This is a genomic window from Corynebacterium sp. NML180780 (assembly GCF_007786415.1).
In the GTDB taxonomy this organism is placed as follows: Bacteria; Actinomycetota; Actinomycetes; order Mycobacteriales; family Mycobacteriaceae; genus Corynebacterium; species Corynebacterium gottingense.
Genome location: NZ_VNKN01000004.1, coordinates 57,672 through 171,635 on the forward strand (window position 1 = coordinate 57,672; position 113,964 = coordinate 171,635).

At 65.8% G+C, this 113,964-nt stretch carries 103 protein-coding genes and 2 pseudogenes (1 of these 105 cut by a window edge); 71 read left to right on the plus strand and 34 right to left on the minus strand.

All coding sequences use genetic code 11. The annotated features are described in order from the left end of the window. Positions 1-4: 4 nt before the first annotated feature. The 6 genes from FPP74_RS03380 (at position 5) to FPP74_RS03405 (ending at position 12,754) form a co-directional block, all read left to right on the plus strand. Positions 5-1,507: a sodium:alanine symporter family protein gene (locus FPP74_RS03380; RefSeq protein ID WP_095277505.1), complete on the plus strand. Its 1,503-nt coding sequence runs from the start codon at positions 5-7 to the stop codon at positions 1,505-1,507. 19 nt (positions 1,508-1,526) lie between these two features. Beyond that, positions 1,527-1,817 carry an acylphosphatase gene (locus tag FPP74_RS03385; protein ID WP_095534828.1) on the plus strand — a complete coding sequence of 97 codons (291 nt, stop codon included), beginning with the start codon at positions 1,527-1,529 and terminating at the stop codon, positions 1,815-1,817. 36 nt (positions 1,818-1,853) lie between these two features. Beyond that, positions 1,854-5,297, plus strand: a complete 3,444-nt coding sequence (gene smc, locus FPP74_RS03390; RefSeq protein ID WP_144717157.1) for a chromosome segregation protein SMC — start codon at positions 1,854-1,856, stop codon at positions 5,295-5,297. 19 nt (positions 5,298-5,316) lie between these two features. Further along, a complete protein-coding gene (gene ftsY, locus FPP74_RS03395; RefSeq protein WP_255456050.1) occupies positions 5,317-6,933 on the plus strand; it encodes a signal recognition particle-docking protein FtsY in 1,617 nt (538 codons plus the stop codon). 106 nt (positions 6,934-7,039) lie between these two features. Continuing rightward, positions 7,040-8,674: a signal recognition particle protein gene (ffh, locus tag FPP74_RS03400; RefSeq protein WP_144717158.1), complete on the plus strand. Its 1,635-nt coding sequence runs from the start codon at positions 7,040-7,042 to the stop codon at positions 8,672-8,674. 45 nt (positions 8,675-8,719) lie between these two features. Beyond that, a complete protein-coding gene (locus tag FPP74_RS03405) occupies positions 8,720-12,754 on the plus strand; it encodes a hypothetical protein (RefSeq protein ID WP_144717159.1) in 4,035 nt (1,344 codons plus the stop codon). A gap of 27 nt (positions 12,755-12,781) precedes the next feature. On the opposite strand, the gene FPP74_RS03410 is transcribed toward FPP74_RS03405, so the two are convergent. Beyond that, on the minus strand, positions 12,782-15,094 hold the full coding sequence (locus FPP74_RS03410) for an acyltransferase family protein (protein WP_144717160.1): 2,313 nt from the start codon (positions 15,092-15,094) through the stop codon (positions 12,782-12,784). A gap of 357 nt (positions 15,095-15,451) precedes the next feature. Between FPP74_RS03410 and rpsP the strand changes: the two genes are divergently transcribed. The 12 genes from rpsP to FPP74_RS03470 all read left to right on the plus strand — a co-directional run bounded on the left by rpsP (position 15,452) and on the right by FPP74_RS03470 (position 26,826). Next, on the plus strand, positions 15,452-15,976 hold the full coding sequence (gene rpsP, locus FPP74_RS03415; RefSeq protein WP_095545903.1) for a 30S ribosomal protein S16: 525 nt from the start codon (positions 15,452-15,454) through the stop codon (positions 15,974-15,976). A 162-nt stretch (positions 15,977-16,138) separates the two neighbouring features. Beyond that, a complete protein-coding gene (gene rimM, locus FPP74_RS03420) occupies positions 16,139-16,639 on the plus strand; it encodes a ribosome maturation factor RimM (RefSeq protein ID WP_095547199.1) in 501 nt (166 codons plus the stop codon). Continuing rightward, a complete protein-coding gene (trmD, locus tag FPP74_RS03425) occupies positions 16,632-17,843 on the plus strand; it encodes a tRNA (guanosine(37)-N1)-methyltransferase TrmD (protein ID WP_186439373.1) in 1,212 nt (403 codons plus the stop codon). The genes rimM and trmD overlap by 8 nt, the downstream gene beginning before the upstream one ends. Beyond that, a complete protein-coding gene (locus FPP74_RS03430) occupies positions 17,840-20,158 on the plus strand; it encodes a Tex family protein (protein WP_144717161.1) in 2,319 nt (772 codons plus the stop codon). Before trmD ends, FPP74_RS03430 begins: the two co-directional genes overlap by 4 nt. A 113-nt stretch (positions 20,159-20,271) precedes the next feature. Further along, positions 20,272-20,619: a 50S ribosomal protein L19 gene (rplS, locus tag FPP74_RS03435; RefSeq protein ID WP_095277476.1), complete on the plus strand. Its 348-nt coding sequence runs from the start codon at positions 20,272-20,274 to the stop codon at positions 20,617-20,619. A gap of 283 nt (positions 20,620-20,902) precedes the next feature. After that, entirely contained in the window at positions 20,903-21,592 is a 690-nt protein-coding gene (lepB, locus tag FPP74_RS03440; protein ID WP_095546389.1) for a signal peptidase I, read from the plus strand. Between the two features lie 15 nt (positions 21,593-21,607). After that, the gene (locus FPP74_RS03445; protein WP_144717162.1) at positions 21,608-22,264 is read left to right on the plus strand and encodes a ribonuclease HII; all 657 of its coding nucleotides are present in this window, start codon (positions 21,608-21,610) and stop codon (positions 22,262-22,264) included. After that, complete coding sequence (locus FPP74_RS03450; RefSeq protein WP_095277469.1) at positions 22,261-22,569, plus strand: DUF2469 domain-containing protein; 309 nt, start codon at positions 22,261-22,263, stop codon at positions 22,567-22,569. Before FPP74_RS03445 ends, FPP74_RS03450 begins: the two co-directional genes overlap by 4 nt. Before the next feature lie 199 nt (positions 22,570-22,768). Then, the gene (locus FPP74_RS03455) at positions 22,769-23,194 is read left to right on the plus strand and encodes a YraN family protein (protein WP_144717163.1); all 426 of its coding nucleotides are present in this window, start codon (positions 22,769-22,771) and stop codon (positions 23,192-23,194) included. After that, positions 23,181-24,725 (plus strand): YifB family Mg chelatase-like AAA ATPase, encoded by a 1,545-nt coding sequence (locus tag FPP74_RS03460; protein WP_122086496.1) that lies wholly within the window; start codon positions 23,181-23,183, stop codon positions 24,723-24,725. Before FPP74_RS03455 ends, FPP74_RS03460 begins: the two co-directional genes overlap by 14 nt. Then, positions 24,722-25,915, plus strand: coding sequence for a DNA-processing protein DprA (locus FPP74_RS03465; protein ID WP_144717164.1), 1,194 nt, complete (start codon positions 24,722-24,724; stop codon positions 25,913-25,915). The genes FPP74_RS03460 and FPP74_RS03465 overlap by 4 nt, the downstream gene beginning before the upstream one ends. 11 nt (positions 25,916-25,926) lie before the next feature. After that, positions 25,927-26,826 carry a tyrosine recombinase XerC gene (locus FPP74_RS03470; protein ID WP_144717165.1) on the plus strand — a complete coding sequence of 300 codons (900 nt, stop codon included), beginning with the start codon at positions 25,927-25,929 and terminating at the stop codon, positions 26,824-26,826. 9 nt (positions 26,827-26,835) lie between these two features. Here the strand turns inward: FPP74_RS03470 and FPP74_RS03475 are convergent, their stop codons facing one another. Further along, positions 26,836-27,345 carry a M23 family metallopeptidase gene (locus FPP74_RS03475; RefSeq protein WP_144717166.1) on the minus strand — a complete coding sequence of 170 codons (510 nt, stop codon included), beginning with the start codon at positions 27,343-27,345 and terminating at the stop codon, positions 26,836-26,838. Between the two features lie 294 nt (positions 27,346-27,639). Between FPP74_RS03475 and rpsB the strand changes: the two genes are divergently transcribed. The 3 genes from rpsB (at position 27,640) to pyrH (ending at position 30,601) form a co-directional block, all read left to right on the plus strand. After that, a complete protein-coding gene (rpsB, locus tag FPP74_RS03480; RefSeq protein ID WP_095534810.1) occupies positions 27,640-28,599 on the plus strand; it encodes a 30S ribosomal protein S2 in 960 nt (319 codons plus the stop codon). 257 nt (positions 28,600-28,856) lie between these two features. Continuing rightward, on the plus strand, positions 28,857-29,675 hold the full coding sequence (gene tsf, locus FPP74_RS03485; RefSeq protein ID WP_095536760.1) for a translation elongation factor Ts: 819 nt from the start codon (positions 28,857-28,859) through the stop codon (positions 29,673-29,675). Between the two features lie 242 nt (positions 29,676-29,917). Further along, positions 29,918-30,601: a UMP kinase gene (gene pyrH, locus FPP74_RS03490; protein WP_222428211.1), complete on the plus strand. Its 684-nt coding sequence runs from the start codon at positions 29,918-29,920 to the stop codon at positions 30,599-30,601. A gap of 192 nt (positions 30,602-30,793) precedes the next feature. On the opposite strand, the gene FPP74_RS03495 is transcribed toward pyrH, so the two are convergent. Beyond that, positions 30,794-31,915, minus strand: coding sequence for an amidase (locus FPP74_RS03495; RefSeq protein ID WP_144717167.1), 1,122 nt, complete (start codon positions 31,913-31,915; stop codon positions 30,794-30,796). Between the two features lie 71 nt (positions 31,916-31,986). Between FPP74_RS03495 and frr the strand changes: the two genes are divergently transcribed. The 3 genes from frr to rlmN all read left to right on the plus strand — a co-directional run bounded on the left by frr (position 31,987) and on the right by rlmN (position 34,748). Continuing rightward, a complete protein-coding gene (gene frr / locus FPP74_RS03500) occupies positions 31,987-32,544 on the plus strand; it encodes a ribosome recycling factor (protein WP_095277445.1) in 558 nt (185 codons plus the stop codon). A 206-nt stretch (positions 32,545-32,750) separates the two neighbouring features. After that, positions 32,751-33,575 carry a phosphatidate cytidylyltransferase gene (locus FPP74_RS03505; protein WP_255456056.1) on the plus strand — a complete coding sequence of 275 codons (825 nt, stop codon included), beginning with the start codon at positions 32,751-32,753 and terminating at the stop codon, positions 33,573-33,575. A 69-nt stretch (positions 33,576-33,644) separates the two neighbouring features. Continuing rightward, positions 33,645-34,748: a 23S rRNA (adenine(2503)-C(2))-methyltransferase RlmN gene (gene rlmN, locus FPP74_RS03510; protein ID WP_095277440.1), complete on the plus strand. Its 1,104-nt coding sequence runs from the start codon at positions 33,645-33,647 to the stop codon at positions 34,746-34,748. Between the two features lie 112 nt (positions 34,749-34,860). Here rlmN and FPP74_RS03515 read toward each other — a convergent pair whose 3' ends face one another. Then, complete coding sequence (locus tag FPP74_RS03515; RefSeq protein ID WP_095545893.1) at positions 34,861-35,427, minus strand: DUF2631 domain-containing protein; 567 nt, start codon at positions 35,425-35,427, stop codon at positions 34,861-34,863. 229 nt (positions 35,428-35,656) lie between these two features. Here FPP74_RS03515 and dxr point away from each other — a divergent pair, with 229 nt between their 5' ends. The 5 genes from dxr (at position 35,657) to map (ending at position 42,060) form a co-directional block, all read left to right on the plus strand. Continuing rightward, positions 35,657-36,823: a 1-deoxy-D-xylulose-5-phosphate reductoisomerase gene (dxr, locus tag FPP74_RS03520; RefSeq protein ID WP_144717169.1), complete on the plus strand. Its 1,167-nt coding sequence runs from the start codon at positions 35,657-35,659 to the stop codon at positions 36,821-36,823. A 12-nt stretch (positions 36,824-36,835) separates the two neighbouring features. After that, positions 36,836-38,044 carry an RIP metalloprotease gene (locus tag FPP74_RS03525; RefSeq protein ID WP_144717170.1) on the plus strand — a complete coding sequence of 403 codons (1,209 nt, stop codon included), beginning with the start codon at positions 36,836-36,838 and terminating at the stop codon, positions 38,042-38,044. Between the two features lie 29 nt (positions 38,045-38,073). Further along, positions 38,074-39,234, plus strand: coding sequence for a flavodoxin-dependent (E)-4-hydroxy-3-methylbut-2-enyl-diphosphate synthase (gene ispG, locus FPP74_RS03530; protein ID WP_095277430.1), 1,161 nt, complete (start codon positions 38,074-38,076; stop codon positions 39,232-39,234). 62 nt (positions 39,235-39,296) lie between these two features. After that, complete coding sequence (locus tag FPP74_RS03535; protein ID WP_144717171.1) at positions 39,297-41,108, plus strand: penicillin-binding transpeptidase domain-containing protein; 1,812 nt, start codon at positions 39,297-39,299, stop codon at positions 41,106-41,108. Between the two features lie 52 nt (positions 41,109-41,160). After that, positions 41,161-42,060 (plus strand): type I methionyl aminopeptidase, encoded by a 900-nt coding sequence (gene map, locus FPP74_RS03540; protein ID WP_144717172.1) that lies wholly within the window; start codon positions 41,161-41,163, stop codon positions 42,058-42,060. 268 nt (positions 42,061-42,328) lie between these two features. On the opposite strand, the gene FPP74_RS03545 is transcribed toward map, so the two are convergent. From FPP74_RS03545 to FPP74_RS03560, 4 genes are all read right to left on the minus strand, one after another. Next, entirely contained in the window at positions 42,329-42,790 is a 462-nt protein-coding gene (locus FPP74_RS03545; protein WP_122086664.1) for a hypothetical protein, read from the minus strand. A 54-nt stretch (positions 42,791-42,844) separates the two neighbouring features. After that, positions 42,845-43,213 carry a hypothetical protein gene (locus FPP74_RS03550; protein WP_144717173.1) on the minus strand — a complete coding sequence of 123 codons (369 nt, stop codon included), beginning with the start codon at positions 43,211-43,213 and terminating at the stop codon, positions 42,845-42,847. Positions 43,214-43,533: 320 nt separating this feature from the next. Continuing rightward, positions 43,534-44,970 (minus strand): mycothione reductase, encoded by a 1,437-nt coding sequence (gene mtr, locus FPP74_RS03555; RefSeq protein WP_144717174.1) that lies wholly within the window; start codon positions 44,968-44,970, stop codon positions 43,534-43,536. Positions 44,971-45,043: 73 nt separating this feature from the next. Then, positions 45,044-46,102 (minus strand): alpha/beta hydrolase, encoded by a 1,059-nt coding sequence (locus FPP74_RS03560; RefSeq protein ID WP_255456051.1) that lies wholly within the window; start codon positions 46,100-46,102, stop codon positions 45,044-45,046. Positions 46,103-46,298: 196 nt separating this feature from the next. Here FPP74_RS03560 and mqo point away from each other — a divergent pair, with 196 nt between their 5' ends. Then, positions 46,299-47,801 carry a malate dehydrogenase (quinone) gene (gene mqo, locus FPP74_RS03565; protein ID WP_095536750.1) on the plus strand — a complete coding sequence of 501 codons (1,503 nt, stop codon included), beginning with the start codon at positions 46,299-46,301 and terminating at the stop codon, positions 47,799-47,801. Positions 47,802-47,834: 33 nt separating this feature from the next. Here mqo and FPP74_RS03570 read toward each other — a convergent pair whose 3' ends face one another. Beyond that, positions 47,835-49,088 (minus strand): protein adenylyltransferase SelO family protein, encoded by a 1,254-nt coding sequence (locus FPP74_RS03570; protein WP_144717175.1) that lies wholly within the window; start codon positions 49,086-49,088, stop codon positions 47,835-47,837. Between the two features lie 24 nt (positions 49,089-49,112). Between FPP74_RS03570 and cobA the strand changes: the two genes are divergently transcribed. From cobA to FPP74_RS03590, 4 genes and pseudogenes are all read left to right on the plus strand, one after another. Further along, positions 49,113-49,853 (plus strand): uroporphyrinogen-III C-methyltransferase, encoded by a 741-nt coding sequence (gene cobA, locus FPP74_RS03575; RefSeq protein ID WP_144717176.1) that lies wholly within the window; start codon positions 49,113-49,115, stop codon positions 49,851-49,853. After that, positions 49,837-50,799, plus strand: coding sequence for a class I SAM-dependent methyltransferase (locus tag FPP74_RS03580; RefSeq protein WP_144717177.1), 963 nt, complete (start codon positions 49,837-49,839; stop codon positions 50,797-50,799). Before cobA ends, FPP74_RS03580 begins: the two co-directional genes overlap by 17 nt. Positions 50,800-50,846: 47 nt before the next feature. After that, complete coding sequence (locus FPP74_RS03585; RefSeq protein WP_095553987.1) at positions 50,847-51,098, plus strand: type II toxin-antitoxin system Phd/YefM family antitoxin; 252 nt, start codon at positions 50,847-50,849, stop codon at positions 51,096-51,098. Between the two features lie 27 nt (positions 51,099-51,125). Then, a pseudogene (locus tag FPP74_RS03590) lies at positions 51,126-51,353 on the plus strand (Txe/YoeB family addiction module toxin); the annotation flags it as partial. Here the strand turns inward: FPP74_RS03590 and FPP74_RS03595 are convergent. From FPP74_RS03595 to FPP74_RS03620, 6 genes and pseudogenes are all read right to left on the minus strand, one after another. Next, entirely contained in the window at positions 51,325-52,089 is a 765-nt protein-coding gene (locus tag FPP74_RS03595) for an NAD-dependent deacylase (RefSeq protein WP_095553988.1), read from the minus strand. The pseudogene FPP74_RS03590 and the gene FPP74_RS03595 sit on opposite strands and share 29 nt — an antisense overlap. Before the next feature lie 4 nt (positions 52,090-52,093). Then, positions 52,094-52,711 carry a thermonuclease family protein gene (locus FPP74_RS03600; RefSeq protein ID WP_095545880.1) on the minus strand — a complete coding sequence of 206 codons (618 nt, stop codon included), beginning with the start codon at positions 52,709-52,711 and terminating at the stop codon, positions 52,094-52,096. Positions 52,712-52,722: 11 nt separating this feature from the next. After that, positions 52,723-53,451 carry a DUF1648 domain-containing protein gene (locus tag FPP74_RS03605; RefSeq protein WP_095545879.1) on the minus strand — a complete coding sequence of 243 codons (729 nt, stop codon included), beginning with the start codon at positions 53,449-53,451 and terminating at the stop codon, positions 52,723-52,725. A gap of 306 nt (positions 53,452-53,757) precedes the next feature. Next, positions 53,758-54,743: pseudogene (locus FPP74_RS03610) on the minus strand (IS481 family transposase). Next, the gene (locus tag FPP74_RS03615) at positions 54,740-55,984 is read right to left on the minus strand and encodes an MFS transporter (protein WP_095545878.1); all 1,245 of its coding nucleotides are present in this window, start codon (positions 55,982-55,984) and stop codon (positions 54,740-54,742) included. The pseudogene FPP74_RS03610 and the gene FPP74_RS03615 overlap by 4 nt, the downstream one beginning before the upstream one ends. Further along, positions 55,981-57,633 carry an ATP-binding cassette domain-containing protein gene (locus tag FPP74_RS03620; protein ID WP_095545877.1) on the minus strand — a complete coding sequence of 551 codons (1,653 nt, stop codon included), beginning with the start codon at positions 57,631-57,633 and terminating at the stop codon, positions 55,981-55,983. Before FPP74_RS03620 ends, FPP74_RS03615 begins: the two co-directional genes overlap by 4 nt. A 345-nt stretch (positions 57,634-57,978) precedes the next feature. Here FPP74_RS03620 and FPP74_RS03625 point away from each other — a divergent pair, with 345 nt between their 5' ends. Together FPP74_RS03625 and FPP74_RS03630 are read left to right on the plus strand one after the other, a co-directional pair. Then, entirely contained in the window at positions 57,979-58,491 is a 513-nt protein-coding gene (locus FPP74_RS03625) for a hypothetical protein (RefSeq protein ID WP_095545876.1), read from the plus strand. A gap of 124 nt (positions 58,492-58,615) precedes the next feature. Then, positions 58,616-58,906 carry a hypothetical protein gene (locus FPP74_RS03630; RefSeq protein WP_158221663.1) on the plus strand — a complete coding sequence of 97 codons (291 nt, stop codon included), beginning with the start codon at positions 58,616-58,618 and terminating at the stop codon, positions 58,904-58,906. Here FPP74_RS03630 and FPP74_RS03635 read toward each other — a convergent pair. Then, the gene (locus tag FPP74_RS03635) at positions 58,890-59,591 is read right to left on the minus strand and encodes a peroxide stress protein YaaA (RefSeq protein WP_144717178.1); all 702 of its coding nucleotides are present in this window, start codon (positions 59,589-59,591) and stop codon (positions 58,890-58,892) included. The genes FPP74_RS03630 and FPP74_RS03635 overlap by 17 nt on opposite strands. Before the next feature lie 31 nt (positions 59,592-59,622). Between FPP74_RS03635 and FPP74_RS03640 the strand changes: the two genes are divergently transcribed. Beyond that, positions 59,623-61,413: a proline--tRNA ligase gene (locus FPP74_RS03640; protein WP_095554303.1), complete on the plus strand. Its 1,791-nt coding sequence runs from the start codon at positions 59,623-59,625 to the stop codon at positions 61,411-61,413. Between the two features lie 44 nt (positions 61,414-61,457). Here the strand turns inward: FPP74_RS03640 and FPP74_RS03645 are convergent, their stop codons facing one another. Continuing rightward, a complete protein-coding gene (locus FPP74_RS03645; RefSeq protein WP_144717179.1) occupies positions 61,458-62,294 on the minus strand; it encodes a hypothetical protein in 837 nt (278 codons plus the stop codon). 31 nt (positions 62,295-62,325) lie between these two features. Here FPP74_RS03645 and rimP point away from each other — a divergent pair, with 31 nt between their 5' ends. The 9 genes from rimP to FPP74_RS03690 all read left to right on the plus strand — a co-directional run bounded on the left by rimP (position 62,326) and on the right by FPP74_RS03690 (position 71,916). Then, on the plus strand, positions 62,326-62,868 hold the full coding sequence (rimP, locus tag FPP74_RS03650) for a ribosome maturation factor RimP (RefSeq protein WP_095555199.1): 543 nt from the start codon (positions 62,326-62,328) through the stop codon (positions 62,866-62,868). A gap of 39 nt (positions 62,869-62,907) precedes the next feature. Beyond that, positions 62,908-63,936, plus strand: coding sequence for a transcription termination factor NusA (gene nusA / locus FPP74_RS03655; protein WP_095554300.1), 1,029 nt, complete (start codon positions 62,908-62,910; stop codon positions 63,934-63,936). Between the two features lie 209 nt (positions 63,937-64,145). Further along, positions 64,146-64,460, plus strand: a complete 315-nt coding sequence (locus FPP74_RS03660; protein ID WP_095534785.1) for a YlxR family protein — start codon at positions 64,146-64,148, stop codon at positions 64,458-64,460. Between the two features lie 121 nt (positions 64,461-64,581). Beyond that, positions 64,582-67,488 (plus strand): translation initiation factor IF-2, encoded by a 2,907-nt coding sequence (gene infB / locus FPP74_RS03665; RefSeq protein ID WP_095545869.1) that lies wholly within the window; start codon positions 64,582-64,584, stop codon positions 67,486-67,488. 132 nt (positions 67,489-67,620) lie between these two features. After that, positions 67,621-68,070 (plus strand): 30S ribosome-binding factor RbfA, encoded by a 450-nt coding sequence (gene rbfA, locus FPP74_RS03670; RefSeq protein WP_095545868.1) that lies wholly within the window; start codon positions 67,621-67,623, stop codon positions 68,068-68,070. Continuing rightward, positions 68,070-69,113 (plus strand): bifunctional oligoribonuclease/PAP phosphatase NrnA, encoded by a 1,044-nt coding sequence (locus tag FPP74_RS03675; RefSeq protein ID WP_095545867.1) that lies wholly within the window; start codon positions 68,070-68,072, stop codon positions 69,111-69,113. The genes rbfA and FPP74_RS03675 overlap by 1 nt, the downstream gene beginning before the upstream one ends. Positions 69,114-69,133: 20 nt before the next feature. Next, positions 69,134-70,465: an MATE family efflux transporter gene (locus tag FPP74_RS03680; RefSeq protein ID WP_095545866.1), complete on the plus strand. Its 1,332-nt coding sequence runs from the start codon at positions 69,134-69,136 to the stop codon at positions 70,463-70,465. Next, the gene (locus FPP74_RS03685) at positions 70,462-71,262 is read left to right on the plus strand and encodes a metallophosphoesterase (protein ID WP_095277369.1); all 801 of its coding nucleotides are present in this window, start codon (positions 70,462-70,464) and stop codon (positions 71,260-71,262) included. The genes FPP74_RS03680 and FPP74_RS03685 overlap by 4 nt, the downstream gene beginning before the upstream one ends. After that, entirely contained in the window at positions 71,263-71,916 is a 654-nt protein-coding gene (locus FPP74_RS03690; RefSeq protein ID WP_095545865.1) for a 4'-phosphopantetheinyl transferase, read from the plus strand. 5 nt (positions 71,917-71,921) lie between these two features. Here FPP74_RS03690 and truB read toward each other — a convergent pair whose 3' ends face one another. Continuing rightward, on the minus strand, positions 71,922-72,818 hold the full coding sequence (gene truB, locus FPP74_RS03695; RefSeq protein WP_095545864.1) for a tRNA pseudouridine(55) synthase TruB: 897 nt from the start codon (positions 72,816-72,818) through the stop codon (positions 71,922-71,924). Positions 72,819-72,848: 30 nt separating this feature from the next. Between truB and FPP74_RS03700 the strand changes: the two genes are divergently transcribed. The 4 genes from FPP74_RS03700 (at position 72,849) to FPP74_RS03715 (ending at position 77,791) form a co-directional block, all read left to right on the plus strand. Further along, positions 72,849-73,823, plus strand: a complete 975-nt coding sequence (locus FPP74_RS03700; protein WP_095555241.1) for a bifunctional riboflavin kinase/FAD synthetase — start codon at positions 72,849-72,851, stop codon at positions 73,821-73,823. Positions 73,824-73,874: 51 nt separating this feature from the next. Then, on the plus strand, positions 73,875-74,852 hold the full coding sequence (locus tag FPP74_RS03705) for a nucleoside hydrolase (protein ID WP_144717180.1): 978 nt from the start codon (positions 73,875-73,877) through the stop codon (positions 74,850-74,852). A 148-nt stretch (positions 74,853-75,000) separates the two neighbouring features. Beyond that, positions 75,001-75,270, plus strand: coding sequence for a 30S ribosomal protein S15 (rpsO, locus tag FPP74_RS03710; RefSeq protein WP_095277357.1), 270 nt, complete (start codon positions 75,001-75,003; stop codon positions 75,268-75,270). A gap of 205 nt (positions 75,271-75,475) precedes the next feature. Then, on the plus strand, positions 75,476-77,791 hold the full coding sequence (locus FPP74_RS03715) for a polyribonucleotide nucleotidyltransferase (RefSeq protein ID WP_095536727.1): 2,316 nt from the start codon (positions 75,476-75,478) through the stop codon (positions 77,789-77,791). A gap of 85 nt (positions 77,792-77,876) precedes the next feature. On the opposite strand, the gene FPP74_RS03720 is transcribed toward FPP74_RS03715, so the two are convergent. Continuing rightward, complete coding sequence (locus FPP74_RS03720) at positions 77,877-79,460, minus strand: succinic semialdehyde dehydrogenase (RefSeq protein ID WP_144717181.1); 1,584 nt, start codon at positions 79,458-79,460, stop codon at positions 77,877-77,879. Positions 79,461-79,481: 21 nt separating this feature from the next. Next, complete coding sequence (locus tag FPP74_RS03725; RefSeq protein WP_244213378.1) at positions 79,482-80,522, minus strand: oxygenase MpaB family protein; 1,041 nt, start codon at positions 80,520-80,522, stop codon at positions 79,482-79,484. Positions 80,523-80,961: 439 nt separating this feature from the next. Here FPP74_RS03725 and FPP74_RS03730 point away from each other — a divergent pair, with 439 nt between their 5' ends. Beyond that, the gene (locus tag FPP74_RS03730) at positions 80,962-81,549 is read left to right on the plus strand and encodes a DUF6230 family protein (protein WP_095277348.1); all 588 of its coding nucleotides are present in this window, start codon (positions 80,962-80,964) and stop codon (positions 81,547-81,549) included. Further along, a complete protein-coding gene (locus tag FPP74_RS12175) occupies positions 81,530-82,927 on the plus strand; it encodes a DUF6114 domain-containing protein (RefSeq protein WP_186439374.1) in 1,398 nt (465 codons plus the stop codon). The genes FPP74_RS03730 and FPP74_RS12175 overlap by 20 nt, the downstream gene beginning before the upstream one ends. 535 nt (positions 82,928-83,462) lie before the next feature. Here FPP74_RS12175 and FPP74_RS03740 read toward each other — a convergent pair. The 4 genes from FPP74_RS03740 to FPP74_RS03755 all read right to left on the minus strand — a co-directional run bounded on the left by FPP74_RS03740 (position 83,463) and on the right by FPP74_RS03755 (position 86,880). After that, a complete protein-coding gene (locus tag FPP74_RS03740; protein ID WP_144717182.1) occupies positions 83,463-84,392 on the minus strand; it encodes an oxygenase MpaB family protein in 930 nt (309 codons plus the stop codon). Positions 84,393-84,412: 20 nt separating this feature from the next. Next, positions 84,413-85,201: an NAD(P)-binding protein gene (locus tag FPP74_RS03745; RefSeq protein WP_122085812.1), complete on the minus strand. Its 789-nt coding sequence runs from the start codon at positions 85,199-85,201 to the stop codon at positions 84,413-84,415. Between the two features lie 222 nt (positions 85,202-85,423). Beyond that, a complete protein-coding gene (locus FPP74_RS03750; RefSeq protein ID WP_144717183.1) occupies positions 85,424-85,717 on the minus strand; it encodes a hypothetical protein in 294 nt (97 codons plus the stop codon). Between the two features lie 446 nt (positions 85,718-86,163). Continuing rightward, positions 86,164-86,880: a hypothetical protein gene (locus FPP74_RS03755; RefSeq protein WP_144717184.1), complete on the minus strand. Its 717-nt coding sequence runs from the start codon at positions 86,878-86,880 to the stop codon at positions 86,164-86,166. A gap of 309 nt (positions 86,881-87,189) precedes the next feature. Here FPP74_RS03755 and dapB point away from each other — a divergent pair, with 309 nt between their 5' ends. The 9 genes from dapB (at position 87,190) to FPP74_RS03800 (ending at position 98,335) form a co-directional block, all read left to right on the plus strand. Continuing rightward, complete coding sequence (dapB, locus tag FPP74_RS03760; protein WP_095545855.1) at positions 87,190-87,945, plus strand: 4-hydroxy-tetrahydrodipicolinate reductase; 756 nt, start codon at positions 87,190-87,192, stop codon at positions 87,943-87,945. Positions 87,946-87,949: 4 nt separating this feature from the next. Further along, positions 87,950-88,702 (plus strand): FAD-dependent thymidylate synthase, encoded by a 753-nt coding sequence (gene thyX, locus FPP74_RS03765; protein ID WP_095277330.1) that lies wholly within the window; start codon positions 87,950-87,952, stop codon positions 88,700-88,702. Positions 88,703-88,766: 64 nt separating this feature from the next. After that, positions 88,767-89,675: a 4-hydroxy-tetrahydrodipicolinate synthase gene (dapA, locus tag FPP74_RS03770; protein WP_095277605.1), complete on the plus strand. Its 909-nt coding sequence runs from the start codon at positions 88,767-88,769 to the stop codon at positions 89,673-89,675. A gap of 2 nt (positions 89,676-89,677) precedes the next feature. Next, complete coding sequence (locus FPP74_RS03775; protein ID WP_095277327.1) at positions 89,678-91,738, plus strand: ribonuclease J; 2,061 nt, start codon at positions 89,678-89,680, stop codon at positions 91,736-91,738. Positions 91,739-91,832: 94 nt separating this feature from the next. Then, a complete protein-coding gene (locus tag FPP74_RS03780; protein ID WP_144717185.1) occupies positions 91,833-92,276 on the plus strand; it encodes a hypothetical protein in 444 nt (147 codons plus the stop codon). 21 nt (positions 92,277-92,297) lie between these two features. Beyond that, positions 92,298-92,930 carry a TIGR03085 family metal-binding protein gene (locus FPP74_RS03785; RefSeq protein WP_095536844.1) on the plus strand — a complete coding sequence of 211 codons (633 nt, stop codon included), beginning with the start codon at positions 92,298-92,300 and terminating at the stop codon, positions 92,928-92,930. 106 nt (positions 92,931-93,036) lie between these two features. After that, positions 93,037-96,375, plus strand: a complete 3,339-nt coding sequence (locus FPP74_RS03790; protein ID WP_370511787.1) for a DNA translocase FtsK — start codon at positions 93,037-93,039, stop codon at positions 96,373-96,375. After that, positions 96,376-96,978: a DJ-1/PfpI family protein gene (locus tag FPP74_RS03795; protein WP_122085805.1), complete on the plus strand. Its 603-nt coding sequence runs from the start codon at positions 96,376-96,378 to the stop codon at positions 96,976-96,978. It begins immediately after the preceding gene. Positions 96,979-97,162: 184 nt separating this feature from the next. Next, positions 97,163-98,335 (plus strand): TerC family protein, encoded by a 1,173-nt coding sequence (locus FPP74_RS03800; RefSeq protein WP_095547151.1) that lies wholly within the window; start codon positions 97,163-97,165, stop codon positions 98,333-98,335. Between the two features lie 31 nt (positions 98,336-98,366). Here the strand turns inward: FPP74_RS03800 and FPP74_RS03805 are convergent, their stop codons facing one another. After that, positions 98,367-98,660 (minus strand): YciI family protein, encoded by a 294-nt coding sequence (locus tag FPP74_RS03805; protein WP_122085803.1) that lies wholly within the window; start codon positions 98,658-98,660, stop codon positions 98,367-98,369. A gap of 46 nt (positions 98,661-98,706) precedes the next feature. Here FPP74_RS03805 and pgsA point away from each other — a divergent pair, with 46 nt between their 5' ends. The 4 genes from pgsA to FPP74_RS03825 all read left to right on the plus strand — a co-directional run bounded on the left by pgsA (position 98,707) and on the right by FPP74_RS03825 (position 101,047). Then, positions 98,707-99,246: a CDP-diacylglycerol--glycerol-3-phosphate 3-phosphatidyltransferase gene (gene pgsA, locus FPP74_RS03810; protein WP_244213377.1), complete on the plus strand. Its 540-nt coding sequence runs from the start codon at positions 98,707-98,709 to the stop codon at positions 99,244-99,246. After that, the gene (locus FPP74_RS03815) at positions 99,236-99,730 is read left to right on the plus strand and encodes a CinA family protein (protein WP_122085799.1); all 495 of its coding nucleotides are present in this window, start codon (positions 99,236-99,238) and stop codon (positions 99,728-99,730) included. The genes pgsA and FPP74_RS03815 overlap by 11 nt, the downstream gene beginning before the upstream one ends. An 8-nt stretch (positions 99,731-99,738) precedes the next feature. Beyond that, positions 99,739-100,119 carry a helix-turn-helix domain-containing protein gene (locus tag FPP74_RS03820; RefSeq protein WP_095277304.1) on the plus strand — a complete coding sequence of 127 codons (381 nt, stop codon included), beginning with the start codon at positions 99,739-99,741 and terminating at the stop codon, positions 100,117-100,119. A 70-nt stretch (positions 100,120-100,189) separates the two neighbouring features. Then, a complete protein-coding gene (locus FPP74_RS03825) occupies positions 100,190-101,047 on the plus strand; it encodes a PspA/IM30 family protein (RefSeq protein WP_095277301.1) in 858 nt (285 codons plus the stop codon). Positions 101,048-101,105: 58 nt separating this feature from the next. Here the strand turns inward: FPP74_RS03825 and FPP74_RS03830 are convergent, their stop codons facing one another. From FPP74_RS03830 to FPP74_RS03840, 3 genes are read right to left on the minus strand one after another with little or no spacing between them, the layout of a single operon-like run. Further along, a complete protein-coding gene (locus tag FPP74_RS03830) occupies positions 101,106-101,717 on the minus strand; it encodes an energy-coupling factor transporter transmembrane protein EcfT (protein WP_186439377.1) in 612 nt (203 codons plus the stop codon). Beyond that, positions 101,717-102,406, minus strand: coding sequence for an energy-coupling factor ABC transporter ATP-binding protein (locus FPP74_RS03835; protein WP_144717187.1), 690 nt, complete (start codon positions 102,404-102,406; stop codon positions 101,717-101,719). The genes FPP74_RS03830 and FPP74_RS03835 overlap by 1 nt, the downstream gene beginning before the upstream one ends. Beyond that, positions 102,406-102,999, minus strand: coding sequence for a biotin transporter BioY (locus FPP74_RS03840; RefSeq protein ID WP_144717188.1), 594 nt, complete (start codon positions 102,997-102,999; stop codon positions 102,406-102,408). Before FPP74_RS03840 ends, FPP74_RS03835 begins: the two co-directional genes overlap by 1 nt. A 74-nt stretch (positions 103,000-103,073) precedes the next feature. Here FPP74_RS03840 and FPP74_RS03845 point away from each other — a divergent pair, with 74 nt between their 5' ends. The 3 genes from FPP74_RS03845 (at position 103,074) to recX (ending at position 105,313) form a co-directional block, all read left to right on the plus strand. After that, the gene (locus FPP74_RS03845; RefSeq protein ID WP_095545843.1) at positions 103,074-103,289 is read left to right on the plus strand and encodes a DUF3046 domain-containing protein; all 216 of its coding nucleotides are present in this window, start codon (positions 103,074-103,076) and stop codon (positions 103,287-103,289) included. A gap of 246 nt (positions 103,290-103,535) precedes the next feature. Then, entirely contained in the window at positions 103,536-104,690 is a 1,155-nt protein-coding gene (gene recA / locus FPP74_RS03850) for a recombinase RecA (protein ID WP_144717189.1), read from the plus strand. Further along, a complete protein-coding gene (recX, locus tag FPP74_RS03855; RefSeq protein WP_095555224.1) occupies positions 104,690-105,313 on the plus strand; it encodes a recombination regulator RecX in 624 nt (207 codons plus the stop codon). The genes recA and recX overlap by 1 nt, the downstream gene beginning before the upstream one ends. A 39-nt stretch (positions 105,314-105,352) precedes the next feature. Here the strand turns inward: recX and FPP74_RS03860 are convergent, their stop codons facing one another. From FPP74_RS03860 to gluA, 4 genes are all read right to left on the minus strand, one after another. After that, a complete protein-coding gene (locus tag FPP74_RS03860; protein WP_144717190.1) occupies positions 105,353-106,291 on the minus strand; it encodes an amino acid ABC transporter permease in 939 nt (312 codons plus the stop codon). Then, positions 106,291-106,977, minus strand: a complete 687-nt coding sequence (gluC, locus tag FPP74_RS03865) for a glutamate ABC transporter permease GluC (RefSeq protein WP_144717191.1) — start codon at positions 106,975-106,977, stop codon at positions 106,291-106,293. The genes FPP74_RS03860 and gluC overlap by 1 nt, the downstream gene beginning before the upstream one ends. A gap of 72 nt (positions 106,978-107,049) precedes the next feature. After that, complete coding sequence (locus FPP74_RS03870) at positions 107,050-107,925, minus strand: glutamate ABC transporter substrate-binding protein (RefSeq protein ID WP_144717192.1); 876 nt, start codon at positions 107,923-107,925, stop codon at positions 107,050-107,052. A 49-nt stretch (positions 107,926-107,974) separates the two neighbouring features. Then, positions 107,975-108,703, minus strand: a complete 729-nt coding sequence (gluA, locus tag FPP74_RS03875) for a glutamate ABC transporter ATP-binding protein GluA (RefSeq protein ID WP_165765484.1) — start codon at positions 108,701-108,703, stop codon at positions 107,975-107,977. 135 nt (positions 108,704-108,838) lie between these two features. Between gluA and miaB the strand changes: the two genes are divergently transcribed. The 3 genes from miaB to FPP74_RS03890 all read left to right on the plus strand — a co-directional run bounded on the left by miaB (position 108,839) and on the right by FPP74_RS03890 (position 111,449). Beyond that, positions 108,839-110,446, plus strand: a complete 1,608-nt coding sequence (gene miaB / locus FPP74_RS03880) for a tRNA (N6-isopentenyl adenosine(37)-C2)-methylthiotransferase MiaB (RefSeq protein ID WP_144717193.1) — start codon at positions 108,839-108,841, stop codon at positions 110,444-110,446. 45 nt (positions 110,447-110,491) lie between these two features. Then, positions 110,492-111,193, plus strand: a complete 702-nt coding sequence (locus FPP74_RS03885; RefSeq protein ID WP_255456053.1) for a hypothetical protein — start codon at positions 110,492-110,494, stop codon at positions 111,191-111,193. A gap of 91 nt (positions 111,194-111,284) precedes the next feature. Next, a complete protein-coding gene (locus FPP74_RS03890) occupies positions 111,285-111,449 on the plus strand; it encodes a glycerol dehydrogenase (RefSeq protein WP_095277275.1) in 165 nt (54 codons plus the stop codon). Here FPP74_RS03890 and FPP74_RS03895 read toward each other — a convergent pair. Both FPP74_RS03895 and FPP74_RS03900 read right to left on the minus strand, forming a co-directional pair. Then, on the minus strand, positions 111,446-112,567 hold the full coding sequence (locus FPP74_RS03895) for a GNAT family N-acetyltransferase (RefSeq protein WP_255456054.1): 1,122 nt from the start codon (positions 112,565-112,567) through the stop codon (positions 111,446-111,448). The genes FPP74_RS03890 and FPP74_RS03895 overlap by 4 nt on opposite strands. Further along, on the minus strand, positions 112,567-113,964 hold the 3' portion of the coding sequence (locus tag FPP74_RS03900; protein WP_144717195.1) for a DUF349 domain-containing protein. Its footprint extends 12 nt past the window's final position; 1,398 of the gene's 1,410 nt are visible here — the last part of the coding sequence; its start codon lies beyond the right edge, outside the window; it ends in the stop codon at positions 112,567-112,569. Before FPP74_RS03900 ends, FPP74_RS03895 begins: the two co-directional genes overlap by 1 nt.

A 113,964-nucleotide genomic window follows, 5' to 3' on the forward strand; every position in this document is an offset into this window, starting at 1 on the left:
CGCCATGGAATCCGCAACGTCGTTTGTGAACGACTCGCTCAATGGCATCATCTGGAACGTCGTTCCTTGGCTGCTCCTGGCAGCCGGTATCTACTTCGGCCTCCGCACCATCTTTGTGCAGATCCGACTCCTGCCTGAAATGCTCAAGGCGGTCACCGAGACACCAAAGGGCAAGGACCGCGAGGGCCGCGACCTTGATGAGGAATACGGTGGCATCTCCGCGTTCAAGGCCTTCACTATCTCCGCAGCGTCCCGCGTGGGCACCGGCAACATCGCCGGCGTGGCGCTGGCCATCTCCGTCGGCGGGCCGGGCGCCGTGTTCTGGATGTGGATCATCGCCCTGGTCGGCGGCGCTACCGCGTTCGTCGAGTCCACGCTCGCGCAGCTGTGGAAGACCAAGGACGAGGACGGGAACTACCACGGCGGCCCGGCCTACTACATGACGCGCGGGCTGAACTGGAAGCCGCTGGCCGTCATCTTCGCCGTCGCGCTGTCGCTGACCTACGGTTTTGTGTACAACGCCATTCAGACCAACTCAATCGTGGAGGCAGTCGGCGGCTCGTTCAACACCGACTCCGTCGCCATGAAGTGCATCGTCGCCGCGGCGGTTGCGGCGCTGACGGCGATGATCATCTTCGGCGGCGTGACCCGCATCGCGAGCGTGACGCAGATCATCGTGCCGTTCATGGCCATCGCGTACATTCTGATCGGCCTGCTCGTGATCATCATGAACATCACCGAGGTGCCCGGGATGTTCGCCCTCATCGTCGGACACGCCCTCGGCCTCAAGCAGGTCGCCGGCGCCGGGCTGGGCGTCGCGTTCGCCCAGGGCATGCGCCGCGGTTTGTTCTCCAACGAGGCCGGCCAGGGCTCCGCGCCGAACGCGGCGGCGACCGCGACGGTGTCGCACCCGGTCAAGCAGGGCCTGGTGCAAACCCTCGGCGTGTACTTTGACACCCTCGTGGTCTGCACCATCACCGCCTTTATCGTGCTGCTCGGCCCAGCTGTTTCCTACGGCAACGATGACATCCAGGGCGCGTCGCTGACCCAGTCCGCGCTGGCGGACAGCGTCGGCGCGTGGGGCACCCACGCCGTCACCTTCATCCTGTTCTTCCTCGCCTTCTCCTCCGTGATTGGCAATTACTACTTGGCGCAGGCCAACGTGGAGTACCTCACCGACTCGAAGCTCGTCATGCTGCTCTTCCGCCTCGGCGTGATCGGCTTTGTCATCTTCGGCGCCTTCGGCTCGCTGCCGCTCGTGTGGGCGCTGGGCGACACCATGGCGGGCACCATGGCAATCATCAACATCATCGCCATCGTCCCGCTCGGCGGGGTGGCCTTCAAGCTGCTGAAGAACTACAACGAGCAGCGCGCCAAGGGCGTCGACCCGGTCTTCCACCGGGACATGGTCCCGGGGCTGAAAAACGTGGAGTACTGGGACGGCTCCGACCCGGTCACCCGCCGCAGCGCGGAGGACCTGAAGGTGGCGGATCATCCGGATCAGTAGCCGCGGCTAGTGTGGTGGCATGACTGAACAGCTTGTGAGAATGACAGCCCACGTCCATGGACACGTCCAGGGCGTGGGTTTTCGTTGGTGGACCCGGTCCCGCGCCCTGGAGCTGGGGCTGCGCGGGTACGCGAAGAACCTCGCCGACGGGCGTGTCGAGGTTGTTGCGGAGGGGGAGCGAGGGAGCGTCGAGAAGCTTTTTGCGCTGCTGAACGAGGAATCGTCGACGGCGAAGCGCCCGGGGCGCGTGGAGTTTGTCGGCGTGCAGTACGGCGAGCCGAAGGGGCTTTCCGGCTTTGAGGAACGCTAAGGACGGGCTGCGGCCCGGGCAGGTACACTGACGCCAATGCACCTGAAATCGCTGACGCTCAAAGGATTCAAGTCCTTCGCTTCAGCGACCACGATGAAATTCGAGCCCGGAATTTGCGCCGTGGTGGGGCCGAACGGCTCCGGCAAGTCGAACGTCGTGGACGCGCTCGCGTGGGTGATGGGGGAGCAGGGCGCGAAGAACCTGCGCGGCGGGAAGATGCAGGACGTGATCTTCGCCGGCGCCGGTGACCGCAAGCCGCTCGGCCGCGCGGAAGTCACCCTCACCTTTGATAACTCGGACAAGCACCTGCCCATCGAGTACACCGATGTAGCGATTACGCGCCGCATGTTCCGCGACGGCGCGTCCGAGTACGAGATCAACGGGTCCAAGGCCCGGCTGATGGACATCCAGGAGCTGCTGTCGGATTCCGGCATCGGCCGCGAGATGCACATCATCGTCGGCCAGGGCAAGCTCTCCGAAATCCTGGAGTCGCGCCCCGAGGAGCGCCGCGCCTATATCGAGGAAGCGGCGGGGGTGCTCAAGCACCGGCGCCGCAAGGAGAAGGCGCAGCGCAAGCTCACCGGCATGCAGGCGAACCTCGACCGCCTTACCGACCTGACCGAGGAGCTGGGCAAACAGCTCAAGCCGCTGGCCCGCCAGGCTGAGGCCGCGAAGCGTGCCGCCACCGTGCAGTCCACGTTGCGCGAGGCCCGCATGTCGCTCGCTGGCCACCAGGTGGTGACGCTGCGCAGCACGCTTCTCGACGCCACCCGCGCCGCCGAACTCCTCGCCGAGCAGGTCGAGACCGCGACTGCCGCACTGGAAGAAGCGGAGCAGACGCAGGCGGAGATCGAGTTCGAGCAGGAGGAGGCGCAGCCGCAGGCGGAGCAGGCTCAGCAGGTGTGGTTCACGCTGTCCACCCTGGCGGAGCGTGCCAATGCGACAGTCCGCATCGCCTCCGAGCGCGCACAGAACGCGGGAGCGCAAGTGCCTTACGCGGGCCAAGACCCGGAGGAGCTGCTGCGCCGCGCAGCATTCGCCGACGAGGACTACAGCGAGGCGCTTGAAGCTGCAGAAGAGGCCGCCGAGAGGCTCGAGACGCTGCGCGAGGAGGTTGCGGAGAAACAGGAAGCGTTCGACGCCGCCGAGCGCGAGCACATGGCGCAGGTGCGCGCGCTCGCGGACCGGCGCGAAGGTGTGGTGCGGCTCCTCGCGCAGGAGGAATCGCAGCAGAGCGCGATCACCGCGGCCGAGGAGGACGTGGCGCGCCTGACCGAGCTGCTCGAAGAGACGCGCACCCGCGCCCGCGCGGCGGAGAAGGAGGCACGCGAGGCCGCCGAGCAGGTGGCCAACGTGGATACGCAGCGCGCGCCCCTGGACGAGGCCCATGTGCGCGCCTACACGGAGTCGGACGCCGCCGACAAGCGCCTCGAGCAACTGCGCGCCCAGCAGCGCGAGCGCGAGCGGGCCGTGTTCACCCTGGAGTCGCGCATCTCCACGCTGCAGGAACAGGCGCCGAAGCAACCGGCGGCGGAGGTCATCAGCGAGGCGGCCCCGCTCGCGGGGCTGGTCACCGCGGAACCGGGCGTGGACCGGGCGCTCTCCGCCGCGCTCGGCCAGTACGCGGAGGCATTGGCCGGCGACGTCACCGCGGAAACGGTCGAGCTCCTCGCGGATGCGGCCCGCACCGTGGTGATCGACCGCAGCGGCGGCAGCGCGTGGCGCCTCGACGCGGAATCCCCGGTGGACTGGCTGCTTGACCACCTGCGCATCGACGCGTCGGTGCTGGGGCCGGTGACGCGTTTGCTTGTCGACGTCGCGCTCACCGACGACCTCCCCACCGCCCGCCAGCTGGTGGACGACGACCCCCGGCTTCGCGCCGTTACGCGCGACGGCGTCGTCGTCGGCGAAGGTTGGGTCGCCGCCGGCACCGGCGCCACCACCTCGGTGGAAGTGAGCGCCCAGATCGAACGCGCCCGCGAGGAACTCGACGTGGCCCAGGCCCAACTCGAGGAGCTCTCGGGCACGCTGGAGGGCGCGAAGCTGGCCGCGGAGGACGCGCGCGTGACCGCCGCGAGCGCGAAGGCGGCGCTGCGCGAATACGACGCGGAGTCTGAGCGCCAGCAGCGCGACCACGAGCGGCTGGAAAAGCAGTGGCAGGCGAACAAACACGAACATGAGCGTGCTGCGCAGCGCGCCACGGAGGCAGAGGCCCGACTCGCCGCCCGCCGCGAGGACTTGGCGCAGACCCGCGACCGGCTCGCCCGCGTCAACGATGAGGACGCGCCCAGTGAGGAACCGTCGTCCGCCCAGCGCGATGCGGCGCAGCAGGAACTGAACCAGGTCAAGGCGATGGAGATGGAGGCCACGCTCGCCTCCCGGTCCGCGCAGGCCGAGGCGGAGCAGCGCGCAGGGCGCGGCGACGCCCTGCGCCGGCAGGCGGAGCACGAGAAGCAGGCGAAGGCACGCCACGACGCGGCGATGCAGAAGCGTCGCGCGCAGGCCGAGCTCGCCCGCACCGTCTCCGAGCAGGGCCGCGACCTGATCGCCCGGATCCAGGACGCGTTGTCCCGTGCGGCGGAGGAGCGTGACCGGTGGCAGGGGAGCGTCGTCAAGCTGCAGGCGCGACTGCAGCAGGCCCGCAGCCAGGTCTCGGCGGCCCGGCAGCAGCTCAAGCGGCTCACCGACAGCGCGCACAATTCGGAGATTGCGCAGTCGCAGGCGCAGGTGCGTATCGACGAAGCCGAGAAGAAGATCACCGAGTCCCTCGGCGTTGCCATCCCGGACCTCCTGCGCGATTACACCCCGGGAGAGGATTTCGATGAGGCCGCCGAACAGGCGCGGCTGAAGCAAGCCGAGAAGGATCTGCGCGCGCTGGGCAAGGTGAACCCGCTGGCGCTCGAGGAGTTCAAGGCGCTCGAGGAGCGCTACTCGTTCCTGTCCACGCAGCTGGATGACGTGATCAAGGCGCGCGAGGATCTCACCGGCGTGATCATCGACGTCGACGCGCAGATCCTGCAACTTTTCACCGATGCGTGGAAAGACGTCGAGGACGAGTTCCCGCGCGTCTTCCACACCCTGTTCCCGGGCGGCGAGGCGCGGCTCGTGCTCACCGAGCCTGACGACATGCTCGCCACCGGAATTGAGATCGAGGCGCGCCCGCCGGGCAAGAAGGTTAAGCGCCTGTCCTTGCTCTCCGGCGGCGAGAAGTCGCTCACCGCGCTCGCGTTCTTGGTGGCCATCTTCCGCGCCCGCCCCAGCCCGTTCTACGTGCTGGATGAGGTCGAGGCAGCGCTTGATGACGTCAACCTTCGCCGCCTCATCGCCCTGCTCAAGGAGCTGCGGGAGGACTCGCAGCTGATCGTGATCACGCACCAGAAGCCGACCATGGATGTGGCGAACGTGCTCTACGGCGTGACCATGCGGGGCGACGGCGTGACGCGCGTCCTGTCGCAGCGAATGCAGCCTGCGGCTGACTAGCTCCGCCGCGCCTGGCACTATGGGTGCCATGGATATGGAACTAGCAATGAACTCGCCACTACTGTGGATCATCGTCGCGATCATCGTCGTTGTCCTCATCATCGTGGGCATCGTCGTGGTCGGGCGCCGCAGGAAAGAAGAAAAGACCGTCTCCTTTGAAAAGACGGAGGAGCCGAAGGAGCTCACCCAGCAGGAGAAATCCGGCAATTACCAGGCCAAGGGTGGTTTCAATTTTGCGCCCGCCGCCGCCCCCGACGCACCTGCGAAGGAGCCGGTCAAGGAGCCAGTGCTTCGCGACGAGCCCGTGGCCCCAGTAGCCAAGGAAGAGCCGAAGGCTGCAGCGGCTCCCATTCCGGAGCCGGTTGAGGAGCCTGTCGCGGAGCCGGTGGAGGATCCGGTTGCGGAGCCGGTTGAGGAGCCCGCACAGAACGAGGCGCCGGTGGAAGCCGCCGACCGCGACACCAGCAATCCCAGCGACTCCAGCGACACCGACGAGACGGTCGTGCTGAACACTGACGAGCCGGAGGCCTCCGAGACCGTCGTGGCCCCGGAGGACGTCGCGCCCACCGAGCAGGAGACCGAAGCCACCGAGGCCGCCGAAGCCGCTGCTGTGACCGCCGAGAGCGCCGGCGCTGCGCGTGAAGCGGGTGCTGAGCCGAGTGATGAGGTGGTCGTCGAGAAGCATGATGCCCCCGCGGAAGAGCTCGACGAGATCGAGCCTGCTGCCGGGCGCATTGGCAAGCTGCGCGGGCGCTTGTCGCGTTCGCAGAACGCAATCGGGCAGGGCTTGCTCGGGATCCTCACTGCCGGCGACCTCGACGAGGACGCGTGGGAGGAGATCGAGGACACGCTGATTATGGCGGACCTCGGCACCAACCTGACCTTGCGTGTCACCGAGAATCTGCGCGAGAAGATCGCGGAGCGCGGCGTGTCCACGGAGGCCGAGGCCCGCGCGATGCTGCGCGAGACGCTCATCGAGGCCGCGCGTCCGGACATGGACCGCTCTATCAAGGCGATGCCGAATGAGGGCAAGCCCGCCGTCATCCTGGTCGCCGGCGTGAACGGCACCGGCAAGACCACCACCACCGGCAAGCTTGCGCGCGTGCTCGTGTCCATGGGCCACTCCGTGGTGCTCGGCGCAGCCGATACGTTCCGCGCCGCCGCTGCCGACCAGCTGGAGACCTGGGGCCGCCGCGTCGGCGCCTCGACCGTGCGCGGTAAGGAGGGCGCGGACCCGGCGTCCGTCGCCTTCGACGCGGTCGCGACCGGCGTGCAGGAGGGCGCGGACGTGGTGCTCATTGACACCGCCGGCCGCCTGCACACCTCCACCGACCTCATGGACCAGCTGGGCAAGGTCAAGCGCGTGGTGGAGAAGAAGAGCAACGTCGACGAGGTGCTGCTCGTGCTCGACGCCACCGTCGGCCAGAACGGTATTGCGCAGGCGCGCGTGTTCCGCGAGGTCGTTGACATCACCGGCGTCGTCTTGACCAAGCTCGACGGTACGGCGAAGGGCGGCATCGTTTTCCAGGTCCAGGAGGAGCTCGGCGTGCCCGTCAAGCTCGTCGGCCTGGGCGAGGGCGCTGACGACCTCGCGCCGTTCGAGGTGGAAAGCTTCGTCGACGCGCTGCTGGGCTAGACCGGCTGAGTTCTGGGCTTTCGCGCCCAGGCACTAGGCTAGAACGAGTTCATTTTTAGCAAGCGCTTTTAGCACGCTTATCGACGAAGCGAACAGGAGTACTGACGTGTTCGAGTCACTGTCCGACCGCCTCCAAGATGCCCTCGGTGGCTTGCGCGGAAAAGGCAAGCTCACCGAGGACGACATTAAGGCGACCACGCGTGAGATTCGCCTCGCCCTGCTCGAGGCGGACGTCTCCCTGACCGTCGTCAAGGCCTTTATCAAGCGGGTGAAGGAGCGCGCGCTCGGTGCGGACGTGTCTGAGGCGCTCAACCCAGCGCAGCAGGTTGTCAAGATCGTTGATGAGGAGCTCACCTCGATCCTCGGCGGGGAGACCCGCCGCCTGAACCTGGCGAAGAATCCGCCGACCGTCATCATGCTCGCGGGCCTCCAGGGCGCGGGTAAGACCACGCTCGCCGGTAAGCTGGCCAACCACCTCTCGAAGCAGGGACACACCCCGATGCTGGTGGCGTGTGACCTGCAGCGACCGGGCGCTGTCCAGCAGCTGCAGATCGTCGGCGAGCGCGCCGGCGTGCAGACCTTTGCGCCGGATCCGGGTACGTCCATCGACTCCTACGAGCACGAGATGGGTTCCTCCCACGGCGACCCGGTCGCGGTGGCGCAGCAGGGCATCGAGCACGCGAAGCAGACCAAGCACGACGTGGTCATTATCGATACCGCGGGTCGCCTGGGCATCGACGAAACCCTGATGACGCAGGCGCGCAACATCCGCGACGCCGTCAACCCGGACGAAGTCCTCTTCGTCATCGACGCGATGATCGGCCAGGACGCGGTGAGTACCGCGCAGGCCTTCGCCGACGGCGTCGACTTCACCGGCGTGGTCCTGACCAAGCTGGACGGCGACGCCCGAGGTGGTGCCGCGCTGTCGATCCGCGAGGTGACCGGCAAGCCGATCCTGTTCGCGTCGACAGGCGAAAAGCTCGACGACTTCGACGTCTTCCACCCGGACCGCATGTCCAGCCGCATCCTCGGCATGGGCGACCTGCTCTCGCTGATCGAGCAGGCCGAGCAGACCTACAACGAGCAGGATGCCGAGGAAGCGGCGACCAAGCTCGCGTCCGGCGAGCTCACACTCGAGGACTTCCTCAACCAGCTGCTCATGATCCGGCGCATGGGTCCGATTGGCAACCTCCTGAAGATGATGCCGGGCGGCAAGCAGATGAACCAGATGGCCGACATGGTGGACGAGAAGCAGCTCGACCGCATCCAGGCCATCATCCGCGGCATGACGCCGGCGGAGCGCGAGGACCCGAAGATCCTCAATGCTTCACGACGCAAGCGCATCGCCAAGGGCTCCGGTGTCGAGGTTTCCGACGTGAACCAGCTGGTGGAGCGCTTCTTTGAGGCGAAGAAGATGATGGGCAAGATGGCCGGCCAGTTTGGCATGGGCGGTGGCATGCCCGGTATGCCGGGGATGCCGGGTGGCCGCTCGGCAACAAAGAAGAAGCCGAAGGGCCGCAAGGGCAAGAACGGCAAGCGTAAGCCGCCGAAGCGACGCGGTGGTGGCGGCGGGATGCCAGGGATGCCGGGGATGCCCGCGATGCCAGGCATGGGCGGCGGCATGCCGGACATGAAGGAGCTAAAGAAGCTGCAGGAGCAGCTTCCTCCGGGGATGGACGGCATGGACCTGGACAACCTCGACTTCGGTGAAGCGATGAAGCGTATGGGGAAGAAGAAGTAACTCCCGCCCCTGCGGTGTGCGCTATATCACTGTAGGTTGTGCGGTATGGAGTTCCCATTCCACTTCCTGCGAACGAATAGCGTCGTCACGTCCCGCTTCGACCAACTGGCGAAGGTTCTCGAGGGCGTGGATGTTGACGCGCTGCGCCAGATCCCCGATCCAGAGATGGAGGCGTTTGCGCGTGATCTTTCGCGTGGGCTTGGTCAGGACTTCGCGCCGACACGCCTCATCACTGCCTCGGTGAACGGTCTCGATGCCCACTCACTGAATTTCCTCTTTTTCGTGTGCTTAAAGCACCGCGTTTCGGCGTTTATCGGGGAATCGGATCTGTACATCGACGCCAGTGGCGTCTATGGTGCGACCGCCGAAATCTCGGCGGTGACAAACTCGATCGCAACAGTCTGGTGCCAGGTGAGCGAGCACACTCTGGACCGCGCGTTTGAGGATGCACTTCGAGCGCCGTCCGACATGGACACCTGGGTGCAAGTGCACAACTTCGGCGATAGCACCGCCGAGTTTGGTGTCCGGATGCGCATGCACCTCCTGGACAACGGCCGTTTCACAATCGTGTGGACCGTTCGTGAGGACAACTCCGATCTTCGGACCCTGACGGTTGCGACCTACGAGGAAGCCCGCGCCGTCCTGCTCGCGTTTGCGGATCATTGCCCGACCCTCAGCGAGTACGAGTGGACCAACGTCGACTTCGTCCCGCGTCTTTATACCTGCGACCTTGTGCAACGCTCCCAGTACAGGCTGCGCCGGTTCGGGGCGATCCGCGACCTGCCGGCGGGCGTCATGGTGCGCCTGCACGACCGGCTCAATTTCTCTTTGGAATTTGGGCGGGACCGCGACGGGCAGTGGCGCGCGACGATGCGCCACGCCTTGAACGGCGGGATGACCCGCACCTTCGATACCGCCGGCGAACTCCTCGAGATTGCGGAAGCCTACGTGGACAACGAGCTTGGAGCGTTGCTTGAGTTCTTCCCGGAGTCGTCTGACATGGCATTGCCCGCCACCCTCACCGTGACGGCGATGGTGCTTCCGGAACGCGCGGCGAGGTGGGCGAACTCGTCGATACGCGAGATGCACCGCGTGCGGGATACGCACAACGGCGCGGTAGCGGGGGCGATGGCGGCTTTTATTGCGCAGGTGAATCAGCAGGCGCCGCATACGCTCGCGCTTAAGCAAAGCAGCGTGGAGGCGCGTGCCTTATCGACGATTTCCGTCCGCAGGCGCGGCTCGCTGCGAACCCTCGACCGGCTGGGCAACCTCGCGCAGCGCTACGGGGTGTCGCTGGTGCTTGACGGTGCACATGTGTTGGTCAACCCCTCGGGAGCCACAGCTGGAGGCGACGTGCGGTGCACACTTGAGCTGTTCGACGGCGACAGGTGCGTGAATCGGTGGGTGTCGGTGTCACCGGCTGCCTTGATGGAAGCGTTGATGGTGTACTTCAGTCATTGGCAGCTGCGACTGACCGTCGAGTCGCTCGAGCGCCCCGACCAGCGGCTGGTGCTCCTCGCGATCCCTCAGGACGCGGATCATGGCTCGTTTCTGCTGAAGGCCTACGGGCCCGGTTGGAGCATGCGGGCCGTCGCAGGACTTTCACAATACGAAGTCGCGGTCGTGTTCTTGAACGCCGCGGAGTCTCCGCACGACATTATTGACTCAGTGCATTGGGAATCGGTGCGCACCGCAGACTTGGCCTTGCCGCGGCGTCCGTACATGCTCGGCTCCAACTCCGGTGACTCGACGACGTTGTACAGCGACGAGGCGTTGGCCACCTACCAGGAGGCGTTTGCCGCAGCGGGCGTCGGCGACTGGATCGGAGTGACCGACAACCGTAGCCCCGAGGACTATTGCCGCGTGTTCCGCCACGATGCTCATGGATGGTACCGAGTGGAGTGGGGGTATAACAATGGCGCCGTCGAGCGCGGGCACGTGCTCACCCGCGACCTCAACCGAGCGTACGAAGTCTTCCGGATGTACGTGGAGGATAACCGGGAGCTCATGCGCGCACTTGACTGGATCGTGGGGGAGGAGGGGGCGCCAGACGGGCAACGGTACGGGGCGCCGGTGCGCCTGTACGTGTCCCGTCCATCAACCGGCGTGCTCGCGCATCACCAGCGGTACGTGCAGGAGTTGTACGTGCAGGACCCGGATCAGTTCGAAGTCCCGGATCCCTCGATGGAGGGACTCGCGGGTGCGCTTGCGCACCTGCTGGGGCACGACGTGAAGGCGCAGCGCGTGCTCACCATTGATGCGCAGATGGACGATCCCCAGGTGTTTAACCGTGTCGTCGACCTAGCATTTCAGCATCACGCCCTGGTGTTTCAGGCCGACTCCGGGTTGCTGGTCAACGGATCCGGGGCGGAAATGCACGAGGTTGGCTTCGCGGGGCTGCGCAATAGCATCGGTACTCTGTGGCACCAGGTCTGCGAGCGCACTATCGACGTGGCCTTTGAAGACGCCCTGCGCGTGCCCGACCCCATCGGCGTGTGGGTCGAAGTGTACGCCGAGGGCCCTGAAGCAATGGCTGCACGCCTCGACGCCGACGGCACGTGGACCCTCCGTTGGCGCCACGTGAACGGGGAAGATGCAGGACAGTACCGCTTGCTCACCCGCCGGGTGGCAGGCTACGCCCAGGCGCGTGAGCTGCTCCTGGCGTTTGCGGACCGGAGTCCGCTGCTCGACCGCCTCGGATGGGGCGAGGCCGCGCCGGCGGACGCCCACTTTGCCACGAGCGCTGGGGAGCGCAGCGAGCTCCCTCTGCGTCGGCTTGACGCGGTGCTCAATCTGCCGGAGGGCACGCTCGTGCGGCTCCACGACGGTCCAGGTGGCGCACTGGAATATGGGCGCGCTGGCAACGGTCAATGGGTAGCCACGCTGGAGACCACACCGTTTGCAACTGTGACCCGAGAGTTTTCCAGCGGCGCCGAACTGGTCGCGTTCGTGCATACGTACCTCGCGGCCGACGACGCGCAGGCGGAAGCGCTCTTCGGCCCGGATGCACCGGTTCGTACACGGTCGCTGTGGGACAACGCGCTCACGGAGATCTCTGCCATGGTCCTCCCGCAGCGAGCCCAGGCGTGGACCGATGCATCGGTCCGCCACTTCCACCGCATGCACGCGGACACCGCCGAGGATGCACCCGCCGAGCTTAAGACCTTCTTCTCCGAGCTGCAGCAAGCACAGCCGGCACCCGGTACGATCCGCGGGCGCGCCGGCAACGAGGTCGGGCTCCGCGCGATGACACGTGTGTGGGTGCCCAAGGCCGCGCTCGACGGGGTCCTCGCAGACATCGTGCGCCTTGCGCCCCTGTACGGGGTCTCGGTCGTGCTCAACGGGGCGCACGTCTTCTACAACGCCACCGGAGGCGAGGAGACACCGCTCAGCGGATTGACGCTCGGTGCGAACAACACGATCGTCCAGTTCTGGGTCGACGCCACCGTTCCCGCGTTCGCGCAGGGGTTGCAGCTTTTGTCCCGCGCGGACGAGCTCGTGGTCGCGGCCAGCATCACGCTCGACTCGGGCCGTTCGGAGCCGGACCTGCAGTACTACTGGCTCACCATCCGTGAGGCCCCGGGCGGCTATTCGGCCACGTACGAAATCCCGGGCAGCATTGTGTACTCGGTCGAGGGACTCGCTGAACCGGATGTGCTGCACCTCTACGCCACAATGGCGCAGTCGCCGGCTGCGGTGGTCGAAGCGGCCCAGTGGCACAGCGCCACGCGGGCACCGGATGCACCTTCCCGCTTCCAGATACAGTCAAATCTCTTCGAGCCCGTGTCTCTCGACCCGGATAGTCTGGACGCGCTGCGCCGGGTGGAGTTGCCCACAAAGGGCGACTTCATCCAGGTAATGGATTCCGCGGTGGAGGGCGACTACGTCCTGGTGATCAATGACTGCGGCGCGCTGCGCAGCCGGTTCGTGGTCGGGTGGGGCCACGACTTCGGGCAGATTGAAAACTTCCAGCGCAAGACGAACAGCCTGGCCGAGGCCCTCGCGCTCGCCGAGCACTATGTTGCGGGCGATCGCCAGACGTTCGTGGCGCTGGGGTGGAAGCGTCGCAAAGTGCGCTAACGCCCCGAGCGGGCTGCTAATCGACGCCTACTCGCGCCCCAGCATCGGCACCTCCGGTGCCTCCCCGTCGCCGACGGGGACGTGCGCGTTTGGGTCGGGGAACAGCGGCGGGATGACGTACTCCGTGGGTGGCGCGCCTGCTGCGCCCTCGCCGTCTTGCCCCGGATCGGGCTGCGTGTAGGCGATGTCCAGCGTGTCAAAGACCCGGCGCAGCTCCTGCCACACCAGCGGCGTCAGCGTGGCCATGTACGCGTTCGAGATGTGGTTCTGGTCGCGGTAGACGTACACGTTGCCGATCTGGGGGCGGCACAGTTCGGCGTCGCAGAACCACCCGGCGGTGTCCACACTGAACTGGTTGCGCGAGCCGTCGAGGTACTCGGCAGCCGGGTCGACGGGGGCGTAGACGTCCTTGGTGGCCATGGAGCACTCCTCCTCGGTGTGGCCGCCGACGACGCAGATGTTCGGGTCCATGATTTCCCCGAAGATGTCAAAGATCCACGGATTGTCGCGGAATCCCAAGAAGGGAAGGTCGTTGGCGGCGAGCTCGTCCCACAGGTTGAGGTAGGAGTCCGGGACGTGGTCCACGGACACCGTCACGTCTCCCGCGTGGCCTTCCGGGCGCGTCGAGGTGGAGACCACCAGATCCGGGTCCAGGTTGACGATCTCGTTGAACGCGTTGACGCTCCACTCCTGGCAGACCTGGGAGACGAGCTCGCCGCTCTGCGCGGCGTCCAGGATGAGCGGGCACGTCTGACGGACGTACGGGATCACCTTGAACCCGTGTTCCTTGCCCAGGCGGTCTAAGGGGATCACGTACGGCTCGATGTGGGAGCCGCCCACCATGACCACCGTCGTGTCCGCCTCCGGGTCGCCGTACACGCAGTCAGGGCGCGGCATGGTGTCCGCGTCCTGGTTCTGGAACACCATGCAGCCGTCGGTACCTGCGGGCGGGTAGACACCGGCGATGAGGTTCGGGTCCGGCTGCGGGGGCACGTCCGGAACGTTCGCACCCGCCAGGGCCAAGGCGCCGGGATAGAAGGTGTCATTGAGCGGCTTTTCCGCCTCCTGAACCTTCTGGTTCCACAGCGGTTGGATCGTAAAGGTAGCGGCGACCAAGCAGGTGACAATCACGCCCCCGACCGCGCGGGCTGCACCGGCGGGGGTGCGGAGTGACCTGCGGGCGTCGAGAAGCGGCGTGTCCGTGGCGGTCGGGCGCTTCCGGTGCTGGCGGAGCGGCTCTTCAAGCAGCTCGTGGGTGACGTGCGCGAGGGCGAGAGACACGATGATGACAATCGTGCCCACCCAGGCCGGCGGGGTGCCAAAACCGCCGATAACGGTGACGATGATGAGCAGCGGCCAGTGCCAGAGATACAGCGAGTAGGCGATGCCGCCCAGCCAGGTCATCGGCTTAGACGCGAGTACCGTGGAGACCGGGTTGTCGTTGCCGCTGAGGATCACCAGCGCGGCGCCTACGAGGGGGAGCAACGCGACTGGACCCGGGAACGCGAGCGAATTGGCAACCACGGCGCCCGTAATCGTGATGCACACGACGCCAAGCGCCGACGTCAACCAGGCGATGCGTTGCGGGAAGAAGCGCGAACGCGGGACGAACGCGAGGAGCGCGCCGAGCGAGAGCTCCCAGGCGCGGGAGAACGTGGAGTAGTAGTTCGCGCCGGTGCCGATAAACCCGAAGCGGGACGCCCACGCGAAGGAGGCGACGGTGATGAGCGCGAGCACGATCACGGCGCCGCGGCGGGCGAGCGTGCGTGGCAGCTTGCACTTGGTAATCAAGACAGCGACGAGCGTGCCGAAGAGGATGCCAAAGAGATAGAACTGGCCCTGGACCGCCATGGACCACAAATGCTGCAGTGGCGACGTGTCCTGGCTGGCGGCCGCGTAGTCCGCGTCCTGCGCCATGAGCTCCCAGTTCTGGTAGTAGAGCATCGACGCGGTGAACTGGGCCGCGAGCTCGTCGCTCATGAGCTCCGGGGTGAGGTAATGCACCGCGATAAGCACCGCCAGAATGACGACGACGAGCGCAGGGACCAACCTACGAATGGTTCGCCAGAGCGGCCACCATGGATTGAGGTTGGGGTTCGGGCGCAGTGCGTAGCGCAGCTGGCCGCCCAGGAAGAAGTAGCCGGAGAGCAGGAGGAACACGTCCACGCCGCCGGATACGCGGCCGACGAAGACGTGGAAGAGCACGACGAGCGCAATTGCGTATCCGCGAAGGCCGTCGATGTCCACGCGGTAGGACGAGGGGCGCGGGCGGGGGTGCGCGCCAGGAGACTGCTGCGCCTGCCGCGCCGTAAGTGACTGCTGCGCCGTTCCTTCGCCCATAAGCCCGTAAAACCCCTACAACATCATGAAAATTTTGGTACTATCCGGTTCAATTCGCTGAAGACATTACCGGCTCAACTGCCCGATTTGAAAAAACTTGGCCCCGTTGGGCGTGGTACTTCGTTTTGGTGTATGTGACTCAACCGGGTAATGTAAGTGGGGTTGCCTGGTGGTTTGCCGCCCCAGGGGACAGCACAATCTGCGTACGCGCCGGACCCGTCTGGTCCGCGCCCCGGAAGGTCGGGAGCGCGGCGGTCGGCCGGCCAGTCACGCGCAGGGTAAAGAAGAAGGGTTGAACCGGCTCGCCGACAAGTGGCGGGTGTCTGCACTGCCCAGTGACCGAAAAGGAAGTTTTTCATGGCTGTCAAGATCAAGCTGCAGCGTGTGGGTAAGATCCGCAACGCACAGTACCGTGTTGTCATCGCTGACTCCCGCACCCGTCGTGACGGGCGCGTCATCGAGAACATCGGCATCTACCACCCGAAGGAAGAGCCGTCGCTCATCCGCATCGACTCCGAGCGTGCTCAGTACTGGCTGGGCGTCGGCGCGCAGCCGACCGAGCCGGTCCTCGCTCTGCTGAAGGTCACCGGTGACTGGCAGAAGCACAAGGGCGAAGAGGGCGCCGAGGGCACCCTGAAGGTCGCTCCGGAGAAGAAGACCAAGCTCGAGCTGTTCAACGAGGCGCTCGAAGAGGCCAACAACGGCCCGACCGCCGAGGCCATCACCGAGAAGCGCAAGAAGGCGAAGGAAGAGGAGGAAGCCAAGGCTGCTGCCGAGGCTGAGGCCGCTGCCGCCGCCGAGGCTGCGGAGAAGGCTGAATCCGAAGAGGCAGAGGCTTCCGAGTCCTCCGAGGAGAAGGCTGAGGAGTCCGAGGAGAACTAAGCGTCTCTCGCATTGCATGAGCCCCCGCTGCGCCACCTGGCGCGCGGGGGTTTGTTCGTTGCAGTGGGGCAGTGTTGACGCGCGCTCGGTGCTCCGGTGAGGGCGTTGGTGCGCAAACCGGCGACTCTGGTCCACTGAACGCCCGTGTTAGGCTTGCTGATTATGCAGCTCAACATAGGAAAGGTCGTGAAATCCCACGGCATCAAAGGCGAGGTCGCCGTCGAGGTCACGACGGATGATCCGGATGTGCACTTCGCCGTCGGTGAGTCCCTGACCGGCAAGCAGGCTGGGAAGGAACAGCAGCTCACCGTCAAGACGATGCGCCCGCACCAGAAGCGGCTCCTGGTCAGCTTCGAGGAGATCCCCGACCGCACCGCTGCCGACAGCCTGCGTGGCATGAAGTTTTACGCCGAACCGCTCGAACACGATGCGGACGAAGACGGCTACTACGACCACGAGCTCACTGGTCTTGAAGTCCGCATGGGCGGAGCGCGTATTGGCGAGGTCACCGGCATCATGGACACTCCGAACCGCAAGATCCTCGAAGTGGACTACCAGGGCAGGGAAGTGCTCATCCCCTTCGTCATGGACATCGTCCCGGAGGTGGACCTGGAGCAGGGCTACCTGACCATCACCCCGCCGGAGGGGCTGCTCGATGTCTAGCCACATCCCGCAGCTGCGACTGGACGTCATCACCATTTTCCCCGAATACCTGGAACCGCTGCGCCACGCGCTGTTGGGCAAGGCCATCGAGCAAGGAATCCTGCAGGTCGGCGTGCACAATCTGCGCGACTGGGGGCAGGGAAATCACAAGTCCGTGGACGCCCCGCCACTTGGCGGCGGTCCCGGCATGGTGATGAAGCCGGACGTGTGGGGCCCGGCGCTAGACGCGGTCGCCGCGGGCACCTCCAATACGGATGAGCTCACGACCGCGGCGGCGCACAGGAACGATAAGGTGCGCCACGACCAGCGAAACGACGTCGCCCCGCGGCCCTACGACGCGCGCGACGTCCGCGACGGCGAGGACCCGGACGCCCCGCTGTTGCTCGTGCCCACCCCGGCGGGCGCGCCGTTTACGCAGGCGGATGCCCAGGCGTGGTCGCGTGAGCGGCATATCGTCGTCGCCTGCGGGCGCTACGAGGGGATTGACCAGCGCGTCTTCGAGGACGCAGCAACGCGCTACCGCGTGCGCGAGGTGTCCATCGGAGACTACGTGCTCATCGGTGGCGAGGTGGCCACCCTTGTCATCGCAGAGGCCGTGATCCGGCTGATCCCCGGCGTGCTGGGCAATACGCAAAGCCACGAGGACGACAGCTTTTCCGACGGGCTGCTCGAGGCCCCCAGCTATACCAAGCCGCGCAGCTGGCGCGGGATCGATGCCCCAGAGGTGCTCTTTTCCGGCGATCACGGCAAGGTGGAGCGGTGGCGTCGGCAAGCATCGCTCTCCCGCACGCAGGCGGTACGCCCGGACCTTGTCGCCCGCGCACGCGAGCGCGACGAGCTCACCGACGAGGACACCTTTTACCTCGATTCCCGCCCAGTGATCACCGGCCTCGATGTCCTCCTCGACCCCCGCAGCTGGTCGAAGGTGCGCAAGCGGTTGCGCCGCGAGCTCGCTAAAGCCGGTTACCGCATTGACGACGCCACGCTCACCGAGCGGAAAGGCCCCGTCTGCTTCGAGCCGTCGATGCTCGAGCAGGTCTACGAGCAGGAGCACGGGCGCGCGCCCGCAGAGCCGCTGTGCCGGCTCGAGATCACCGGGCGCACCACGCTGAGCAACGCCGAGGCGACCAAGGCTGTGGTGGCCGCGCTGCCGCGGGGTACCCAGTGGGTGGGCACGACGCGGTCGCTAGACTCACACGAATGACATCTCTCGCAGCGACCATCGCGACAGAACTCAACGTACAACCATCCCAGGTCGAGGCGGCGCTGAAGCTGCTCGCCGAGGGCAACACGGTCCCGTTCATTGCCCGCTACCGCAAGGAGGCAACGGGCGGCCTCGACGACGCGCAGCTGCGCCACATCGAGGAGCGTCACACGTACCTCGTGGAGCTTGAGGAGCGCAAGCAGGCGGTCATCGAGGTGATCGAGGAGCAGGGCAAGCTCACCGACGAGCTCAAGCGCGCCATCCTCGACGCCGACACGAAGGCCCGCGTGGAGGACCTTTACCTCCCGTACAAGAAGCGCCGGAAGACGAAGGCGGACATCGCGCGCGAGGCAGGACTCGAGGAGCTCGAGCAATTGCTTATCGACGCTCCCACGTCCGACCCCGCAATCCTGGCCGAAAAGTTCCTCTGCGAGGGCTTCGAGGACACGAAATCGGCCCTCGACGGGGCCCGCGCAATCCTGGTGGACAGGTTTGCCACCGACGCGGACCTGGTCGGCGAGGTACGCGAGCGCCTCTACACCACAGGCACGATGCGCTCTGGCGTCGTGGAAGGCAAAGAAGCCGAGGGCGCGAAATTTAAGGACTACTTCGACTTCAACGAGCCGTTCGAGTCCTTGCCCTCACACCGCATCCTGGCACTGCTGCGTGGCGAGAACGAGGGCGTGCTCACGCTCGACCTGGATGCGGGCGACGAGTCCGTCTACGAGGGCATGATCGCCGAGCGCTTCGACCTGCCGGTGAAAGACAGCGAGTGGCTGGCCAAGGCAGTGAAGTGGGGGTGGCGCACGAAACTGCAGGTCTCCGCAAACCTGGATACCCGCGTGCGCTTAAAAGAGAAGGCCGAGGAGGGCGCGCTCGAGATCTTCAAGACGAACCTGCGCGACGTGCTGCTGGCCGCCCCGGCGGGCCAGCGGTCCACCCTCGCCCTGGACCCGGGGTATCGCAACGGCGTGAAGTGCGCGGTCATCGACGGCACCGGCAAGGTCCTCGACACCACGATCGTCTATCCGCACCAGCCGCAGAACCAGTGGCAGCAGGCGGTGCAGACCCTGTCCACGCTCTGCGCGCAACACGGTGTGGAGCTCATCGCGGTGGGCAACGGCACCGCCAGCCGTGAGTCGGAAAAGCTCGCCGGCGAGGTCGCGGATCTTATCGCCCAGGCGGGCGGGCAGCGCCCGACCCCGGTCGTGGTCTCCGAGTCCGGCGCGTCCGTCTACTCTGCGAGCCCGATTGCGGCCGAGGAGTTCCCGGACATGGACGTTTCCCTGCGCTCTGCCGTCTCCATCGCGCGGCGCCTGCAGGACCCGCTCGCGGAGCTGGTGAAGGTCGACCCGAAGTCCATCGGCGTGGGCCAGTACCAGCACGACGTGAACCAGGCTGCGCTCGCCCGCACGCTGGACGCGGTGGTCGAGGACGCGGTGAACTCGGTCGGCGTGGATCTCAACACGGCATCCGCACCGCTGCTCGAGCGCGTGGCGGGGGTGAGCGCCACCATTGCGAAGAACATCGTGGCCTACCGCGACGAGCACGGCTCCTTCACCTCGCGCAAGGAGCTCGGCAAGGTGCCGCGCCTGGGCCCGAAGGCGTTCGAGCAGTCCGCTGGCTTTTTGCGCGTGCAGGGCGCCGCGAACCCCCTCGACGCGTCGGCGGTGCACCCCGAGGCGTACCCCGTGGTTGAGCGGATTGCCGCGGCGACGGGGCTGGACACCAAGGGGCTCATCGGCAACAGTGCCGTGCTGACCAAGCTCAAGCCCGCCGACTTCGCCGACGAGACCTTCGGCGTGCCCACCGTGACCGACATCATCGCCGAGCTGGATAAGCCGGGCCGCGACCCGCGCCCGGAGTTCAAGACGGCCACGTTTAAGGAAGGCGTGAACAAGGTCAGCGACTTGACCCCGGGCATGATCCTCGAGGGCACCGTGACCAACGTCGCCGCGTTTGGCGCGTTCGTTGACGTCGGGGTGCACCAGGACGGCCTGGTCCACGTCTCCGCGATGAGCAAGCAGTTCGTCTCGGACCCGCACGACGTGGTGCGCTCCGGCGAGGTGGTCAAGGTGAAGGTCATGGAGGTCGACGTTGAGCGTCAGCGCATCGGCCTGAGCTTGAGGCTTGACGACGAACCCGGGCAGGACCCCAAGCGCGGCGGCGGCAAGCCCGCCGGAAAGCCCGGCGGCAAGCAGCAGCGGGGCGGGAAGCAGCGTCGCGGCGGGAAGGGGCGCGGTGGCGTCGATAAGCGAGGGGCTCAAGGCGGGTCGATGGCGGACGCGCTGAAGCGAGCGGGATTTGGTAAATGACCCGGGCTTATGTAAGCTTTCTCGAGTTGTTGTAGGCGACATGAACCAGCCGAGCGCCCGTTTGGGAGAAGCCGCTAGGGTCCTCTGTCCTTAAACGTAAAGGATTGCTTCATATGAGCAACGGCATTATTGATCTTGTAGACGCAGGTCAGCTGCGCGATGACATCCCGGACTTCCGCGCCGGCGACACGCTTGACGTGCACGTGAAGGTGATCGAGGGTTCGGTGACCCGTACCCAGGTCTTCACCGGCTTCGTGGTGCGTCGCCAGGGTGGCGGCATCCGTGAGACCTTCACCGTGCGTAAGGTCTCCTTCGGTATCGGCGTTGAGCGTACCTTCCCGGTGCACTCCCCGAACATTGAGAAGATCGAGGTTGTCCGCAAGGGTGACGTCCGTCGTGCGAAGCTGTACTACATGCGCGATCTGCGCGGTAAGGCAGCCCGCATCAAGGAGCGTCGCTAGTCTGCGGCACCGGCGCCCCGCCCACCGACACGATTCGGTGGGCGGGGCGTTTTTGTATGTCCGGGGGCCCGGCGCTGCTAGAGTATGCGAGGTGACGAACGTGAATGGACCAGTAAGCGGCTCGAACCCAGGCAGGGGAGAGTCGGAGTACCCGCGTGACACGACGGTGCCCTCTGTGCCGGCCGCGCGCGCCGGGGCGGAAGACCGTGTCGCTCAGGGGAAGGCGGGCAAGCCGGGGAAGTCTGGCTCGTCGGAATCCTCGGAATCTTCGGAGTCCAAGGAGATGCCGTGGTACGTGGAAATCCCCATGGTCATCGTGCTGACGCTCGTGTTTATCTTCCTCATCCAGACCTTCATCGGGCGCCTGTACGTGATCCCGTCCGGGTCGATGGAGCCCACCTTGCACGGCGAGAACGGGTCGGGGGACCGCATCTTCGTGGAGAAGCTCACCTACGCCTTTGATGACCCGGAGCCCGGCGACGTGATCGTCTTCAAGGGCACGGACTCGTGGAACACCGGGTTTGAGACCAACCGCTCCGACAACCCGGTGATCCGCGGCGTGCAGGAAGTTGGCTCGTGGGTGGGCCTCGTGCCTAAGGACGAGAACACTCTGGTCAAGCGAATCATCGCCGAGGGCGGGCAGACCGTGTCCTGCCAGGAGGGTGACCCGGCCGTCATGGTGGACGGCCAGCCGATCCAGCAGGACTACATCATGAAGCCCTCGTACTACCCGGTGGACCCGTCGACCGGCTCCGACGCGTGCGGTGGACAGTACTTTGGCCCGCTCGAAGTGCCGGAAGACCACTACTTCATGATGGGCGACAACCGCACGAATTCTTCCGACTCCCGCTACCACATGGGCGACGGCGAAGAGGGGACGATTCCGCGTGAGAACATCCGCGGCAAGGTCCTCGGCATCGTCTTCCCGCTGAACCGTTTCGGCGGCGTGGAGAGCCCGGACATCCAGCAGTAGGCTGGTCCGCTGTCGATGGCTCGTGTCCGCAGGCTCAAACAGCTGCGCACCTACGAGGTAGCGCTGGACAACGCCGGGCTCGGCCCGGTAGCCGGCGTGGACGAAGCAGGGCGGGGTGCCTGCTTTGGCCCGATTACGATCGCCGCGTGCGTGCTCCCGACGAGCCCGGTAAAGGAGCTCGAGGGCCTGACCGACTCGAAGCGGCTCACGGCGCGCCGCCGCGAGTTGCTCTTCGACCCCATTCGAGAGTGCAGCTTGGCGTACGGGATCGTGCATATCTCGGCTAAGGAGATTGACCACCGCGGCATCCAGGCCGCCAACCTGGACGGCGCGCGCCGCGCCGTAGCCCAATTAGAGATCCAGCCTGGCTACGTACTCATGGACGGCTTCCGCGTGCCCGGTATGCCGGCCGCGCAACTTCCCGTGATCGGCGGGGACGCCGCCGCGCGGTGCATTGCGGCGGCGAGCATCCTGGCCAAGGTGAGTCGCGATCGGCTCATTACGCAAATGTCGCAGCAGTACCCCGGCTACGGGCTGGAGGGACACAAGGGCTACGGCACGAAGGCGCACATGGATGCGGTGCGCCGCCACGGCGCGACCCCGGAACACCGCTATAGTTATGCAAACGTCAAGCAGGCGATCGAGTGTTACGAAAAAGGGGTGCTTGCATGAGCGCTGAGGAACTGGACAACTACGAGTCTGAGGTGGAGCTGTCGCTGTACCGGGAGTACCGCGACGTAGCCAGCCAGTTCTCCTACGTGGTGGAAACGGACCGCCGTTTCTACCTGGCCAACGCGGTCGAGCTGATCCCGCACACCGAGGGCAAAGACGTGTACTACGAGGTCCGCATGTCCGACTGCTGGGTGTGGGACATGTACCGCGCCGTGCGTTTCGTGCGCTACGTCCGCGTCATCACCTACAAGGATGTCAACATTGAGGAGCTGGACAAGCCCGACCTGACCTTCCCAGACCGCTAAACACCACGGTTGCTCGCTTCCCTCATCGGGGGCGACGACCGCGAAGCAACACCGGTGGCGCAGTATCCTGCGCCACTTTTTTCGTTTGTGATGGAACCGCGGCCCCTTTTCCGGAGTCTAACTAAGTACGGGGTTTTACACCCGCGCTGAAAGCAACGAACGTTCAGACACAGTAAGACACGGATTCTCAGGAGGGGCCATGCACAATCACACATCACACCACGACCCGCACCAGCGATCCGGGCCGCCGATCGGCCTGAATGACCAGTACGAGCTGGGATATGCGGGGGAGGCGGGCGCGATCGCGTGGTACGAGGAGCTGGGCTACCAGCTGCTCGCGCACCGCGCCCGCGTGAAGGCGGGTGAAATTGACGCGGTGCTTCGCGCGCCGGACGGGACCATCGTGTTCCTTGAGGTCAAAACGCGCCGCGGCACAGCGTTCGGCGCGGCGGAGTCGGTCACACCCCGCAAGCTCGCCACGATGCGGCGCTGCGCCGGGCAGTGGCTGAGCCAGCACCACCTGCCCGAGGCACGGTGGGCGCGCTTCGACGTGGTTGAGGCGGTCTTTGACGGCACCCAGCTGCACTTCCACCGCTTCGAGGGGGTCGAAGATGGCGCTTGCTAGCACCCAAACCGCGACGGTTGAGGGCGTCGTCGCCCACCCGGTCACCGTGGAGGCCAACGTCGGCCCCGGTCTACCCGGCGTCCACATGGTCGGACTTGGCGACGCCGCCGTGAAAGAATCCCGCGAGCGCATCCGCACCGCTGTCGCCAACGCCTCGCTGCCGTGGCCGCGCACCAAGATCATGGTCTCGCTCTCGCCCGCGCACCTGCCCAAAGCCGGATCGCATTTCGACCTGCCCGTCGCCCTGGCGGTACTGGGCAGTATGGACCCGCGCACCCAGCGCACCATCGGACGCACCCTCTTCCTCGGTGAGCTCGCCCTCGACGGCACCTTGCGCCGGGTCGAAGCGATCCTGCCGATGCTCCTGCAAGCACGCAGCCGCACCGACATCGATACCATCGTCGTCCCCACGGCCAACGCCGATGAGGCGGCACTCATCGCCGATCCCCGCACGTTCACCGCCGATTCGCTCACGCACGTGTGGAGCTGGCTTCTCGACGCCACGCCGCTCCACCCCGTCGCCCCCGTTGCCCCCGGCACCTCAGCGCGCTCGGGGAGCGGGGCGGCTGCGCTCGACTTCGCGGACATCGCCGGCCAGGTCCTTGAGCGGCGGGCGATGGAAGTCGCCGCCGCCGGTGGCCACCACCTGATGATGGTGGGCCCGCCCGGGTCCGGGAAGTCGATGCTGGCGGAGCGGCTACCGTCGATTATGCCCCCGCTCACCGACGCCGAACGGATCGAATGCACGGCGCTGCACCAGGCCGCGGGTATCGCCAAAGGCGCGCTTGTGCAGGAGCGGCCGTTTATCGCGCCGCACCCGTCGTTGACCAAGGCGGCGTTGCTGGGCGGCGGGGCGCACATCCCGCTGCCGGGAGCGGTGAGCCAGGCTCACCGCGGCGTGCTTTTCCTCGACGAAGCCTCCGAGATCCCCGCCCGCGTTCTGGACGCGCTGCGCATTCCGCTGGAGCAGCGGGAGGTGCAGCTCCAGCGCGGGCGCCGGACCGTGCGGTACCCGGCCGCTTTCCAGCTGATCCTGGCTGCGAACCCGTGCCCCTGCGGCGGGGAGGCAACGCGGTGCCGCTGCACACCGGGGGAGCGGGCGCGGCACCTCGCCAACATCTCCGGCCCGCTGCGCGACAGGCTGGACCTGTACGTGCGCACGACAGCGCAATCGGCGGTGCTCAGCCCGGAGGACGCCGAGCCGTCCGCCGTTATCGCCGACCGCGTCGCCGCGGCGCGGGAACGCGCAGCCAGCCGCTGGGCTCAGGCTGGGGTCGGTGGGGAGGAGGCCGCGACCAATGGCGCGGTGGCGTCGACACTGATCCGGAGGCACTACCCGGCCGATGAGACCGGCATGATCTTCCTCTCCAACAAACTCGGGCACGGCGAGCTGACGCAGCGTGGCGTGGACAAGGTGCTCAAGCTGGCGTGGACGCTCGCCGACCTCGAGGCTGCCGACACCCCTGACATCGACCACGTCGCGCGGGCGGCGGAGATGCACGCGCCCGCGCCAGAGGAGGAGGCAGCATGACCCCCAGCAACCTTGAGTCCTGGGCCTACCTCTCCCGAGTAATTGAGGGCCCCTCCCGCCACCTCCAGGAGATGCTGCGCGCCGGCCGCGATGCCGACGAGATCGCCCGCGGCATCCGCACCCGGGCGAGCTGGCTCGGCCCACTGGCTGGCACGACGGAGCGCCGGTACGACTGGGACCGCCCGGCCGCGGACCTGGAGACAGCGCACGAGCACGGCTACCGCTTGCTCACCCCGGAACACGCGGGGTGGCCGAGCGAGCGCATCGAGGAGTCCTTTGTCGCGGGGGCATTGCACAGCCGGGAGAACATGGACTTCGCCATTGCGGACGGGTCGGCCCCGCACACCCTGTGGGTGCGCGGTGCGACCGACCTGGCGGCACTGTTCGCGCAGTCGGTGGCCTTTGTGGGTACGCGAGCGTCGAGTAGCTATGGGCATCAAGCTACGCAGGACCTTGTGGGCTCGGTGGTCAAGCAGCGCTACACCGTTGTCTCTGGTGGGGCGATCGGGATCGACACGGCGGCGCACGAGACCGCGCTCGCGGCGGGCGCGCCGACCATCGCGGTGGCCGCCTGCGGGCCCGGGGTGGTGTACCCGAAGCGCAACGAAAAGCTCTTCCGGCGCATCGTCGCCGCGGGAGGCGCGCTGGTGACGGAATACCCGCCGGGCGTGACGCCGGATCGGCACCGCTTTCTCACGCGCAACCGGCTCGTCGCCGGACTGACGCAGGGCAGCGTGGTGGTCGAGGCGGCGTTTCGCTCCGGCGCGCTGAACACGCTGAAGTGGGCGCGCTACTACAACCGGCAGGCAATGGCGGTGCCGGGGTCAATACTCGGGCCCAACTCGCTCGGCACTAACCTGGCCATCCGCGCCGGGAACGCCACGATGGTGCTCAGCGGAGACCAGATCCACGAGCAGTGCGGTCACATTGGCCAGATTGACGCGGAGGGGCAGCTGGAGATGCAGTTTCAGGCAGACCCGATCCAGCAGCTCAGCCACAACGAACTCCGCGTGTTTGATGCCACCCCGCCCGCCGCCTCAGCGGGGCGCGACGCCGAGCGCATCGCCGCCGACGCCGGGTTGAGCACGGGTCTCACCGTCCACCTCCTCATGGAACTCGAGCGACGCGGCCTGGTCCAGCGTGAGCGCAGGCAGTGGTCCCGCGCGGTGCGCAGCAAGGAGAGTGCGTAAACTCCTGGGGCATGAGTGACTTCAGCGCCGAGTCGCAGTTCCTTGCCGCCGTCGCGGACTTTGCGGACTACGCCCGCGACGTGCGCAACCGTTCCAGCAACACCGTGAAGGCCTACGAGGCGGACCTGCGCAGCCTGTCCAGCTACGTCACCACCTTGGACCAATTCACGCTGGAGACGTTGCGCACCTGGCTTGCCGACGCCTCCCGCGCCGGCAAGGCACGCTCCACCCTCGCCCGGCGGACCGCCACCGCCCGCAGCTTCTCCACGTGGGCGACCAAACAGGGGCTGCTTCCCCGCGACGTCGCGGCGCGCCTGGTCACCTCCCAATCCCAGCGGCCCCTGCCCACAGTGGTGAGCGCCACGCGCGCTGGCGACCTCGTCGAGGCCGACACCGCCGACGACGCGCACCCCGCCGAGGCGCTTCGTGACCACGCCATCCTCGAATTGCTCTACGCCACCGGCATCCGCGTCGGCGAACTCACTGGCTTGAACACCGCGGACGTCGACTTCGCCCGACAGACGGCAAAGGTCACCGGTAAGGGCAACAAGCAGCGCACCGTGCCCTTTGGCCAGCGGGCCAGCCTGGCCGTACAGGACTGGCTCGAGCAGGGCCGCGAAGAGCTCGCCGCCGATACCGACGCGCTCTTCGTGGGCAGCCGCGGCGGGCGGATTGACCAGCGTCAGGTCCGGCGCATCGTCGAGCGGGCTGCCGAGCGCGCCGGGATCGCGGACGTTTCACCCCACACGCTTCGCCACACCGCGGCCACCCACATCCTGGAGGGCGGCGCGGACCTGCGTGTGGTGCAGGAAATGCTGGGGCACTCGAGCCTGCAGACCACGCAGATCTACACCCACGTCTCCGCCCAATGGCTGCGCAAGGTCTACGAGCAGGCGCATCCGCGGGCGTAGGGGGTTGGCTTAGGGGACGGGTTTGAGCCGGATCAACGGGGCCGAGAGGAGCGAAAGCGGGTCGATGTAGCGCTCCTTGCCCACGATCGCGCCCCAATGCAGGCCGTCGTGCCGGTTGGGCGCGTTGGCGGGGGAGTAGGCGAGCGCGCCGATGATGTCGCCCTCGCCGACGGGGTCCCCCTTGCGTAGCTCGGTGCGTACGGGTTGGTAGGTTGTGCGGATTCCATCCGCGTGGGCGATGGAGACGACGGGTGTGTCGGCAATCGTGCCCACGTAGTGGACCGTGCCGTCGCCGGCGGCCAGGACGGGGTCGCCGGGGCGGGCGGCAAGGTCGACGCCGCGATGGCCGGGCTGCCAGTTCTTTTCCGGGATGTTCGCGGGGCGGGTCACGCGGGAAGCGTGCGCGGTGCCGGTGGTGGGGTCCACCCACGCGAGGGTCGGCGGGCAGGAGATGAGGAGCGCGAGGGTGGCGAGGATGAGGGCGGTGAGGGGTGGGCGCGGCGTCGTGAAGCGATACATGCCTCAGTTACATCACAACAAACGGCGCAAAGGAACCCTAAACGAAAAATCTGTGGATAGGTGCTGGGGGTTATCCACAACCGCGCAGCGCAATTAGGATTTTGCGCCTGAGGTGCGTATACTCACTCGGGCAGTCCGCGCCTTGCGCGAGGCTGACTCCGCGCGCCGGCAAACGCCAGCCGAGCAACGGTCCCTTGAAAGGGCGCGAGGCGGGCACGGTGCCAGGGTGTGGGATAAAAACCCGCACGTTTGACCAGTATTAACCGAACTATTTTCTCCAAAGGAGACATTCCCATGGCAGTTGTAACCATGCGCGAACTCCTCGACGCAGGTGTGCACTTTGGCCACCAGACGCGTCGTTGGAACCCGAAGATGCGTCGCTTCATCTTCACCGATCGCAACGGCATCTACGTTATCGACCTGCAGCAGACGCTGACCTACATCGACGAGGCATACGAGTTTGTCAAGGAGACCGTCGCGCACGGCGGCACCCTCCTGTTCGTCGGTACCAAGAAGCAGGCACAGGAGCCGATCCAGGAAGAGGCAGAGCGCGTCGGCATGCCGTACGTGACCCACCGCTGGCTCGGTGGCATGCTCACCAACTTCCAGACCGTGTCCAAGCGAATCGCCCGCATGAAGGAACTGCAGGCGATGGACGCAGCCGAGGACGGCTACGCCGGCCGCGGTAAGAAGGAAATCCTCATGCTCACCCGCGAGCGCACCAAGCTCGAGCGCGTCCTCGGCGGCATCTCTGAGATGACCAAGACGCCGTCCGCGCTGTGGATTGTGGATACCAACAAGGAGCACATCGCCGTCAATGAGGCGCAGAAGCTGCGCATCCCCGTTGTCGCTGTGCTGGACACCAACTGTGATCCGGACCTGGTTGACTTCCCGATCCCGGGTAACGACGACGCCATCGGCGCCGTGAAGCTGCTCACCCACATCGTGGGCGAGGCAGTCGTGGCCGGTAAGCAGCAGCGCGAGGAGCGCCAGCTGGCAGCCGCCCGCGACGCAGCAGGCGACAACGACGCCAAGCTGCAGGCCGAGGCATCCGAGGCTGCTGCGAACGCAGCGTCCTCCGACGATGTCTCCGCTGCCGACGCGGCCAAGGCCGCCGCTGCCGCCGAGGCAGCAACGCCGCAGGAGGTCGCACCGGTTGAGCAGCCGCACGCAGTGCGCGCCGCTGAGCAGGCAGCCGAGGCTGAGAAGGCCGAGAAGGCTGAGCAGGAGGAGAACTCCGAGAAGGAGTCCTAAGCCGAACCGGCACCCCTGACACATGCACCCCGCGTCTTCGGTTCACGTCCGCCCCACTTCACTGGGCCGGGACGCGAGCGAAGCGCGGGGTGTAGTGCATCCAAGGGCTGCTAGCATTTCCTAGCGTGCCGACTCACGCAAAGTCGGCTACCCTTTACACGATTACTTATCACAGCCAATTTTGGTTGCTTGTGGGCGCGTGGGCGCCGATAAGCTGCCCAAAATTGCACAAACCTTACGAGGAGGATCGCCCCAACATGGCGAACTACACTGCAGCAGACGTGAAGAAGCTCCGCGAGATCACCGGCTCCGGCATGATGGACTGCAAGAAGGCACTCCAGGAGACCGACGGCGACTTTGAGAAGGCCGTTGAGAACCTGCGCATTAAGGGCGCAAAGGACGTGGGCAAGCGCGCTGAGCGCAACGCCCTCGAGGGCCTCGTTGCAGTTTCCGGCAACACCATCGTGGAGATCAACGCAGAGACCGACTTCGTGGCCAAGAACCAGGAGTTCAAGGACCTCGCCGCTAAGATCGCCGACGCCGCTGCCGCTGTGAAGGCGAACTCCCAGGAGGAGCTGGCAAACGCTGACGTCGACGGCCAGACCGCGCACGAGGCGCTGCAGGTCCTGTCCGCAAAGATCGGAGAGAAGCTCGAGCTGCGCCGCGCCGCAACCGTCGAGGGCGACAACGTTGCGAAGTACCTGCACCAGCGCTCCGCGGACCTGCCGCCGGCCGTGGGCGTGCTCGTTGCCTACACCGGTGACAACGAGGAGGCCGCTCACCAGGTCGCTCTGCAGATCGCCGCGATGAAGGCTCGCTTCCTCAAGCAGGAGGACATCCCGGCCGAGGTCGTGGAGAAGGAGCGCGCGGTGCAGGAGGAGATCACCCGCAACGAGGGCAAGCCCGAGGCTGCCATCGAGAAGATCGTCCAGGGCCGCATGGGCGGCTTCTACAAGGACGTCGTGCTGCTGGACCAGCCGTCCCTCGCAGACTCCAAGAAGACCGTGAAGCAGTTCACGGAGGAGAGCGGCATCGAGATCACCGACTTCGTGCGCTTCGAGGTCGGCCAGGCGTAAGCAATCTGCTTATCGACGGTGCCGTGAGCCCCGTCGATCCTGTTCCGCTCTAGCGCCCTGCCCCCGGGAAACCGGGGCGGGGCGCTTTCGCGTTCTTTGCAGTGCATTTACCTGGTTGCGGGGGAACTGGTTAGAATCGGGTGCGAATACGCAAGCTTTCGATTCACCACCCGGCATTTGTGCATAAGGAGTGTCACACCGTGACTGATTTCGCCCTCAACCGCAACGGATTCAAACGCGTCATGCTCAAGCTTGGCGGTGAGATGTTCGGCGGCGGCAAGGTCGGCATCGACCCGGACGTGGTGGACAGCGTCGCCTCCCAGATCGCCGAGGTGGCCAAGGCGGGCACCGAGGTCGCCGTGGTCATCGGCGGCGGCAACTTCTTCCGCGGAGCGGAGCTGCAGAAGCGCGGCCTGGACCGTGCGCGTTCTGACTACATGGGCATGCTCGGCACCGTCATGAACTGCCTGGCCCTGCAGGACTTCTTGCAGCAGAAAGGCGTGGACTGCCGCGTGCAGACCTCCATCAACATGGCGCAGATCGCTGAGCCGTACCTGCCGCTGCGCGCCGCCCGCCACCTGGAGAAAGGCCGCGTGGTCATCTTCGGCGCCGGCATGGGCATGCCGTACTTCTCCACCGACACCACCGCTGCGCAGCGCGCGCTGGAGATCGGGTGTGAGGTCCTGCTGATGGCCAAGGGTGTCGACGGCGTCTACGACGACGACCCGCGCACCAACCCGGACGCCAACCTGCTCACTGAGATCTCGCCGCGCGAGGTGCTTGAGCAGGGCCTCAAGGTGGCGGATGCCACCGCGTTCTCCCTCTGCATGGACAACAACATGCCGATCCTGGTGTTTAACCTGCTCAAGGAGGGCAACATCGCCCGCGCCGTTGCCGGTGAGCAGATTGGGACCTTGGTGGCCTAGGAGTCCCTTCGGTTTGGGAGTGTGCCCCGGCGGTGTTGACCGCCGGGGCTTCCTTGTTTCCGGGGCGTGTGACAGACTTCCGCAGAAACGATTCACCCAGACCGTCCCACCTGGGGAATTGTCGGCCAGGGCTCGGCGGCCGGGGAAATTTTACGCACTCTCGTCATGTGCGCGCCGCCCCAGGATCACCACTTACCCCTCGCGGCCCAGGAGCCCTTCCACCTGCCAGGCGAGGTTGAGCAGCTCCGTCGCGTTGACGGCGGGGCGCGCCGCGCTCCCGAGTACACCCAGGTGGATGCCTCCGATCGCGATCGCGGCGCTGCCGGTTACGTTGAACACCGAGCACCATGGCGACCAGACCGTCTGCTGGTAGAAGCTCTCCTCGGGAGACAAGGACGGGAAGTACCCCAATCGCGGCGGGTCGAAGGCCAGGGTGGGAGAGAGGACTACGTCGACGTCCCACTGCCGGGCAAGCAGGTGCGGGAGCACGTCCAGGTGCTCGCGGACGCCGCGCATCTGGGCGCGGGTGACGCGCGCCCCCTCCTGCGTGAGCCACTGGAGGTACTCGCTGTCCAGCGGGTCGACGCTGGTGAAGGAGCGCTTGATGCGGCGGGAGAAGTGCGCGAAGGTGTCGCCCGCCTGGGCGTAGGCGCGCAACGGGACGACGTCGTGGTGGAGGGAGAGCGCCCCCGCCAGCTGGTCCACCGCGTCCGCGCGGGAGGGTGAGAGATGGGAGGGGGCGAGGAGGGCGTCGAGAAGCACCCCGACCCGCAAGCGTCGCGGATGCGTGGGGCGCATGCCGTAGATCGTGCACTGGTCGGCGACGGTGCGGGTAAGGAAGCCGTGCGCCGCGACGTGGGGCGAGGCGGGCTTGAAGCCGACGATGTCGCACGCCGCGGCGGGCACACGCAGCGAACCGCCCGCGTCCGTTCCGTGCGCCGCGCGGACTTGGCCCTCCGCCACCGCAACCGCGGCACCGGTGGAGGAGCCGCCGGGCGTGCGGCCGGGGAACGCTGGGGACTCGAGCACCGGGACGCCGGGGCGCTCGGCGTAACAGGTGGCGCCCAGCTCGGAAGTGAGTGTTTTGCCGGGGATGGTCGCGCCGGCGTCGAGAAGCATGGGCACGATGGCGTCCGTGCGGCGCGCCACGTAGCTGCGGGCGGGGTTGCCGTTGGTGGTGGGCCAGCCGGCGACGTCAACGGAGTCCTTGACCGGGATGTCCCAGCCCGCGAGTCTGGTGCGGGACGGAGCGGCAGCGGCGTCGACGGGCGGGGGCGCCAGGGGAGCGCGGAAGGAGAACGCCGATTGCTGCATGGCAACAGTGTAGGCGGGGCGAGCGCTGGTAGATTAGTGGGGAACGTTAACGAGCAAAAGGTAGGTAAACCATGATTGATGATGTCCTGTTGGACGCAGAAGAGCGCATGACTTCCTCGGTGGAGCACACCCGCGAGGAGCTGGTCACCATCCGTACCGGCCGCGCCAACCCCGCAATGTTCAACGGCGTCATGGCGGAGTTCTACGGTGCGCCGACCCCGATCAACCAGATGGCCACCATCTCCGTGCCGGAGCCGCGCATGCTGCTGATCAAGCCCTATGACATGTCTACCCTCCAGGAGATTGAGAACGCGATCCGCAACTCCGACCTGGGTGTAAACCCGACCGATGACGGCCAGGTCATCCGCGTCACGGTGCCGCAGCTCACCGAGGAGCGCCGCAAGGACCTGGTCAAGCACGCGAAGCAGAAGGGCGAGGAAGGCAAGATTGCCATCCGCAACGTCCGCCGCCAGGGCATGGACCAGCTGAAGAAGATCCAGAAGGACGGCGACGCCGGCGAGGACGAGGTCAAGACCGCCGAGCAGTCCCTGGACAAGACCACGCAGGGCTACGTCGCACAGATTGATGAGCTGGTGCAGCGCAAGGAAGACGAGCTGATGGAGGTCTAACCTCCCGCACAGTCGCGCAACTATCCGCCAATGGAGGCACGCCGTGGACATCGCGCCGTGGCGCCGGACGAGACCGAAGCGAGGAGCCAGTGCAACCACACCGCAACGAGCAGAGCGATCTTGACAACCGGAGGGTTGCGGAGAGGTCCAGGTGGCCGTCGTTAAGGCTCAAGGCGCCCACGCCGAAGAACAATGCGGGGCGCGACCTGACCGCTGCGATCACGACGGCGGTGGTGCTCGGCTCGCTGGTAATCGGTGCGCTGTTGGTGGGCCCGTTGGCCTGGTACCCGCTTGTTGCCGTGGCGGTGGCGCTGGCCATGTGGGAAGTGCTCACGCGCCTGCGCGAAGCCGGGTACCAGCAGCCGCGCACGCTCCTGGTCATCCTGGGGCAGATCATGCTGTGGGCCTCCGCCACGTACGAGACGGCCGGCCTGGTCACGGGGTTCGCGTTCACGGTCCTCTTCCTCATGTTCTACCGGCTATTCCCCAACGGCCGCCACACCACGCCCGAGAACTACCTGCGCGATACCGGTGTGGGCATCTTCGTCCTCGTGTGGATCCCGCTCTTCGGGAGTTTCGCCGCGATGATCTCGCTTATCGACGAAGGTGCCCTCCCCGCCAGCCGCTTCATCGCCGCATTCATGCTCTGCGTCGTAGCCAACGACGTCGGCGGCTACGCCGCGGGCGTCATGTTCGGCTCGCACCCGATGGCGCCCGCGATCAGCCCGAACAAGTCGTGGGAGGGCTTCGCCGGCTCCGTGGTGTTTGGCGTGCTCACCGGCATGGCCGTGGTGCACTTCCTCATCCAGGGGCCCTGGTGGATGGGTGTGGTGTGGGGCGTTGCGCTCGTCCTCTGCGCCACCATGGGCGACCTTGTGGAGAGCCAGTTCAAGCGCGAGCTGGGCATCAAGGACATGTCAAACTTGCTTCCAGGCCACGGCGGGCTGATGGACCGCTTGGACGGGATGCTGCCCGCCGCCAGCGCGACCTACATGCTGCTCAACGCCGCGGCGATTATGAACCCGCTGTAGCGGCCCTGGCAGCGAACGGGCCGCGGAGATTAGTCAAGACGCGGGTTACGTGCCAAAATAGGGCACACTATGAGCGACGTACCCAAGATCCAACTCCTTTCCCCGAAGCGCGGCATGCCGCCGAAGCACTTTGCTGACCTGACCAAAGAGGAACGCGTCGAGGCCCTCAAGGAGCTCGGGCTGCCGAAGTTCCGCGCGGACCAGATCGCGCGCCACTACTACGGCAAGTTCGAGGCGGACCCGCTGACCATGACGGACCTCCCCGAGGCCCAGCGCCAGCTGGTCAAGGACGCGCTGTTCCCAACCCTGCTCAACCCCGTGCGCACCGTGGAAACCGACGAGGGCGACACCACCAAGACCTTGTGGCGCCTGCACGACGGGATCCTGCTGGAGTCCGTGCTCATGCGCTACCCGGACCGCGCCACGCTGTGCATTTCTTCCCAGGCGGGCTGCGGCATGGCGTGTCCGTTCTGCGCCACCGGCCAGGGCGGTCTGGACCGCAACCTGTCCACCGCGGAGATTGTTGACCAGGTTCGCGCAGCCGCCGCGATGATGGCGGCGGAGGGCTCGCGCCTGTCCAACATCGTCTTCATGGGCATGGGCGAGCCGCTGGCCAACTACAACCGCCTGCTCTCCGCAGTCCGCCAGATAACCCAGCCCAGCCCGGATGGGTTTGGCATCTCGCAGCGCAACATCACCATCTCCACCGTCGGGCTCGCGCCGCAGATCCGTCGCCTCGCCGACGAGGGCCTCTCCGTCACTCTCGCCGTGTCGCTGCACACGCCTGACGACGAGCTGCGTGACACCCTCGTGCCCATCAACAATCGCTTCGCCGTCTCCGAGGTGCTCGACGCCGCGTCCTACTACGCGGATCAGACCGGTCGCCGCGTCTCCATCGAGTACGCGCTGATCCGGGACATCAACGACCAGGACTTCCGCGCCGACATGTTGGGTAAGAAGCTGCACAACGCCCTCGGGTCCCGCGTCCACGTGAACCTGATCCCGTTGAACCCGACGCCGGGTTCCAAGTGGGACGCGTCCCCGCGCGACCGGCAGGACGAGTTTGTCCGCCGCGTGATCGCCCAGGGCGTCACCTGTACCGTGCGCGACACGAAGGGCCAGGAGATCGCCGCAGCCTGCGGCCAGCTCGCTGCCGACGAGCAGGCGGGGTAGGCCGGCCCGCACGCGTGCGGGCGGCGAATGCACGGGGAGACTGACCGCCCGCAACCCGAGCATAAAAAGGGCCGATCCCGTCTGACGGGATCGGCCCTTTGCCTTGTTGCGGCTACTGCGCGGCGTGCTTGCCGCGCGGGGTGACTTCGACAACCTCGACGTCGTGGTCCGCGCGGTTCACGTGGACGGCGCCGTCCTTGCGCACGGATGCGGAGCCGGCCGCGGTGGCGTGGCGGTCACCGGCGGCAACGGCCTGCTGCGGTGCGCGCAGGTGCTGGATGCGGGCCGGGTCGATGTTCAGGGCGCGCAGCTGACGCTCGTCCAGGTTGGCGTACGCGCCGGACAGGGTCTTCTGGTCGTAGCACCAGTCCGGTTCGACGTGGCCCTGCGGCTTGTTGTGGGCGGTGACGGTGCGCTTTTGGTTCAGCTTCGGCTGCGTCGCGTGCAGGATCAGGCCCAGGGCGATGAGGACGGCAATGGCGATGAGCCAGATGGTCTCAACGTGGCCCTTGTGGTTACCAAAGTTGTAGGCGATGAGCACCAGAACAGACACCCAACCGGCGGCCTGGATCGTGCCGCGGCTCTGCTCGCTCCAACCGAAGCGTGCAGACGGGACGTCTGCCTCGGAAACGCCGTTGTACACCTCAGGTGCCTTTTCGTTCGCGTGGGCCACTGCCATACTCCTTCAAGTCAGCGCTAAATGCTTCGGCCCGCGCCCTTCCGCAGTGCGCTTTGCGCAGCGCAAACGGAATCGCAGCCGGAGCAGGAAACAATTCTGTGGACTATATTGTCATACTTCCGTGGCAATCGGTGACTTTGTACCCCTAATAGGTGCAAACTTTCGTCCGATCTGCCAGCCGTCGGTCCACCCGTCGAGCAGCCACACCGGGGCGTGCAACAATGGCGGGGTGAAACGAATTGTCATTCTCGGCTCAACCGGATCAATTGGCACCCAGGCGTGCGAGGTTATTCAGGACAACCGCGACGCCTTCCAGGTGGTCGGCATCGCCGCCGGCGGCCGCGACCCGCAGGCGATCATCACGCAGGCGAAGGAATTTGGGCTCCAGCCCGGCCAAGTCGCTGTCCAGCGCGAGGACGCCGCGGCGCAGGTTGGTCAGGCCCTCGGCGGAGCCGTGCTGAGCGGTGAGGACGCGGCCCGGCAGCTCACCGAATCACACGCCGCGGACGTCGTGCTCAACGCGCTTGTTGGGGCGGCGGGGTTGGCGTCGACAATCGCTGCCCTGCGCAGCGACGCCGTGCTGGCGCTGGCGAACAAGGAATCGCTCGTGGCCGGCGGCCAGGTCGTGCTGCGGGAGGCGAAGCCGGGCGCGCTGGTGCCGGTGGATTCGGAGCACTCCGCGATGGCGCAGGCACTGCGCGCGGGCCGCCGGGACGAGGTCGCCCGCTTCGTGCTCACCGCATCCGGCGGCCCGTTCCGCGGCCAGACTCGCGAGCAGATGTGGGGCGTCACGCCGGAACAGGCCGTCACCCACCCCACCTGGTCGATGGGCACGATGAACACGATCAATTCCGCAACCATGGTGAACAAAGGGCTCGAGCTCATCGAGGCGTCCCTGCTCTTTGACGTGGAGCCATCGCTTATCGACGTCACCGTCCACCCCCAATCCATCGTCCACTCCATGGTCACCTTCATCGACGGCGCGACGATCGCGCAAGCCTCGCCACCGTCGATGAAGATGCCGATCGCGCACGCCCTCGCGTGGCCCGGCCGCGTCGCGGGCGCGCAGCCCTCGCTGGACTTCACAACCGCATCGGAGTGGACTTTCGAACCGCTGAACAACGAGGCGTTCCCGGCAGTGGAGCTTGCACGCCAGGTGGCGAGCGCCGGCGACCCGTACCCGGCGATCTACAACGCCGCGAACGAGGTGGCCGTCGACGCGTTCTTTGATGGGAGGATCCGCTTCCCGCAGATCGTGGACACGATCGACGCCGTGCTTGACGCCGCGGGCAGCTATGCGCACACCCCGACGTGCATTGAGGAGATCCTCGAGGTGGACGCGCAGGCGCGCCGGAGCGCGGCGGACTCCGCGGACGCGCTGGCGCGCAAACAGTAAGAGGGAGCGCTCATGGGCATCATTGGTGTTGTCCTGTTTGCGCTCGGCATTGCTGTGTCGATTGCGCTTCATGAGGCGGGGCATATGGCGGTGGCCCGCGGCTTCGGAATGCGTGTGCGCCGCTACTTCATCGGTTTCGGGCCGACGGTGTGGTCGGTCACCCGCGGGCACACTGAGTACGGCGTTGCCGCCCTGCCGTTCGGCGGCTTCTGCGACATCGCCGGCATGACCGCGCAGGACGAGCTGGCCCCGGACGAGGCCCCGCTGGCCATGTACAAAAAGCCGTGGTGGCAGCGAGTGGCGGTGATGGCCGGCGGCATCGTGATGAACCTGTTCATCGGCGTCATCATCACCTACTTCGTGGCCGTTCTCGCCGCCATCCCGAACCCGTACGCGGATCGCACGCCCACGGTGGGTGAGCTGTCGTGCACCTCCGACCAGATCGACGCGGAGACACTCGCCCCGTGCGAGGGCGACGGCCCCGCCGCGCAAGCCGGCCTCCGCCCGGGGGACAAGCTGCTGGCTGTCAACGGCCAGGACATCGTCGCGTTTACGGAAGTGCGCGATTACGTCATGGAGCGACCCGGCGAAACGGTGGCCCTTGACGTCCTCCGCGACGGCGCGGAGCTCACCGTCGACGTGCCCGTTGCGCGCGTGACGCGCATCGACCCCGCCAGTGGGCAGGAGTTCGACGCGGGCGCTATCGGTGTGACGAGTGCGCCGGTCGCGGACGCGATGCGCCAGTTCGGGCCGCTTGAGGCGGTCCCGGCGACCGCGAAATTTACCGGTCAAATGCTGCACGCAACCGTCGATGGCATTCTCGCGTTCCCGAGCAAGATCCCGGGCGTCGTGGCATCCATCTTCGGCGCGGAGCGCGACGTCAACGGCCCAGTCAGCGTGATCGGCGCCTCCCGCGCTGGCGGTGAGCTGGTCCAGCAGGACCTGTGGTCCATGTTTTGGATGATGTTGGCCAGCATGAACTTCTTCCTCGCCCTGTTTAACCTCGTGCCGCTGCCTCCGCTGGACGGCGGGCACATCGCGGTGGTGCTGTATGAAAAGGTGCGCGACCTCGTCCGCAGGCTGCGCGGGCTCGGCCCCGGCGGCCCGGCGGACTACGAGAAGCTGATGCCAGTGACGTACGCCATGGCTGCGGTGCTGCTTGTGGTGGGTCTCTTCGTCATGGCCGCGGACGTGGTGAACCCGATCCGCCTCGCTGGCTGAGCTTGCGTGCGGTGCTAGAGTTGGGCACTATGAATCTCCCCATCGGATTAGGTATTCCTGAAGGCCCGCCACCGACCCTGGCGGAGCGACGCAAGACCCGCCAGCTGATGGTGGGGAACGTGGGCGTGGGCTCCGAGCACCCGATCTCGGTGCAGTCCATGACCACGACGAAGACGCACGACATTAACGCGACACTGCAGCAGATCGCGCAGCTGACCACCACCGGTTGTGACATCGTCCGCGTGGCGTGCCCGAAGACGGTGGACGCGGACGCGCTGCCGGCCATTGCGGCGAAGTCCCCGATCCCGGTGATCGCGGACATCCACTTCCAGCCCAAGTACATTTTCGCCGCCATTGATGCCGGTTGCGCTGCGGTCCGCGTGAACCCGGGCAACATCAAGGAGTTCGACGGCCGTGTGAAGGAGGTGGCGAAGGCAGCGGGCGAGGCCGGGATTCCGATCCGCATCGGTGTTAACGGCGGTTCGCTGGACAAGCGCCTGCTGGAGAAGTACGGCAAGGCTACCCCGGAGGCGCTCGTCGAGTCGGCGATTTACGAGGCCGGTCTGTTCGAGGAGTACGGCTTCGGCGACATCGCCATCTCTGTCAAGCACTCCGACCCGGTGCTGATGGTGGAGGCGTACCGTCAGCTGGCGGAGAAGACCGATTACCCGTTGCACCTCGGCGTGACCGAGGCAGGCCCGAAGTTCATGGGCACCATCAAGTCCTCCGTCGCGTTCGGCGCGCTGCTCTCGCAGGGCATCGGCGACACCATTCGTGTGTCCCTCTCCGCCGACCCGGTGGAGGAGATCAAGGTGGGCGACCAGATCCTGCAGTCGCTCAACCTGCGCCCCCGTAAGCTGGAGATCGTGTCCTGCCCGTCGTGCGGCCGCGCGCAGGTGGACGTGTACAAGCTTGCCGAGGAGGTCACCGCGGGTCTGGAGAACTTGGAGTACCCGCTGCGCGTCGCCGTGATGGGGTGCGTTGTCAACGGTCCGGGTGAGGCTCGCGACGCCGACCTGGGCGTCGCCTCCGGCAACGGCAAGGGCCAGATCTTTGTCAAGGGCGAGGTCGTGGAGACCGTCCCCGAGGCCGACATCGTGGAGACCCTGATCCGCCACGCGAACCGAATCGCGGAGGAAGAGGGTATGGAGAAGGGCGACGGCGGCGCTGAGGTCAAGGTCACTAACTAGACCGAAGCGTGCTGTGAGCGTGGCAGCGTCGGGCGAGTGCCCGGCGCTGCTATTTTTATCCCATGCAACGACTCCTCGCCCTGCTCACGGGCGCGGCTGTACTTACCACCGCGCTCGCCGCATGCACCCCGCGCCCCAACGATGCGCAACCCGTGGCACAGGAGATGCTTGAAGCGATCGCGTCCCGCGAGGTGGGGGAGCTCGATGCGCTTGTCGACGACCCCTCGACCGCCGCCGCTTCAATCAACGAGAATTGGGACGGCCTCCAGGCCGAGGCGCTCGACGCCCGGATAACCAGCGTGAGCCAGACGGAAAACCTCGCCACGGCCAACTACTCCATGAACTGGGAGCTGCCCCGCGGCCGCGAGCTCAACTACGACGGCCAGATGACGCTCACGCAGTCGGGTGAGAACTGGCAGGTGCGTTGGCAGCCGAGCGTCCTTCACCCGCGCCTTGGCGCCAACCAGCACCTGGAGCTGCGCTCGATCACGCCGAAGGAGGCGAGCGTGGTGTCTGCCGACGGCGTCGAGCTCCTGCGCCCCGGCGTTGCATACCGGCTGCTGGTGGACAAGGAATCGCTCGGCTCCGTGCCGGACACCGCGTTCAAGATCTCTCAGGCCCTCACTGCGGGCCACGAGGCGGATCGCGCGGTGCCGCTTCGCGACGCCGGCGAGCTCACCAACGAACTCGAAGGCGCAGGTGGCGTCTACTCCGCCGCCATGATTCCCCAGGCCGCGAAGGGGGTTGTGGAGCACGAGCTCGACGGCATCGCTGGGGTGCGGCTGAACGAGGAGGCGTCGATGGTCAACGCCGACCCAGCGTTCGCCCCGGACATCATGGCGCGGGTCGGCCAGCTGGTCCGCGACGACCTTGAGGGCGACGCGGGTTGGAACGTGAGCGTGGTGAACGAGAATGGGGCGGCCTACGAGGAGCTGGAGCGCGAAGACGCCGCGCCTGCGCCCGCCGTGCACATCAGCCTGGACCACCGGGTGCAGCAGGCAGCCGAGTCTGCGCTGGAGCCGGTTGCGGGCCAGCAGGCGATGATCGTGGCCATCCGCCCGTCCACCGGCGGCATCCTGGCTGTGGCTCAGACCCCCGCTGCCGACGCGGATGGTAACGTCGCGACGATGGGGCAGTACCCGCCGGGTTCGACGTTCAAGATCATTACTGCGGCCGCGGGGATGGAGCGGCAGGGTCTGAATCCCGGTTCAACGGTGCCGTGCCCGGGCACGATGAACCTGTTCGGGCGAACCGTGACCAACTACGCCGGGTTCAGCCTGGGCAACGTCTCGTTGGAGTCTGCGTTCGCGCACTCCTGTAACACCTCGTTTGCCGATATTTCGACCCAGCTTGCCCCCGGAGAGCTGCAGGAGACGGGCAAGCAATTCGGGCTCGGGCTGGACATGAACATTCCGGGGTTGGACACTATCACCGGCTCGATCCCCGAGGGCGAGGAGCCGTTGGACCGCACTGAGTCCGGCTACGGGCAGGGCTTGGATCTGGCGAGCCCCTTCGGCATGGCTTTGGTCGCGGCCACGGCTGCGCACGGCCAGATGCCGGTCCCGTTCCTCATCCAGGGGAAGGAAACGGAGGTGGACGGCCAGGTGGGGCCGATGACTCCGGAGGTCGCCGCTCAGCTACAGCAGATGATGGGTGCGGTGACGGCCCCGGGCGGTACGGCGACGGGGATGACCGCCGGCGGAGACATCCGCGGCAAGACCGGTGAGGCGGAGATCAACGGCGGCTCACACTCCTGGTTCGCTGGGTACAGGACGGACGACGACATTGCCTTTGCCACCCTCATCGTGCTTGGAGGAGGCTCCGAGGCGGCGGTCGCGGTGACCGACCGAATGCTGCACAACCTCAACCCGTAGCGCGGGTCGGCGCGAATCGGGGTTTGCGCACTTGGGGACTACCATGGGGCGCATGAGTGCAAGAGGAAAGTTGAAGCCAGGAAAGCAGACACCGATCCGCAAGGTGCCCAAGGACATCGAGCGTCCGGAGTACGCGTGGAAGGACGACGTCCAGGAGAACGTGGGCGAGCCGCTCGTGCAGACGGTTGAGACCGTGGAGTGTATGCGCGAGGCGTCGAAAATTGCGGCAAACGCGCTTGCTGTGGCCGGCGCGGCGGTGGAACCTGGGGTGACTACCGATGAGATCGATCGGATTGCGCACGAGTTCATGTGCGACCACGGCGCGTACCCGTCGACGCTGGGGTACCGCGGGTTTACCAAGTCCTGCTGCGTGTCGTTGAATGAGATCGTGTGCCACGGGATTCCGGATACGACGGTGATTGAGGAAGGCGACATCGTCAACATCGATGTCACGGCGTACAAGAACGGGGTGCACGGCGATACGAATGCGACCTTCCTCGCGGGTGAGGTGTCGCAGGAACATCGGGACCTGGTCGAGCGCACGTACAAGGCGACGATGCGCGGCATCAAGGCGGCAAAGCCTGGCCGCGAGATCAACGTGATCGGCCGCGTGATCGAGTCCTACGCGCAGCGCTTCGGCTACAACGTGGTCACGGACTTTACCGGCCACGGTGTGGGCACCACCTTCCACAACGGTCTGGTTGTGCTGCACTACGACTCCGATACGTACCGTGATGTGCTGGAGCCGGGAATGACGCTCACCGTGGAGCCGATGATCAACCTCGGAGGGCTCGAATACGACATTTGGGACGACGGCTGGACGGTGCAGAACCGAGACGGGGAATTCACGGCGCAGTTCGAGCACACCCTGGTGATCACCGACGACGGCAACGAGATCCTCACCATCCCGGACGAGCAGTACGCCGCCGGTCAGCTCATGCTGGGGAGCTAGGTTGGTTCTTCTCCGTGGCCGCGTCTTGATCTTGACGGCGCGGCTTTGCACATGGCGCTAGCTCCATGTGGTCGGCGGGGAACACCACGACCTGGGGTTTCCTCCGCGGTAGTTCGTACTTGGAGCTAGCGCCATGCACGGGAGCGGACAAAACGTTCGTGTTCCAGGCAGCTGAGACAACCCCCCAAAGCACACGAAAAAACCTCCCGCACCGAGACGGTGGGGAGGTAATTCTTTGCTAGGACTCAGAAGTCCTGAGCAGTGCTTCTTACAGCTTGATCAGGCCGTTGTAGGAAGCGAAGTTGAAGCCTGCGATGACCAGGCCAACGAGAGCGCCGATCGCGGAGACGATGGTGCCGTCGATCCAGATGCGAGCCCACTGCGGGAGAGCCTCGGCGTTCTTCTCCTTGCCGAATGCGTCAACGCCGTAGAACGGCTTATCCGCATCGTTGACGTAGTGGGAGGAACCCTTGCCGTTGAAGAGGCCCTCGGTGCCGTCGGAGATGGACTCGTTAAAGGACTTGTCGCCCTCGCGGCCGTCGAAGCCCTTGAATGCGACGGAGTTGTCCTTGTTCTCGGTCTCGGCCTTCGGACGGTTCGCCGGCTTTTCGTAGGAAGCCTCGGTGGTGGCCGGGGTCTCCGTGGTCTCAGCGGACGCGACGGCGACGCCACCGAAAGCGACGGTCAGTGCGGTTGCGGATGCAACTGCTGCGGTGCGGAAGTTACGCATTGATGTTCCTTCTTTCGAGAAAGTCGTTAGTTGTTGTGTGCGGAATTCCGCGACTTACATGTTCGGGAGGCCGTGGACAACGAAGTTGTAGGCCGGGCCGACGACCAGGCCGACCAGTGCGGAGACAGCGGCGAAGATGGTCGTGGCGTAGAAAGCAATTGCCCAACCCGGCTGCTCACCGAAGTGCTCCTTCTCGGAGCCGAAGATCTCACGGCCGTCGGCAGCGGTAGCGTTGCCGTTCTCGTCGTAGGCGCCGAGGGAAGCGCCGATCTTGGTGGAAGCGGACGGCTTCTGGGCGTCTGCCGGGGTCTGGTTGTTGGTCTCCGGGGCGGCAGTCTCTTCAGCTGCGGCAATGGTGGTGGAGCCGAAAGCCAGGGCGACTGCGGTTGCGCCTGCGAGGGCTGCCTTACGGAAATTACGCATGAAACGAAATCCTTCTCTGATAGTACTTGCAAGACGTCCGGGGATTAACGGAGAAAATCCAGGGGCCAAAGCTCCTAGGACCGAATGACAAGCCCGATGGACTCGGATCCCGGTGTCGAAAAACCACACTAATGGATAGACGGCATGAATGCACAAGTGAACCGCGAAAAAATTTCAAGAAACGTGAAAATGGGGCCTCTCGTATCGTGGCTTTTGGGGTTCCTGTTACACAACCATTATCTGACGTGGGTTTTTGCTGCTCGATTCTATGTTTTTCCTGGAAAAGCGTTACACCCCCACAACGGGGGTGGACGAACGGTCTAAAATTCGTAAAAGTCCAGGTCGAGGCCCAAAAGTGCGTTCTCCACTACTTCCGGCAACGCCGGGTGAATCCAGTACTGGCGGCGCGGAATTTCCCGCAAGTCCAGGTCAAACGCCATGATGGTGACCAATTGCTGGATCAGGGTGGAGGCCTGTGGCCCAATGAGGTGAGCTCCCAGGAGTTTGCCAGACTGGCGGTCAGCGACGAGTTTCACCAGACCTGTCGTGTCCTCGAGCGCCCAGCCGTAGGCCACATCGCCGTAATTCTGGACCTTGACGGTGACGTCGTGGCCGGCGTCGCGAGCTTCCTGCTCGGTCAGGCCCACCGACGCGATCTGCGGGTGCGTGAACACGGCGTAAGGTACGTGCTGGTGCGGCATCGGCACGAAGTCGTCGGAATCCTTCATCGCTGCAATGACGTTGTGGGTCACCGCGCGCTGCTCCGCGTTGGCCACGTGCTTGAGCTGGTACGGGGAAGAGGCATCGCCGAAAGCCCAGACGCCGTTGGCGGTGGTACGGCCGTACTCGTCAACCGCGATGCGCCCGTCCTCGCGCACCTCGACGCCACCGGCGGCGGCGTCGAGTCGGTCACCGTTGGGCACACGTCCGGTGGCGATGAGGAGGGCCTCGGAGGTGATGGCGGTGGCGTCGTCAAGCGTGAGCTCCACCGAGTGCTCGTCGCCGCGCGCGGACGTGACGGTACGGCCGATGTGGGTGGTGAAGCGCTCGGTGGCAAGTGCGTTGAAGCGCTCGTGGATGTCGGCGTCGAGTGCGCGCATGAGCGGTGAGCGATTCACGATGGTCACCTCGCAGCCAAGCGCGTCAAAGATGTGCGCGAACTCCATGGCGATGAAGCCACCGCCCACGATCGTGAGCGACTTCGGCAGCTCCGGCAGGCGCATGATGTCCTCGTTCGTGTGAAACGGCACGCCCTCGGCCCACTCGGGGATGAACGGACGCGCGCCGACGGCCAGGATGATCGTGTCGGCGCTGATTCGCTTCTCTGCGCCCCCTTGCCCTGTCACCAATGTCTTCGGTCCCACGAACCGTGCGTGCATGTCGTACACGGTCACGTTCGGGCACTCGTCGCCGCGTCGGTATGCTTCGCCGCCGGCCGCGATCTGGTCCACGCGATCCCCGAAGACGCGCTGCTGGATGGCCTTCCAGTCGGCACCGCGATATTCCAGATTTACGTTGAGCCGCTCGGCCTCGCGGGCCTGGAGTGCTGTATCTGCGGCGAGGACGAACATCTTCGTCGGAATGCAGCCGACGTTGAGGCAGGTGCCGCCAAACGTGCCCTCTTCCACGATGGCGACTTTTTTGTCGTCGAAGTCCGGTGTGAGCACGCTGTTGCCGGAGCCGGTGCCGACGATGATGAGGTCATAGTGTTCGGTGTGCTCGGTGTGCTCGGTGTGCTCGGTGTGCTGATTGGTCATGCGATGACTCCTTTATATATACGTCTATGTTGAGTTTGGGACAATTGGGATTTGAGAGGTGTTCTGGGGCGGCTTAGCGGTGCGGCAGCTCGTCCAACCAGGAGGTACACGCCTTGAACGCGGACTCGCGAGCGTACTTCCCGGACAGGAAGACGTCGTGGCGCGCCCCGTCGATGGTGGCGATCACGCAGTCCTGAGCAAGGTGCGGCGCCCACGTGCGGATCTGGTCGACGTCCAGCACCGTATCGGCAGTGTCCGCGGCGGGGGAGTACTCCTTGCCCAGGTAGGAGTGGGAGGAAACAAGGGTGAGCAGCGGGACTCCGGTATCCACGTCGTCAGAGTGGATTCGTTCCTGGCCGTCCACAATCGCCTTGAGCCAGCCCGCGTACTTCGTGTGCCCGCCTAACGGCTTCCACTTCGTATTGAAGTCCCACTCGCCGTTGTGGTCCACGTGCAGCGACTCGCCGTAGGTGGAGAGGGACCCTCCCGGCAAAGGCACGCGCGGGAGCATGCCGCCGCCCACCTTGAGGACCGGCTTGACCGTCTTGACCAGCAGGGGGGAGAACTGCATGTCGATCCATGGGCTGTTGAGTATCAGGCCCGCCAGCCGCGCGTGGTCTGCGGGTCGCTCCCGGCGCAGCCAGTCCGCCCACAGCGAGGTGATCAGCCCGCCGGCGGAGTGTGCGAGGGGGACGACCTTCGCGCCCTCGCCGCGCTCGCCGACGATGACGTGCAGCGCGTCCGTGAGCTCGGGGAAGTAGTTGGCAAGGTCCTCGGTGTAGTGCCAGTACTCGCCGTTTTGCCGCGAGCGCCCGCACCTGCGCAGGTCGATGGCGTAAAAGGCGTACCCGGCGGCGGTGAATTCCTCGGCGACGTGAGTCTGGAAGAAGTAGTCGCTCATCCCGTGTACCCAGAGGATCGCGGGTTTTGTCGGATCAACCGCGTCCGCATTGAGGCTCGTTCGCACAATGGTGGCGCGCGTGCCCTTCCCGGTATCAGGGTCCTTGCCCTGCGGGAGGAACGCGGATTCAAATCCGTCACCGAGCACGTCGGGGTACCAGTCGGGGCTCATGCTTGTCGACGTCACGCCGTCCCAAGCGCCTGCGGGGGTGTTCTCCGGGGTCTTTGTCATGTCACTGATCCTAGCGAAGGGGGTGGGGTGCACGGTGGCGTCGAGAAGCGTGAAAGCCGTGCCATGCAGGCCAAACATCGTACCATTATCCGGGGGTATGGGTGGACAATGGCGGAGGCAACTGGCGTATTGTGGATGGGTGACGTGAAGGCGAGGTGCACTCGCAATGAATACACAGTGAATGAGGGAAATCACGATGTCTGATACAGCAGCCAACCGCTACGACGATGAGGTGGACGTCCTCCTCATCGGCGCCGGTATCATGTCCGCGACACTCGGCGCTATGCTCCGCCAGCTCGAGCCAAACTGGACCCAGGTGATCTACGAGCGCCTCGAGGGGCCTGCGCAGGAGTCCTCCTACGCGCTGAACAACGCCGGCACCGGCCACTCCGCGCTGTGCGAGCTGAACTACACGCCGGAGAAGAACGGCCGCATCGACGTCTCCAAGGCGATGGCGATTAATGAGAAGTTCCAGGTCTCCCGCCAGTTCTGGTCCCACCAGATCGAGCACGGCGTGCTGGGCGATCCGAGCGAGTTCATCAACCCGGTCCCGCACGTCTCCTTCGCGCAGGGCGACGACCAGATTGACTACCTGCGTCGCCGCTACGACGCGCTATCTGCAAACCACATGTTCCCCAACATGCAGTTCACCGACGACCAGGACGTGTTCGCCGAGAAACTGCCGCTGATGGCCAAGGGCCGCGACTTTGATGCCGAGCCCGTCGCGATCTCCTGGACCGACGCGGGTACGGACATCAACTACGGCGCGCTGTGCAACCAGTTCTTCGACGCAGCCACCCAGGCGGGCACCGAAATCCGCTACGGCCACGAGGTCACCAACCTCAAGCGCGAGGGCAACTTCTGGAAGGTCACCGTGCGCAACGTGCACACGGGTGACAAGAAGGTCACCCGCGCGCGCTTCGTCTTCGTCGGCGCGGGCGGATACGCCCTGGACCTGCTGCGCAAGGCGGGCGTGCCCGAGGTCCGCGGCTACGCCGGCTTCCCCATCTCTGGCATGTGGCTGCGCACCACCAACCAGGAGCTCGTCGCCCAGCACAAGGCAAAGGTCTACGGCAAGGCGAAGGTCGGTGCCCCGCCGATGTCCGTGCCGCACCTGGACCTGCGCGTCATCGATGGCGAGGAGTCTCTGCTCTTCGGCCCGTACGGCGGCTGGACCCCGAAGTTCCTGAAGAAGGGCTCGTACCTGGACCTGTTCAAGTCCATCCGCCCGGACAACATCCCGTCCTACCTGGGCGTTGCGGCCACCAACTTCGGCCTGGTCAAGTACCTGGTGGAGGAGGTCTTCCGCGACTTCGACGGCAAGATGGACGTCCTGCACGAGTACTACCCGGAGGCCGACCCGAAGGACTGGGAGGTCGTCGTCGCGGGCCAGCGCGTGCAGGTGATCAAGCCCGCGCCGGCACCATCCTTCGGCTCCCTCGAGTTCGGCACGGCGCTGGTCAACGACCAGTCCGGCTCCATCGCCGGCATCCTCGGTGCGTCCCCGGGCGCATCCATCACCCCGTCCGCGATGCTCGAGCTGCTCGAGCGCTGCTTCGGTGAGCGGATGATCGAGTGGCGCGAGGAGCTCCACGAGATGTTCCCCACCTACGGCAAGTCCCTCAAGGACAACAAGGAGGCCTACGACAAGCAGTGGGCCTGGACCGAGAAGACGCTGAAGCTCGAGGACAAGAAGTAGTCACCCCACCGGCGTGACCCGGCCGGGGGCCGTTTACGTACCGCAGAAGGTACGGAACGGCCCCGGCTTTTCCGGTTGGGCCATCCACTCCTCACCCGCATCAGGGTTGTACGGGTCTGTCACTGCGGCAAGCAGGGCGAGGTAGGCTCCGAAGTCGCCGTCGCGCTCCGCAGCGTTGATTGCGTCCTGGAGCATGTGGTTGCGCGGGATATAGATAGGGCCAGGGTAGGGGGAGCCATCGGGGGCGTCGCCATACTCAAATGCGGTGCCCCCGCCAAAAATCATTCCGTGCTCCCGGTTAAAGGTGGTGATGTCGTCGGCCTGCGCCAGCGCGTCAGCGAGATCACCAATGTAGGTTTCCCACGCCGTGTCCCACCGGGTTTGCATCGTGGACAGGATTTCCTGGGCACGCTCCTGGCCGAGCTCTGGTAGCAGCGTTTCCGCCAGGCGGACCATGTTCCAGGCCAGAATACTGGGTTGGTTGCCAAATGCGTAGCGCCGCTGCGCATCGATGGAGGAGAAGGAGGCTGCGCCGTCGAAGCGCTGCGTAAACGCGCACGGCCCGTAGTCGATGGTTTCGCCGGAGAGCGCAACGTTGTCCGTATTCATGACGCCGTGGACAAAGCCGACGGACATCCAACGGCTGACCAGGTCCACCTGCTTATGGATGACCGTGTCCAGTAAGCGTTCGGGGCCATCGAACCCGGCAGCAGCGATGACATCCGCGACGAGGTCGCGCGACTTCTGCGCCGCGTACTGCAGCGACCCGACACGCAGGTGCGAGGACGCCGTGCGCACCACAATGCCCGCGGGTACCTGGCCTTGTTGGCGTACGACTTTCTCTCCGGTGCGTATCACCGCGAGCGAGCGCGTGGTGGGGATGCCGATGGCGTGCATGAACTCGCTGATCAGGTACTCGCGCAGCATCGGGCCGATGGCGCCGAGCCCGTCGGAGCCGGGGCGGGAAAACGGGGTGAGCCCCGATCCCTTGAGCTGGATTTCGCGTCCATTGGTGTCGCCGAGGAGGAGCGCGCGGCCGTCGCCAAGCACTGGCACGAACTGGCCGAACTGATGGCCGGAATACGCGGTGGCGTGCCCGCCTGCGGATCCGGCGAGCCACGCCACGCCCTCTGGGCTGCGCAACCAGTCGGGGTCGAGGCCGAGCTCGCGGGCGAGCGGCTCGTTGAGCACGATGAGCTCCGCGCCCGGAACCTGCGTGCCAGGCAGCGGCACCGCCATGTCCGGCAGCGCGTCGGCGAACGTATGGGCAAGCGTGGGTTGATGCATGGTCCCAGCCTAGACTGGGAGCCTATGAGCATCGGAGAAGTCACACTCGTCGGAGGGGGCCCGGGCGAATGGGACCTCCTGACCATCCGCGGCCTGCGCGCGCTCGAAGCCGCCGACGTGATCCTCACCGATCACCTCGGCCCCGCCAGCCAGCTTGAGGAGTTCCTGGACGTGTCGAGCAAGGAGCTTATCGACGTCTCCAAGCTCCCCTACGGCAAACAGGTCGCCCAGGAACGTACCAATGAACTGCTGGTGGAACACGCGCTGGCGGGCAAGCGCGTCGTTCGCCTGAAAGGCGGGGACCCGTACGTGTTTGGCCGCGGTTTCGAGGAGCTGCAGGTGTGCGCGGCCGCCGGGGTGCCGTGCCGAGTGGTGCCGGGCGTGACCAGCGCGATCTCAGTACCCGCAGCCGCGGGTGTGCCCGTGACCCAGCGCGGGGTGACGCACTCCTTCACGGTGGTTTCCGGGCACCTCGCGCCGTCGAACCCGAAGTCGCTGGTGGATTGGGAGGCGCTCGCGCGGGTTGGCGGGTCCATCTGCGTGATCATGGGCGTGCGCCACGTCCGCGAGATCGCCGCGGCGCTGGTGGGCGCGGGGCTTGCCGCTTCGACGCCTGCGGTGGCCGTGCAGGAAGGTGAGACCGCTTCGCAGCGCGTCGTGCGCGCAACCGCGTCGACGCTGGCTGATGCGATGGAGTCCGAGGGGATCGCCTCGCCCGCCGTGTACGTGATTGGGGAGGTCGCTGGTCTTGCGAGCGCTGGATAGCCTGATCTGGGACACAGCAGTTGCGGGTGGGGTGCCGGATACCTTGCTCGTTTGCCACGACCCGACGATGGACCTGACGCGCCAGGCCGTGGCGACGGGTGCTTGCGTGCTGTTTCTGGACCCGGACTATGCGCGCAGCCAGGCTGCGTCGGCGCTCGGCGCGGAGATCGTTGGGGACGTCCGGCTCGACGAGTTTCTCGCTCGCTTAGGCCCTGGAGCGGGTTCCGTAGTCGGGCTCGGCGAGATGCCGAAGTCCCTGGCCCGGCTCGACTACCTTGCCCGCTCCATCGCCGGCGCCGGATTCGCGGAGGCGCGCCTGGTTCTCGGGGCGAACAACAAGCACCTTTCTCGCGGCATGAACTCGGTGCTGGCAGATTCCTTCAATGACGTCCACGGATCGCGGGGGCGCGGCAAGTTCCGGTGCCTGGTGGCGTCGGGGGCGCGCGAGGTCACGTACGAGCCAGTTTCGCAGCGGGGGTTGGTAGCCATCGGCGGCGTCTTCTCCGGCGCCAAGCCGGACCGCGGCGGCGAGCTGCTGCGCTCGTGCCTGCCCGACGCGCCTGGTCGCCTGCTGGACCTCGGTTGCGGCAACGGCTCGGTGAGCAGGGGTTTCGAGGGCGCGGTCGCCACAGATTCTGACGCAGACGCGGTCCTTTCTGCCCGCGCCATCGGCCTAGAGGCCACCTGGGACGACGCCGGCTCGCAGCTGCCGGACGCGTCCTTCGACACCATTGCGCTCAACCCGCCGTTCCACGCGGGCACGACCATCGACGCCACCCTCATCCAGCACCTCCTCGACGCCGGCGCGCGCCTGCTCGCCCCCGGCGGCGATCTGTACGTGGTGCACAACTCGCACCTGCGCTACCGCGGGGAGGTGGAGCGCCGTTTCGGCGAGGTGGAGCAGGTCGCTCGCGACGCGACGTTTACTGTGCTGCGGGCTCGGTAGGGCGATTCAAGGTACCGTAACGTGGTACAACAAGCTGGAGGTGGAAAATGTCTATCAGTGCTTCGGAAGCGCGCCGAACCCTGTTCCCTCTCATTGAGAAGGTGAACCAAGACCGGGACGCGGTCGAGATCGTTTCCCGCAGCGGTAACGCGGTGCTGATGTCCGCGGAGGACTATTCCTCCTGGGTGGAGACCGCGTATCTCTTCCGCTCTCCAGCGAACGCGCGTCGGCTCTTGGAATCCAACGAACAGGCGCGTAGTGGTCAAGCCGTCGCGCATGACATCGACCTGGATGCATGAATGCAGCTCGCCTGAACGCCATACACTTGGGAGGAATACCTCTACTGGCAGCAGAAGGATCGGAAGATCCTGAAACGGGTGAATCAACTGCTCAAAGACATGATGCGTGATCCATTCGAGGGGATTGGTTAGCCGGAGCCGCTGAAATACGGTATTGCCGGAGCCTGGTCACGGCGCATCACCGAAGAGCACCGATTGGTTTACATCCTTGAAGGCGAAACGCTCATTATTCTGCAAGCTCGCTACCACTATTGATCCGCCCCTGCAGGATCCGCGGCAGCGCCTCCGCCGCGGTGGCCGGAACGACCACATCGGCCAGGTGCGAGAGGTCCGTCGGTTGCGGCGTGACCTCCACGATCGGGATCTCTCGCGCGTGCGCCATCAACGGCAGGCCCGCGGCGGGGTAGACCACGCCAGAGGTGCCGACGATCAGCAGCGCATCCGCAGTCTTCATGCGCCGCTCCGCCTCGGCCCACTCGTCCTGCGGCAGCGCTTCGCCGAACCAGACCACGCCCGGGCGCACGAGCCCGCCGCACACCGGGCACTCCGGCGGCGCGATGTGCTCGATCGGCTCCTCCGGCAGCGCGATCGGCTCCTCGTACGGGGTGTCGCAGTCGGTGCAACGGAAGGCGAATAGCGAGCCGTGTAGGTGCACGACATCCTCGCTACCTGCTCGTTCGTGCAGGTTGTCGATGTTCTGCGTCGTCACCGTCATGCCCCGCGCCGCCGCAATTGCCCGGTGCCCGGCGTTCGGCTCGGCGCGCTGCGACAGCTGAGCCCGCCAGAGGTACCAGGCGTACATCGTCTCCGGGTCGTCGTGCCATGCGCTTATCGACGCCATCGCCACCGGATCCACACGCTCCCACACCCCAGTTACCGCATCCCGGTACGTGGCGATGCCACTGTCGGCGCTCATGCCGGCGCCGGTGAAGACTTCGACGTGGTTGGCTGCTGTGAGGATCTCGTGGGCGTCGATAAGCATTTGCTCCATGGCCCTAGTCTAGGCTGTCGATGAACTCCAGAGCCTGGCCTTTGTACGTGAAGTTGGGGGTGGCGTTGACAGCGTCGCGCATCACGTCGCGGTAAAACGCCTGGTGCCGCGGATCCTCTTCGTGGAGCTCGTACGCGCGACGGGCCGTATCGGTGGGGAGCAAGCACTCGGTCGGCACCGCGTGCATGCCGAGGTGGGCGCTGCGGGCGCGGGCCTGGGCGGACTCCATGCGCGTGGTGTAGGCGTGATTCGGCTCGTAGGTGACTGCGCGAGCCAAGCCCTCGGCGGCGAGCTGCTCGTTGACGAATATCTCGCCGGCGAAGACAGCGGCAAGCTCGCGGCCGTAGCGGTCCTGGCGCTCCTCGTCGTGCTCGAGGCGCACGCGGGTGCCCGGTGGGGCGAGCTCGGTAAGGCGGTCCGTGGCCTTCTGGTAGAGGCACTCACCCCGTTCAGGAGTGTCGATGTTGAGCAGGCGGACGCGCACGGTCTCCCCGTCGCGGTCGACGTCGAGGGTGTCGCCGTCGACGATCTTGGTCACCGTCGGCTGGTCCTGTCCGGGAAACTGGCAGGCAGTCAGGACAGCGACGGCGAGGACCGTGGCGATGAGGCGGAGCGGGCGCATAGCAGTCTCGCTTACATGACGGCGGCGAAGACGATGCAGGCCACTATGGATGCCGCGAGCGCGATGCCCATCCGCCACAGGTAGCGGCGACTCCGCTCGTGCGCGGTGTTGATCTGGAGCTTGCTTGGGTTGGTGGGGAATACCGCGACCGGTGCCGGATCCTGCGGTTCGCTATAGACGCCCATGCCGCCGGCGTAGCGGAAGTGCTCGTTGCGGGTCTGCTCGTCTTGGTCTGTCGGGAGTGCTTCGACCTGCTTGCTGGCACTGACAGTAAACGCGATGGCGAGCACCACGACGCCGATGGTGAACACGATCCAGACTGCGGGGAGCAGCCAGTTGAACGGCGTGAGGCCGGCTGACGAAAGCGCGCTCAGGCACGTGCACACCGCCATGCCGAAGATGGTTTGGGAGACGAAGGTGGCCGTCTTATCGGTGAGTAGTTCGACACGTGCCGCGTTGGCCTCCGAAAACGGGACCGGGGAAGTGCTCGGTACATCCGTGGTGCGACGAACCATGGCGTGCGGCGGTACGCAGCAGGCAATAGCAACGGACACAGCCGCGCCAATCCACACCAGGGCGGTTGCGCCAAGGAAGGATTTCGGCGTGTAACCGTCCGCGTTGCCGGAGCCATCGAAGTGCACCGGGATCGGATCCGGAACGGTGTCCCATCGCAGCAATACGTACGCCAGCGTGGCGAGGTAGAAAAACGCGGTGGCCGCGTAGTAGTGGCGAGGTTGCATGGGGCGAGCGTAGCAGAGGAATCGGTGGAGGCTGACAGACGGAGCTAGCTCCGTATGTGGGGTGCGGGTTTGGAAAACCCCTGGTGGTGGGTCGGTGTGTCGGGCAGATGGCGCTAGCTCCGTTTGTGGAGAGCCGCGGCCAAAACGCCTGGCGCGGGTTGGCGGTTCAGCTAAACGGAGCTAGCTCCGTTTGCACGATGCCGCCACCAAAACGCCTGGTCGTGAGTTGATGGTTTGGCTAAATGGAGCTAGCGCCATTTGTAGACCGCCGCGGCTAAAACCACAGGTCGCGGTTCGGTGTGTCGGCTAGATGTACTGCTCGGGGACGTTGAGCAATCGTGAGAACGGCGGCTGGTTGTCGCAGGCCGTGTGCGGGCGGTGCTGGTTGTACTGGTGCAGCCAATCCGGCAGGGCGTCGCGTCGTTCTTGCTCGCTGGTGTAGCAGCGGGCGTAGGCCCACCCGTCGGCCATGGTCCGGTGGAAGCGCTCTACCTCGCCGTTGGTCTGCGGCCGGTACGGGCGCGTCCGCTTCGGGGTGATCGAGAGGGCCTCGCGGGTGTCCCGCCATAGGTGCGAGCGATAGGCGCCACCGTTGTCGGACAGCACCCGCTCCACGGCGACGCCGCGATCGGCAAACCACGCCACAGCCCGATGCAGGACCCCGACCGCGGTGACGGCGGTCTCGTCGGCGTGGAACTCGGTGTACGTGACGCGGGAGTGGTCGTCAATGACGGTGTGCACGAACGCGTACCCGAGCCTGGGGTTGTGCCCCTTGCTCTTCGGCTTACCCGGTGTCGCCGTTCGGTTGTGGTCGCCCTGGCGGCGGCCGACGTAGCGCCAGCCGCCGCCGCCGGGGATGTTCCCGAGCTTCTTCACGTTCACGTGGACCAGGGAGCCGGGGTGGGGGTGTTCGTACCGGCGGATCGGTTCGCCAGTCTCGCGGTCCACGTAGGAGAGCCGGTTCAGTCGGGCACCGGCCAAGATGCGGTGGACGGTCGAGGGCGCGATGCCGAGTCGGGCGGCGAGCTGCACGGGCCCTCACGCAGCCGTATCCGCAGGCTGACGCACCGCTTCGTCGTCGCCTTGTCCGTCTTGTTCGGTGAGGTCTTCGGTCGGGACGAGCGATCCTGCATCGACTCGCCGGCGCGATAGCGGTCGACCCACCTCTTCACGGTCGGCCAGGAGACCTGGAAGCGGGCGGCGACTTCGCTGATGGGCCAACCGTCGTCGACGACGAGCTGGGTCACCTTGAACCGATGGCGAGGTGTCAGGGTGGCGTTGGCGTGCATCACTCCTCACCTGCTGCGACGGGCGTCGTCCGCGGCGTTCGGAGTTGCCCCAGGACTGCAAGGAGGATCGTCGTGGCGAGCGGCACGAGTCCGGCGGCGATGAACAAGCTGGCAGCGGCGATGTGTCGGCTGAGGAGTCCGGTGAGTGCGATGGACAGTGGCATGAAGGCGATGGAGATGAAGAAGTCGAGGCTGGCGACTCGGCCGAGCATCTCCAGCGGTACGTGTTCCTGCAGGACCGTGCCCCAGATGACCATCCCGACTCCGATCGACGCACCGTAGACCGCGAGTCCGGCGCTGATGATCCACGGATTGTTGGTGAGCGCGGGGATGGCCAGTGGAAGGCAGCCGAGTGCCCATGCGCTGACCATTACGGGCAGGAAGTGTGAGGGGGTGGGCCATGAGCCGGCGACGAGGGAACCCACCAGACCGCCGACGCCCAGAGCTCCGAGGACGACTCCGTACACAGCCGGACCGTTGTCATGGGTCGAGCGTATGAGCGCGGGCAGGAGAACATCCAGCGGGCCGGTCACGGCCAGGCCCATGGCGGCCGCCAACAGCACGCTGGAGCGAACCCAGCGCGTGCGGGCGACGTAGCCGAACCCGTCGAGCAGATCCCGCAGCGCAGAGGTGGCCGGAGCTTCGGCGTCGGTCTCGGCTGAGCAAGGGGCAGGAAGCCGCAGGGCGGCGATCAGGGCGAGTCCGAGCGCGCCGGCGATGAGGTACCCGCCCGCGGCGGGCACGCTCGCGCCGATGACGGCACCGACGACGCCGGGGGCGAGGGTCTGTCCTACCAGCGGCCGGGTGGTCCCTTCGAGCCCGTTGACGGCCATCAGGTCGTCGCTTCCCACGAGGACGGGCACGAGCGCGGTGTAGGCCGGGAAGAAGAAGGCGGTCGAGACGCCGATGACGAACGCGGACACTGCCAGCATCCAGAAAGTGGCCGCGTCGAAGATGGCGGCGGTGGAGGTCGTCGTCGAGGCGGCGAGGTTGACAGTGAGGACGCCGACGATGATGGACTTCTTGGCGACGCGATCCGCAAGTACCCCGGCGGGCAAGGATCCTGCGAGCAGGCCGATGCCGCTCCACGCCACGACACTCGACAAAGTGGCCGCCGTGGCGCCCAGGTCGAGGGTCTGCATGGCTAAGTAGAGGGCCCAGGCGCCCTGGGCGAAGACGGTGAGCACCATCGCTGCAAACAGCGGTCGGTAGCCGGGGACGGACAAGGGGCGAAGGGGGTTCATGGCAGGTCCTTTGGGGCAAGGCTGAGGTGGGGCCAGTCAGTGAGGTCGTTGAGCATCTGCCGGTCGTGCGTGGCGACGATCGTGGCGCAGGAGGTACGCAGGAGCTCGGTGGTGATGTCGTCGACGAGGCTCGATGACAGATGGTTGGTGGGCTCGTCCAGGAGCAACAAGTCCGGGTCCACCGCCAGGCACATGGCCAGATGGAGACGGCGTTGTTGCCCTTGCGACAGGTGCCCCACGAGTGTGCGGGTTGCCGCGGGCTCAAGCAGCCCGAGTGAGCCGAGGGAGGGTGCCTGTGATCGGCGGCCCTGCGTGGCCAGGTACGTCTCGTAGACCACGTGTGCGGGGAGGGCGTCGTCCCAGTCAGGGACCTCTTGAGACAACAGGGCGACGCGCACCCTCGGGTTCACCCGCAGCTGACCTGTACTTGGGGCCAGTCGCCGACCGAGAAGCCCCAACAGTGTGGACTTCCCAGCACCGTTCGGCCCGGTGACCACCAACCGGTCTCCACCGCTGATGTCCACCGAGACCGGGGTGGTCAACTGGCCAGTCACGGTGAGCATGGAGCCGTTGACGATGTTCTGACCGGTCCGCGCTGTCGATATGGGCCATGCCAACCGCAGCGGTGGCTCTGGCACGTCGATCTGATGACGCTCCAGGTCCACGATGCGGCGGTTGAAAGCCTGGACCACCCCGGCAGCGCGCGTGGCCCGTTGGTGCTTGCCCGTTCCCTTGTCGGGTCGCCAACCGCCTTGCGACAGGCGGGAGCGTGCGTCGGCGGCGGCGCGGGTCAGTTCCTGATGCCGGGCGACCTGGGCGGCATGGTCTTGCTCCCAGGCGGCCCGTTCTCGTTGCCGCCCTTCGATCCAGCCCTCGTAACCGCCCGCGTAGGTGCGCGGAAGGCCATCGCGGGTCGGGTCGAGGTCCAGGAAGCTGGTCGCCACATCGCGCAGCAGGGCGCGGTCGTGGCTGACTAAGGCCAGGCCACCGGGGTGGTCCCGCAGGCGCTCAGTCAGGAAGGACAGCCCTGCAGCGTCCAGGTGGTTGGTGGGCTCATCCAGCAGCAACAGGTCAGGGGACGATCCGAGGGCGACCGCCAGCCGTACCCGGTACCGCTGGCCGACCGACAAGGTCGACAGGACCCGATCGCGGTCGCTACAGGCGTTCAGGCCCGCCAGGGCGATGTCAACACGGCGGTCTGCATCCCAGGCTTCCAGTCGCGTGGCCGCCTCGAGTGCGGCGGAATAGGCGTCGGCCGCGTCATCGCCCGCGGCCAGCGCCGCGGTAGCCACGTCGAGGGCCTGCAGTGCGGCTCTGGATTGGGTGGTCGCCTCGGCAATGAGGTCACCGACCGTGCGATCGCCCTCGGTGGCCATGTCCTGCTTGACCAGGACGAGGGAACCCACCCGGGTCACCACTCCCGAGTCTGGTTTCAAGATCCCCGCCAGTATATGGAGCAAGGTGGTCTTGCCCCGGCCGTTGTCGCCGACGATCGCCAGTCGCGACCCGGTGGAGACGGTGACGTCAGTCTCCCTCAGCAGCGGCCTGTCGCCGAGTGTCAGGTGGAGTGATTCAGCGCGGATGTGTGCAGCGGGCCCTTGGGATGTCCCGATCCAGGCACATGACTTTAAAGGTTCTGTGGTTGGCATTGCGTACTCTCAGCTCGTCATGGAGCCGGGCACCACGAAGCGGCCGCCCGGCAGATGGCCAGGACGGCAGACGAGAGGTCATAAGGGGTCCCGCCGCCGTCAGCGGACGGAACGCAGCTTCATCGAGGCGATTCCTGAGTACATGCGGCTGAGCATACAGAGCCCGGGCGATGCCACGCAAGTCAACTAACGTCCCCGGTCAGTACAGCCGGATGGCGCTAGCTCCGTTTGCAGGACGCCGCGACCAAAACGCCTGGTCGCGAGTCGGCGGCGCAGCCAGATGGAGCTAGCGCCATTTGCAGCGCACCGAAACACACAACCCCAAACCGATAGACGAAATAAGCGATGTCTGCTAAAAACAACAGTATGGATTCGGGGAGGAAGCAAGAGCTGGCGAACAAGCTCATGGACAGAAAGTGCGAACAAGATTGGCTCGCGTACCGCAGGTGCCCGGCTGCGTTTCGTAAGGTCTCAACGCGTTTTTTCATCAATGTGGCTGAATGGAAGCAGCTGCGCTATCACGAAAAACGATGGCTGGCGGCTTACGCGGTCGGTTGTACTGTGCCGAAAGCCGTGTTGTCCGGGCGATCGGCGGCGCGCATTCTCGGTATCTGGGTGATTGCGACGACGCCGGAACAAGTAGAGCTGGTATCGCAGCGAGGGAAGGCACCTTCTCGGAAGCAGTGGCCGTCGGGCGTGGTGTACCGGGATAGGTCGCCAGGAAATGCTGCACCTCGCAGCTTCGATCGTCTCCGCACGACGGACCTGATGACAACCGTGTTCGAGATCGCCCTGCGCCACGGCTTCGCAGAAGGGCTCGTTGCGATGGACTGGCTGCTCCGCGAGGGGAGGCCGTAGCCGGGCTGGGCCCTTTCCGCGGCATCGGGACGCTGCACCGCGTTATCGTGCACGCGGTTGATAAATCGCTGTCGCCGTACGAGTCCTATGCCCGCGCGCTCCTGGTGCAGGCGGGCTTCGGCAGTTGGCAGGTCAACGCGCGCATCGCGGTTCCCCAAAAATCTACTTCGTGGACTTGCTGCGTGGCCGCCTCGTCGTCGAGACCGTTGGGGCGCAGAAATACGACGGGACCACCTTCGCCCCGACCGACACGGCGATCCGCGAGGAACGGGAGCGCGAGAAGCACCTACAGAACGCCGGCTACCTGGTGGTGCGCGTCTCCCCCGAGCAGCTGCGTGAGAACGCCTCAGCGTTCCTCGCCACCGTCACCCGCATGCTCGAGCTCGCGGAAATGTATGTCACACAACCAGCGTGACCTGGGCGCCGTGGACCTCCGCGCTCATGCCGGCGGTGTGGGCGACGTGGGCGACGTCGTCGGGGGAGGTGACGGTGGTGTCGTGAAGCGCGAGAGCCCGGGCGAGCTCGCCCTTGTACTGCTTGTTGAAGTGGCTGACTACCTTGCGCGACCCGTCGGGCTGCACGGATTCGACGCGCACTGTGGCAGCGCCGGGAACGGGGCCGAGCTTCTGGTACGTGCCGGAGCGGAGGTCGACAACGAAGGGGAAGTCTGCGAGGACGTCGGTAATCGCGGTGCCCCAGCGCGACTTCAGCGTGGCGCCGCCGACTCGGGCGTCGCCGGAGAGCCGGTAACGGGGGATCAAATCCCCGGCACGCACGACGCCAAAGAGCGCGGAGCCCACCGCCAAGCGCTCCAGGCAGGGGGTGGGGAGGGTGGGGGCGGACAGGGCGTCGAAAAGCACGCCCGTGTAGCGGAAGATGGCAGGCATCACAGGTGCCTGGGCCAACCCCAGGTTTTCCTCCGCCTCCGCGCGCTTGGACGCGGGGATCTTCAGCTCGGCCATCATCTCCTCGACCGGGAGCGCCGCGAGGTCGCGCATCAGGACAGAGCGGATTGGGTCGAGCGCGGGAAAGGACGCGCTCATCGGCGCATCCTGGCCGCCGGGCGCCTTGGTCTCTGAAGGCGGGAGGACGATAAGCATGGCTCACAACCTTAGCGCTAGGATTGTGCGCATGATTACACGCCTCTCTCAGCTGTTCCTGCGCACCCTGCGCGAAGACCCCGCCGACGCCGAAGTCCCCAGCCACAAGCTGCTCGTTCGCGCCGGCTACATCCGCCGTGCCGCGCCGGGCGTGTATTCGTGGCTGCCGCTGGGTCTGCGCACGATGCGCAAGATCGAGGGCGTTGTGCGCGAGGAGATGGACGCGATGGGCGGCCAGGAGCTGCTTTTCCCCGCGCTGCTGCCGAAGGAGCCGTACGAGGCGACCAACCGCTGGGATGAGTACGGCGACGACCTGTTCCGCCTGAAGGACCGCAAGGGCGCGGACATGCTGCTCGGACCCACGCACGAGGAGATGTTCACCCAAACGGTCAAGGACCTGTACTCCAGCTACAAGGACTTCCCGGTCACGCTGTACCAGATCCAGACCAAGTACCGCGATGAGGCGCGTCCGCGCGCTGGCATCCTGCGCGGCCGCGAGTTCGTGATGAAGGACAGCTACTCCTTCGACATGTCGGACGAGGGCCTGGACGCGTCGTACGCGAAGCACCGCGCGACCTACCAGCGCATCTTCGGGCGCGTGGGGATCCGCTACGAAATTTGTAAGGCCACCTCTGGCGCTATGGGCGGTTCCGCGTCCGAGGAGTTCCTCGCGTACAGCGAGAACGGCGAGGACACGTTCGTCGTTTCCTCCGAGGGCGACTACGCCGCAAACGTGGAGGCCGTCATCACGGTCCCGCCGGCCGCGACCCCGATCGAGGGCCAGCCGGAGGCGAAGGAGTACGACACCCCGGCCGCCGAGACCATCGACGCGCTCGTCGACTGGGCCAACAAGGAGCAGGTGCTTATCGACGGCGCGCCCACCCAAGCTTCTGACACCCTCAAGTGCATGATGATCAAGGTGGATGACCCACGCGCGGTGGACGAGGACGGCAACAAGGTCGGCCCGCAGCTCACCGGCGTCCTCCTGCCCGGTGACCGCGAACTGGACGAGAAGCGCCTGGAGGCAGCCCTCGAGCCGGCTACCTTCGAGCTGGCCAGCGACGAAGACTTCAAGAACTCCGATTTCCTGGTCAAGGGCTACGTCGGCCCGCGCGCGCTGCAGGCCAACGGGGTGCGCGTGCTCGCGGACCCGCGCGTGGTCGAGGGGTCCAGCTGGATCACCGGCGCGGACGCCTCGCAGAAGCACGTGGTGGGCCTGGTCGCCGGCCGCGACTTCACCGTCGACGCCTTCGTCGAGGCCGCCGAGGTCCGCGAGGGCGACCCGGCGCCGGAGGGCAACGGCACCGTGCGGCTGGCGCGCGGCATCGAGCTGGGCCACATCTTCCAGCTGGGCCGCAAGTACACCGAGGCCATGGACGTCCAGATCCTGGACGAGAACGGCAAGCGCGCCGTGCCGACCATGGGCTCCTACGGCATCGGCGTGTCCCGCATGATGGCGGTCGTGGCCGAACAGCGCCACGACGACAAGGGCTTGGTCTGGCCGGTCGCGATCGCGCCGTACCAGGTACACGTGGCAGTGGCCAACAAGGATAAGGCCGCGCTCGAGGCCGGCGATCAGATCGCCGCGGAGCTCTCGGACGCGGGCCTCGAGGTGCTTTTCGACGATCGCCCCAAGGTCTCCCCGGGCGTGAAGTTCAAGGACGCCGAGCTCCTGGGCATGCCGTTCATCGTGATCCTGGGCCGCGCGTTCGCCGACGGCAACGTGGAGCTGCGCATCCGCGGCGGCGAAACCCTCGAGGTGCCGGCCGGCGAGATCGTGGCGAAGGTCCGCGAGCTGGTCGCGGAGCAGCTGGCGCAGTAGCGCCCTCCGGGCGTGGCTGCCCCGCGGGCGCCGCGCGCCTGCGGCTACGCCTCCTGCGCCTCCGCGGCGAGCTGAATAGCCAGGCGGCGGAACTGGGGGCTCTCGGCGTTGGCGGCGGTGGCGCGCCACTGGTCAGTAAGCGCCTGCTGCTGGGTCTGCGTGTAGGCGCCGGCGGAGGCGACGTCGGCAGGCGCCGGGACGCCCTCGAATGCGTAGCCCGGGGCGGCCTCCGGGACGTCGCCGCTGGGCTCGAGCGCGGTGACGAGGGCGCGCACACGCTCGTCGGAGGCGTCGCGCAGCGCCTCGAGGCGCTGGTCAAGCGCGTCGTCCGCGTACGCAGTGGCCATGGAAAAGCCGTACTGCGCCGCGTACTCCCGGCGCAGCATCTCGCGGGCTGCGTCCAGGTCAGCCTCGTTGGTGATCTCGGAGTCCGCGCCGTCTGCGCTGTCTGCGTCTGCAGGGGGCTCCGTTCCAGCTGCCACGCGCAGATCAATCGCCTGGGCGGTCACCAGCGCGACGGATTCCTCCGGCACGTCCGCGGCGGCCTCCGTAAGCGCGTCCGCCGCGTGGTCGGCCGCGGACACCTCGTCGGGGTTGCCCGCCGACTCGCCGGGCGTGCGTTCCACCTTGCAGGTGCTCGGCAACTCGCCGGACTCGGTGGTGCCGCAGAGGCGCTCAACCTCGTCGAACAGTTGCTGTGCCTGCATGGCGCGAGTGTGGGCGAGCGGGGCGTCGCCAAGCGCCTGCTCATCGGCGATTGCCTGCTGGGCGAGCGCGACGAGGTCGGCGTTGGGGCGCGGCCCGACCACATCGAGTGCGTCGCAGGATGCGAGCGAAAGCGCGACGGGGGCGGACATTGCGAGGGCGACGAGTTTCTTCACCCGCAAAACCGTACACGATAGGGTGGGGGCCATGGCTTTTCCTACACCCGAGCAGCTCGAGGACATTGTCGCCCCGATCGCGCGCAATCACGACCTGGACGTTGAGCAGATCCGCGCCGTGCGCGCCGGCAAGAAATCTCAGGTGGTCATCGCCCTCGACGGCGACGAGCACCCCACCTTGGACGAGCTGGAGGTCGTCTCCAACGAGCTCAGCGAGCTTTTCGACGCCCACGAGTCCGCCGGAGACCTCAACTTCGGCGCCGGCTACACCCTGGAAGTGACCACGCCCGGGGTGGACATGCCGCTGACCGCGCCGCGGCACTGGCGCCGGAACCGTGGCCGCGCCGTCGCCCTGCTGGACGCCGACGGAAAGAAGGAGACGTGGCGCATCGGTGCGCTCAACGATGCTGAGGATCGTGTCGTGCTCATCGAGCGCGGCGCCAAGCAGCCGCGCGTGGAAACCCGCCTGGTTTCCGAAATGCCGAAGGCAGTGGTAGAAATTGAGTTCAAAGCGCCGCCGGCTGCCGAGCAGGAGCTGGTCGACGCTGCGTACGAAGAAGCAGGAGACGAGTAAGCTCCGGGGCTCACCCGGCTTACCTGGAAGGAATAACAAGTGAATATTGACTTGAACGCGCTCAAAGTGATTGAGGACAAGCAGGGCATCGCTGTCGATGACCTGCTCACCACCATCGCGAGCGCGCTTTTGTTTGCGTACCTGGATTACCGCGACGGGAAGCCGGACGAAAACACCAAGTCTCGCGTGGACATCGACCCGGACACCGGCGATGTGCACGTCATGGTCAGCGAGCTGGACGAGGACGGCGAGGTCGTCTCCGAGTACGACAGCACGCCGGTCAACTTCTCCCGTATTGGTGCCCCCGCGGTGCGCGACGCCATCAAGCGCCGCCTGCGCGAAGCGGAGGCAGGGCGTGTCTACACCGCCTACTCTGAGTTCGAGGGCCACGTCGTCTCCGGCGTGGTGCAGCGCGACGCCAACGCGGAGGCGCGCGGCCTGACCATCGTCCAGCTGGGCACCGAGGCGGATCCGCAGGACGGCATCCTCCTGCCCGCTGAGCAGATCCCGGGAGAGCGCCTCACCCACGGCGACCGCGTCAAGGCGTATGTGGTGGGAGTGAACAAGGGTGAGCGCAATGTGCAGGTCAACCTGTCGCGCACGCACCCGGAGTTGGTGCGCGGCCTGTTCGCGCTCGAGGTGCCCGAGGTTGAGGACGGTTCCGTGGAGATCATCGCGATCGCTCGCGAGGCCGGCCACCGCTCCAAGGTCGCGGTGCGCGCCACCGTCAAGGGCGTCAACGCAAAGGGTGCCTGCATCGGCCCGCGCGGCGCGCGTGTGTCCAACATCATGAAGGAGCTGGGCGGGGAGAAGATCGACATCATCGACTACTCCGAGAACCCGGCCACCTACGTGGGCAACTCGCTGGCGCCGTCCAAGGTGGTCAAGGTGGACATCCTGGACCGCGACGCGCAGATGGCCCGGGTGACCGTGCCGGACTACCAGCTGTCGCTGGCCATCGGCAAGGAAGGGCAGAACGCCCGTCTGGCAGCGCGACTCACGGGGTGGAAGATTGACATCCACTCCGACGCCGACGCGGACACCGATACGGACGCAGCCGCGGAGTAGCGGGGGCGTAGCTGGGGAGCGCGTGAGCGTCGACAAGCAATGCCCCGGGGCCGGCAGGAACCCTGCTGACCGCCGTAAGTATTGTTTAGCGCCGCAATGGCGTAGGCTAGGACGCGGCTTATTTCCCGTGCGTCGAGACGTGTCGCGTTCCCGGTCGCAGTAGTTGGGTGTGGGCAGGACTGTACGTCGAGCAACAGGAAGGGTTGTGGATGAGCGTTACGCGCAAGCGTCCCATCCGTACTCGTACCTGCATTGCTACCCGCGACGTGCTGCCCGACACCGAGCTACTGCGACTCGTTCAGGACCCCGATGCGCCCGGCCGGATCCTCGCCGACCCGCGCCGGTCATTGCCCGGCAGGGGAGCGTGGATCACGCCGACGCGGGAAGCAGTCGAGCTGGCGGAGCAACGCCGTGCCTTCGGTAGGGCGTTCCGTCTGTCCGCTCCGGCGGACCTAGGTCATGTACACACGTACCTCGCCAATCTGGCGAACGACCCAACGCAAGTAAGGAAGACCGAACACTGATGAGTACACAACCGTGAAGCAGCATCAGCGATGAAAGTCAATGACCACGTCTAGGGGTCGGTAGCCGCACGAGCCACGGGTTCGGCGGGCACCGTCTCCTAGCACAACAACAAGGAGACACGTGCCCGGAAAGTTACGCGTACACGAGCTTGCCAAGAAGCTTGGCGTTACTAGCAAGGAACTGCTCGCCACGTTGAAGGAACAAGGCGAGTTTGTAAAGACCGCTTCGTCGACCATTGAGTCGCCAGTGGTGAAGAAGATGACGGCCTACTACCAGGAGAAGGAATCCGGTGGGAAGGCCGAGGGCGACAGCGGTGCGAAGGCCGCTCCGAAGCCCGGTGCCCCCAAGCCGGGGGCCGCGAAGCCTGCCGCAAAGAAGCCTGGTGCCCCGAAGCCGGGTGCGCCGAAAAAGCCGGGCCAGGGCGCTCCGGCTGCGCAGGGCGGTGCCCCGAAGCCGGGGGCCGCGAAGCCTGCGGCGAACAAGCCTGGTGCCCCGAAGCCGGGTGCGCCGAAGCCTGCGGCGAAGAAGCCGGGCCAGGGCGCTGCGGCTGCGCAGGGTGGCACCCCGAAGCCGGGCGCTCCCAAGCCTGGTGCACCGAAGCCTGCGGCGAACAAGCCTGGCGCCCCGAAGCCTGGCGCGCCGAAGCCTGCGGCGAAGAAGCCAGGCCAGGGCGCTGCGCCGACGCCGGGCTCGATGCCGCGACCGGTGGCAAAGCCGGGCGGTCGTCCGAAGGTGGCGAACAACCCGTTCTCGTCCAACACCTCCGCTCCGCGCCCGGCGCCGCGCCCCGGTGGCGGCCGTGGCGGCCAGGGCCAGGGCAACCAAGGTGGTGGCCGTGGTCGCGGCCAGGGCGGACAGCGCCCGGGGCAGGGTGGCCAGGGCCAGGGCGGTCAGCGCCAGGGCGGAAATCGTGCTGGTGGCGGCCGTCGTCCGTCGCCCGCTGATATGGCTGCAGCTCCGTCGCCGAAGCAGATGCCGGCGAAGGCTGCCGGTACCCGCGGTGGACGCGGCAACGGTGGCGGCGGTCGCGGGCGCGGTGGTGGCCCGGGCGGCCCGAACCGTGGCGGCGGCGGTGGCTTCCGCGGACGCGGCGGTCGTCGCGGTGGTACCGCGGGTGCATTCGGGCGTCCGGGTGGCGCACCGGGGCGTCGTCGCAAGTCCAAGGGCCAGAAGAGGGCCGAATACGAGGAGATGCACAAGCCGAACGTCATCGGTGGCGTTCGTCTCCCGGACGGCGACGGCAAGACCGTGCGCCTGCGCCAGGGCGCAACCCTGTCCGACTTTGCGGAGAAGATCAACGCGGAGGCGTCGGCACTCGTGCAGGCGCTGTTCAACCTCGGTGAGATGGTCACGGCGACCCAGTCGGTGCCGGAGGAGACCCTCCAGCTCCTGGGCGCGGAGATCAACTACGAGGTGAAGATCGTCTCGCCTGAGGACGAGGACCGCGAGCTGCTCGAGTCCTTCGACCTGCAGTTCGGCGAGGACGAAGGCGACGACGAGGATCTCCAGCAGCGTCCTCCGGTCGTGTCCGTGATGGGCCACGTCGACCACGGTAAGACTCGCTTGCTGGACTCGATCCGCAAGGCGAACGTGGGCCGCGGCGAGGCCGGCGGCATCACCCAGGGCATCGGCGCGTACCAGACCGAGGTCACCCTCGAGGACGAGCCGCGCAAGATCACGTTCCTGGATACCCCTGGTCACGAGGCGTTTACCGCCATGCGTGCCCGCGGTGCGAAGTCGACCGACTTGGCCATCCTGGTCGTCGCTGCGGATGACGGCGTCATGCCGCAGACCGTTGAGGCGATCAACCACGCCAAGGCGGCGGACCTGCCCATCGTGGTTGCCGTGAACAAGGTGGATAAGCCGGAGGCACAGCCGGATAAGATCCGTGGCCAGCTCACCGAGTACGGCCTCATCCCCGAGGAGTACGGCGGCGACACCATGTTCATCGACATCTCTGCGAAGCAGGGCACGGGTATCGACGACCTCCTGGAGGCCGTCCTGCTCACCGCCGACGCTGCGCTGGAGCTGACCGCGAACCCGGACATGGACGCGCAGGGCGTAGCCATCGAGTCCCACCTGGACCGCGGACGCGGCCCGGTGTCCACCGTGATCGTGCAGCGCGGTACGTTGCGCGTCGGCGACTCCATCGTCGTCGGCGGCAACTTCGGCCGCGTGCGCCGCATGGTCGACGAGTGGGGCAACGACGTGCAGGAAGCCGAGCCGTCCCGTCCGGTGCAGGTGCAGGGTCTCAACGGCGTTCCCGGCCCGGGCGACAACCTGCTCGTGGTGGAGGACGACCGCGTGGCGCGCCAGATTGCGGCGCAGCGCGACGCCCGCCACCGCGCAGCGATGCAGGCGCGCACGAAGAAGCGTGTCTCCCTGGAGAACCTGGACCAGGCGCTCAAGGAGACGAGCCAGCTCAACCTCATCCTCAAGGGCGACAACGCCGGTTCAGTGGAAGCCCTGGAGGAGGCGTTGCTCAAGATCGAGGTGGACGACGAGGTCGAGGTGAACATCATCGACCGCGGTGTTGGTGCCGTCACCCAGACCAACGTGGTCCTGGCTGCCGCTTCCGACGCGGTCATCGTCGCCTTCAACGTTCGCGCTGAGGGCAAGGCGACCGAGGAGGCCAACAACGAGGGCGTGGAGATCCGCTACTACTCGGTGATTTACGAGGTCATCGACCAGGTGGAGGCCGCACTCAAGGGCATGCTCAAGCCGATCTACGAGGAGCGCGAGGTTGGTGCCGCGGAGATCCGCCAGATCTTCAAGGCATCCTCCGTCGGCCTCATCGCCGGCTGCATGGTCACCGAGGGCCACGTCAAGCGCGGCGCGAAGCTGCGCCTCGTGCGCGACGGCAACGTCATCACCCCGGATGCAACGATCGAGTCGCTGCGTCGCGAGAAGGACGACGTCACCGAGGTGGCCAAGGGCTACGAATGCGGTATGGTCCTGTCCTACCCGGACATCCAGGTGGACGACCAGATCCAGGTCTACGAGATGGTCGAGGTTCCCCGCGACTAGCGCACAACGCGCAGAAAGAGGGAAGCACGCTGCCCGGCCCCGGCATGACGCTGGGGTGCGGGCAGCGTGGCGTCGATAAGCACATGCGAGCGTCTAGACTAGAGACGCTTACGCGAAGAAGGAGATGATGACATGGCTGAAAACCCGCGCGCACAGCGCCTTGCCAAGCAGATTCACGCGATCGTGGCGTCTGCGATTGAGCGAGAGGTCAAAGATCGGCGTCTGGAGCTGGTCACCATCACCGACGTTCGCGTTACCGGTGACCTGCACGACGCGACTGTGTACTACACAGTGCGTGGTCGCGACATCGACGAGGAGCCGGACTTCGACGCGGCGGCGGAGGCACTCCACCGCGCCCGCGGCCAGCTGCGCAAGAAGGTCGGCGACCAGCTCGCTGTGCGCTTCACGCCGACGCTCGCGTTCGAGCTCGACACCGTGCCGGAGGCCTCCGCGCGCATGGAGGAGCTGTTGAACCGGGCGCGCGCCCGCGACGCGGAGACCGCGCGTCTGCGCGCCAACGCGACTCCGGCCGGAGACGGTAACCCGTACAAGACCAGCGGCGACGCAGAGTCCGGTCAGTAATGGGCGGACTGTTCGCGGACACCCCGGCAGTCGGGGAGCAGCTGGCGCAGGTCGCCGAGGTGCTGCGCGGCGCGGAGCGCATCTCCGTCGTGGCGCACATCAAGCCGGATGCCGACGCAGTCGGCTCCGCGTGCGGCCTGGCGGCGGGGCTGCGCAAGCTGGGCAAGGACGCCCGTGTCTACATCGGGCAGACCTATCCGCACCCGGGCAACCTGCGAACTGTGCCTGGTGTGGACGACATCACCTACGGGTCGCACCTGCCCGCAGACGGCCTCATCGTCACCGTGGACTGCGCGTCCGTGGACCGCACCGGCCTGCTGCGCGAGCAGATCGACGCCGAGCGCGACCGGGTCGTGGTGATCGACCACCACGAGACCAACCCGGGTTTCGGTGCCCACAACCTCATCGCAGATGCTGAGTCCACCACGACCATTATCCGCGAGCTGTTCACGCACCTTGGCGTGGAGCTGGATTCTGAGATCGCGTACTGCCTGTACGCCGGGCTGGTCACCGACACGGGCAGCTTCCGCTGGGGGACACCGCGAATGCACACGCTTGCCGCCGAGCTCATGGAATACGGCCTGGACACCCGGCAACTCACCATGGACTTAATCGATAAAGCGAGCCCCCGCGACCTGCAGATCATGGGCGGAGTGCTGGCGGACCTGCAGAACTTCCGCCAGGAGGGACTCGTTGTCAGCGTGTTCACCATCCCGGCGGAGGCGCTGGCTCGCATGAGCCAGACCACGGTGGAAACCATCATTGATTACGCCCGCGTGCTGGAAGGCTCCGACGTGGGTATGGTGCTCAAGCAGAACGGCCCGAAGCACTGGGCGGTGTCGCTGCGCTCGACTGTGATCGACGTATCCAAGCTGGCCCAGGCCCTTGGGGGCGGCGGGCACATCCCGGCCGCGGGGTACACGGCGTACGGATCGCAGGACATGGTTGTGCGGGACCTGATCGCTGCGCTGCCTACGCGCGAAGAGCGCGCTGCCTCCCAACACGAGCCAGCAGCCCAAAACTTCCCGAACGCTAACCGATAAGGAGAGTGCACGCTGCCGTGATGGCGCAACGCAACGACGCGACGGTCACCCCTGGCAAGATTCTCGCCCTGGCCCTGCCGGCACTGGGTGTGCTGGCGGCCAACCCCCTCTACCTGCTGCTGGACACCGCCGTGGTCGGTCGGCTGGGCACCGCGGAGCTGGCGGCCCTCGCCGCAGGCACCACGATCCAGTCCACGGTGACCACCCAGCTCACGTTCTTGTCCTACGGTACGACCGCGCGCAGCTCCCGCCTGTTCGGCGCGGGGAAGCGCGAGGCCGCCGTGGCGGAAGGCGTGCAGGCCACGTGGGTGGCGCTCGGCGTCGGCTTCGCGCTCGCCACCATCATCTGGTTGTTCGCGCAGCCGATCGCGCTGGCCCTGACTAACGACGCGGCCACGGCCCAGGAGTCCGCGCGGTGGATGCATGTCTCCGCGTTTGCCATCCCGCTTACGCTCATCATCATGGCGGGCAACGGCTGGATGCGCGGTGTGCAAAACACGCGGCTTCCGTTCCTTCTCACACTGTGCGGACTCATTCCGGGCGCGATCGCGCTGCCCATCTTGGTGGGAAAGTTCGGCCTGATCGGCTCCGCGATGGCCAACCTGCTGGGCATGGGGATCACGGCCGCGCTTTTCCTCACCATGCTGCTCCGCGAGCACGCCGGCAGCTGGGGGCCGCGCTGGCGCGTGATGCGTGAGCAGCTCGTCTTGGGGCGCGACCTGATCCTGCGCTCCCTGTCCTTCCAGATCTCGTTTCTCGCCGCGGCGGCGGTGGCCGGCCGGTTTGGCGTCGCGACGCTTGCCGCGCACCAGATCCTCCTGCAGCTGTGGAACTTCCTCACGCTCGTCCTCGACTCGATGGCCATCGCCGCGCAAACGCTCACCGGGGCTTCGCTGGGCAAGGGTCGCGTCGCCGAGGCTCGCTCCGTCGGCGCGCAGGCCACCAGGTTCTCCGTCGGCTTCGGCGTGGTCTTGGCGTTGGTCTTCACGCTTTTCGACGCCCCCCTGCAGTCCATCTTCACCCAGGACCCAGCCGTCCACGACGCCCTCACCATCCCGTGGTGGTTGCTCATCGCCATGATTGTCACCGGCGGCGTCGTCTTCGCCCTGGACGGGGTGCTGCTCGGGGCCGGCGACGCGGCGTACCTTCGCAACATCACCATCGCCTCCGTACTCGGCGCCTTCCTCCCGCTCACGCTGCTGTCGGTGGCGTTCGGGTGGGGCTTGGTCGGCATCTGGGCTGGACACCTCGCCTCGGTGCTGCTGCGCCTGGTCGGCGTGGTCATCCGTTTCCGGGGCGACGAATGGGCACAGACAGGAGCAGAGCGCAAGACCCGAAAGGCGAGCGCATGACCACCACCCTCTGGGCAGTGAGCGACCTCCACGCAGCGGTGAAGCGGAACGGGCCGAAGATCGCCCAGATCCAGCCCGCGGACCCGTCGGACTGGCTGATTGTGGCCGGAGACGTGGCGGAACGCCACGAGTTGATCGTGCAGGTGATGGCGGAGATGGCCGGAAGGTTCGACACGGTGATCTGGGTGCCGGGCAACCACGAGCTGTTCGCCCGCAGCGCGGACCGCTACCGCGGCCGCGATAAGTACACCGCACTGGTGCAGTCCATGCGAGAGCTGGGTGTGGTCACCCCAGAGGACCAGTTCCCCGTCTTCGGTGGCGTTACCGTCGCCCCGTTGTTCACGCTGTACGACTACTCATTCCGTGGCCCCGGAATGACGGTCGAGGAGGCCATCGAGGCGGCGAAGGAAAAGAACATCGTGATGACGGACCAGTACGCCATCGCCCCGTTTGTGGACGTGCGCGCGTGGTGCTGGGATCGTCTTGCGTACACCACGAAGCGGCTCTCACGAATCAGCGGGCCCACCATCATGGTGAACCACTGGCCGCTGGTGCAGGAGCCGACGCTGCGGATGCAGTGGTCCGAGATTGCGCTGTGGTGCGGGACGAGGCACACGCGATCTTGGCCAAAGCGCTACAACGCCCGCGCAGTGGTGTACGGGCACCTGCACATGCCCGGCGTCGTGGAGGTGGACGGCGTGGACCACATCGAGGTCTCGCTCGGGTACCCGCGCGAGTGGCAGCGCCACCCTGCAGGGGTGCAGTTCCCGTACCCGGTCATGGAACTGGGGGCCTAGATGCAGAACCTGGCACTGTTTCCCCCCGAGGCCCGGTTTGTGTACCTGCGTACGAATGAGCGCAGAGACCTGACCCACTACGAGGATCTCCACCCCAGTGAACAAGAGCTTGTCAGCCGCGCCGTGGACAAGCGCAAGGGCGAGTTCGGCGACGCGCGCTGGTGCGCCCACGAGGCGCTCAAGGAGCTGGGCTGCAGCGACGCGGGCGTGATTCTGCGCGGCGAGCGCGGGATGCCGCTGTGGCCGCACGGCTACACCGGGTCGCTCACGCATACAACCGGCTTTCGCGCGGCGGTGGCGGCACCGACACGGCACGTACGGTCCATGGGACTCGACGTCGAGCCCGCGGTCCCGCTGCCGAGCGAGGTGGTGCCCCGCATCGCCAGGCCCACCGAGCGGGCGATGCTGCGCGAGCTGGAGGAAGAAGGCTTCGAGTGGGCCAGCAAGCTCCTCTTCTGCGCCAAAGAGGCGACGTACAAGTGCTGGTTTCCCATGACGCGCCGCTGGCTCGGATTCGAGGACGCCGACATCGTGTTGCGCACCGACGGCACGTTTTCGTCCTACATCCTGGCCCGCCCCACCCCGGCGCCGCTGTTTGAGGGGCGCTGGGTGGTCGGCGACGGCTACATCATCGCCTCCGTCTTCGTGGAGTAGGCGATTTAGCCCAGGGTTGCCGGGCGAGCCACGAACTCCGTGGACAGGCGCTTGCCCTTCTCCTTGACCAGGGCCACGACGCGCCCGTCCGGCCCCTGGGCGGCGTGCACGCCCTGCAGTCCGCGCGGTTCGAGCCATTTCCCCAGCGCGAGTGCCTGGTACTCGTCGTCGCTGACCGGGAGCACCGGCCAGGCGCGAGTGAGCGCCTCGTCCAGGGTGAGCGAAAGAGCGGGGGAGTCTTGGAGGACGGGGAGCGGCGTGGCGTCGGCAAGCGAAAATGCGCCAACGCTGGTGCGGCGGAGTTGCGTGAGGTGACCGCCGACGCCGAGCGCGGCGCCCAGGTCGCGGGCGAGAGCGCGGATGTAGGTGCCGGAGGAGCAGTGGACGGTCACGGTGACGTCGATAAGCGAGCCCTGCCTGCTGACCTCGTGGGTGTCGAAGGCGAAGATGGTGACTGGGCGGGCGGGGATGTCCACGTCTTTGCCCTCGCGGACCAGCTCGTGCGCGCGCTTGCCGTTGATTTTGATGGCGGAGACCGCGGTGGGTTTTTGCATGATGTCGCCGGTCAGGGCAGTGATCTCGGCGGCAATCTGCCCGTCGGTGATGGCTGCTGCGTCATGCTCCGCAGTGAGCTCGCCCTCCGCGTCATCGGTGGTGGTGGACTGGCCGAGCCTGATGGTGGCCTCGTAGCGCTTGTCGTGCGCGACGAGGTGGGCGAGCAGCTTGGTGCCGCGCTCGATCCCGGCGACAAGCACGCCGGTGGCCATCGGGTCGAGCGTGCCGGCGTGCCCCACCTTGCGGGTGGAAAATGCGCGGCGCAGCTTCGCTACAACATCGTGGCTTGTCATGCCCGCGGGCTTGTCTACCACGACGATTCCAGAGGTTGCGAGGGGATCGGTCATGGTTTTCCAGTATGCCGTACGCTATTGCGCGTGGATATTTTGCACGGGCTTGGAAGCGTCCCAGCACATCTGAAGGCGGACGGCGGTTGCGTGGTCACCATCGGCGTGTTCGACGGCGTGCACCGCGGGCACCAGCTGCTCATCAGCACCGCCGTGGACAGGGCGCGCGAGCGTGGCGTGCCGTGCGTGGTGATGACGTTCGACCCGCACCCGGTGAGTATTTTCGCCCCCGATCGTGCCCCCGTCGCCTTGCTTCCCATTGAGGAGCGTGCCCGGCAGATCGCGGAGCTCGGCGTGGACTACCTCCTGGTCATCGACTTCCGCGAGGAGCTGGCAGGCGACAGTCCTGAGCACTACGTCACCGAAGTGCTGCAGGGGCGGCTCGGCGCCCTCGAGGTGGTCGTGGGCGAAAACTTCACCTTTGGCAAGGACGCCGCCGGCACCGCGCAGACGATGGCGCAGCTGGGCGAGCGCCACGGCCTCGAGGTGACCATCGTGCAGTTGCTCAACGACGGCGACGTGCGCATCTGCTCGACCGCCATCCGCGACGAGCTCACGGCCGGGAATATCGGCTTGGCCACGGACTACATGGGCCGGCCGTTCTCGGTGATCTCCGTCATCGAGCGCGGCGCGGGCCGGGGTGGGCGCGAGCTGGGGTACCCCACGGCGAATCAGTACGTCGAGGAGATGTCGGCGCTGCCCGGGGATGGTGTCTACGCCGGTTGGGTCACCATCATTGATGACGCCCCCATTGACGGCGACATCGAGCCCGGGGTGCGCTACCCGGCGGCGATCTCGGTGGGCACGAACCCGACCTTTGGTGATACCCGCCGCAGCGTCGAGTCCTACATTCTGGATCGCGACGCCGATCTGTACGGACGGATGGCGTGCGTGGAGTTTGTGGACAAGGTCCGCGACATGGTGAAGTTCAACTCGGTGGACGAGCTGCTGGAGAATATGGCCCGCGACGTCGCCCGTACCCGGGAGATCCTCGCCGCGGAGTAGGGGCGCGCTATTGTCGGGGCACGACAGTCTTCCCAGCGAAAGGACCCAACCATGGCACGCAAGCTCATCCTGGACGTGGACACCGGCATCGACGATGCGCTGGCGATTGCGTACGCACTCGGCTCCGAGGACCTGGACCTCATCGGCGTGACGGGGACCTACGGCAATGTGCTGGTCCCCACCGGAACGAGGAATTCGCTTGCCATCCTGGAGCTGTTCGGCCGCACCGACATCCCGGTCTACGCGGGGCCGGACCACGCGCGCGCCCGCGATTCCTTCGAGGTCATGGAGATCTCCGAGTTCATCCATGGCAAGAACGGTATCGGCGAGGCCCAGATTCCGGACGCCTCGCGTGCGGTGGAGGAGCAGTCCGCCGTGGAGTTCATGGTGGAGTCTGTGCGCCAGTACGGCGACGAGCTGGTGATTGTGCCTGTGGGTCCTCTCACCACGGTGGCCGCGGCGATGGAGGCAGACCCGACGTTTGCGGACAACGCGCACATCGTGATCATGGGTGGAGCGCTCACCGTGCCCGGCAACGTGACGCAATGGTCCGAGGCCAACATTAACCAGGACCCCGAGGCCGCTGACCTGGTGTTCCGCAACGCGAAGGACGTTACGATGGTTGGGCTGGACGTGACGCTGCAAACGCTGCTGACATCCAAGGAGACCGCGGAGTGGAAGGCACTGGGCACGACCGGCGGCGACTTCCTGGCCACCGCGACGGACTACTACATCAAGGCTTATGAGACCACCGCGCCGTACCTGGGCGGTTGTGGACTCCACGATCCGCTCGCCGTGGCGGTGGCGGCGGACCCGACCCTGGTGGAGACGTTGGACATCAACTTGAAGACGGACACGCAGGGCGAGACGCGGGGGCGCACGATTGGCGACGAAGCCCGGCTCAACGACGCGGCGAAGACCGGGCACGTGGCGGTGGGCGTGGACGTCGAGCGCTTCCTCGCCGAGTTCATGCGCCGGCTGACCGGGCTTGCGCAGCGGACCCCGGGGAGTGACGCGGCCGCCAGGTAGCGCGATTTGGGGAGGGCGGTAGCGCTCCGGTAGTATGATCCGCTGGCCCTGTCACCGGAGCGTTCCGGGGCACAGACTGTGGTTCGCAGCAGTCTTGCAGGGCACAAGAACACTGAAGAATGCGGACTGAAATATAAGGAGTATACTCATGGCACTGTCCACTGAGAAGAAGGCCGAAATCCTCAAGGAGTACGGCGTCCACGAGACCGACACCGGTTCCCCGGAGGCGCAGGTTGCGCTGCTGACCGAGCGCATCAACAACCTGACCGAGCACCTGAAGGATCACAAGCACGATCACCACTCCCGCCGTGGTCTGCTGCTGCTGGTCGGCCGTCGCCGCAGTCTGCTGAAGTACCTGCGCGAGAACAACGTTGAGCGCTACCGCGACCTCATCGCTCGCCTGGGCCTGCGCCGCTAAGCGCAGCTGAGAGCCCGCCCGGTGTTACCGGGCGGAGATGCACGAACCCGCCGCTTTCGAACCGGGACGCTGTCCGCCGACACGTTCCCGGGACGAGGCGGCGGGTTTTGTGCGCGGTGGGGAGGTGCAGAGAAGCATGCCTTGCACGGTCGAGCTGGTATGATGTTTGCCGTTGTAGATGAACGCATACGAACCGGCGGCACCGATGACCGCCACGACGAGACTCGAGGAGAGAGATCTTTTGAGCACCTTTACGCCCAAGAACTCGTACGACATTCACGTGGACGAGGAGTTCGGGATTACTGAGGCGGTTGCCACACTGGACAATGGCGACTTTGGCTCCCGCACCATTCGTTTTGAGACCGGTCAGCTCGCCCGCCAGGCGGACGGGTCGGTGACCACCTACCTGGACGATGACACGATGATGCTGGCCACCACCACCGCGTCGAACCAGCCGCGCGAGGGCTTCGACTTCTTCCCCCTGACGGTCGACGTGGAGGAGCGCATGTACGCCGCCGGCCGTATCCCGGGCTCGTTCTTCCGCCGCGAGGGCCGCCCGACCACGCAGGCGATTCTGGCTTGCCGCCTGATCGACCGCCCGTTGCGCCCGACGTTTGCCAAGGGGCTTCGCAACGAAGTGCAGTGCGTGATCACTGTCATGTCCATGGCACCTGACGAGTACTACGACGTGGTGGCCATCAACGGCGCCTCCGCGGCAACGCAGCTGTCCGGACTGCCGGTCTCCGGTGCCGTCGGCGGTGTGCGCATGGCGCTGATTGCGGATGATAAGCACCCGGAGGGACAGTGGGTCGCCTTCCCCAACGCTGCGCAGCACGAGCGCGCGTTGTTTGAGATGGTCGTGGCAGGCCGCATGGTGGAGCGCAAGCGCGGTAAGAAGACCGAGGAAGACGTTGCCATCATGATGGTGGAGGCCGGCGCTGGCGTGAACGTCGTGCAGCTGGTCAAGGACGGCTACCCGGCGCCCAAGGAGTCCACGGTTGCTGAGGGCCTCGAGGCTGCGAAGCCGTACATTCAGACGCTGGCGAAGGCGCAGGCCGACCTGGCTCAGGAAGTGGGCAAGGAGACCAAGGAGTTCCCGCTCTTCCCGCCGTACACCGACAAGGTTTACGAGCAGGTGGAGAAGAAGGCCGCGAAGAAGCTGGCCAAGATCATGACCATCAAGTCCAAGGCCGAGCGCGAGGACGCCTCCAACGAGTACATGGAGGAGATCGAGGAGGCGCTCCTGGACAAGTTTGACGTGGACGACGATGACGCCGAGGTCACCGCCATGTCCAAGGAGATCCGCGCCGCGTACAACGCAGTGCAGAAGAAGATCGTGCGCGAGAAGATCCTCACCGAGGGCTTCCGTATCGACGGCCGCGGGGTCACCGACATCCGCGACCTCGAGGTGGAGGTCGAGCTGGTACCGCGCGCTCACGGCTCCGCGCTGTTCGAGCGCGGCGAGACCCAGATCCTCGGCGTGACCACGCTGGACATGCTGAAGATGGAGCAGCATATCGACTCGCTGCACCCGGAGGATACGAAGCGCTACATCCACCACTACAACTTCCCGCCGTACTCCACGGGCGAAACGGGCCGCGTCGGCTCCCCGAAGCGCCGCGAGATCGGCCACGGTGCGCTGGCAGAGCGCGCGCTGCTGCCGGTCATTCCGTCCAAGGATGACTTCCCGTACACGATCCGCCAGGTCTCCGAGGCGCTGGGCTCCAACGGCTCGACGTCGATGGGCTCCGTGTGCGCGTCGACCCTGTCGCTGTACAACGCGGGCGTGCCGCTGGCGGCGCCGGTGGCAGGCATCGCCATGGGCCTGGTGTCCGGCGAGGTTGACGGCGAGACCGAGTACGTCACCCTGACGGACATCCTGGGTGCAGAAGACGCGTTCGGCGACATGGACTTCAAGGTCGCCGGCACCAGCGAGTTCATCACCGCCCTGCAGCTGGACACCAAGCTGGACGGCATCCCGTCTGACGTCCTCGCCGGCGCGCTGGAGCAGGCCTACGAGGCCCGCGAGACCATCCTGGACACCATGTCCGAGGTCATCGAGGGCCCCGACGAGATGAACCCGCTCGCTCCGAAGATCACGACGGTGACCGTCCCGGTGAAGAAGATCGGCGAGGTCATTGGGCCGAAGGGCAAGACGATCAACTCCATCACGGAGGAAACCGGCGCGGAGATCACCATCGAGGACGACGGCACCATCTACGTGTCTGCGACCGAGGGCTCGGCTGCCGACGCCGCGATTGAGAAGATCAACGCGATTGCGAACCCGCAGATGCCGAAGGTGGGCGAGCGCTACCTGGGCACCGTGGTGAAGACGGTTGCCTTCGGCGCTTTCGTGTCCATCCTGCCGGGCACCGACGGCCTGATCCACATCTCCAACCTGGGTGGCAACACCCGCATTGAGAATGTTGAAGACGTGATCAACGTCGGCGACAAGGTTGAGGTGGAGATCCGCGACATTGACAACCGCGGCAAGATCTCCCTGGTCCCCGTCGAGGAGTAGGTCGAACCCGCGACGGCAAACGCCTCCCTGAACCGGCTGCGCGCTGGTGGGGAGGCGTTGTTGCGTCGGTAAGCAAATGCGAACGCTAGGGGAGGAACCGTAGCTTCTTGCCCAGGTTGAGCGCTGTGGTGAGCAGCGTGCCGTAGTAGCGGCGGGGGAGCTGCGCGGGGCCGCGCATTGGCATGATTCGCTGCTGGGAGATGTTCTTCGGTTCCGTGTACTTGGTCAGACCCTCGGGGCCGTGGCGGCGGGCGAGGCCGGATTCTTTCACACCGCCGAGCGGGGTGGAGATGGAGGCCCAGGTGGAGGCGTAACCGTCGTTGATGGTCACGCTGCCGGACTCGATGCGTTGGGCGAGGGCCCACGCCGTCTTCGGCGCGCCGAAGACGGAGGCGTTCAGGCCGTAGGAGGTTGCGTTGGCCAGCTCGACGGCCTCGTCCATGTCGCGCACGCGCTGGACGTAGACGACCGGGCCGAAGACTTCCTGGGTGGCCAGGTCGGTGCCCTCGCCGAGGCCGGTGAGGATGGTTGGTTCGAAGTGTAAGGGACCGATGTCCGGGCGCGCCTTGCCACCGGTCACTACGGTTGCGCCTTTGGCCAACGCATCGTCCACGAATGCTTGCACGCGGTCGAGCTGGGCCTGGTTGATGAGCGAGCCCATCTCGTAATCCCAGTTCAGTCCCTTGCCCAGGGTGATGGACTCCGCGGCGCGCCGGAATGCGGCGATGAAGCGGTCGAAGAGCGCGTCGGGCACGTAGATGCGCTCGATGGACACGCAGAGCTGGCCGGAGTTGGAGAAACAGGCGGTGGCGATCGTGTCAATATGCTTATCGACGTCAGCGTCCGGGGCTATCAGCATCGGATTCTTGCCCCCGAGCTCTGCCGAGAACCCGACGAGCCGCTCGCCGACCGTCCTGCCCAGCAGCTTGCCGGTCTTGGTGGAGCCGGTGAACATGAGGTAGTCGCACTGCGCGGCGATCGCGCCGCCGACCTCCTCGCCGGAACCGGTGACGATCTGGAAGAGGTCGCGCGGCAGGCCCGCCTGGATGAGCAGGTGGAGCGAGATGAGGTTGGAGAACGGGGTCTGCCAGTCCGGCTTTGCCACGACGCCATTGCCGGCGATCAAGGCGGCCACCGCGTCGGAGACGCCGAGCGCGAGCGGGTAGTTCCACGGGCTGATCTGGCCGACGACGCCTTTGGGCACGCGCTGCTCGGCCGTCTTGGTGATGAAGGGGAACGCGCCCGCCCGGCTCGAAATGGTTAGCAGCCGCTCCGCCGTGTTGGCGTAGTAGCGGGCGTTGTTCATGACGTCGAGGACTTCGTCGAACGCGGCGGTGCGGTCCTTGCCGGTTTCAAGCTGGACGATGTCCGCGAGCAGCTCCCGCTCGCGGTACACCAGGTCGTGGAAGCGCTCGAGCACAGCGACCCGGTCTGCGATGTCGCGCGCGGCCCACTCCCGTTGGGCGGTGCGGGCGCGGCGGAACGCCTCATCGACGTCCGCGGCGGTGCCGGCCCCGACCCAGCCGATGGGCTGGTCGACGAAGGGGGACGTGACATCTTGGCGCTCGCTGGCGTCGAGCGAGCCCGTCGCGCGGTTGGTGGTCAAGTTGAGCAGCATTTCCAGGAAATGTTCCGGGAGCGGCTGTTCCTTCAAACGATGAATTGGCATGAAGTTTGCGCTCACTCCTGGTTAGAACGGGCAGCCGGCTGCGCGGCGGGCGGCGACGGCGTCGGCATCGTCGTCAAGCGTGCTGCGCTGCTTGCGTGCGGACACGGTGATGCCGTCTGCGGCCTTGAGCTCTGCTTCCGGGTCCTCGTCGCCGTTGCCCTGGTATGGGCGGATGTTCTTCGGCTCCTTGTACTCGCCGGAAATCATGCCGTGCTTGATCATCTGGGACCGGCCCGGCTCCATGTAGCGCTTGTCCTCCGGGAGGATGTCAAAGACCTTCTTCACCAGCTTGGCAATGCGGTCGAAGCGCTTTTGATCCTTTGCGGACCAGTCGAGCTCGAGGATGGCGCGCTCCTTGGCGGGGATGGTGCCGTAGGTGAGCCAGATGACGCTGCGCATGATCGGCTTCCAAATGACTTTCCACACCTTCGGGGAGACGCCTTCCGGCGGGGCGATCATCTCGTCGCGGGCGGTGCGCAGAGCGAAGTCGACGGTTTCGTTGCGCTCGAGGACGGTGTCGGCCATCTCGTCCATGTACGCCACGAGGTCGTCGTAGTTGTCGATGACCGGGCGCTCAGACATGCCGTAGTGGTCCCACCAGGTCACGCCCTCGCGAACGATCTGGTCCTTCTCCTCGTGGGTGAAGGGGGTGCCGAAGAGCTCCTGGGCGTAGATGACGCGGTAGACAAACGTAGCGTGCGCCCACCAGAAGGTTTCGGGGTTCATGGAGTGGTAGCGCTCGCCGTTGCGCAGGGTGCCCTTGATGGTGGTGTGGTAGTCGCGGATCTGCTTGCCCAGGTCGCCGTCGTCATAGATGGACATGATGATCTGCGGGGTGGAGCGCTCCAGACGAGCGAACGGCTCGTCGAAAAACTTGGAGTGGTCCAGCAGCGACTGGCCGATGGCTGGGTGCATGTTCTGCATGACGCCGGTGTACCCGCGCAGGAGCTGGATGCGCTGGTCAGAACCCCACTTCCACAGGAGCGAGTCCGGGCCGAGTGGGGAGCGGCGGAGCTCGCGCTTACCGCCCTTGGAGGAGTTGGCGGAAACTGGCGTGGACATCAGTTGCCTCATTTCATGTGCTTGTAGACATCTCGGTTGATATGTGAACGGTAGCACAGCAGCGCGGTTGGCCGGGTGGGGGTCACATCATTTTCCGGCCCTAAGGATTTGGCCGTATCGAGGCGCCGGCTGAAACGTGGGCGTTCTGCGGGCGTTCTGTGGCTGCGACGGCGAGGATCTGGTGTGGGCGCCTACCTCATGTGCGGGTAGTGGTTCGCAGTGTGACTGTGGGGTTGTCCGGTATTTTTCACTTTGGATATATGTGGCGGACGTCATGAGATTCGGTTTGGTCTGGGCCACCGTGGCTGTGCTAATGTGTGGCAAATCATACACTAGCGTGTCGTTTTGATGGATGTCTCAGGCTCAACCTCAGCACTTCCCCGCATCACCCGAGGGTGCATTGGTCAAAACGGTTGCACAACGATGAAAGGTTGCCCCCATGGGGAAATTCAACTGGAAGAAGACCGCGGTCGCGCTGACCACCGGTCTCTTGGCGTTCGGGGCCACTGGCGTCGCTGTCGCGCAGGGAGGCCTGACCGCAAACCTGGCGCTATCGGGCACCTTCTTCAAGGTTAGTATGACGCACCTGGACGGCGAGGACTTCTCGCTGTTTGTGGATAGTGAGCCGATGAAGGAAGATGACACCATTCCGGTCGCCCGCCTGAAGTTTGGCCACGCGTACGCTTCCAACCTGTGCCTTTCTGCCACGCTGCCGGATCTCCCGATGGTCGGCGAGGGTACGCTCGCGCTTCGCGCCAACGGCGACAACAGCGTCGAGGTCCGCAACCTCGTCGTGGGTGCCAACGACATTAAGGGCGCACTCCAGCTCACCGACGCAAGCGTGGGCATCGACGCCCAGCAGGTTAACGCGCAGGCCGCGCCTGGAACCTGGGGCCTGCACTCCAACAAAGTCTCGCTCAGTGCCGACGACATCACCACTACGTCCATCGGTGCCGAGTACCTCTCCGCGTCCGGCGTTGGTGTGACCGTGGTGAAGGGGAGTGACAATGCCTGCGGCCTCAAGTAGCGACGAGGAGCACATGCTTATCGACGACCACGACACCGCCACCCACGACACACCGGGCCTGGCACACCGCTTCAACCAGTGGCGGAAGAACCGCCCGTTCATTCCGGGCCTGCTCATGATGATTTCCGGATTCGTCATCGCGGCACCGGCATACATCACGTTTGAGGTCTCCGACATCCTGGTGATGATCTCCACCGTCTCCGGCGTGTCCACCTTGCTCATCGGCGTGCTGATGTTCATGTTTGGCCTCGGATGCTGGTTGCAGCCTGCCACCGCGGTGTACTTGGGCGTGCTGGCCATCATCGTGTCGGTGATCTCCCTGCCGACCTCGAACCTCGGCGGCTTCGTTGTGGGCGCGCTGTTTGGCATTGTCGGCGGCGCCCTTGCGCTGGGCTGGGAGCCGGGCGAGAAGAGTGCGAAGAAGCGCAAGGGGAAGCACGCGAAACGTGCGTCGGTTGCCGACGCACCGGAGCAGTCGGAGGACTTCGATCCGTTCGCTGAGGACGCCTTCGATGAGGCTGATCCCGAGACATCCGAGACCGAGCAACGCGGGGGAAGCTCGAAGTGGAGTGGAGGTTCCACGCTGAACTCGGTCGTGGCCGTCGCTGCTACGAGCGCAGTCCTCGCACTACTGCTCAGCGACACTGGGGTCGTGTCTGCGCAGGAACCGGCGGCCCCCGCAGCGCCGCAGCTCCCGCAGGTGGAGCTTCCAAAGCTTCCGGCCCCGGAACTCCAGTTGCCGGAGATTCCGGAGTTGCCAGCGCCGTCGGTCCCCGACGTTCCCGGTCTGCCGGCGCCGGCGCAGCCCGCACCGGAGAGTTCGGCCCCTGCGGCCCCGGCGGCTCCGGGGGTGGGCGAGGGGGCGTCGATAGGTACGAGCGCAATTCCCTCGGGGCTGGCCCCGGCTGCGGCGCCGAGTATTGTGACTGCGGACAAAGTCACGCTGACCGGTAATGTGCACGCGACGCTCGACTACGTCAACGTGGGAGGACAGCAGCAACGAGCGCTGGTGCTGAGCGGCGATCGGCTGGTTGGGCACAACCTGGGTCTTAAGATTCCCGGCATGGGCGGCGGGAACCTGACCACGGGAAATGTTGATACGACCGTAGCGAATGGGCCGGTGAAAGTCGTGGCTACAGGCTTGACTGCGACGCCCGCTGTGCGTGATCTCCCGACCATCCCCGTGACGGTCGATCTCAGCGGTGACATCAACTCGGTCCTCGATCAGCTCGGTGTACCCGATAAGCGCCCCGTTCCCAATGTAGAAGTGCCCGACATGTTGATGAATGAGATCTCGCTGAACAACGTGACCATGCAAATGGTGACGCTCTACGGCCAAGGGTTTAACGCGCCGTTGGTTCGCCTGACAGTTCCGTAGATTGGGCGAGCAGAGAGTTTTAACTGGGCTCTGAATTTTCCGCCTGTGCGGAACTTTTTGGGGCCCAGCTATTCCGCCCGTGCGGAATTTTTGATCGCACGGAGTACACGAGGTTGGGAAGACCGGGCCCAGCTTTTCCGCGTGTGTGGAGTTTTTGGCGGCCCGGTTTTTCCGCGTGTGCGGAATTTTTGATCGCACGGAGTACACGAGGTCGGGAGGACCAGGGACGGACTTTCCGCCTGTGCGGAATTTTTTGGGGCCGGCTTTTCCGCGTGTGCGGATTATTTGAGGCCAAGCTTTCCGCCTGTGCGGAATTCTTGATCGCACGGAGTGCACGAGGACGGGAGGTTTGGGGACGGTTTTCCGCCTGTGCGGAACTTTTTGGAGCCGAGCTTTCCGCCCGTGCGGAATTTCGTCCGTACGTTGAGCCACAACACGGACACACAACGAGAAAGCTCGCCTCCGGGCGCAGTGCATAAAGAAGGCGCCAGGTCTCGGGAAGAAACCTGGCGCACTCTCGTCGCGGTGGCAGCCGTTAGTAGTGGAAGCCGCCCTCGGCTTCGGCTTTCTCGTACGCGCGGGATGCGATCGGTACCATGCGCGCCTTGCGCGGGAGGACTGAGAATACAGCGCGTGTGCCCGTAGAAAGCAGCTTGAGGCGACGGGCATCTTTCTTGGTCCACTCCCAGCCGAGCTTGTCACGAAGCTTGTCGGGGATCATGCCGATAGCCACCCAGAGGAGGAGCTTGGAGGCGAAGGGGGCAACCGGCTTCCACGCCCATTTCGGCACCGACGGGTCCGGTGTGTCGAGCGTCAGACCATTGATGATGCGGGAGCGCTCGATCGTCTCACTGGGGCCGAGCTCGTCGATCATGCGGTCCATGAATTCGACATACTCGTCGTACGTCTTCGGTGCGCTTTCGGGTTCGGCGACACCGTAGAAGCTGTACCAGGTGCGACACTCCTGGAAGAGCTGATCCTTCTCCGCCTTGGTCATATCCGGCATGAAGTTGCCGGCAAGCTGGTACGGCATCGCGGCAAACGTCGCGTGTGCCCAGTAGTAGACCTCCGGGTTCAGCGAGTGGTAACGCGAGCCATCCGGATGGGTGCCCTTAATGTCCTTGTGGAAGTCGCGGATCATTGAGCCAACCTCGGGCCCTTCGTACACTGCGCGGATGATTGGGAATGCGGAGCGAACTAGGCGCGCGACCTCGTTATCAAACACGTTGGATTGCTGGACCAGGGAACGGCTGATGTCCCGGTGCGCGATCTGCAGCACGCCTGCGGCCAGGGCGACGAATGCGGAGCGCCAGTCGCCAAAACGATCCCAAAGGATGGAATCCGGGCCGAGCTCGGGCAGGCCGGGTTGCGGCTCGGCGACGTGGCCCTGAGCCGCTTCCTGCGCTGCGTTGAGCCCCGCGTCGGCAGCGGACTCGTTCTTCGTCGACGGGTGGACGGTAGTCATGGTGTCTCCTTCGGGCTTGATTAGTGTGCCGCTGCGGTGGCTCGGGCGGTTCGGCGGGCGTCGTCGGCATAGTGAGAGGCGCGCTTGAACTGATGGACGGTCGCATCGAACTCGGATAGCTTCGAGCGAATGCCGCGGACGGCGCCGGGTTGCACGAGCCACTTGTCGCGCTTGACGGTCAGCGCACCGGGCCCGCGGATTTCTAGCTGTCGGGCGTAGCGGCGGGCGTAATCGCCGCGCGCTTCGAGCACGGCCAAGGGGTGTCGCTTGAGGCTGGAATCGGTGGGGTAGGGGCCGTCGACAAACAGCGCGTTCGGCAGACCGACAACTTCCACGCCGTGGTGCAGGTAGAGGTCATCGACCGAGATGTTTGGGCGGCCGGGGACTGCGATCCACGGCGATGCCTCGCCGGTGGCGCGGACGAGAATGTCAAAGCGCTCAGTGTGCTCGCCGCCTTGTGCATCGATGAACGTCACCTCCCACTGGCCTTCGCCTTCATCAAACACAGCACCGGTGACCGTGGTGTGCGGGCGGAATTCCGCGCCGCCCGCCTGCACTGCCGCGGCGAGGTGGCGCGCGGCGGCAGCAGCAGAACCGTCCACCTTGGTCACCTTGAGGTACGGCGTGCGGTAGTGGAGACGCTTGGACACAGGTTCCGCATCGGGTGCCGCCAGGTGGCCGCCGATTGCTTCGCGCTTGTCAAAGAGGGTGGTGTCAAAGCCGGAGAATGCGCATTCTGCGGCAGCGGTAGCGCCAGCAGGGCCGGCGCCGATGACGGCCACTGTGGGGCGTCTGTAGGGATCAAACATTGTTGGGTGCCTTTCACAGCTGGCGATGTATGCGCCAACGAGAAGATCGATTCATGGAATTGTTCTAGATCATACAGAACGATACGGGGTAATAGCGCTCTCTCGCAAGAAAAAGTGTGTTGCAGATAACTCAGTCGACCTCCCCTTGCCCGACTACCAACAGTGCACATGCAAAAGCGGGCACCCGATGGAGGGGTGCCCGCGGATGAAGAGGGGTTGCGCCTACTTGGGAAAGTCGAGTACTACGTGCGTCGGGTTCTCAAACATCTGGAACGTGAAGTCGCGCTCGGAGTCCAGGCCCACGTAGAAGAGCGAATCGCCTTCGGTGCCACCAGAGTTGAATGCATCAAGAATGTTGCCCGCCGCCACGCCTAAACTGCCACGACCAACAAACTGGTGCCCTTCGGGTATGTCAACGACTGCCACCCGTCGCAGCAAAACCGGAAGGTACGCATTGCCCTTGACGGGTTCAATGTCTCCGGTGCCTTGCTGGTCCGGGGCATCTTGATAAGTCATAGCTTTCTCGACGACCTCCGGGTTCCCCGAAAACTCAAAGACCAGCCGGTCGAACCCCTCGTGCTCTGCGGCACGAACGTCACGGAGGAGGACCTCGGGCGTGCCCGGGTTCGAGTACCCACTTCCCGAAATGCCTCCGCTGACGGCGTGACCAGCGCTTTGGTCAGCGGCGCGAGCGCTATCTTGTCGCCGGGCCTGCCGGTTGTAGCCACCACACTCGCGCCGGGATCGTGGGTCTTCGCATCCGTGTCCTCCGTTACCTGTGTCGTCGACTGGGCGGTAACGGTCTCTGGGCCGCTGACACCCTCGTTGGCGCAACCGGCGAGCAGGATGGAAACCGCGGCAATGCTCGCAACGGTTCCGCAGGCCGAGCGTGTAGACAGGCGAATGACAGGAAACGATGGCGTAACTGCCAATGTATGCCTCCCGTGGCGCTCCCGCCCCGCTTATCGTGCAATATCGACCACGACGCGCGTCGGGTTCTCAAGCGTGTAGATCTTGTACCCGCGCTGGCCGTCCAGCCCGATAAAGAACTGGGAGTCGGCCTCAAAGATCGAACCCAGGTACACGTCCGCGATGTTGCCCGCCGCGACGCCCTTACTGCCCATCGCCGTGATCGGCGCGTCGGTGCGCATCATATCCCCGGCCGTACCCTGCACATTCACTTCGAGGTGCGCCGCGCCCGACACCTCCATCACGTTCCCAGAGGCCTGTTGCCGCGGCGTATCGACGTACCCCGCCACGTAGCTTGGCAAGCCCGTCCCCGCGTACTCAAAGACGACGCGGTCAATATCGCCGTGGGAGCCCGCGCGCACATCCTGCAGTTGTAGGTCAGCTGGCTGCGGCTGCGTGACCCGGACTTGCTCCGTGCTGAACTGCCCGCCATCGCTCGCCGCGGACAGCTTCTGCGCCGGAGTCTCAGCCCGAGTTTCAGGCTGCGTCTTAGGCACCGTGCTTACCGACGCCCCCACGTCCCCCTCCGGGCGTTCGCTGGAAGCAACCTCTGCCGCAGACGTCGGAGTGGCTGCGCTCGAGGGGGTGGGAGCCTCATCGGATGACTCCGGCGAGCAGGCGGTCAGCGCGAGAGTGCAGGCGAGGGCGGCGCTGGCGACTGCGGCGGCGTGGGAGACATGGGGCGCGTGGTGCTGACGTGACTGTTGCATGGTGCCAGTATATGGGGAAGGGGAGGGTGTGGGCGTCGAGAAGCGAAATGCTACGCGCCCTCGATGAGCTGGATGTAGTGGCCGTTTTGGTCGTCGAACACTGCGGCCTTGACCTCGTCTGTCGGTGGCGACGTCATCCGCGCTGAACTGGGTAAAGGGCAGGCCGTCGCGGTAGAACTCGAGCGCGCGCTGCTGGTCCTGAACACAGCGAGCAAGGACTGAAATACGCATACCCGCCAGTGTGCCCGGGCTTGGCCGCGCGGGCTAGAGTTGCGAGGGAACAATGCAAGCGGAAACGAGGAGGCCAGCATGGCGGACAAGGTGATCAAGGTCGGAGTGCTCGGAGCGAAGGGGCGCGTGGGTACCGCTGTGGTGGCCGGCGTGAACAAGGCCGAGGACCTGGAGCTGGTTGCAGAGGTCGGCAGCGGCGACTCGCTCGAGGTCCTTGCCGAGCGCGGCGCGGAGATCATCGTGGACTTCACCACGCCAGCGTCCGTGATGGATAACCTTGAGTACTGCATCAATCACGGCATCCACTGCGTGGTGGGCACGACCGGCTTTGATGACGCCCGGTACGAGCAGGTGCGCGCTTGGTGCGCCGACAACCCCGGGGTGGGCGTGCTCGTTGCGCCCAACTTTGCAATTTCCGCGGTGCTGACCATGGCGTTCGCTCGCCAGGCGGCCCGGTTCTTCGATTCGGCCGAGGTCGTCGAGCTGCACCACCCGAACAAACTCGACGCGCCCTCCGGCACTGCGCTGAAGACGGCGCAGGGCATTGCTGACGCCCGCCGCGACGCCGGTCTGGGCGCCATGCCGGACGCCACCGAGCAGCAGCTCGATGGTGCCCGCGGCGCCGACGTCGATGGTGTGAAGGTCCACGCGGTGCGCATGCAGGGTATGGTCGCGCACGAGGAAGTCATTTTCGGCACGACCGATCAGTCGCTGACCATCCGCCAGGACTCCTACGGGCGCGAATCCTTCGTGCCTGGCGTGCTTACCGGCGTGCGTGGCGTCGCAGACCGTCCCGGTCTGACCATCGGTCTGGACGACTACCTGGGGCTGTAGCGACATGGCCGTTTCCTCGCACTTGGATGTCCAGCTCATCGCTGCCTCCCAGTTCCGCGCCCCCGAGGGCGTGGCGTGGGAGGCCGATCCCACGGCCACAGACGCGGAATCGCTCGTGGAGTTTGCGGGCCGGGCCTGCTACGAGTCCTTTGACCGTCCCAACCCGCACACGGCGGCGAACGACGCCTACCTGCACCACATCCTGGACGTCGGGCACGACGCGCTGCTCGAACACGCCACCGCGACCCTGTACATCCGCGGACTGTCGCGCGCGGCGGGCAACGAGCTGCTCCGCCACCGGCACTTTTCCTTCTCCCAGCTGTCGCAGCGCTTCGTGCACAGCGACGACAACGAGGTTGTCGTCCCCGACATCATCGCGGACGACGAGGAACTTTCGCGCATGTTCCTGCGCGCGGTGGACGACTCACGCTTTGTATACGACGAGCTGCTGCAGGCCCTGGAAGAAAACATGGCCTCGGAGCCGAACGCGTTGCTGCGCAAGAAGAAGGCCCGCCAAGCCGCGCGCGCGATCCTGCCCAACGCGACCGAAACCAGGTTCGTCGTCACCGGAAACTACCGCGCGTGGCGCGGGTTCATCGCCTCACGGGCGTCCGAGCACGCGGACGTGGAGATCCGCACGCTCGCCGTCGAGTGCCTGGAGCTGCTGCGCGGTCAGGCACCAGTGTTGTTCAGTGACTTTTTGATCAGCGAGCTTGCCGACGGCACGCGGATGGCCACCAGCCCCTACGTGCGGTAGGGACGGGGTTGCAGAGGGGCGTCGATAAGCACTTGCGTTGACGAAGAGGGTAGTCTGTGTGCTCATGGGCACATCTATGAAAGCTAACCTCGGTGCAGAAGTCTTTGGCACCGTCTGCGTTGCAATGGTCACGCCGTTCGATTCCAACGGAGAACTTGACTGTGATGCAGGCCGAAAGTTGGCAGCCCACCTTGTAGATCATGGAATCGACTCGCTTGTCCTCGCAGGCACAACCGGCGAATCCCCGACCACCACGGTGGAGGAGAAGCTGGCCCTGCTCAAGGCGGTCAAGGAAGAGGTGGGTGACTCCGCAACGCTGATTGCGGGAGCCGGCACGAACAACACGAAAACCTCGATCGCGCTGGCGCAGGCCTCGCGCGATGCCGGGGCGGACGCACTGCTGGTAGTCACCCCGTACTACTCCAAGCCCTCCCAAGCAGGCGTAAAGGCCCACTTCACCGCCGTGGCCGAAGCGACCGACCTGCCGATCTGCCTGTACGACATTCCCGGCCGCTCCGGAATCCCCATAGCTGGGGAGACCATTGCTGAGCTGGCTGAACTCGAGACAGTGCAGGCGGTAAAGGACGCGAAAGGCAACTTCTTTGAGGCCGCTCCGCTCATTCAGAGCACGGGCCTGGCCTGGTACTCCGGGGACGACCCGCTCAACCTGCCCTGGCTGTCCGTTGGCGCGACCGGAATGATCTCCGTCGTGGCGCACGCGGCTCCGCAGGCAATGCGTGACATGGTGACAAGCTTCGAGGAAGGCGACCTCGCCCGCGCGCGGGAAATCAACGCCAACACCCTGACCGTGCTTGCTCGACAGCAAGCAGCGCTCGGCGGTGCAACATTTGCAAAGGCAGCCCTGCGACTGCAGGGCATCAACGTAGGGGCGCCGCGCCTGCCGGTGGTTGATGCAACCCCGGCGCAGCTTGAGGCGCTCCGTGAAGATATGGAAAAGGCTGGAGTTCTCTAAGTATGAACGAACCCCGTAATCGCTCCCGCAAGGTGACCCGCAAGGCGGGCCCGCCGGAGCCTGCTGAGCAGCAGCCCGCGTTCAAGGCGCCGTCCCAGCAGACCCCCAACAACGAGTCCCAGGGCGACGGCCACAACGACGCCGACCACGGAAGCGGCAACGGCAAGAACGGCGGTGGTCGCAACGGTGGCCACGCCAAGAACGGCGGCAATGGCAACGGCAACGGCCGTGGCGGCAACGGCCGCGGCAGGCGCCGTCGCGGCCGCGGTGGTGGCGGTGGCGGTGGCCGCCGCAACCCGGTGAAGTCCATGCAGGGCGCGGACCTGACGAAGCGCCTGCCCGCCCCGCCGAAGCCGGCGAAGGACACGCTGCGCATCTACGCGCTTGGCGGCATTTCTGAGATCGGCCGCAACATGACGGTCTTTGAGTACAACGGCAAGTTGCTCATCGTGGACTGTGGCGTGCTCTTCCCCAATTCCGGCGAACCGGGTGTGGACCTTGTCCTGCCGGACTTCGGCCCCATTGAGAACAAGCTGGACAAGGTCGAGGGCCTCGTGGTCACGCACGGGCACGAGGATCACATCGGGGCCATCCCGTGGCTGCTCAAGCTGCGCCCGGACATCCCGATCTACTCCTCGCGATTTACCAACGCGCTCATCGCCGCGAAGACGAAGGAGCACCGCCAGCGCCCGAAGCTGCACGAGGTGAACAAGGACTCCGAGGTGACCCTCGGCCAGTTCCGTCTCCGGTTCTGGCACGTCGGCCACTCCATCCCGGAGTGCCTGGGCGTGTCCATCAAGACCGGCGCCGGCCACGTCGTCATGACCGGCGACGTCAAGGTGGATCAGACCCCGTACGACGGCAAGCCCACCGACATCCCCGCGCTGTCGAGGCTTGGCGACGAAGGCGTGGACCTCTTCCTCTGCGACTCCACCAATGCGACGATCCCGGGTATCTCCGCTTCGGAGGCCGGCATCGAGGACACCCTGACCCGCCTCGTTGCGCAGGCGAAGCAGCGCGTGGTCATCGCGTCCTTCGCGTCCAACGTGTCGCGCGTGCAGATGGCGGTCAACGCCGCCGTGGCGAACAACCGCAAGGTCGCGTTCAACGGCCGCTCCATGCTGCGCAACATGGAGATCGCGGAGAAGATGAGCCTGCTCAAGGCCCCGAAGGGGACCATCATCCCGATCGAAGAGGCCGCCAAGATGGCGCCGCACAAGACGGTGCTCATCACCACCGGCACGCAAGGCGAACCGATGGCTGCGCTGTCGCGCATGTCGCGCCGCGAGCACCGCCAGATCACGGTCCGCGACGGAGACACGATCATCCTGTCCTCCTCTCTGATCCCGGGCAACGAGGAAGCCGTCTTTGCCGTGATCAACAACCTTGCGCAGATCGGCGCAAAGGTGATTACCAACAGCGAGGCGCACGTCCACGCGTCCGGTCACGGCTACGCCGGTGAGCTCCTGCAGCTCTACAATGCGGCGCGGCCGAAGAACGCGATGCCGGTGCACGGCGAGTGGCGCCACATGCGCGCAAACAAGGAGCTCGCGATCTCCACCGGTGTCCGCCCGGAGCACACCGCGCTGGCGCAGAACGGCGTGGTGGTGGACATGCACGCTGGCAAGATCAAGGTGGTCGGCCAGTACCAGGTCGGTCAGCTCTACGTTGACGGCGAGACCATGGGCGACGTCGACCCGGACGTGCTGGCAGACCGCAGCTCGCTCGCATCCGGCGGCGTTGTGTCCATCACCTGCGTGATCGATGACCGCACCGGTCAGCTGCTGGAGGCTCCGCGCGTGTCCACCACCGGTTTCTCCGACGACGACCGCGACTTCAACAAGAAGCTCGTCGAGCGTGTCGAGGGCGTGATGGGCGACCTCGCCGCAGAGGGCGAGAACGACCCGTACCGCATGGTGCAGCAGCTGCGTCGCAAGGTCTCCCGCGCGATTGAGCAGAAGTACAAGCGCGAGCCGGTCATTCTGCCGACGGTCGTGCCGATGGCTGCGGATAACCTGCCGGTTGAGGACGACGACATCGAGCTCACCCGCGAATCGCTGTAGCCGCATTTCGCTTGGCGACGCCAACCCCCTCGGCCTACAAGTTTCGGACCGAGGGGGTTGCGACGTTCATGACAGGTGTGTATAAAAATGGTCTATGATGGACTGCACAAAGACCACCGCCGCAATGATCGCCGCCACAATTCTGCTCGCGCCCGCTGCCCACGCCGATGACGCTGACGCCGACACCGACTGGACCGGCGGACACCCGCTGCCCGAGGGCACTGAGGTGCCGCACGAGCCGGGGTATGGCTCGGCCTGGAGGATGTACGACGTGATCAAGTTCGGGGACCCGAATTTCCGCAACAGCGAGGTCCGAGGAGTGCGCGTCATCGGTGACTTTGATGCGGACCAGCTGCTGTGCTCTATGAACTTCAAAGGTGGTGTGGGTACCTGCTACGTCGACGGCCAGCAGGTGACCGACCTGGGCTGGGCCAAGGGTGGCAAGCTCGTCACCGCTGACGCTAAAGTCGCGCCGTTCGCACCCATCATTCGGGCGTTCTTCAGCCTGGAACACAGGCTCTCCAGTTCTGCGAGCTAAAAGAACGCTAGGGTGGGCACCATGTCTTTAGCTTCTCGTGAACGTGAAAATCTTGGTGCCCTCCTTCTGCAGTTGGGGCCAGACGCCCCGACGCTGCTCGATGGCTGGACCACCCGCGACCTTGCTGCGCACCTGTACGTGCGTGAGCACCGCCTTCCGTGGGGGCTTGGCAACTTCTTCTCGCCGTTGGCCAAGAGGCTGGGCAAGGAGATGGACAAGGCTCGGAACCGTCCGTACGAGGACAACATTCAGGATTGGCTCGCCGGTCCGAGCAAATTCGCCGCGCCCCTTTTTGCGCCGCTGAACACGGGCGAAAACTTTGTCCACCACGAGGACGTCCGCCGCGCGCAGGGCACCGATGTGCAACCGAGGGAGCTCAGCGCCGCCGCGCAGGAGCGCCTGCTCAAGTCCGCGACCAGCTACGGCAAGGTGACGCTGCGCAAGGCGCCGGTCCCGGTGATTCTCACGCCGGAGCACCTGCCGCCCGTCACGCTTGGCGACAAGTCCGGTGTCTCGGACCAGGGCGATCGTGTCGTCCGCGTCTTCGGTGACCCGAGCGAGCTACTGCTGTGGGTCGTCGGCCGTGCCGCAGTGGCAAAGGTGCGGGTGGACAACGAGGAACTGCTCGAGGGCTACGAGATGTCCGTCGGATAGTCGGTTTCTTAAGGGGCCAATGGGGGAGTGGCTCCCCTCGATGCGGCGAGGTTTTTCCGCGCCACCCCGAGTTGCCTATGGGAAGTATGTGACTCGAGGTATTAGAGTGACAGCCATGTCTGTCAAAAATTCCGCACCACGCTCAACGCGTCCCCGCTCGAGCGGGTCGTCGACGCGGCGCAATGGCCCCGTGTCGCTGACGCACCCGCCGACATCATCAATGGTGGCCGCGGAAACTGCCGACGAGCGCGTCGGCTCGGCCACCAGCGTGGTCGGTCGCTCCATCGGCGCGGCAGCAAGCTCTGCGGCGCGCGGCGTGAGGGGCGTGTTCGGGGGCCTGTCCCGTCGCGTCAGCGGTGGCCGTGATGGCCGCGGAAGTCGCAGTGGTCGCTACGCCACCGACGACGAACTCGACGACAGCTTTGACCCGTTTGATGATGAAGAGGAGCACGTGCAACAACGCACCCGTACGAGGAGCGCAAAGCGATCCGCCCGCCGCGGCGATGACTACGACGATTACGACGAGTACGGTGATCGCGGTGAGCAGGCCGAACTCGGAGACGACGGCAAGGGGCTTCCGCGGCGCGGTCGCGACAGCATTGCTGAGCACGCGGATGCGTGGGGGCTACTCCTTATCGGCCTTGCTGCGGTCATCGGTGCATCGGTGTGGTTGGACATCGCCGGTCCGATTGGCGAGCTCATCGCCACAGTAACCCACTGGGTAATCGGCGCTGGCGCGCTCATCCTGCCGGTCCTCCTCGTCGGGATCGCCATCGCGTTGATGCTCAATGTGCGCACGCCGCGGGATGTCCGAAACCGGGTCTCGCTGGGCCTGGGCATTATCGCGGTTGCCATGCTCGGACTCGTCCACGTCTTCGCCGGCAACCCCGCTGACTGGGAGACGCGCCGCATCGCCGGCGGCGTCATCGGCGCATACACGGGCGGTCTCCTGGCCAAGGGCTTCTCCTCGTACGTTGCGATCCCGCTCCTCGCACTCGTGATCGTGTACGGCGCGCTGAAAACCACCGGTATTACCGTGCGCCAGGCGTACGACTACGTCGTCGCGCGCATTTCCGAGCTTTTCGACGCCACCAGAAACCCAAGCGATGACGACGTTGACGATGAGGACGCTGACGGCTTGGACGACGATTTGTACGGCCACGTCGAACGGGACCTGGACGACATCGCCGAAGGACGCGAGCGCCGCTACAACCGTCGGCCCGCGCAGCGACGGGAACGCCCCGCCCGATCTGACCGCGCTGACCGGTCCGACCGCGAGGAGGCGCGCCGAGAGCGTCTGCGCCGAACCCGCCCGCGCCGCCGCACGCCGATGGACAACTACCCGACGGACGAGCAGCACTCCGATCCGACCGAGGCGTTCGACCGACAGCGGGTGGACGACTTCGGCGAACCGGTCGCGGAGGCCTTCGACGCTCCTGCCGAGCCCGAGGTGCACGACGATCCTTCCCCGGCGTCTTCGAAGCGCGGCACCACCCGCGCACGCAAACACAGTGACGACGGGGAGACCAAGGTCCTGAAGCGCACCGCGGAAGCCGCGGGCGGCGTTGCGGGCGCTGCAGCCGGGGCCGCAGGCGCGGCGAAGGCTGCAGGGGCCGCAGGTTCCACTGCGGCGGCGGGCGCTGCTGCTGGCGCGGGCGCTTCCGCGGCGGGTGCCGCCGCTGAGGCAGCCGGTGACGCAGTGAGCAACTCCCGCGAAGCCGTGCGCAAGGCGATCGTCGCTCGCTCCGGTGTCGACGCGTCCGCAGTTCCGGCCTCGACCCCGAAGTCCGAGGTGGAGGCCGCGAGCGTCGACCCGGCGCAGCAGCGCGCGCGCAAGATTCAGCGCAACTCGGACTACGCGCTGCCATCGACGGACTTGCTTATCCAGGGCAGCGCTCCGAAGACGCGGACCGAGGCGAATGACCGCATGATCGAGGCGATTACGGACGTCTTCGAGGAGTTCAAGGTCAACGCCCAGGTCACCGGATTTTCGCGCGGCCCGACGGTGACGCGCTACGAGGTCGAGCTCGGCCCAGGCGTGAAAGTCTCCAAGATCACCAACCTGCAGTCCAACCTGGCGTACGCGGTAGCGACGGACAACGTACGCCTGCTGACCCCGATCCCGGGCAAGTCCGCCGTGGGCATCGAAGTACCGAACCGCGACCGCGAGATGGTCCGACTGCGCGACGTGCTCGACGCGCCGAAGGTGGCCACCGACGAGGACCCGATGCTTATCGGCCTGGGCAAGGACATCGAGGGCGACTTCATCGCGTCCTCGGTGCAGAAGATGCCGCACCTGCTGGTGGCCGGCTCGACCGGTTCCGGTAAGTCCGCCTTCGTCAACTCGATGCTGGTGTCGCTGCTCACCCGCGCGACCCCGGAGGACGTCCGCCTGATCCTCGTGGATCCCAAGATGGTCGAGCTGACTCCGTACGAGGGCATCCCGCACCTGATCACCCCGATCATTACGCAGCCGAAGAAGGCCGCGGCGGCGCTCCAGTGGCTGGTCGAGGAGATGGAGCAGCGCTACCTGGACATGAAGCAGGCGCGCGTGCGCCACATCAAGGACTTCAACCGGAAGGTCCGCAGCGGCGACATCCAGGCACCGCCCGGCTCGGAGCGCGAGATGCGCCCGTACCCGTTCATCGTGTGCGTGGTCGACGAGCTCGCCGACCTGATGATGACCGCGCCCAAGGAGATCGAGGAGTCGATCGTGCGCATCACGCAGAAGGCGCGTGCAGCCGGCATCCACCTGGTGCTCGCGACGCAGCGCCCCTCCGTGGACGTCGTCACCGGCCTGATCAAGACCAACGTGCCTTCGCGCCTCGCGTTCGCCACCTCCTCGTTGACTGACTCCCGCGTCATCCTGGACCAGGGCGGCGCCGAGAAGCTCATCGGTATGGGCGACGGCCTGTTTATCCCGCAGGGTGCCGGCAAACCGCAACGCATGCAGGGCGCCTTCGTCACCGACGAGGAAATTCAGGCAGTGGTCGACGCCGCGAAGTCCCAGGATGAGCCCGACTTCGTCGAGGGTGTCACCGAGGAGAAGCAGGCAGAGAAGAAGGTCATCGACGACGACATTGGAAAGGACCTCGACGACCTGCTCGAGGCCGTCGAGCTGGTTGTCACCTCCCAGCTCGGCTCGACGTCGATGCTGCAGCGCAAGCTGCGCATCGGCTTCGCCAAGGCGGGCCGCCTCATGGACCTCATGGAGTCCCGCGGCGTCGTTGGCCCGTCCGAGGGCTCGAAGGCCCGCGAAGTGTTGGTCAAGCCCGAGGAATTGGAGACCATCATTTGGATGATCAAGGGCGCGGACCCCGCGGAGGCACCCAAGGAGCAGTCGCTTGACGACGACGCGGCGTCGCCAAGCGACGCCCCAGACGCATCGGGCGACGACACCCGCACGGTGGAGGCGACCTACAACCCGACTGGCGGGGCGTTCTAGATGTCGCACCGTAGCTCGAGGAGATTCTCGATCGTCCTGTTTGAGGAATTCGAACTCCTCGACGTGGCTGGGCCGTTGGAGATATTGTCCAAGGTTGAAGGGTGGGACACCGAGCTACTCTCGCCGGATGGGAGACCGGTGGGCGCGTCCCAGGGTGTGCGATTCGAGGTCGATGGCTCCTACGCGCAGAAAAGCGGCGACGTGCTCTTTATCCCCGGAGGGCTCGGGACGCGAACGCTTGCCCGTGACGAGGAATTTCTTCGAAATCTCACCTCGATGGCGAACGGCGCGAGTGTCGTCATGTCGGTGTGTACGGGCTCGGCACTGCTCGCCGCAGCGGGACTCCTTGAGGGATATGCGGCAACCAGCAACAAGCGGGCATTTGCATGGGCCACTGGCTTCGGGTGCGACATCGACTGGCGCAAATCTGCCCGGTGGGTGCATGACCGCGACCGATGGACGTCTTCTGGAGTGTCGGCCGGGACGGATATGGCGGCGGCATTCGTCGCAGCCGAGTGTGGAGTGGATGTGGCGCGCGAGGTTGCTTCCGCTATCGAGCTCCGCCTGAACCTTGACGCTGACGAGGACCCGTTCGCTGTGTAGCCGTGACTCGCGCGGCGCACAGGGTGGTGTATTGTTGGACGAGCTTGGAGGGGAGTACCCCGTAAGCGCCTGGACCGTCAACACGGAAGCGTCGGTAAGCGATTGCCCCGGTCCGGGTCGCCCCGCGCTGGGTGGGGGAGACCTCCGGTCATTTTTGTTCAACTTCTGACCGGAGGATATGTCTATGCATGTGCCCCTGTATATCTGGCTCATCACCTCAGCGGTGATTCTCGGCTTCTTCGTCTTTGACTTCGTCTCGCACGTGCGAAATGCGCACGAGCCCACGATGAAAGAGTCCGGAGGTTGGGCCGCCTTCTACATGACGATGGCCGCAATCTTTGGCGGCATCGTTTGGTGGCTCTGGGACGCCGAGCACGGCGTACAGTTCTTCACGGGCTACATCACCGAGCTTTCACTGTCGGTGGATAACCTGTTCGTGTTCGCCTTGATTATGGGCGCCTTTAAAATCCCTCGGGCGTACCAGCAAAAGGTGCTGCTGATCGGCATTGTCATGGCGCTGGTCTTCCGCCTCCTGTTCATCCTGCTGGGCGCGGTGATCATCGAGGCGTGGTCGGACGTGTTCTACCTGTTCGCAGCCTTCCTGATCTACACGGCGATCAAACTCATCTACGACGAGGCGACAGACCAGCCCGACGAAGACCCGAACGACATGTTCGTGGTGAAAACGCTGCGCAAGGTCATTCCGGTGACCAAGTCGTATCACGGTGACCGACTGGTGTCGAAGACTGAGGCGGGGAAGAAGGCAGTGACCCCACTGTTTGTGGCGCTGCTGTCCATCGGTTTTATCGACGTGATGTTCGCGTTCGACTCCATTCCGGCTATCTTCGGTATCACCCAGGAGTCGTTCCTGGTCTTCACCGCGAACGCCTTCGCGCTGCTGGGCCTGCGTCAGCTGTACTTCTTGCTCAATGGCCTGCTGGACAAGCTCGTGTACCTGCCGTACGGGCTCGCGATCATCCTGGGCTTCATCGGTGCGAAGCTGCTGCTGCATGCACTGCATGAGAACAACTTGCCGTTCATTAACGGGGGCGAGGGCCTGGCCGTACCGGAGGTTGGCACTGTGGCCTCGCTGGTGGTGATTGTGGGCGTACTCGTGGTCACTGCGGTGGCGTCGATCCTTAAGGATCGGGCCGACGTGAAGGCCGGCAAGATGGATCCGAACGAGACGAGCTACCACATCGACTATGACGACCATGGCAACCGCCGCAAGGTGGACAAGTACGGTCACCACATCGAGTGGGTCGATGATCCGGCTACCTCCGGCAAGGGCGATCACACCGCCACGGGTTCGCGGGAGACGGATCACCTGCACGTCGCCCGCGGCGGTAAGAAGTAGGGACGAGGGGCGTCCCGGCCGAAACGCCGGCTTACTTCCCGGCGAAGATATTGCTCACCGGGTTCCACTCGTGGACCTCGCGGGACGCGAGCGCGGACTTCTCGGTGTAGGGGTCCGCGTCCATGATTTCCTCGGCGTCCGCGACCGTGGCGGTGTCCGGCAGCTGCAGGATGATGAGTGCCTGCTCGCCGCCCGCGTACGGGCCGGAGCCGACGATCCGTCCCAGCGACAGCTGGCTGGCGATGAATTCGCGGTGGGCGGGGCGGATGGCGTCGACAAGCGCCGTGTCCTCGCCGTAGATATAGGTAAACGCAAAATACTTCATGGGTGGCAGTCTAGGCCACAGCGAATGGATAGGTAGGCTGGTTTTTGTGAAGACTCAGTCCAATTGGAATCTGCCCAACGCTCTGACGTTGCTGCGAATTCTGTTTATCCCCGTGTTTGCGTGGCTTGTGCTCACGCAGCACTGGTGGTGGGCCTTTGGCCTGTTCGTGGCCCTCATGATCACGGACAAGCTCGACGGTGACATCGCCCGCGCGCGCAATATTGTCACCGACTTTGGCAAGATCGCGGACCCGATCGCGGACAAAGCACTGATGATTACCGCGCTGGTGACGCTCAACATCGCGAGCTCCTTGCCCGTCTGGATCACGGTGGTCATCATCGGCCGCGAGCTGGGTATTACAGTCTGGCGGATGTGGATGCTGCGCCAGGGCCACGTCGTTCCAGCTTCCAAGGGCGGCAAGCTTAAGACGGTGCTGCAGACCGTCGGCGTAGGGATGTACCTGTGCCCACTGCCTGGCTGGATGGACCTCCCGACGCTCACGGTCATGCTCATTGCCGTCCTGGTCACCGTGGTCACGGGCGTGCAGTACCTCGTGGACGCGCGAAAGGCCAACAATGGAGCGTGAGCTCGTCGCATTGCTTATCGACGCCCCCGCCACCCTCGCCTTCTGCGAATCCCTCACCGCAGGCCTCGCGGCCGCGACCGTGGCGCAGGTGCCGGGCGCTTCCGCAGTGCTGCGGGGCGGCCTGGTCACCTACGCGACGGACCTGAAGGAGTCGCTGGCCGGCGTACCGCACGCGGTGCTGGAAGCGAACGGCCCCGTCAGCCCCGTCACGGCGCGTGCCATGGCCGAAGGCGCGCGCCGAGTCTGTGGTTCGGACTACGGCGTCGCGCTGACTGGCGTTGCCGGACCCGACCCGCAGGACGGGCACCCGGTTGGCGAGGTGTGGGTCGGCATCGCGGGTCCGCGACGGAGCTTCGCCCTGGCCGCGGGTGGCACCGAGCCGCTGCGCGGTTCACGCCAGGAAATCCGCGAGGCGGCGGTGGGCGCGGCGCTGTCGGCCCTGTACAACGAAGTCCGGGAACAAACAGAAGGGGAGGACCGTTAGAACTCGTGATGGCAACTACAACTCTCGTACATGAATCACCGATGATCCGCCCCGCCGCGCTCGAGGGCGCGGCGGGGCGCCCCCTCGCCCCGGAGGTGCAGGAGCGCGAGCCGCTGCTGCGCGAGGCCCTCGGCATGTCGCTGCGCGCCTACCGCGCCGATAAGGGCGTGACGCTGCGCGAGCTGGCAAAGCAGGCGCGTGTGTCCTCTGGCTACCTCTCGGAGCTGGAGCGCGGCCGCAAGGAGGTCTCTTCTGAGCTGCTCGCGGCCATCTGCACCGCGCTGGACACGTCGGTGGCGGAGCTGCTGATGGAGGTCGTGGCGAACATGTCGCTGCACTCCATTCAGGAGGAATTGGCAACAACTTCACCGGCCGCAGCGGAAGCATAACTCGGCCCAGCACACTAGAGTGTTGGATTATTAGTGTGACTGACAGGTAACGAAAGGTTCTTGAAGTATTATGGCTAACCCGTTTGCGAAGTTCTGGAACTACCTCATGGCGCTCTTTGACAACAAGATCGAGGAGAACGCTGATCCGAAGGTGCAGATCGAGCAGGCCATCGGTGAGGCACAGCGCCAGCACCAGGCGCTGTCGCAGCAGGCTGCGGCGGTGATTGGTAACCAGCGCCAGATCGAGATGCAGCTGAACCGCCGCCTGGAAGAGGTGGAGAAGCTGCAGGCGAACACCAAGCAGGCACTGCAGCTGGCGGACAAGGCCCGCGAGGGTGGAGACGCCCAGAAGGCCCAGGAGTACGAGAATGCGGCCGAGGCCTTCGCCGCGCAGCTGGTCACCGCGGAGCAGAGCATCGAGGAAACGAAGCAGCTGCACGACCAGGCGCTGCAGCAGGCCACCCAGGCCAAGCAGGCGGTTGAGCGCAACGCTGCGCACCTGCAGCAGCAGGTGGCAGAGCGCTCCAAGCTGCTCAGCCAGCTGGAGCAGGCGAAGATGCAGGAGAAGGTCTCGGAGACCATGCAGTCCATGAACTCCATCACCGCCTCCGGACCGAACCTGGATCAGGTGCGCGACAAGATCGAGCGCCGCTATGCAAAGGCACTCGGCTCCGCCGAGCTGGCAGAGAACTCCGTCCAGGGCCGTATGGCCGAGGTCGAGCGCGCCGGCATCCAGATGGCGGGTCACGGCCGTCTCGAGCAGATCCGCGCGGAGATGTCCGGCGAACTGTCTTCCGGCTCCAAGCCTGCCATCGAGCAGAACGCGCAGGGTGCAGCCGGCAATGCGCAGGGCGCAGCAGGCAACGGCGCGAACGTCAGCGACGACGCTGTCGCGCAGCGCATGCGTGAGCTTCGCGGCGAGAACTAAGGAGGGCGCCGGCGCGAGAGCGTGGCGCAAACGTCCCCATTGATGGCCCGCGGCGCGGTTAATCTACCGCGCCGCGGGCCATCAGTGCTTCTCCGATCATGCGCGCTCGCAAGACGGCACGAATCACCAGAGGAATGCCAAACGCGGTGACGGAGAGCCCGAGCCCACGCGCCTTGCGCGCTTCCAGAACCTCATTGGCTGTTGCCAGCATGAGTGGGACGAGCCTGATCGTCAAGGCGATGGCGAGGCTGATTGTGTTTACGGGAACTCCGAAACGCTGGAGTGGCGCAAGGTTGCGATCAAGCGCGTCTAAAAGCGCCTCCACCGTGGTGGTGAGCGTGAGTAGATTCGCTGCGGCGATTGTGGACAAGAGCCCGAAGAACGTGGCGGCAGCTGAGGCGAGACCGTTTTGCCACCAGAGGAACGCGGAGAGGAACGCCAACAGGGGGAGCACTGGCAGCGCCTGCTCCGCTGCAATGCGCGGCGGGATGGCTGCCACGGCGTAGAGGGCGACCACAAGCCCGAGCGCGGCGAGTGCGTGCCACGGGCGCGTGGGGAGCAAGGTGACGGCGATGATGAAGACCAGCAGCGCGACGAACTTCGCCGTCGGATGCGCGCGGTGCAGCACCGAGTCGCCGGGGACGTAGACGCCGAGGGGGAGCGTACGGATCACGATGTCTGCTCCATGAGCTCGGTGTAGAAAGCGATCGCTTCGTCGGGGTTCCCGTCGTACGCCAGCTCGCCGTCATTTATGCAGATGACTCGGTCGAAGTCGCGCAGCATGTCCAGGTCGTGGGTGACGACGATCAGCTGCTGGTCCAGCGCGTCGAGCTCCCTGATGATGCGACGCCGGTTCCGCAGGTCCAGGAGGGTCGTTGGCTCGTCGGCGATGATCGTCTCCGGGCGGATTACCAAGACCGAGGCCAGTGCGAGAAGCTGCTTTTCGCCGCCGGAGAGTGTGTGCGGGGATGCGTCAGCCTTGTCGCTCAGCCCGAATCGCTCGAGTGCTGCGTCGACGCGGTCGCGCACTTCCTGCCGGGGAAGTTTGAAGCGGCGAAGGGAAAACGCGACGTCGTCGCGCACGCGCGGCATGACGATCTGCGACTCCGCGTCAGAGAACACAAAGCCCACGCGTTTGCGAATGGTTTTGCCGTCGGTGGAGGGTGACATGGCATCGAAAAGCACCTGCCCCTCGGACGGCGTGATGAGGCCGTTGATGAGGCGGACGGTGGTGGATTTGCCGGATCCGTTGGAGCCAATGATGCCGATGCGGCGCTCCGTGAGCGTGAGGTTGAGGGGTGCGAGCACTGTGCGGCCATCGTAGGAGACGGTGGCACCGCGGAATTCGATGGTGGGCATTAGCGGCGGCGCATGTCGGGGAACGCGGCGTGAACGGCGAGCGCGATGATGACCATGACGGCGATCTTCGCGGCATCGGTGGGCAAGAAGGGGACCTGGGCGAGCCATGCGGCACCGAAGGAAAGGTCGGCGCGGAGCATGAGTCCGAAGACGCCGAAGAGGTACTGCAGGGCGAGCCCGAGGTAGCCGGCGACGAGGAAGAGGATGACTCGTCCGGCTTTGGATGAGCGGAGCGCGGAGTAGGCGATCGCCCCGGCGACGGCCGCGGAGATAATGTAACCGACGAGGTATCCCGCCGTGGGGGATCCGAGGGCGTAGAGGGTGGTGCGACCACCCGCGAGGACCGGGAACGCGAGCCCGATGAGCAGGATGAGGACGACGGAGGCGGTGCCGCGGCGAGCGCCGAGGACCAGGCCGGTGAGGATTGCGACGGCGTTTTGCAGGACGATCGGCACGCCTGCGGTGCCGACGGGAATGGAGACAAAACCGAGGATCCAGAAGATGGCCGCGAAGACGGCGATGTAGGCAATGTCGACGGCGGTGATACCGGGCTTGGACCCCGCAGTTGCTGCCGGGTTGGTGTGTGTACTCATGGGTGAAATCTTAGTGAACGCTGTTCAACTCGTTCGATGCGGGGAGGGAGCGGTGCGCGTGTAGGTTAGACGGCATGCGCTTGACGGAATTTCGGCAGTTGGTGGAAGACGAATTCGGCTCGGATCGCGCCGGTTGGATTATCCAGTCCCAGGTGCTTTCCGTGGAGGGCGAAACGGCTGCAGAGATGATCGAAAGCGGGGTCGATCCGAAGGTGGCGTGGGAGCGACTGTGTGACTCCTTTGACGTGCCGCAGGAGCGCCGCCTGGGCGTAGACCGGCCTGGGAAGTAGCGCGCGGCCCTTTGTCTGCGGCGCGCTGTGTAGGGGTGGACCCACTTGTGTGTCGCGACGTGTACTCGAACACCTATGCGTGTATAGTCGTTGCGTGTCCGCGCCCTGCCGTAGAGTGCCAATCAGCGCCACAGGAGAAAAAGATTGGTGGCAGAGGGAACCGCACCCCTATGGTCGTGCGTCTAATAGATAAAGGGCGGCCACGGTGCCGCGTGCGAACCTACGAAAGACATAAAGGAGAACAACATGGCTGCGAAGAAGAAGGCTGCCGCGAATAGCGGCAACGAACGTCAAAACGCGCTCGATGCGGCGATGGCTCGGATTGAGAAGGACTTTGGCAAGGGCGCGATTATGCGTCTCGGAGACGATAACCGCCCGCCAATCCAATCCATTTCTTCGGGCAATACCGCGATTGATGTCGCCCTCGGCATCGGTGGCTGGCCCCGCGGCCGTGTCGTAGAGATCTACGGGCCGGAATCTTCCGGTAAGACGACGGTGGCGCTGCACGCAATCGCGTCCGCCCAGCGCGCCGGCGGTATTGCCGCGTTCATTGACGCGGAGCACGCGCTCGACCCGGAGTACGCGCGCAAGCTCGGTGTGGACACCGATAACCTGCTGGTGTCCCAACCGGATACCGGTGAGCAGGCCCTGGAGATTGCGGACATGCTGGTGCGCTCCGGCGCCATCGACATCATCGTGATTGACTCCGTCGCGGCGCTGACGCCGAAGGCGGAAATCGAGGGCGAGATGGGCGACTCCCACGTCGGCCTCCAGGCCCGCCTGATGTCGCAGGCGCTGCGCAAAATGACCGGTGCGCTGTACAACTCCGGCACCACCGCGATCTTTATCAACCAGCTGCGCGAGAAGATCGGTGTGATGTTCGGCTCGCCGGAGACTACCACCGGCGGTAAGGCGCTGAAGTTCTACGCCTCCGTGCGTTGTGACGTGCGCAGAATCCAGACCCTGAAGGACGGCCAGGATTCCATTGGTAACCGCACCAAGATGAAGATTGTGAAGAACAAGGTCTCGCCGCCGTTCAAGATCGCCGAGTTCGACATCATGTACGGCGAGGGCATCTCCCGCGAGTCCTCCATCATTGACCTCGGCGTGGACAACGGCATCGTCAAGAAGTCCGGCTCCTGGTTTACCTATGAGGGCGACCAGCTCGGCCAGGGCAAGGAGAAAGCCCGCAACTTCCTCAAGGACAACCCGGACCTGGCCAATGAGATCGAGGACAAGATCTTCCAGGCCCTCGGCGTCGGCGCGTACGCCAAGTCCAACAACAGCGAGGGCGATGAGCTTAGCGACGATCCCGTGGACATGGTCCCCAACGTCGACTTCGACGACGACGAAGTCGGCGACGGCACCCCGGCCGGTGCGTCCGCCGCTGACGCGAAGTAGTGGCGGGCCCACGCGATCGGGGGCCGGCCCAGCCTGACCCGGAAAAACTTGAGCAGCTCAAGGAGGCCGTCGAGGCCTACGAACGCGGCGAGGGGAGCAACCAGCTCTTCGACCGCACTCGGGAGGAGGCCCTGGCCCCAGTGCGAAAGCGGGCGCTGGGGCTGCTCGACCAGCGGGCGCGCTCCCGCGACGAGCTGCGCTCCCGCCTCCTGCGCGCGGAGTTCGAGCCACAGCTCGTTGAGGACGTTCTTGATGAATTCGAGGGGTCCGGGCTGCTCAACGACGCGGCGTTCGCCCACGAGTGGGTGCGGCAGCGCGCGAAACGGCGCGGGAAGTCATCGCGGTTCCTGGACAGGGAGTTGCAGCAAAAGGGCGTGGCTCAGGCCGATCGTGCCGAGGCCCTAGCGCAGCTCAGTGAAGCAGACGAGGAGGCCACCGCGCGTGCGGTGGCAGAGAAGAAGGCCCGCCAGGTGAGGCACCGCCCCGACGAGCGGGCCGAGTACGACAAGGTGTTGCGACGCATCGTCGGCGCGATGGCGCGCCGTGGCTTCCCCGAGGGGATGGCGCTGCGCCTGGGCCGCGAGGTGCTTGAGCAGCGTCTCGCGGAGCTCGAGGGGGAGTAGGTGGCGTGGGGCGTGGCGTCGAGAGGCGATGCCCCGCGCCTACTGGTCAGGGTTGGCAACCTTGGTGTAGTTGGGGTTGTGCCAGTCCACGTTGACGTTGTCTTTGGTTTCCAGGCCCTGGTTGTGCTGCTCGGGAACCTTGGCAAAGGGGTTGCGGCGCGCGCGACCTGCGCGAAGCTGGTGCTCAACGCGTGACGCCAAGCGGGTGAGCAGGAAGTTGATGGCGATCATGATGATTGCCACGACGATGAGCGCAGGGATGTAGTTCTTGTTCGCGGACGCGACCTGGGTGCCCGAACGGACAACTTCGATGTAGCCGATCTGGTAGCCCAGTGCCGAGTCCTTCAGTGCAATGACCATCTGAGAGATGAGCGCCGGCAGCATTGCGGCGACGGACTGGGGGAGCAGGATCTGCCACATGGTCTGCCAGTGCGACATGCCCAGGGCCTGCGCTGCCTCCGACTGCCCGCGCGGGAGCGACTTGATGCCGGCGCGGAGGATCTCGGCGATGACGGCGCCGTTGTAGAGCGTCAGCGCGATGACGACGGCCCAGAACGCGAGCCCTTTCGGAGGAACGATCTTGAATACCGCGAAGAGCTGGTACAGGAAGATCATGAGCATGAGCACTGGGATGGCGCGGAAGAACTCGATGATCACGCCGCACAACCAGCGCACCACCTTGGTTTGGGCGAGTCGGCCGAGGCCGAAGATCACGCCGAAGACGATGGCGAAGACGATGGAGAGCGCGGCTGCCTTCAGTGTGCCGAGGAGTCCAGGCAGGATGTAGGTGGTCCAGGTGTTGGCCTGGACAAAGGGGGTCCACTTTGCGGCCTCGAGCTGGCCGTTGCTGGCGAGCGTGCTCATCACCCACCACGCGGCCGCAGCGAGGACGGCGATGGTGACGGCGGTGTAGATGTAGTTGCGTTTGACGGCGTTGGGGCCGGGGGCGTCGTAAAGAACTGTTGCGCGTACGGACATTAGCGCTTCACCGCCAATCGGTCAGAAAGCCAGCCGAGGGCGAGGCCCATCGGCAGGGTGAGGATGAGGAACCCGGCGGCGAAGACGCCGAAGACGACGAAGAGCTCGTTGGCATGGAACTCGATCGTGGACTTCATCAGCAGCGATGCCTCGGCGACACCGATGACTGACGCGATGGTCGTATTCTTGGTCAGCGCGATCAGCGTGTTGCCCAGTGGCACGATCGCCGCGCGGACGGCCTGCGGGAAAATAATGAGCGAGAATATTTGCCCGAAGCTCAAGCCCAATGAGCGGGCAGCTTCGGCCTGGCCGAAGTGGACGGTGTTGATGCCGCTTCGGAGCGACTCGGCGACGAAACAGCTGGTGTACAGGATGAAGCCGAGCACCGCCAGGCGGAAGTTCTGATCCGCGATGAACGTCGAGGAGTCCCTGCTGGCCAGTTCAAGCCCGAGGTTTTGGAACAGACCGAACGAGCAGAAGAGCACAACCAGGGTGAGTGGGGTGTTTCGCACCGTTTCGATGTAGGTGGTGGCGAGCCCGCGCAGCACACCGACCGGCGAGACGCGCATTGCCGTCAGCAGCGTGCCCAAGAGCATCGCGCCGATGGCCGAATAGACAGTGAGCCGGATTGTGGTGAAAAATGCGGGCCAAAGCTTTGGCAGCAGGTCGGCCCATAGGGCGTCCATAGTTGACTCCTCGGTGCAGTGCGGTGAATAGATTGGGGGCTGGCGCGGGGCGCGCAGGCGCGTGGGGAGCGCCTACTGCTCCAGGAAGGACAGGTCGCCCGGCTTGTCCTGCTCGACACCTACGCCGCCCTCGAGGTTTTCGTCGACGAACGTGTCAAAGGAGCCGTCCTCGTACATTGCCTTGAGCGCGGTATTGATGGCGTCGACGGTTTCGGTGTCGTCCTTGGTCACGCCGATGCCGTAGTGCTCGTTGGTAAAGTGCTCGCCGTCCTTTTCCAGCTCCACGACCTTGAAGTCACCCGGGGACTGGGCCGCGTAGCCGCCCAAAATAGTGTTGTCTGTGGTCAGCGCGTCGACGTTGCCGTTGCGCAGAGCCTCGACGCACGAAGAGTAAGTGTCGTACTCCTGGAGCTGCACGCCGGGGAGCGCGTCCTTGACCTTCTGCGCCGGGGTGGAGCCGGTGACGGAGCACAGGATGCGGCCGTCCAGGTCATCCAGGCCGTTGATGTCATTACCCTCGCTGCGCACGAGCAGGCCCTGGTGGGTGAGCAGGTAGGGGCCGCCGAAGCTCACGGCCTCTGCACGAGAGGAGTTGATGGAGTAGGTTGCGCCAATGGCGGCGACCTCGCCGTTTGGGATCAGGGTTTCGCGCTGCGCTGATGGGGTTTCGCGCCAGGTGATCTCGGGATGCTCCCAGCCGTTCGCATCGGCGATGGAATTGACCACGTAGGTCATGATTTCCACGTCCAGGCCGGTCATAGAGCCGTCTGCCTCGCGCAGGCCGAGGCCCGGCTGGTCATACTTGGTGCCCAGGGTGACGTTGCCCGCCTCAATTTGGGCGAGTAGGCCGTCGCCGCTCGCGCTCGAGGCGCCGCCGCACGCGACGAGCATGGTGGCGGTGAGTGCTGCGATGGACGTGGTTGCCAGGGCGCGGAAGATGCGGTTCATGAGTGGTCTCCTTTGGGATTGGGATGAGGGGGAGGGAAGGGCGTAGGGGTTAATGCGGAAGGATCTTGGCCAGGAAGTCCTTGGCACGATCCGACTGCGGGTTGGTAAAGAAGGATTCTGGGTCGGAGTCCTCCACAATCTCGCCGTCAGCCATGAAGAGGATCCGGTCCGCCACTTTGCGGGCGAAGCCCATTTCGTGTGTGACTACGACCATGGTCATGCCGGATGCGGCGAGTTCGCTCATGACGTCCAGGACTTCTCCCACCATCTCGGGGTCGAGGGCGGACGTGGGTTCGTCGAAAAGCATGACCTTCGGGTCCATGGCCAGGGCACGCGCGATAGCGACGCGCTGCTGCTGACCGCCGGAAAGCTGCGCCGGGTACTTGCCTGACTGGTTGCCAATGCCAACCCGGTCGAGCAGCTCGTTCGCGCGGTTGACTGCGTCCGATTTGCTGTACTTGCGCACCTTGATGGGGCCGATCGTGACGTTGTCACGGATAGTCAGGTGCGGGAACAGGTTGAACTGTTGGAACACCATGCCCACGTCGGCGCGCAGCTTGGCAAGGTCTTTCCCTTCCTCAGGAAGGAGCTTGCCGTCGATGTGGATCGAGCCTTCCTCGATGGTTTCGAGGCGGTTGATCGTGCGACACAGGGTTGACTTGCCGGACCCGGATGGGCCAAGCACGACGACGACCTCGCCTCTGGGAACGGTGAGATTGATGTCAGTCAGGGCGTGGAAGTCACCGAAATACTTCTGCACGCCCTCCATGAGAATCATGGGTTCAATAGCCTGTGTCATGCATATAACATTTAGCCGATCCAAGTGATCTGTGACATGGTTTTGTGAAACTTTGTGTAAACCTCCCCCAAACTGTGGGTAACTTGAGCGGCGCGGGCGGTGGAATTCCCGGTTATGCTGCGGGCGTTGGCGGCGATACACTGTGCAACCGTGACGCAGCAACAGAATCTTCAGGGGCAAGAAGTGACCAGCGGTGGAGCCGGCCGCACCTACGAGGTGCGCACCTTCGGCTGCCAGATGAACGTGCATGACTCGGAGCGACTTTCCGGCATGCTTGAACGCGCCGGATACGTCGCCGCGGAGCAGGAGACCGAAGCCGACCTCGTGGTCTTCAACACGTGCGCGGTGCGCGAAAACGCGGACAAGCGCCTCTACGGCACGCTCGGCCAGTTGAAGAAGACCAAGGAAGCGCACCCCGGCATGCAGATCGCTGTCGGTGGCTGCCTGGCGCAAAAGGACCGGGACACGGTCTTGGAAAAGGCCCCCTGGGTCGATGCAGTGTTTGGCACCCACAACCTGTCGGCGCTGCCCGCGCTGCTGGACCGCGCTCGTGTGGAAGACGAGGCGCAGGTGGAGATCGTCGAGTCCCTTGAGGTCTTCCCGTCCGTACTGCCGGCGAAGCGCGAGTCCTCTTACGCGGGCTGGGTGTCCGTGTCCGTCGGCTGTAACAACACGTGCACCTTCTGTATCGTGCCGAGCCTGCGCGGCAAGGAAGCGGACCGCCGGCCCGGCGACATCCTGGCAGAGGTTCAGGCGCTGGTGGACCAGGGGGTGTCCGAAATTACGCTCCTGGGCCAGAACGTGAATGCGTACGGCGTGAACTTTGTCGACGAAGACCTGGAGCGCGACCGCTCCGCGTTTTCCAAGCTCCTGCGCGCCTGCGGCGACATCGAGGGGCTCGAGCGCGTGCGCTTCACCTCTCCGCACCCGGCCGAGTTCACCTCTGATGTCATCGACGCGATGGCGGAGACGCCGAACGTGTGCCCGCAGCTGCACATGCCGCTGCAGTCCGGCTCGGACAAGGTGCTCAAGGACATGCGCCGCTCCTACCGCACCAAGAAGTTCCTCGGAATTCTCGACGAGGTGCGTGAAAAGCTCCCGCACGCGGCGATCACCACCGACATCATCGTCGGCTTCCCCGGCGAGACCGAAGAGGACTTCCAAGGCACCCTCGACGTGGTGGAGCAGGCGCGCTTCAGCTCGGCGTTTACCTTCCAGTACTCGCCGCGCCCCGGGACCCCGGCCGCCGAGATGGAGGACCAGGTGCCGAAGGAGGTCGTGCAGAACCGGTTCGAGAGCCTCGTCGCCCTGCAGGAGCGTATTAGCGAGGAGGAGAACGCGAAGCTGGTGGGCACCGACCAGGAGCTGCTCGTCCAGGCCGACGGGGGCCGCAAGAACGACCGGACCCACCGCATGTCCGGCCGTGCCCGTGACGGCCGACTCGTGCACTTCACACCCGAGGGCAACATCGACGGCGAGATCCGCCCGGGAGACATCGTCCACGTGACCGTGACTGACTCCAAGCCCCACTTCCTCATCGCGGATTCGGGTGTGCGCTCGCACCGCCGCACCAAGGCGGGCGATAACTCGGCCGCAGGTGAGGTGCCCACCACGGCGCCGGTCGGGGTGGGCCTGGGCTTGCCGACGATCGGCCGCCCCGCCACTAACGCGGACCCCGCAACCGGCACCGCCGCAGCGGGCGGCGCGTGCGGCTGCAACTAGACTCACTGCCCGAACCACTTCCACGCACACTCATTGGAGGCCACCATGGCGCAGGCACCACACCCCGAGGACAATCGGCTCGCCGAGCAGAGCGCGGCCGCCCACACCTACAAGGGCGGCGATGCCAAGCAGGCCGCACGCGCCGAGAAGGCGGCGGGCGCGACCATCCCGGTCAACGCGGGGTTCTGGGTGCTTGCCGGCTGCGTCGTGGTGTACCTCATTGCACTCTTCCTCCCGTTTGCGGGCGGGGTGAGCGGCTGGCAGTTCGTGGGGGTTACGGAGGCGTCGGCAAGCGTTCAGGCGAAGCTCACGGAGACCGTGTTCCTGTGGCTGTCGCTGGCCGGGCTGGGCGTGCTCACGACGGTGGCGCTGGCCACCCGCCGCTTCGTCTTCGCCGCGCCCGCGTGGATGCTCACGACGGTCTCACTGTTTGCGTCTGTGCTCGCGCTGTGGCTCCGCCGCACAAGCGATGCGTTTGACCAGGGATTTCACCACGGCCCGGGCAGCTACCTGGCCATCCTCGCGGTTGCAGTGGCCACGTTCGCCTTCATCCCGGTGATCACCCGCCGCGACGCAGCCCAGCGGGCGGCCGGTGAGCGCCGCGCGCTGCTCGACGACACCGACGACGTGGCCAAGGCCCAGCAGGAAGCCACCCGCCAGGCCCAGGGATACGCCGAGAACCCGCTGCTTATCGACGATCGCCGCGCCCGGGCCGCCGAACGCCACCGCAAACACCCCACGGACTAGGTGGACTGACCGGGGCCGACCCGCGCGGAGCGGAGAATCGGTACGGTGGAGGGCCAGACTTTACCTGTTCCCCACATGGAAGGACTTGTGTATGCGTTGGGTTGTTTCGATCGGCGGCGCCGTCGTCGGTGCCCTCTTCTTCGGTTGGCTGCTGCAGATGCTGGGCATCACCGGCATCCTCTACACCATTCTGGTGCTGGTCGGCTCGGCGGCAACGTCGTCCGCCGCGAACGCACTCTACCGGCCGCGCAGCTAATCCGTCTCCTCGAGCTTCTGCCAAGCTGTCGTGGCGGAGGCAGGCTCCGCGGAGAGCGCCCTCATGATGGATCCCGCAGCTGCGGAACCGTCGGGGTACGAGCAGTAGGCGGTCTCCAGGCCCTCCCACACATCCCGCGCGTGCTCGAGCGTGGCGCGAATGAGCCCCGCGCCGAGGCCGCGACCGCGATGCTCGGGCAGCACGTAGACGAGCCCAAGCTCGCAGACCTTCGGGTCATCCGAAAGGTAGCGGACAACCTCGCACAGACCGGCGATCTCGCCCGCGGCACGAACGATCCCAGTGAGCTGTACACCGCCGCGGTCGGTCAGCCTGGCACCCGCGTCAGTGATGCGCTGGAGGTCCCACTCGATGGTGTCCAGGCGCAGGTCGCCGCGCGGGTAGTCGCGTGAGGCCGCGGTAAGCAACCGGCCGAATTGTTCCGCCTCGCCCGGTGCGCCGGTGCGGTTCGTGCGGAACCCGGGGCCTTCCACGACATGGATGTCACCGGCGGGAGTGGGGAGTGCCGAGATGTGCTCGACCGGGAACGTCGCCTGATCCTCGCGGAACGCGGGCGCGTAGCCGAATTCCTCGGCGGCCGGTGGGGTAAATTCGCCCGGCGCATGGGTTACCCAGATGTGTCTGGTGGGGCGCTCGAGTTGGGTCGACAGGGCGTCGACAAGCGAGAGAGCGGCACGCCATGGTTCGTCCGGGATGGGTTCTCCTGGCAGGGGTGCGATCGCGGCGTCGAGGGTGATGTTTGCCTCGATGACGGTGAGGTCCTCGAGGAGCGGCAGGGAGACGAAGACCCACGCCTGGACGTGCTCGAGGTCGGCTGCGAACAACTCGGGGTATCCGAGGTCGGTGACGGGGCGCGGTGCACGCGCATCTGTGAGCGCGAAGAGGTACGCAGCGGACTCAGCGGACGGCTCGAGGCGTTTCGCAATGTGCGAGGCGGTGACGCCGGAGGTGGCCATGCCGGTGATGTCCTGGATGGCTAGGGTGGCGGAAAAGGCGTACGCCCCGACGACGGCGGCCGCCGCGTCGTGTGCCGCGTCGTCTGCGGCAGCGTGCGGAGTGTGGGCGTCGGGGCGGGGCGCGAAGAGTTGCGGGGCGAGCACTAGTTGTCGTTGACCGCCTTGGACGCCACGTCGGCGAACTCCTGCCATTGGGCGGCCTGTTCGCGCAGCTCTGTGGCCTTTTTCGCGTTGCCCTGTTGCTCTGCAGCCTCAGCCTGCTTGGTCAGGTCATCTGCCTTGACCTGGAACTGGTTAGCCTTGGCCTGTGCTGCCGGGTCGGTCTTGCGCCAGCGGGATTCCTCTGCATCTGCGACGCGGCGCTCGAGCGCGCTGATCTTGTCCTCGTACTCGCGGACCTTTCCGCGGGGGACGTAGCCAATCTCATCCCACTTGTCCTGCAGCTCGCGCAGCTTCGCCTTTGCGCCGCCGAGGCCCTTCGACGGGTCAATGAGCGGCTCGTACTCTGCGATCAGCGCGTCCTTGGCTTGCGCGTTCGCTTCGAACTCGCGGTCGCGTTCGGCGTTGACGGCGTCGCGGGCGCCGAAGAACTTATCTTGTGCCGCCCGGAACTTGGCCCACAGCTTGTCGTCGGCGTCCCGCGGGGCGCGGCCGGCCGCCTTCCACTCCTTCATGAGGTCGCGGTACGCGCGCGCGGTCTCGTTCCAATCGGTGGAGTCCTGCAGGGCCTCGGCGCGCACGACCAGCTCCTCCTTGGCGCGCTTGGCGGCGGCGCGGTTGCGGTCCAGCTCGGCGAAGTGGGAGCCGCGGCGACGGTTGAACGCGTCGCGGGCGCGCGAGTAGCGCTTCCACAGCTGGTCGTCCGTCTTGTGGTCGATGCCGCGAATGGTGCGCCACTCTTCGAGGATGGCGCGAATGCGATCGCCCGCGGCCTTCCACTCATTGGAGTTTTCGGCGAGCTCCTCCGCCTCCGCCGCGAGCGCCTCCTTCCTGGCGATGGCGTCGGCGCGGCGCTGCGCCTTCGCCTCCTGGGCCTGTTGGCCGGCGACGTCCGATGCCGCGATGACCGCGTCCAGTCGCGCGTCCAGGGCGTCCAGGTCGCCGATGACCGCCTGCTCGTCCAGCGTCGACTTCAGCGCCTCGGCCCGCTGGCGAAGCTGCGCGGCGTCGTCCGGGTGGGCTGCCAGGCGGGATTCGATCAGCTCGACCTCGGTGACCAGGTCATCGAAGCGCTGGCCGTAGTGCGCCAGGCCTTCCTCCGGTGTCCCTGCCTGCCAGGAGCCGATTTGGCGCTCCGTGCCACCGCGCGTGACAAAGACCGCGCCGTGCTCATCGATGCGACCAAACTTGGACGGGTCAGCGGTGGGCACCGCGGGCGCCTTCGGCGGGACGGGGGACGGGGTGGCAGCCTGCGGGTTTGCGGAACCAGGCACGGGACCGGGCTTGGGCGAGCGGTTCGGCATCGCGGCCGGTGAAGGTTTCACGCCCGGCTTCGGAGCGGGGGTCGCCCCGGGCTTCGGAGCTGGATTCGGTGTCTGGTC

Bases quoted from the DNA above. Each gene is read 5' to 3' on its own strand.
- FPP74_RS03385 (WP_095534828.1), top strand. From the start codon at position 1,527: ATGACTGAACAGCTTGTGAGAATGACAGCCCACGTCCATGGACACGTC.
- FPP74_RS03795 (WP_122085805.1), top strand. From the start codon at position 96,376: ATGTCGCACCGTAGCTCGAGGAGATTCTCGATCGTCCTGTTTGAGGAA.
- pyrH (WP_222428211.1), top strand. From the start codon at position 29,918: ATGCTCAAGCTTGGCGGTGAGATGTTCGGCGGCGGCAAGGTCGGCATC.
- rbfA (WP_095545868.1), top strand. From the start codon at position 67,621: ATGGCTGAAAACCCGCGCGCACAGCGCCTTGCCAAGCAGATTCACGCG.
- FPP74_RS03470 (WP_144717165.1), top strand. From the start codon at position 25,927: ATGAGTGACTTCAGCGCCGAGTCGCAGTTCCTTGCCGCCGTCGCGGAC.
- FPP74_RS03545 (WP_122086664.1), bottom strand. From the start codon at position 42,790: ATGCGTAACTTCCGCACCGCAGCAGTTGCATCCGCAACCGCACTGACC.
- FPP74_RS03640 (WP_095554303.1), top strand. From the start codon at position 59,623: ATGATTACACGCCTCTCTCAGCTGTTCCTGCGCACCCTGCGCGAAGAC.
- rplS (WP_095277476.1), top strand. From the start codon at position 20,272: ATGAGCAACGGCATTATTGATCTTGTAGACGCAGGTCAGCTGCGCGAT.
- FPP74_RS03465 (WP_144717164.1), top strand. From the start codon at position 24,722: ATGACCCCCAGCAACCTTGAGTCCTGGGCCTACCTCTCCCGAGTAATT.
- FPP74_RS03740 (WP_144717182.1), bottom strand. From the start codon at position 84,392: ATGACTACCGTCCACCCGTCGACGAAGAACGAGTCCGCTGCCGACGCG.
- FPP74_RS03715 (WP_095536727.1), top strand. From the start codon at position 75,476: ATGACCGCCACGACGAGACTCGAGGAGAGAGATCTTTTGAGCACCTTT.
- recA (WP_144717189.1), top strand. From the start codon at position 103,536: ATGGCTGCGAAGAAGAAGGCTGCCGCGAATAGCGGCAACGAACGTCAA.
- cobA (WP_144717176.1), top strand. From the start codon at position 49,113: ATGAGCATCGGAGAAGTCACACTCGTCGGAGGGGGCCCGGGCGAATGG.
- FPP74_RS03685 (WP_095277369.1), top strand. From the start codon at position 70,462: ATGACCACCACCCTCTGGGCAGTGAGCGACCTCCACGCAGCGGTGAAG.
- FPP74_RS03535 (WP_144717171.1), top strand. From the start codon at position 39,297: ATGCAACGACTCCTCGCCCTGCTCACGGGCGCGGCTGTACTTACCACC.
- FPP74_RS03635 (WP_144717178.1), bottom strand. From the start codon at position 59,591: ATGCTTATCGTCCTCCCGCCTTCAGAGACCAAGGCGCCCGGCGGCCAG.
- rpsB (WP_095534810.1), top strand. From the start codon at position 27,640: ATGGCAGTTGTAACCATGCGCGAACTCCTCGACGCAGGTGTGCACTTT.
- ftsY (WP_255456050.1), top strand. From the start codon at position 5,317: ATGGGTGCCATGGATATGGAACTAGCAATGAACTCGCCACTACTGTGG.
- FPP74_RS03820 (WP_095277304.1), top strand. From the start codon at position 99,739: ATGGCAACTACAACTCTCGTACATGAATCACCGATGATCCGCCCCGCC.
- FPP74_RS03705 (WP_144717180.1), top strand. From the start codon at position 73,875: ATGGCACGCAAGCTCATCCTGGACGTGGACACCGGCATCGACGATGCG.
- FPP74_RS03570 (WP_144717175.1), bottom strand. From the start codon at position 49,088: ATGCATCAACCCACGCTTGCCCATACGTTCGCCGACGCGCTGCCGGAC.
- FPP74_RS03620 (WP_095545877.1), bottom strand. From the start codon at position 57,633: ATGCCAACCACAGAACCTTTAAAGTCATGTGCCTGGATCGGGACATCC.
- FPP74_RS03525 (WP_144717170.1), top strand. From the start codon at position 36,836: ATGGGCATCATTGGTGTTGTCCTGTTTGCGCTCGGCATTGCTGTGTCG.
- FPP74_RS03745 (WP_122085812.1), bottom strand. From the start codon at position 85,201: ATGTTTGATCCCTACAGACGCCCCACAGTGGCCGTCATCGGCGCCGGC.
- FPP74_RS03615 (WP_095545878.1), bottom strand. From the start codon at position 55,984: ATGAACCCCCTTCGCCCCTTGTCCGTCCCCGGCTACCGACCGCTGTTT.
- FPP74_RS03675 (WP_095545867.1), top strand. From the start codon at position 68,070: ATGGGCGGACTGTTCGCGGACACCCCGGCAGTCGGGGAGCAGCTGGCG.
- FPP74_RS03430 (WP_144717161.1), top strand. From the start codon at position 17,840: ATGACATCTCTCGCAGCGACCATCGCGACAGAACTCAACGTACAACCA.
- FPP74_RS03845 (WP_095545843.1), top strand. From the start codon at position 103,074: ATGCGCTTGACGGAATTTCGGCAGTTGGTGGAAGACGAATTCGGCTCG.
- FPP74_RS03445 (WP_144717162.1), top strand. From the start codon at position 21,608: ATGGCTCGTGTCCGCAGGCTCAAACAGCTGCGCACCTACGAGGTAGCG.
- FPP74_RS03380 (WP_095277505.1), top strand. From the start codon at position 5: ATGGAATCCGCAACGTCGTTTGTGAACGACTCGCTCAATGGCATCATC.
- FPP74_RS03800 (WP_095547151.1), top strand. From the start codon at position 97,163: ATGCATGTGCCCCTGTATATCTGGCTCATCACCTCAGCGGTGATTCTC.
- dapA (WP_095277605.1), top strand. From the start codon at position 88,767: ATGGGCACATCTATGAAAGCTAACCTCGGTGCAGAAGTCTTTGGCACC.
- FPP74_RS03560 (WP_255456051.1), bottom strand. From the start codon at position 46,102: ATGACAAAGACCCCGGAGAACACCCCCGCAGGCGCTTGGGACGGCGTG.
- smc (WP_144717157.1), top strand. From the start codon at position 1,854: ATGCACCTGAAATCGCTGACGCTCAAAGGATTCAAGTCCTTCGCTTCA.
- FPP74_RS03625 (WP_095545876.1), top strand. From the start codon at position 57,979: ATGTCTGCTAAAAACAACAGTATGGATTCGGGGAGGAAGCAAGAGCTG.
- ispG (WP_095277430.1), top strand. From the start codon at position 38,074: ATGAATCTCCCCATCGGATTAGGTATTCCTGAAGGCCCGCCACCGACC.
- FPP74_RS03585 (WP_095553987.1), top strand. From the start codon at position 50,847: ATGTCTATCAGTGCTTCGGAAGCGCGCCGAACCCTGTTCCCTCTCATT.
- trmD (WP_186439373.1), top strand. From the start codon at position 16,632: ATGTCTAGCCACATCCCGCAGCTGCGACTGGACGTCATCACCATTTTC.
- FPP74_RS03750 (WP_144717183.1), bottom strand. From the start codon at position 85,717: ATGACTTATCAAGATGCCCCGGACCAGCAAGGCACCGGAGACATTGAA.
- FPP74_RS03835 (WP_144717187.1), bottom strand. From the start codon at position 102,406: ATGCCCACCATCGAATTCCGCGGTGCCACCGTCTCCTACGATGGCCGC.
- rlmN (WP_095277440.1), top strand. From the start codon at position 33,645: ATGAGCGACGTACCCAAGATCCAACTCCTTTCCCCGAAGCGCGGCATG.
- tsf (WP_095536760.1), top strand. From the start codon at position 28,857: ATGGCGAACTACACTGCAGCAGACGTGAAGAAGCTCCGCGAGATCACC.
- thyX (WP_095277330.1), top strand. From the start codon at position 87,950: ATGGCCGTTTCCTCGCACTTGGATGTCCAGCTCATCGCTGCCTCCCAG.
- FPP74_RS03475 (WP_144717166.1), bottom strand. From the start codon at position 27,345: ATGTATCGCTTCACGACGCCGCGCCCACCCCTCACCGCCCTCATCCTC.
- rpsO (WP_095277357.1), top strand. From the start codon at position 75,001: ATGGCACTGTCCACTGAGAAGAAGGCCGAAATCCTCAAGGAGTACGGC.
- miaB (WP_144717193.1), top strand. From the start codon at position 108,839: ATGCTGCGGGCGTTGGCGGCGATACACTGTGCAACCGTGACGCAGCAA.
- FPP74_RS03725 (WP_244213378.1), bottom strand. From the start codon at position 80,522: ATGTCCACGCCAGTTTCCGCCAACTCCTCCAAGGGCGGTAAGCGCGAG.
- FPP74_RS03595 (WP_095553988.1), bottom strand. From the start codon at position 52,089: ATGGAGCAAATGCTTATCGACGCCCACGAGATCCTCACAGCAGCCAAC.
- FPP74_RS03600 (WP_095545880.1), bottom strand. From the start codon at position 52,711: ATGCGCCCGCTCCGCCTCATCGCCACGGTCCTCGCCGTCGCTGTCCTG.
- FPP74_RS03690 (WP_095545865.1), top strand. From the start codon at position 71,263: ATGCAGAACCTGGCACTGTTTCCCCCCGAGGCCCGGTTTGTGTACCTG.
- FPP74_RS03775 (WP_095277327.1), top strand. From the start codon at position 89,678: ATGAACGAACCCCGTAATCGCTCCCGCAAGGTGACCCGCAAGGCGGGC.
- FPP74_RS03825 (WP_095277301.1), top strand. From the start codon at position 100,190: ATGGCTAACCCGTTTGCGAAGTTCTGGAACTACCTCATGGCGCTCTTT.
- FPP74_RS03840 (WP_144717188.1), bottom strand. From the start codon at position 102,999: ATGAGTACACACACCAACCCGGCAGCAACTGCGGGGTCCAAGCCCGGT.
- gluC (WP_144717191.1), bottom strand. From the start codon at position 106,977: ATGGACGCCCTATGGGCCGACCTGCTGCCAAAGCTTTGGCCCGCATTT.
- FPP74_RS03660 (WP_095534785.1), top strand. From the start codon at position 64,146: ATGAGCGTTACGCGCAAGCGTCCCATCCGTACTCGTACCTGCATTGCT.
- FPP74_RS03605 (WP_095545879.1), bottom strand. From the start codon at position 53,451: ATGCAACCTCGCCACTACTACGCGGCCACCGCGTTTTTCTACCTCGCC.
- FPP74_RS12175 (WP_186439374.1), top strand. From the start codon at position 81,530: ATGCCTGCGGCCTCAAGTAGCGACGAGGAGCACATGCTTATCGACGAC.
- FPP74_RS03885 (WP_255456053.1), top strand. From the start codon at position 110,492: ATGGCGCAGGCACCACACCCCGAGGACAATCGGCTCGCCGAGCAGAGC.
- map (WP_144717172.1), top strand. From the start codon at position 41,161: ATGAGTGCAAGAGGAAAGTTGAAGCCAGGAAAGCAGACACCGATCCGC.
- FPP74_RS03450 (WP_095277469.1), top strand. From the start codon at position 22,261: ATGAGCGCTGAGGAACTGGACAACTACGAGTCTGAGGTGGAGCTGTCG.
- frr (WP_095277445.1), top strand. From the start codon at position 31,987: ATGATTGATGATGTCCTGTTGGACGCAGAAGAGCGCATGACTTCCTCG.
- FPP74_RS03780 (WP_144717185.1), top strand. From the start codon at position 91,833: ATGATGGACTGCACAAAGACCACCGCCGCAATGATCGCCGCCACAATT.
- rimP (WP_095555199.1), top strand. From the start codon at position 62,326: ATGGCTTTTCCTACACCCGAGCAGCTCGAGGACATTGTCGCCCCGATC.
- FPP74_RS03730 (WP_095277348.1), top strand. From the start codon at position 80,962: ATGGGGAAATTCAACTGGAAGAAGACCGCGGTCGCGCTGACCACCGGT.
- FPP74_RS03515 (WP_095545893.1), bottom strand. From the start codon at position 35,427: ATGGCAGTGGCCCACGCGAACGAAAAGGCACCTGAGGTGTACAACGGC.
- truB (WP_095545864.1), bottom strand. From the start codon at position 72,818: ATGACCGATCCCCTCGCAACCTCTGGAATCGTCGTGGTAGACAAGCCC.
- FPP74_RS03805 (WP_122085803.1), bottom strand. From the start codon at position 98,660: ATGAAGTATTTTGCGTTTACCTATATCTACGGCGAGGACACGGCGCTT.
- FPP74_RS03860 (WP_144717190.1), bottom strand. From the start codon at position 106,291: ATGTCCGTACGCGCAACAGTTCTTTACGACGCCCCCGGCCCCAACGCC.
- mtr (WP_144717174.1), bottom strand. From the start codon at position 44,970: ATGACCAATCAGCACACCGAGCACACCGAGCACACCGAGCACACCGAA.
- FPP74_RS03785 (WP_095536844.1), top strand. From the start codon at position 92,298: ATGTCTTTAGCTTCTCGTGAACGTGAAAATCTTGGTGCCCTCCTTCTG.
- FPP74_RS03815 (WP_122085799.1), top strand. From the start codon at position 99,236: ATGGAGCGTGAGCTCGTCGCATTGCTTATCGACGCCCCCGCCACCCTC.
- FPP74_RS03680 (WP_095545866.1), top strand. From the start codon at position 69,134: ATGGCGCAACGCAACGACGCGACGGTCACCCCTGGCAAGATTCTCGCC.
- dapB (WP_095545855.1), top strand. From the start codon at position 87,190: ATGGCGGACAAGGTGATCAAGGTCGGAGTGCTCGGAGCGAAGGGGCGC.
- gluA (WP_165765484.1), bottom strand. From the start codon at position 108,703: ATGATTCTCATGGAGGGCGTGCAGAAGTATTTCGGTGACTTCCACGCC.
- FPP74_RS03870 (WP_144717192.1), bottom strand. From the start codon at position 107,925: ATGAACCGCATCTTCCGCGCCCTGGCAACCACGTCCATCGCAGCACTC.
- rimM (WP_095547199.1), top strand. From the start codon at position 16,139: ATGCAGCTCAACATAGGAAAGGTCGTGAAATCCCACGGCATCAAAGGC.
- FPP74_RS03455 (WP_144717163.1), top strand. From the start codon at position 22,769: ATGCACAATCACACATCACACCACGACCCGCACCAGCGATCCGGGCCG.
- FPP74_RS03460 (WP_122086496.1), top strand. From the start codon at position 23,181: ATGGCGCTTGCTAGCACCCAAACCGCGACGGTTGAGGGCGTCGTCGCC.
- FPP74_RS03495 (WP_144717167.1), bottom strand. From the start codon at position 31,915: ATGCAGCAATCGGCGTTCTCCTTCCGCGCTCCCCTGGCGCCCCCGCCC.
- FPP74_RS03720 (WP_144717181.1), bottom strand. From the start codon at position 79,460: ATGCCAATTCATCGTTTGAAGGAACAGCCGCTCCCGGAACATTTCCTG.
- FPP74_RS03550 (WP_144717173.1), bottom strand. From the start codon at position 43,213: ATGCGTAATTTCCGTAAGGCAGCCCTCGCAGGCGCAACCGCAGTCGCC.
- FPP74_RS03890 (WP_095277275.1), top strand. From the start codon at position 111,285: ATGCGTTGGGTTGTTTCGATCGGCGGCGCCGTCGTCGGTGCCCTCTTC.
- FPP74_RS03410 (WP_144717160.1), bottom strand. From the start codon at position 15,094: ATGGGCGAAGGAACGGCGCAGCAGTCACTTACGGCGCGGCAGGCGCAG.
- mqo (WP_095536750.1), top strand. From the start codon at position 46,299: ATGTCTGATACAGCAGCCAACCGCTACGACGATGAGGTGGACGTCCTC.
- FPP74_RS03755 (WP_144717184.1), bottom strand. From the start codon at position 86,880: ATGCAACAGTCACGTCAGCACCACGCGCCCCATGTCTCCCACGCCGCC.
- FPP74_RS03405 (WP_144717159.1), top strand. From the start codon at position 8,720: ATGGAGTTCCCATTCCACTTCCTGCGAACGAATAGCGTCGTCACGTCC.
- lepB (WP_095546389.1), top strand. From the start codon at position 20,903: ATGCCGTGGTACGTGGAAATCCCCATGGTCATCGTGCTGACGCTCGTG.
- rpsP (WP_095545903.1), top strand. From the start codon at position 15,452: ATGGCTGTCAAGATCAAGCTGCAGCGTGTGGGTAAGATCCGCAACGCA.